This is a genomic window from Micromonospora sp. NPDC007208 (assembly GCF_042869175.1).
GTDB classification, from domain to species: Bacteria; Actinomycetota; Actinomycetes; order Mycobacteriales; family Micromonosporaceae; genus Micromonospora; species Micromonospora foliorum.
Genome location: NZ_JBIAFG010000017.1, coordinates 56390 through 167393, shown reverse-complemented (window position 1 = coordinate 167393; position 111004 = coordinate 56390). Strand labels below are relative to the sequence as shown.

The following is a 111004-nucleotide window of genomic DNA, read 5'->3' as shown; positions in this document are numbered from 1 at the left end:
GTCTCCGGACTCGGCAGGCCGGCGAGCACCAGCCGCACTCGGGTGCGGGACTCCTGAGGGGACTCCGCGCCCGCGTCGGCCAGGTCGACCGCGCGTAGCAGCGACCGCCAGCCACGCCGACCGGCCCGGCTCAGCGCGTACTCACGCAGGGCCGGCACGGTCGTCAGCCGGCTGGCCAGCATGGCGTCGATGACGACCACGGCCTCGACCACGTCGAGCCAACAGGCCACGTCCCAGCAGGTACGCGCCGGGCTGGTCACCGTGACCCCGGCCCGGTCCACGGTGTCGCCGGGGTCGATGGCTGCGCGGTGGACCCGGATGCCGGCGGTCGGCCCGATCCGGGTGGTGGCGGGAACGAGGACGTCGACCGGCTCGGTCGCGGTCGGCTTCGCACAGCCGAACAGGCCGGCGGCAGCGCGCCCGGCGATGGCGGCACCGGGCGGGACCAGCCAGCGTCCGACGGCGGCGCATCTGATGGTGTGGGTGACTGTGACCCCGGCATCCGCGTAGACGTCGCGGAAGAGCGGTCGCCACGCCGAGCTGCGGAGGTCGTTGCGGGTCAGTAGGCCTCGCGAGACGGCGGTCGAGCCACGGAAGACCCGACCCCGCAACTGCGGCGGCCGACGAGGAACTTTCGGCATGGGCCTCAGGCTGTCCGAACGCCTTCACGTTCCGCTGCCCCTGTGGATAACCGCCGTCACCGCACCGGTGCCGATGCGCGCCGTTGTCCCCATGATCGCGCTCGAACATGGATGTAGTGGCCTCCCGAAAAGCGGAGGCCACTACATCCTGGATCGAGTGCGATCTTGCCGGGCGGGCGCGCGAAGGGCGTGGAGCGCGTGGAGAGCGTGGGGGTGGGGAGCCTGGAGGCGGGGAGGGCGTGGAGGCGTTGGGAGTGGGGGTGGGGGTGGGGGTGGGGGTGGGGTTAGGCGGCGGTGGACCAGATGGCGCGGAAGGCGGCGGCTTCGCCGGCGAGCCATCGTTCGATCTGGTCGGGCTTGGCGTCGGTGGGCATGCGGTGGGCCAGGCCGCGGCGGACGTCGACCAGGACCGGCTCGGCGTGCGGGAGCACCGCGTCCATGTGTCGGGCCATCAGGTGCAGGGTGGCGAGCACCGACTCCTCGCTCGGTGGGGCCTCGTCGAAGTGCAGGCGGACCGCTTCGGCGCGGCCGTCGGCGTGGCGTACCCCGAAGTGGGGGTTGATCTTGACGGGCAGGTCGCCCAGCATGGCCAGGGCGTCGCGGGTCTGGGCGAGATCGATGGCGGCCGGCTCGCCGAGGGAGTGCAGCCAGCTCGTGGCGCCGGGGACGAGCGCCTGGTAGAGCGGGCGCCACCGTGGCTTGACGATGTCGACCACCCCGGCCAGGTGCGTGCCGCCGGTGTGGAAGGCGATGTCGGCCTTGAGTGCCTTGACGAACTGGCCGTGCGGGTTGAAGCCGGACCGGCTGGCGCGTTGCTTGCGCAACCCACCGACGAAGGTCGCCTTGGTGGGGCCGGTGCGGTCGACGTAGCGGGTGAAACCGAGCAGTGTGGCGTAGGGGGTGAGGGGCGTGGAGGCGGGCGCGGTCACGGGCGTCCTCCCAGGTCAGGATCTTGATTAGTACATACATTCTAATCGACAGGTCTGACATTGCCCAGCGAAGTTGAGGGGGCCGACGGCCTCCTGGCAACCGGACGAATCGACCGCTCGGGCGAGCGTCGCGGGCCACCGCCGGCTGGCCCGGTGGGCAAGCTGGCTGATCGGAGGAACAGCCGCTCGGGGGAGGGGCGGCCCCCTGGCTCGCGTTTGCGATGCTGTCAATCTTGTCCCACTTGTGGCGTTATTGTGCGTTGTGGTCATTGGTGATGTGTCCAGGGTCGTCATCCCTGGCAGCAGGGGTGCGGCGGTGCGGACCGTCCGGTCCGCCGACCCCGCAGCTGGCCGGGACCGCTACCTGGACCTGCTCCGGACGATCGCCCTGGTCCGTGTCGTGCTCTACCACGTCACCGGTTGGATCTGGCTGAGCCTGCTGGTGCCGGCGATGGGTCTGATGTTCGGCATCGCCGGCTCGTTGATGGCGGCGTCACTGGACCGGCACGGTCCGCCGGCAGTGCTCCGGCGGCTGCGCCGGCTGGTGCTGCCGTTCTGGGCGTTCGGCGCGATCGCACTGGCGGTGCTCTCCGTCGGGTGGCGGCCGCTGCCGAGCGGCGTGGCCGGCTGGGCTGAACTGCTCTGGTGGGTCCTGCCCCTGCGGGTGCCGCCGGTGGGTGGGCCGTCCTGGGCCTGGGTGTTCCACATCGGGCTCTGGTACGTCGTCACCTACCTGTGGCTGGTGCTTCTCTCGCCGGTGCTGCTGTGGCTGTTCCGTCGCTGGCCATGGCCCAGCATCGGGGTGGCCACCGCGCTGCCGGTCGGGATGCACCTCGCCGGTGTGCACGCCGGCTACTTCGTCGCCGCCTACGTGTCCTGCTGGCTGATGGGGTTCGCCCACCACGATCGGCTGCTGCACCGCGTCCCGTGGCGCTGGTACGGCTGCCTCGTGGCCGGCCTCGCCGGGGTGGGCGGCACCTGGATGGTGGCCGCCATGGTGACCGGCCGGGCCGTCGACCTCAACCACATCGCCGGTGGCACCACACTGTGGTCGATGGCCCTCGTCGCGGTGCTGCTGAGAGTGCAGCCCAAGCTCGTCGGCCGGGTGGCGCTGGGTGCCCTGCTCCGGGTGGTCAACGCCCGGGCGGTCACCATCTACCTGTGGCACATCCCGGCCAGCCTCGGGATGTTCCTGCTGCTCGCGCCGGTGCTGCCGTACAACTCGGTGGCCTCGATCGCGCTGCGGCTGACCGGGGTGTGCCTACTGACCGCCGGGGCGGTGCTGCTGTTCGGCTGGATCGAGGACGTGGCCGCCCGGCGTACCCCGGCGCTCTTCCGCCCCGGGCCCGTTGGCCCCCGACGGTCCGTCGGGGGCAGACACGTCAGAGCTGGCCGACGTCGGTGATCCGCACGACCGCCGCGCCGACCTCGTCCGAGGCCACCAGGTCGATCTCGGCGCTGATGCCCCAGTCGTGGTCGCCGTTGGGGTCGTCGAAGCTCTGCCGGACGGTCCACCGTTCCCGACCCTGCTCGATCATGAGCAGCGCCGGCCCTCGGGCGTCCGGCCCGACGCCGATCGAGTCGTACTCCTCGAAGTACGGCGCGAGCGCGTCGGCCCACGCGTCGTAGTCCCAGCCGTCTTCGGCGTCCAACTCGGCGAGCAGGTCCCAGCGGCGTAGCGCGGCCAACTCGACGCGGCGGAACAGCGCGTTGCGCACCAGCACCCGGAACGCCCGCGCGTTGCGGGTCACCGCCGGTGGCCGATCGGTCAGGGCGGCGTGCGCCTGGGCCACCTCGGCCACGTCGGACGGGTTGCGCAGCCGTTCCCACTCGTCGATGAGACTGGAGTCGACCTGGCGGACCAGCTCGCCCAACCACTCGATGAGGTCGATCAGCTCCTCGGTCTTGGCGTCCTCGGGCACGGTCTGGCGCAGCGTCTTGTACGCGTCGGCCAGGTAGCGCAGGACGAGACCCTCCGAGCGGGTCAGCCCGTAGAACTGCACGTACTCGGTGAAGGTCATGGCCCGCTCGTACATGTCGCGGACGACGGCCTTGGGGGAGAGCTGGTGGTCGGCGACCCAGGGGTGCCCCTGCCGGTACATCTCGTACGCGGCGTCCAGCAGCTCGGCCAGGGGCTTCGGGTGGGTCACGTCGTCGAGCAGTTCGAGGCGCGCCTCGTACTCGATGCCCTCGGCCTTCATGGCGGCGACCGCCTCGCCGCGCGCCTTGAACTGCTGCGCGGAGAGGATCTGCCGGGGGTCGTCGAGGATCGACTCGATGACGCTCAGCACGTCGAGCGCGTACGACGGGGACTCGGCGTCGAGCAGCTCGATGGTGGCCAGCGCGAGGGGGGAGAGCGGCTGGTTGAGGGCGAAGTCGAGCTGGAGGTCGACGGTGAGCCGGATCCGCCGGCCGGTCTCGTCCGGCTCGGGCAGCTCCTCCACGACTCCGCCGGCCCGCAACGCCCGGTAGATGGCGATCGCCCGGCGGATGTGCCGGCGCTGGGCGGCGGGCTCCTCGTGGTTGTCGGTGAGCAGGTGCCGCATCGCGGTGAACGCGTCCCCGGGCCGGCCGATGACGTTGAGCAGCATCGAGTGGCTGACCTGGAAGCTGGAGGTCAGCGGCTCCGGCTCGGCGTCGACGAGTCGGTCGAAGGTGGGCTGGCCCCAACCGATAGAGCCCTCCGGGGGCTTCTTGCGGACCACCTTGCGCCGCTTCTTCGGGTCGTCGCCGGCCTTCGCGAGGGCCTTCTCGTTGTCGATGACGTGCTCCGGGGCCTGCACCACGACCCGGCCGATGGTGTCGTAGCCGGCCCGGCCGGCCCGCCCGGCGATCTGGTGGAACTCCCGGTTCTTGAGCAGCCGGGTACGGACCCCGTCGTACTTGGACAGGCCGGTGAACAGCACGGTGCGGATCGGCACGTTGATGCCGACGCCGAGGGTGTCGGTGCCGCAGATGACCTTGAGCAGGCCGGCCTGGGCGAGGGTCTCCACCAGGCGGCGGTACTTGGGCAGCATGCCGGCGTGGTGGACGCCGATGCCGTGCCGGACCAGCCGGGAGAGCGTCTTGCCGAAGCCGGCGGTGAACCGGAAACCACCGATCGCCTCGGCGATCATGTCCTTCTCGGCGCGGGTGCACACGTTGACGCTGGTCAGCGCCTGGGCGCGTTCCAGCGCGGCGGCCTGGGTGAAGTGCACGACGTACACCGGGGCCTGCTTGGTCTCCAGCAACTCCTCAAGCGTCTCGTGCAGCGGCGTCATCGCGTACGAGAAGATGAGCGGGACCGGCCGCTCCGCCGTGCGCACGACGGCGGTCGGCCGCCCGGTGCGCCGGGTCAGGTCGTCGACGAAGCGGGTGGTGTCCCCCAGGGTGGCGGACATCAGGATGAACTGGGCCTGCGGCAGCTCGATGATCGGCACCTGCCACGCCCAGCCCCGGTCGGGCTCGGCGTAGAAGTGGAACTCGTCCATGATCACCTGGCCGACGTCGGCCTTCGTGCCCTCGCGCAGGGCCAGGTTGGCCAGGATCTCCGCGGTGCAGCAGATGATTGGGGCGTCGGCGTTGACGCTGGCGTCGCCGGTGAGCATGCCGACGTTCTCGGCGCCGAAGACCTCGCAGAGCGCGAAGAACTTCTCCGACACCAGGGCCTTGATCGGCGCGGTGTAGAAGGTCGTCCGGCTGTCGGCGAGGGCCGCGAAGTGCGCGGCGATCGCCACCAGGCTCTTCCCCGAGCCGGTGGGCGTGTTCATGATCAGGTTGGCGCCGGAGACGATCTCGATGACCGCCTCTTCCTGATGGGGGTAGAGGTCGAGGCCGCGCTCCTTCGCCCAGCCGGCGAACGCGTCGAAGAGGGTGTCGGGGTCGGCGCTTGTCGGCAGCGCGGCGGTGAGCGTCATAGCCTGTCCATGGTGCCTGGATCATGCCCCGGTACGCCAACCCGGCCGGCACCGGACCCCCGTCCGGACGTCCCGAACGCGCCGTCCCGTTCCGGTTCGGCCGTTTCGCCGGTCACCGTCGGCGGTACAGCAGGTCGGCGACCGGCCGGCCGGCCGTGATCGCCCGCCGCTCGAACTTCGTCACCGGTCGGTGCGCCGGCCGCGGCGCGAAGCCGCCGTACGCGTCCACCAGCTCCGGGTCCGCGTCCAACGTCTCCCGCATCGCCTCGGCGTACTCGGCCCAGTCGGTCGCGCAGTGCAGCACACCGCCGGAGCGCAGCCGGGACCGCAGCAGCGCCACGTGCGCCGGCTGGATGATCCGCCGCTTGTGGTGGCGGGACTTCGGCCACGGGTCCGGGAAGAAGACGTGCACGGCGTCCAGCACACCCTCGGGCAAGCCGTTGACCAGGGACAACGCGTCGCCCTGCGCCACCCGCACATTCCGCAGGCAACCGCGCTCCACCAGGTTGAGCAGGTTGGCGATTCCCGGCGTGTGCACCTCGACCGCCAGATAATCTCGATCCGGGTCGGCGGCAGCCATCGCGGCGGTGCTGTCGCCCATGCCCGAGCCGATCTCCAGCACCACGGGAGCCCGGCGACCGAACAGGTCGGCCAGGTCGACGGGCACGACCGGTCCGTCCGGCACATCCAGGCCGTACGCGGGCCAGAGCCGGCTCAGCGCGTCGGTCTGCCGGTCGCTCATCCGACCCCGGCGGGGGTGGAACGTGCGGATCGTCCGGCTCACGGGCGGGACGGCGGGGTCATGGTCGGTGGCGGTCACAGCGACCCGAGCGTACGCGACGCCGTTGGCGGATCGGATGTGATGTGCGACCGGAAATGAGAGGATCCAACTGGTACGGCAGGTCGGGTGCTCCACTGCCCGATCCGGCCGCACGGCGTCGAGAGGGGGCATCGTGACACTGACCCGCGGCGTCGTGAGCCTGTCGCTGGTGACCGTGTTCGCCGGCCCCCTGCTGGCCGCCGCGCCCGCCCTCGCCGCGCCTCAGCCTGCCGCCGTCGCTTTCGCTGCCACTCAGCCTGCCGCCGCCGGTCTCGTCGTGCCGGAGCGGGCTGTTGCCGTCGCGGTCGCGCCGCAGCCGGGAGGGCCGCCCGGTGGCGCGCCTCAACCGACGCCGGCGGTGGACATCTTCGTCGAGGTGAGCCCCAGCACGGTGCAGCCGGGCTATCTGGTCGGCATCCGGGCCAGTTGTCGGGACAACTCGGTGGGCGCCACCGTGGTCTCCGACGCCTTCGGGGCGGTCGGCGTGCAGCCGCAGGGCGGAGTGCTCACTGCCGCTCCGATGGTGCGCGAGCGCACCCGCCCCGGCAACTACCGGGTCAAGTTGGAGTGCCGCGACGGCGAGACCGCCTCGACCATGCTTCAGGTGGTCAAGAAGGTCCCCGTCCAGCCCAGCCGTGGCCCGGCAACCGGCTTCGGTGGGAGCAGCGGCGGGATGACCGGCAAGCTGCTGCTGCCCGGCGGCGCGGCACTGATCATCACCGGGCTGATCCTCGCCGTGATGGCGTTGCGCCGCCCCCGAGCCGTGACGCGTCGCTGAGCCCGCCATGACGATCTTCCGCCCCACGCCGCCGCCGGCCGGTTCACGCCCGCCGTTCGCCGGCCGCCCCGCCGCTCCGCACGATGATGCCCGCCCGCCGTTCGCTGGCCGCCCCGCCGCACCGCCCGATGACGCTCGGCTGTCCCTGGACGACGGTTGGCCGGGCTCCGACGGCCCGCCGGATGCCCAGCGCCCGCCACATCGCCAGCGCCCGCCGGATCCCGACCGCTCGCCGGATCCCGATCGCCCGTCGGTGGCCGCGCGTCCGCCGACCGCCGTCGCCCCCCGGCGTAGTCGCCCGGCCGGCCGCAGCCCCTGGTCCGTACCGCTGGCGGTGGTGTTGGTTTTGGCCGGAGTCTTCGCCACCGGGGCGGGGCTGGGCCGTTCGGTCGGCCCGTTCGACCTGGCCCCGACCGGCGGTGACCGGCCGGCCCGCAGTGAGTCGGTCGGGTTGTCGGCCAGTCGTCCGGTGCGCCTCTCGGTACCGGCGATCAAGGTGACCGCGCCGGTGGCGCCCGTCGGGCAGGCGCGGGACGGCTCGATCGCCGTACCGCCGCTGGAACGGCACAACGAGACCGGTTGGTACGACCGCGGCCCCACCCCCGGTGAGCCTGGCCCGGCGGTGATCGTCGGGCACGTGGACACGAAGACCGGCCCGTCGGTCTTCTACGACCTCGGCAAGCTGCACCCTGGCGACCTGATCGAGGTGGCCCGGGCGGACGGGTCGGTGGTGGTGTTCCGAGTCGACACCGTGGAGCACTTCCCTAAGGACCAGTTGCCCGGCGAGCGGATCTACGGCCACGACGGGCCACCCGGGCTGCGGTTGATCACCTGCGGCGGGCAGTTCATCGGGGGCCGCACCGGCTACGCCGACAACGTCATCGCCTTCGCCACCCTCCAGTCCTCCCGCAAGTCCTGAGACTGGCCCGCCGGGCGTCAGCTCAGGAACGCCAGGAGTTGGCGGATGGTCTCGTCGGGGGCTTCCTCCGGAATGAAGTGCCCGACCGGGACCGGCTCGCCACGCACGTCGTCGGCCCACTCGCGCCAGATCGCGAGCGGGTCGTCGTAGAGCTTCGCGACCTGGCCGTGTTGGCTCCAGAGAAACAGCACCGGGCAGGCGATCTTCCGGTTTCCGCGGTCCGCCTCGTCCTGCTGGTAGTCGAGTGTGGCGGCCGCGCGGAACTCCTCGCAGATCGCGTGCACCGTGGCGGGGTCGCTGAACTGCTTGACGTACGCCGCGCGGACCTCGGCGGGGAAGGCGTCCTTCACCTCGGGCCAGGTGTCGAGCATGAAGTCGACGAGCACCGCGGGCGCCGCGTCGATGAACTGCTCGGGCACCGGCGCCGGTGCCGCCAGGAAGGACCAGACCCAGTAGGAGAGGCTGAACGTCTTGTCCGCGCGGTTGTAGACGTCGCCGATGGGGACGACGTCCATCACGGCCAGCCGGGTGACAACGTCCGGTGCGTCCAGCGCGAGACGGTACGCGCAGCGTGCCCCCCGATCGTGGCCGACGAGTCGAAACTGCTCGTGGCCCAGACTGCGCATCACCGCGACCTGGTCGCGGGCGATGGCGCGCATGCCGTACGGCTCGTGGTCCGCTGTGCTGGGCGGTTTACCGCTGTCGCCCCAGCCTCGCAGGTCGGTGGCGACGACCGTGTAGTTCTCGGCGAGCCGTGGCGCGACCTGGTGCCACATGAGGTGCGTCTCGGGGATGCCGTGCAGCAGCAGAACGGGCGGCCCGCTTCCGCCCCGGCGTCCGTGGATCGTCGCGCCGGGCGTGTCGATGTCGAACTCTTCGAAGCCGTCGAACATGGCCGGAATCTCCCCGCACCTTGGGATGCGCCCCGACCGAACGGCATGGAATGGCAGGTAGGGCGACTGGTGGCCGGCTATCGCTCGGGCCGCCTCGACGCTATCAACGCAGACATCCGGCCCGGTGCGATTCGGCAGTGGTGCGGCACCCTCGGCACACAAAAAGCGGCTCGACGTGTGGCTGCGGGACGGCTGACGGCCGAACGCCCGGTCAAGGTCGTGCTCGAACCAGGATGTAGTGGCCTCGCGCCGCGGGGAGGGGACTAGATCCAGGATCGAGCACGATCAAGGCGGGGCTGCCGCTCCACACCCACCTCGACGCGCCCAAAGCGCCTGAACCGCCCCAACGGTGGGAGCCGGCTAGGGCTGGGGGACGTGCAGTGCCACCTCGAACTCCAGCAGGCTGGCACCGGTGGAGACCGGGGGACGGGGCTTGTCGCCGGGGGCGGTGGCGTGGGCGGCTCGCGACGGGCCGGCGGCCCACGCCTGGAACGCCTCCTCGCTCTCCCACCTGGTGTAGACGAAGTAGCGGGTCTCGCCGGCCACCGGGCGGAGCAGTTCGAAGCCGAGGAAACCGGGGGAGTTCTGCACCGCGCCGGCCCGGGCGGCGAACCGCTTCTCCAGCTCCGCGCCGCCACCGGGCGAGACGTCGATTGCGTTGATCTTCACGACTGCCATCTGCCCACCCTAGCCAGTGAGCGCGGCACCGGGACGGCAGCCGGCGGCACCGGGACGGCGGCCGGGACGACGCAGCGGGCTCAGAACGACTCGACCGCCGGGATCAGGTCCGCGTCGACCACGATCGGCGCGTGGTCGGAGGGGCCCTTGCCCTTGCGGGCCTCGCGGTCCACGTACGCGGAGCGGACCGCTCGGGCGAACGGCGCGGACGCGTACACCAGGTCGATTCTCATGCCCTTGTTCTGGTGGAACATGCCGGCCCGGTAGTCCCAGTAGGTGAAGGGGTGGGGGCCCTTCATCGGGGTGGGCACGACATCGCTCAGGCCCAGGTTGCGCAGCGCCGCGAGGGCCGCCCGCTCGGCCGGGGTGACGTGCGTGGAGTGGGTGAAGACCGCCGGGTCCCACACGTCGGCATCGGTCGGGGCCACGTTGAAGTCGCCGCAGACCGCCAGCGGCAACCCGCCGGCCAACTCGGTGTCCAGCGCGTCGCGCAGCGCCGCGAACCAGGCCAACTTGTACGCGTAGTGCGGGTCGTCCGGCGTCCGGCCGTTGGGCACGTACACCGACCAGACCCGCACCCCGTCGCAGGTTGCGGAGATGGCACGGGCCTCGGGCTCGGGAAAGCCGGGCTCGTCGGCGAACCCGACCCGGACGTCGCCCAGCCCGACCCGGGACAGGATGGCGACGCCGTTCCACCGGCCGTCGCTGTGGCTGGCCACGGTGTAGCCCAGCTCGCCCACCTCGGTTGCCGGGAAGGCGCCGTCCGGGCACTTGGTCTCCTGCAGGCAGACGACGTCCGGCCCGGTGTCGGCCAGCCACTCCAGCAGCCGGGGTAGACGGGCCTTCACCGAGTTGACGTTCCAGGTCGCCAGGCGCATGCCTCCAGCCTGCCGCATCCGCCGCCGCGACGCCGGGTCAGCTGCCCGGGGTGTCGCCGGGACGGGTCTGTTCGGCCAGGAACCGTTCCAGTTCGGCGCCGAGCTCGTCGGCCGTGGGCAGCGGGCCGGCGTCCGGGGCGAGCAGGCTCTTCTCGCCCCGACCTCGGGCGAACGCGTCGTACTGCTCCTCCAGCGCCTGGACCAGGGCCGCGGCGTCCTCGGTCTGCGCGACCTGCCGGTCGATCTCCACCCGGACCACCTCGGCGGCCGAGCGCAGCCCGTCACCGGGCAGCAGCAGCCCGGTGCTGCGCGACACCGAGGTGAGCAGCACCTCGGCGGCGGCCGGGTACTCGGTCTGCGCCACGTAGTGCGGCACGTGGGCGGCGAAGCCCAGCGCGTCGCGGCCCTGTTCGCCGAGGCGGAACTCCAGCAGGTGACCGACGCTGCCGGGCACCTGGACGCGCTGTAGCCAGGGCTCGTAGCCGGCGATCAGCTCGGGGCGGGTCGCGTGGGCGGTCACCCCGGTCGGCCGGGTGTGCGGGACCGCCATCGGGATCGAGTTGAGCCCGACGGTGAGCCGGACGTCCAGCCGGGCGGCGAGCCCGGCCACGGCGGCCACGAAACGCTCCCACTGCAGGTCGGGTTCGGGGCCGGTGAGCAGCAGGAACGGGGTCTCGTCGTCGTCCTGCAGCAGGTGCAGCTCCAGCTTGGGCGCGTCGACGCTCTCCCAGTGGTCCTCGACGAAGGTCATCACCGGTCGCCGCGATCGGTAGTCGAAGAGCTGGTCGACGTCGAAGGTGGCGATCGGCCGACCCTCCAGCGAGGTGAGTAGCTGCTCACGCGCCAGTCGGCTGGCGTTTCCGGCGTCCACGAACCCGGTGAGGGCCTGGATCAGGACCGGCTGCCCGAGGTCGGGCAGATCGTCGGTGAGCTGGTAGAGCTCGTGTGGGTCGAGCACCGGTGCGGACCTCCCTGAAATGTGCGTGCGGAGTGCCGTCGCGACGGAGGGCACCCGTTCGGGCAACGTACCCGCCATCCTGGTGCATTCCTGCGCCGGGCGATCCGTTGGCCGGGTGGTGGGCGTGACCGGACTAATCGTCTGTTTACGCCACCAGGCCGAGCCTCCTGGCCGATCGGCCGAGGGCTGGTTCGGCCCAAAGGCCGAGTTTGTCGATCATGTCAGGCTCGGAGGTGAGATGTCCGGCCCTGTCCCGGGCCGTGCCGGTCCGCGTGCGCCGCCAGCTTTCTCCGGTACGCGAGGTCCGTTCCCCGGGCGGGTCGAGCCGCCCAGGTCGTCCACCAGTACGGGTCGGATCTGTGGCGAGCGCCACGTGATCACCGTGCGTGATCAGGGTTTTCACCTGCCTAGCCTCGGTTGATGCGTGACGACGGCACCCTCGACGACCCGTACGCCCCGAGCAGCCCCACTACCGATACGGAGGATGGCACCTCAACCGAACGGACAACCACCGCGAGCCGGCTCCGGGCGTACGCCCGGGACCTGACCGGTCGACGCCGGGCACAGCTGGCGCTGGCCACCGGTGTGGTGTGCTGCCTCGGTCTGACCGCCGTCGTCCAGGTTCGGAACGAGGACGCCGACGCGGCGACCCGCAGTGGTTCGCTCTCCAGCTCCGAGCTGGCGCAGCGCGCCGAGCAGCAGCGCGCCTCCCGTTCCCTGGACCGCACGGCCGCCCCGAGCACCTCCGCGGCCCCGTCCGTCGCGGCGAGCTCCGCCGACCCGGACACCAGTGCGCCGGCCCGCAAGGTCGCCCCGGCGCGCCCGACCGACCCGGCGCCCGTCGCCGGGCTGGACGAGGATCAGATGGAGAACGCCGAGGCGATCGTCCGCGCCGGCCGCAAGATGGGGGTGCCGCGCCGGGGGCTGGTGATCGCGGTGGCCACCGCCATGCAGGAGAGCAATCTCTACAACGTGGCCAGCGGCGTGCTGCCCGAGTCGCAGGACTACCCGCACCAGGGCGTCGGCTGGGACCACGACTCGGTCGGGTTGTTCCAGCAGCGTTCCAGCAGCGGCTGGGGCCCGGTGGGGCGGCTGATGGACCCCGAGTTCGCCACCCGGCAGTTCCTCAGCGCGCTGGAGCAGGTGCCCGGTTGGCAGCGGATGCGGCTCACCGACGCGGCACAGGCGGTGCAGGTCTCCGCGTACCCCGAGCACTACCAGCAGCACGAGTGGCGGGCCACCCGGGTCGTTGAGGCCATCGTGCCGACGGGGAGGTAACCTACCGCCCACTATGGACGGTCAGGGTTGAGCCTGTCGCATCCCGGGTACATGTGTTGCGGGTTCGGGGTACACATGAGTACGGGACCATCGACAGGAGGACGTTATGTCACTGATGCAGCGGATCAGCGCGTTTCTGAAATCGCCGAAGGGGCAGCAGTTGGTCGACCGGGGCCGGCGCGAGATGGCCAAGCCGGGCAACCAGCAGAAGCTGAAGGGGTTGGCTTCCCGGCTGTCCAACCGCCGCCGCTGACCGCTCCATCGGCCGCCCTGTCCACCGTTCCCACCCCTGGGGAGACCTGGTGACCGACACCCCGCCTGCTGGCGGCCAGCCCGCCGCCCCTACTCCGCAGCCGTCCGCCGACCTGCCAGCCGGGCCGGTGGACGCCCCCGAGGGTCCGCCGGCCCGGCTCTGGGACCGGATGCGGGACGACCCGCAGTACGCGCCGGAGCACCTCGCCCTGGAGGCGGTGCGCCGCCTCGGGCCGGAAGCCGTGCAGTGGGCCGGCCGGGCCCGCGCCGAGCAGCCCGGGGTCTCCGCCGATGTCCTGGCCGACCAGGCGGCCCGCAAGTTTGTCAACCTGGCCCGGCTCTCCGGCGCGGTCTCCGGCGCGGCAGGGCTGCCCGGCGCCGTGATCGACGTGGGCGTGCTGGCCTGGACCCAGGCACGGATGGTGCTGCACATCGCCGCCGCGTACGACGTCGACCCCCTGCACAGTGACCGGGCCACCGACCTGCTGGTCCTCCAGCGGGTGCACAAGGTCGCCGAGAGCGCCCGGCTGGCGCTCGGCGTGGCCGCCGGCCGGGAACGCGCCGACGCGCTCTTCGGCCTGGGCGGCCAGCGCCCGCTCGGTCGGGTCATGCTGCAACTCGGCGTCCGGCTGGCCCAGATGGCCGGCGTCCGGGCCGCGAAGCGGATGGTTGCCAAGATCGTCCCCGGTGCGGCAATCGTGCTCGGCACCTGGGCCAACTCGTCAGCGACAAAGGACCTCGCCCAGCGGTCCCGGGCCCTCTACCGCTCCCGCGGCACCGGCGTCCCGGAGCCACGCCAGCCCTGACGGCCCGCCCAGGTGCTCAGTTGGCCAGGTCGGGTCGTCAGTTGGCCAGGCCGGAGGAGCGCCAGGTCACCTCGGCGATGCGGCCCTGGCCGGTGGCGTTGGGGTGGAACCAGTCCAGCGGGTTGAGCAGGTCCAGGGTGAACCGGACCTTGTGCAACGCGCCGCCGTCGTGCCGGCACCGTGCTCCGTACGCCCGGCAGGCCGCCTTCAACTCGGCGTTGTACGCGTCGATCCGGTCCCGGACGGCGGCCCGGCGCGCCCGGTCGGCGGGCGCGGTCGACGTCGCCTCGGCCAGCAGGGCCGGGCAGATGCCCCGTCGCCACGCGCGCGTCGCCCGGGCGTCGTCGTGCCCGACCTCCCAGAGCCGGTACAGGTCGGGGATGCTCACCACCAGCACCCGGGCCTTCGGCCGGCCGGTCCGCAGGACCCGCAGCCCCCGGTCGACGTCGGCCCGGAACCGCGCCACCGGCGTCATCGCGTCCACCCCGCCCCGGCAGACGTCGTTGGCGCCGATCAGCACGGTGACGTAGTCGGCGCGGTCGCGTACCGCCGCCTGGGCCTGACCCTCCAGGGCGTCCGCGCGGGCGCCGGGACGGGCATGGTTGTACGTCCGGTCGCGGATCGCGGCGTTCTGTTCGAGCAGCCGCCGGTAGTGGCTCTGCACCCGCAGCCCGTCCCCGGTCGACCAGGAGTTGCGCTCGCAGGAGGTGAGCACCAGGCAGGAGGCGAAGCCGGTGCTGATCGAGTCGCCGAGGGCGGCGATGCCGCCGGGCCCGCTCGACGGCGGGGCGCTCGTGGTGGGGCGGGGTGTCGCGGAGTTGCCGCCCTCGCAGGCCAGCGCGACCAGCGCCGCGAGACAGGCCAGGGCGGCGACCCAGCGTCGAGGCATGACGTCTCCCGTTCCCGCAGCACAGAGCGACAGCGCGGTAACTCTATGCGTAGGACGGGGTTTGCCGGGAAGTTGCTGTCGGGTATGCGGCAGAGCGCCTACGCGAGGGCCGTCGGGGTGCTATACGTCCCGCCACGGCGCCCGCTGGCCGTGCAACCACCAGTGCAACGCCCGGGTGATCCGGGGCAGCACCAGATAGGTCATCAGCGGGGTCAGGCAGAGCGTCATCAGTAGCACCCGGGCCGCCAGCGGCACCGCGTCGAGGAAGCGGCTCGTCAGCAGCGTGGCGGTCAGACTCAGCGGGAAGAACGCCAGCCAGATGGTCACCGCCTGCTTCCACCGGGGTGGCGACGCGGGCGGAACCGGCTCCACCGGGTCCACCGAGTGCTCCAGCGGCCTGTCGAACCAGCCCTCGATCCCGGTACGCCGCTCGACCCGGGTGTGCTCGACGATGCCCTGCGCCGAGCTGAGCCACCAGTGTCGCTGCGGCGACTCCTCCCACCGGCGCAGCGTCTCGGCGTCGGCGAAGCGGTAGAGCATGTGCCACTCCGGCGAACCGGGGCCGCTCTGCACCCAGCCGGCGCCGAGGAAGCCGGGGAACGCCTCGGCCAACGCGGTGCCGGCCCGCATCCAGGCCACCATCTCGCTGGCCCGGCCGGGGTCGACGCGGCGGGCGATGGAGACGGTCACCGGCACGGCGAGGGTCATTGACATGCGCCCATCCTGCGGTCGACGGGGCCGCGGCGCGAACGGATGTGCCGGAGCACACCGCGCGTCCGGGTGTGCGAGCCCGCCGTACCGGTTAACCCGGCCGATCGGGGGTAGGTCGGTGGGTATGACGAGATCGCAGCCCCGGCGCGCCCGTGGCACGGTCGGCCACGCCAACAGCGCGTTGAACCTCCGACTCACCCTGGCCAGCTTCGGGCTGGTGATCATGGTGCTCTTCGCGGTGCTGGCGTTCTGGGCCGGCATCGCCTGGCTCGGCGTAGTCTGCGCGATCCTCGCCGTGGTCGCCGTGGTCGACCTGGTCGTGATCCAGCGCCGCCGCGCCGCCCGCCGCCGCGAGGAGCCGGGCGTACGACACTCGTTGTTCGAGTGACAGGAGGACGAGATGCCCCATATCGCCACCACCAACCCCGCCACCGGACAGGTGCTCAAGACCTATGAGGCGATGTCCACCGAGCAACTCGACGACGCCATCGAGCGCACCGACCTCGCGTTCCAGCAGCTGCGGGAGACGACCGTCGACCAGCGCGCCCAGTGGATGAACGCCGCGGCCGACCTGCTGGACGCCGAGCGCGACGAGATCGCCCGGATCATGACCACCGAGATGGGCAAGACGTACGTCGCGGCGCAGGCCGAGGTGACCAAGTGCGCCACGGCGGCCCGCTTCTACGCCGACAAGGCCCCGGCGTTCCTCGCCGACGAGCCGGCCGACGCGGACGCCGTGAAGGCGACCCGGGCGTTCATCCGTTACCAGCCGATCGGTGTGGTGCTCGCGGTGATGCCGTGGAACTTCCCGCTCTGGCAGGTGATGCGTTTCGCCGCCCCGGCGCTGATGGCCGGCAACACCGGCCTGCTCAAGCACGCCTCGAACGTGCCGCAGACCGCGCTGCTGTTGGAGGACGTGTTCCGGCGCGCCGGTTTCCCCGAGGGGGCCTTCACCACCGTGCTTGTCGACTCGGAGGCCGTCGACCACATCCTCAGCGACCCCCGGGTCCGCGCCGCCACGCTCACCGGCAGCGAGCCCGCCGGTCGGTCCATCGCGCAGATCGCCGGGCGGGAGCTGAAGAAGACAGTCCTCGAACTCGGCGGCAGCGATCCCTTCGTGGTGATGCCCTCGGCGGACGTGGACCGGGCCGCCGAGGTGGCCACCACCGCCCGCTGCCAGAACAACGGTCAGTCCTGCATCGCCGCGAAGCGGTTCATCGTGCACACCGACGTGTTCGACGCCTTCGCCGAGAAGTTCGCCGCCAACATGGCCGCGCTACGCGTCGGCGACCCGATGGACCCGAACACCGACGTCGGGCCGCTGGCCAGCGAGCGTGGCCGCGACGAGGTGCACGCCCAGGTCCGCGACGCGGTGGACAACGGGGCGACCGTGCTCTGCGGCGGCGAGCCGCCGACGGGCGACGGCTGGTTCTACCCGCCGACCGTGGTCACCGACCTCACCCCGCAGATGCGGATGTGGTCCGAGGAGGTCTTCGGCCCGGTCGCCGGCCTGTTCCGGGTCTCGTCGTACGAGGAGGCCATCGAGGTCGCCAACGGCACCAGCTTCGGGCTCGGCTCGAACGCCTGGACCCGGGACCGGGCCGAGCAGGAGCGCTTCGCCACCGACCTGGACGCCGGCAACGTCTTCATCAACGGGATGACCACCTCGTACCCGGAGTTGCCGTTCGGCGGTGTGAAGAACTCCGGTTACGGGCGGGAGCTGTCGGCGCTGGGCATGCGGGAGTTCTGCAACACCAAGACGGTCTGGGTGGGCGAGGGCGCCGCCTCGGCCGGCGCCGGCGCGCACGCCGAGTAGTTCGGGGCGCGGCACGCGTCAGCCGGTTGGCGCGGCACGCGTCAGCCGGCGCCGTCGTGGGTAGGAAGTGTGCCCATGACGTCGTTCGGGTTCCACGCCTCGCATGAGCAGATCGGTCCGCGCGCCCTGTTGGAGGCGGTGATCCAGGCCGAACGGGCCGGCTTCGACGCCGCCATGTGCTCCGACCACTTCTCCCCGTGGAGTGCCCGGCAGGGCGAGTCCGGCTTCGCCTGGTCCTGGCTGGGCTCGGCGTTGCAGGCCACCGGCATGCCGTTCGGCGTGGTCAACGCGCCCGGTCAGCGGTACCACCCGGCGATCATCGCGCAGGCGATCGGCACCCTCGGCGCGATGTACCCGGGCCGGTTCTGGGCGGCCCTGGGCACCGGCGAGGCCAGCAACGAGCACATCACCGGCGACCCGTGGCCGCGCAAGGACGTACGCGCCGCCCGGCTGCGCGAGTGCGTGGACGTGATCCGGGCCCTGCTGGCCGGCGAGGAGGTCAGCCACGACGGGCTGGTCCGGGTGGATCGGGCCCGGCTCTGGACCCGCCCCGAGCAGCCGCCCGCGCTGGTCGGCGCCGCCGTCAGCGTGGCCACCGCCCGCTGGTGCGCCGAGTGGGCGGACGGACTGATCACCGTGAACGCCCCGGTTGCCCACCTGCGCGAGATGATCGACGCGTACCGGGACGCGGGCGGGCGCGGGCCGCTGCACCTCCAGGTGCACGTCTCCTGGGCGCCGGAGCAGGCCCAGGCCGAGGCCATCGCCCACGACCAGTGGCGTAGCAACGTCTTCGCCCCGCCGGTCTGCTGGGACCTGGAGACCGTCGAACACTTCGACGTGGTCTCCGCCGACGTGCCGGCCCAGCGGGTCGCCGAGGTGGTGAACGTGTCGGCGGACCTGGGCCGACACGTCGGCTGGCTGGAGGAGTACGTGCAGCTCGGCTTCGACCAGATCGCCCTGCACCACGTCGGGCAGGAGCAGCGCGGCTTCATCGACGCGTTCGGCGCGGAGGTGCTGCCAAAACTGCGCCCGGGCGGCTGATCGGGGCCGCAGGACGCGTACCCCTAGGCTCGTACCCCATGGAAAGCCTGTTTCCGGTCGTCGTCTTCCTGGCGATCGCCACCCTGGGCGCCGCGTTGGCCCGCCGGCTCGGCCTGCTCGCGCCGATCGTGCTGGTCGTCCTCGGCCTGGCGCTCTCGTTCGTGCCGGGCTTCCCGCAGGTGGAACTCGACCCGGAGCTGGTGCTTGTCGGCATCCTGCCGCCGCTGCTCTACGTGGCCGCGCTGGAGACCTCGGTGCCGGCGTTCAAGAACAACATCCGGCCGATCCTGCTGCTCGCGGTCGGCCTGGTGTTGTTCACCGCGTTCCTGGTCGGGCTGGTGCTGCACCTGCTGCTGCCGCAGCTGCCGTTCGCGATCTGCCTGGCCCTCGGCGCGGTGGTCGCCCCACCGGACGCCGTGGCCGCCACCGCCGTCGCCCGCCGGGTCGGGCTGCCCCGCCGGGTCGTCACCATCCTGGAGGGCGAGAGCCTGGTCAACGACGCGACCGCCCTGGTGCTGCTGCGGGTCGCGACGATGGCCACCATCGGCTCGGCCGTCGGCGCCGACAAGATCGCCATCGAGGTGCTGCGGTCCACCGGCGGCGGCATCCTGATCGGGGCGCTCGGGGCGCTGGTGTTCGGCTTCCTGCATCGGCGGATCAACGACCCGCTGCTGGACAACGCGCTGTCGCTGATCATCCCGTTCGCGGTGGTGTTCAGCGCCGAACACCTGCACGCCTCCGGGGTCGTCGCGGTGGTCGTCACCGGTCTGGTGCTCGGGCACAAGCTGCCCCAGCTGCTGTCCGCGGCGTCCCGGTTGCAGGTCGGCGCGTTCTGGCGGCTGGTCCGCTTCCTGCTGGAGGGCCTGGTCTTCCTGCTGGTCGGGCTCCAACTGCGGGAGGTACTGCGCGATCTCGACGAGCCGATCGGCTCACTCATCCTGATCACCTTCGCGGTGCTCGCCACCGTCTTCCTGACCCGCTTCGTCTGGCTCTTCCCGGCCACCTACCTGGCCCGGTTGGTCCCCCGGGTCCGCCGCCGGGACGCCCGGCCCTCACCGAAGTTCCCGATCATCATCGGCTGGGCCGGCATGCGCGGCGTGGTGACCCTGGCCGCCGCGCTGGCCCTGCCGCTGACCCTGGCCGACGACGAGCCGTACCCCAGGGCGTTGTTCATCTGGCTGGCCTTCGCCGTGATCGTTTTCACCCTGGTCGGCCAGGGCGCCACCCTGCCGCTGGTCGCCCGCCGACTGAAGCTGCCGCAGGACGACCCGGTACAGGACGCGCTCTCCGCAGCCGCAGTGCAGCAACAGGCCAGCAAGGCCGCCCAGGACCGCCTCGACGAGTTGGCCGACAGCGCCCCGGATCCGGTGGTGGACCGGCTGCGCCGAGCGGTGGAGGACCGCACCAACATGGCGTGGGAACGACTCGGCGGCAACGAGCGGGAGACCCCGTCGCAGGCGTACGGTCGGCTGCGGCAGGAGATGATCGACGCCGAGCGGGATGTGTTCCGGGCTGCCCGGGACTCCGGTCGGATTCCTGAGGAAGTGTTGGTGCGGGCCTATCGTGACCTGGATTTGGAAGAGTCGTTGCTGCGAGAGGTTGAGAAGTGAGCTGTCAGCACCTGACCGAGGCCGGTGCCGCCGAGCCCCGCACCCCCGACGAGTGCGCGGACTGCGTCGCCATCGGCGACACCTACTGGGTGCACCTGCGCACCTGCCTGAGCTGCGGGCAGGTCGGCTGCTGTGACTCGTCGCCGAACCAGCACGCGAGCAAGCACTTCGCGTCCACCGGCCACCCGGTGATCCGCTCGGCCCAGCCGGGCGAGGCCTGGCGCTGGTGCTTCGTCGACGAGGAGATCGGCTGACGGTCAGCCCGGGTGCGGTGCCCGGTCGGCGCGGTCGGCGCGGTCGGCGCGGTCGGCCAGGGCGCGTCGGGTGAGCGGTGGCACGGCGAGGCCGGTGAGCGCGAGCAACCCCGCCAGCGCCAGCCAGCCGACCGGGCCGCCGTCGATGATCAGCCAGGTCAGCAGGGCCGGGCCCGCCGCGCGGACCAGCCCGGCGAGCAGTCCGTCGACCCCCTGGTAGGCGCCGAGGGCGTCCGGGGCGGCGAGGTCGTAGGCCAACGCCGCCCCGGCACCGGCGTGCCACAGGTCGCCCAGGGTGTAGATCACCGTCGCGCCCAGCAGCAGGCCGACCGCCACCGTGGTGGGCACCACGGCGGTCACGGCCCAGAGCAGCATCCCGGCCGCGAGCACCAGCCCGGCCCGGCGCATCGTCGCCGCCGCCGGCACCGCGTGCGCGGCGCTCCCGCTGAGCCGTACGGCGAACAGCACCGTGAGCAGCGTGTTGACCAGCAGGAGAGCGGAGACCGTCACCAGCGGCGCGTCGGTGTGCGCCACCACCCACAGCGGCAGCACCAGCGTCAACGCCACGTGGTGCACGGAGAGCACCGCCGAGGTTCCGACGACCGCGAGGAACGGGCCGTCGCGCAGCGCCCGACCGGCTCTCTGCCCCAGGGGCCGACGCTCCGGTGGGTACGCCGGGAGTCGCATGATCAGCGCCGCCGAGACCAGATAGGTGGAGACGTTGCCGAGCACCAGCAGCCGGTACGCCCATCCGGTGTCCGCCACCAGCGCGAACGCGGCGAGGCCCGCACCGAGCGCCACGCCCAGGTTGGCCACCGCACGCAGGGTGGCAAAGGCGTGCACCCGGCCCTCGGGGCCGCCCACCGCGGCGACCAGCGCGGCGCGGACGGCGAGGTTACCGGAGATCAGCAGAGCGTCCAGTGTGGCCACCAGAAGAAAGACGGAAAAAGAGCCGACCAGCAGGTACGCGGCGGCGACGGCGGCCTGCGCCAGTTGCAGGACGGCACGGAGGCTCCGGGGGTCACGTCGGTCGGCGAGCCCGCCGAGCGGCACGCTGGCAGTGAGCCCGACCAGGCCGGCGAGAGTGAGCCCGAGCCCCACCTCCGTCGGGGTCAGCCCCACGGCGCGGGTGAGGAAGAGCGCCGCACCCGTTACCCACAGCCCCGTGCCGATCGTATTGGCGAGGGTGGCCAGCGACAGGGTGCGTAGCCGACCGGGCGGCGGCAGCGGCGACAGCGACCGCCAGCGGTCGCGAACCTCCGCCGTGGTGCCCATTTACCGACCCTAGAGCGGCCGCCTGCTCATCGATGCCCCGCGTAGTGCGGTGCCCGTCACATGCCGTGTCCAGGCCGATCTCGGGCGGCTCAGCGCGAAGATCCACCGGCCTTGCCTTGCCCACAGCCCTCACCTGGCTTCCGTAGCCACGGGCAGGGGACCAACCGCCCACCCCCTCGACGCTGAGTGCGCGGCTGTCACCTCCTGATCGGCAGGACACGGTCTTAAGGAGGTCAGGTTCGTCGGTGGTACTGGTTGCGGCGGGGGAGTTGTTCGGGGTCGAGCCAGGCGGGTGGGACGAACTCGGGGTGGCCGTCGCCGCCGAGTCGAACAGCCCAGTCGCTGTGGTGCAGGTGTCGGTGGTGGTGGCCGCAGAGCAGCACGGCGTTGTCGAGGCTGGTGGTGCCGCCGTCGGCCCAGTGCTTGATGTGGTGGGCCTCGCACCAGCGCGGTGGGCGGTCGCAGCCGGGGAACGCGCAGCCTCGGTCGCGTAGCACGAGCGCGCGTCGCAGCGGACCGCTGATGAGGCGGCGTTGTCGACCGACGTCGAGTGGTTGGCCAGCGCTGCCGAGGATGGCGGGCAGGATCGCCGCGTCGCAGGCGAGCCGGCGCACGGCCTCGGGTGTGAGGTGCAGGCCGGTGTCGAGAGCGCCGGCGTCGAGCCCCTGGGCCAACGTGTCGAAGCTGGTGGTGACGACGAGTTGGGCGGGGTCGCCGCCCGTTCTCGGGTAGCTCGCCGGTGCGCAGGGCAAGCCGGCAGAGATCGGCGAGCGCGTCGTGGCGGCGTTGCCCAGGAGAACGCGGATCGTCCGGACCGGACGGTGCGGTCAGCGGGTCGATCGCGGCGCGCAGCAGGCCGGCCGTCTCGCCGTCGAGGATGCCGGACAGCCGTAGCCGGCCGTCCCGCAGCTCCGACAGCGTGAGGTGGCGGTCTCGGCAGGCTCGGCGGGCCTCGGCCTCCATCGCAGCCCTGGCCGCGGCTTCGCTGACCTCGGGAGCGACGTGATCGAGGATCCGCGTGCTCAGCTTGCGCAGCAGGGTCGGCTCGAACTGTCCGGCCCACTCGACCAGGACACCCACCGCCTTCTCAGCCGCCTCGGAGCCAGCGGCCGTGCGCACTGTGCGGACCGTGTCGCCGATGACCTGGGCCTGCTCCACGCTGATATCCCCGCTGGCCAGAGCGGTCCGCACCCCGGGCTCTCCGGTGTCCAACGCACCGGCGAGATCGACCAGCCGGCGAGCGGCGGAGACGCTGAGGCGTAACCGGTCGCGCAGCCACACTGCCGTCAAGGACGGGCCCTGCGCGGTCGCGGTGCCTCGACCGTCCAGCTCCCGCACGAGGGCCAGCTTGACCGTGGCCAGGCGTTGTTCGAGCCGGTGCGTGGCGTCGAGTGCCGCGACGAGGTCGCGCTCCGGAAGAGCCCACGTCGGTGCGTCGAGGCAGTCGGCAATGGCCGCCTCGGCCTGCGCCAACTCCTCCACCATGGACCGACGATAGAACACGTGTACGACACTTTCGGGGTCGCTCAGTAGGACAGGTTCGGCTGCTTCGAAGGGGCGACAATCCGTAGCCACCCGAAGGTGGACGAGGTGGCCTTCACGGGGTCGCTGCGCACGCCGACGTGCGGCTGGGCTGACTCGCCAGATTCGCTGAGCCCCGGCTCAGCGGCTGATGCTGTCGACGAGACGTTCGGTGGCGAGGCAGGAGACGAGGCAGCGTTCCTTGGCGTCGCCGCTCAGCCGGGCGGTCCAGTCGGTGAGGCCGCCGTCGCCGATCTCCAGGCTGCCGTCCAGGACGGTGATGCGTAGGGCACACCCGGTGTAGTAGCCGCGACCGCGAGACCGCTCCGGTTCGTCCACGAGCGGCACGACATGGTCGGCGAGTGCCGGTCGGACGGTGTCCGCCAGCCGCTCCCGGACGACCCGGTCGTCGAATGTGGTGACGTGCAGCCGGGGCGCGGCGGTAGGTGCCAACTCGGCGAGCACGCTCCGCCAGTAGGTGAGGTGCCGGACCAGCAGTCGGGCCTGGGTCTCGCCCGAGCCAGTGTCCCGGGCGCTGGACACCAGGGCGAAGAGCCGAAAGTGCGCCGACGTGTCACTGCCGAAATCCTGCGCCCGCAGCACCCGATGGGCGGCGGCCAGGTGCACCTCGCTCTGTCGGCGGCGACGTACGGCCGCCTCGACCGCGAGGGCGTTGGTGGGGTCGCTCAGCACCTCGCTGGCGCGCATCGTGGTGACGATCCTGTTCTGGCTGATCGGCGCGACCGCCGAGCAGGTGCCGGCCGGTACGACCGGCGACAGTTCCACGCCGGCCACGTCGGCGGGCAGCAGTTGCCACATCCGGGCCTCCACCTGTGCCAGTACGCGGGGGTCGGCACGGGCTGGGCGGACGAAGCGGTCCTCGTGCCAGCGGCGTACCACCTCGGACGGGCATACGGTCGCCGTCCGGTCGCGGGCCACGCTCAACAGCAGACTGCGCAGGTCTGCGCCGGACAGCCCGGCCAGCGCGGTTCGCGTCCCCGCCGGCATCGCCGCCCACACCCGACGCTGCGCGCCAGGCAGTTCGTCGCCATCCATGGCGTCACCATGGCTCACTGGGAGCGTCCGATCCATCGGTTTTGCCGCGCGTCCGGCCGCTTGTACACCCGTCTACGCTTCACCGACGGTGTGAGCGTCGACGGGGGACGGACATGATTGACACGGTCATCTTCGATGTCGGTGGGACCATTCTCGACGAGTCCCACGAGTTCGCTGCCTGGGCCGACTGGCTCGGCGTACCCCGGCACACGTTCTCGGCGGTCTTCGGTGCGGTGATCGCCCGGGGTCTGGACTATCAGGAGACGTTCCGGGTCTTCCGGCCCGACTTCGATCTCACCACCGAGCTGGAGCGTCGGGCGGCTGCCGGCCAGCCGGAGTCGTTCGCCGAGGAGGATCTCTACCCGGACGCGCGAGGGTGCCTTCAGTCCCTGAAGGACCAGGGCCTGTTCGTGGGCCTGGCCGGCAACCAGCCAGCTCACGCGGAGGCCACCCTGCGTGGTCTCGACCTCCCGGTGGACGTGATCGGCACGTCGCACGGGTGGGGCGTGGCGAAGCCGTCACCGGTGTTCTTCGAGCGGGTCGTCGCCGCTGGCGGTGGTGTGGCGTCGTCGATCCTGTACGTCGGCGATCGGCCCGACAACGATGTGCGCCCGGCCCTGGAGGCGGGCATGCAGACGTGCCTGATCCGACGTGGCCCGTGGGGGCACATCCTCGACCCCTCCACCGTGGCCGAGCGGTGCCTGTTCCGGATCGACTCGCTGGACGAACTCCCCGGCCTGGTCGCGAAGCACAACGCGGCCGGCGGTTGACCCGCCGACCGCGTGATCGTGCGCTCCTGGTGGCCGCCCGGTAGGGGCGGCCACCAGGGCCGGGGTCAGGTCAGAGAGCAGGCCGCTCCGTTGACGGTGACCAGGCCGGGGCTCGGGTTGGCGCCCCCGCCCGTCGTCGCGTTGAAGCCGAACGTCACCGTGCCGCCGGGTGCGATCTTGGCGTTGTACGACTCGTTGCGCGCGGTCACCGTCGCGCCGGACTGGGTGACCTTCGCCAGCCACGCCTCGCGTACCCGCTGGTCACCGGTGAACGCGAAACGCACGCTCCAGCCGTTGACGGCCGTGGCACCCGTGTTCTGGATGGTCAGCTGCCCGGTGAACCCGGTGCCGCCCTGCCAGGCGCCGTAGTTGGCGTAGCGCGCCGTGCAGGTGGTGGCCGGTACCGCGCCGGTATCACCCTGGTCGGCCAGGAACGAGGAGATCCAGGCCAGCGCCGAGTTCCAGTTGATCGCGACCTCGTTTGTCGAGTACGAGTTGATGTCGTCGACGTAGCAGAACATCGGCTCGCAGCCGGCGAGCAGTTGCGCCACGAACGGGTCCTGCAGGGCCGCGTTCGGGCCGCCGGCGAGGGAGCCGGCGGGCGGTCGGGGCAGGTTGGGGTCGAGCTGGTGGCCGAAGATCCGGCTGTGCTGGTTCTGCGCGGCGTGCTCTCCCCACCCGGTGACGTAGGAGATGTTCAGGGCGTTGCGACCGAAGATGTAGTCCATGGCCTGCACGGCGCCGTCGCGGTAGGCGGGGTTGCGGGTCAGGTCGAACGCGGTGGCCAGCACCACGGCGTTGTTGATGACGTTGCTGTTGCCACCCCAGAAGTAGCTGTTGGCGTCACCGGGCATCGGCAGCCCGTACGCCTGCCGGCGCAGCTCGGCGAGGTACGTGTCGGCGGCGGCGGTGACCGAGGCGCGGACCCGGGCCAGATCGGCGGCGGGCAGCCCGTTCGGCACGGTGGCCAGGTCGAGGCGGCCCAGCGCCGCCACGCTCTGCCAGCCGAAGCCCCGTGCGTCAAACACGTTCCCGGTGTGGTGCGGTGAGGCGGTCAGGTCGGCCAGGTAGGTCTGCGCCCCGGTGGTCAGGTACAGCTCGGCCGCCGCCCAGTAGAACTCGTCGGTGACGTTGCTGTCGTCGTACGCGCCGCCGCCGGTGCCGTCGGTCGGGCTGGCGTACACCGCCGGGTGGGCCTTGGCCGCGGCGTAGGCCGTCTTCGCGGCAGTGCCGCAGCGGGTCGCGAACGCCGCGTCGTAGGGGGCGAAGAGCCGCGCGCACTGGGCGGCGGTGGCGGCGAGGTTGAGGGTGGCCGCGGTCGACGGTGGGTGCAGCTCGCGCGGCTGCGGGTCGTCCTGCGGGGCGAGGGGCAGCCCGGTCCAGTTCTGGTCGTGGATCTTGTGGTGGACCATGCCGGCGAGCGGCTTGCCGGCGGGCACCTGCATGCGCAGCAGGAACTCCAGCTCCCAGCGGGCCTCGTCGAGGATGTCCGGCACCCCGTTGTCGCGCTCGGGCACCCGCAGCGTGCCGTCGGCGAGCTTGGCGCCGCCGCCGGCGGTGGCCGCCGTCTTGGTCCGCTCGAAGGTGTTCAACAGCTGGTAGGTGGCGATGCCACCGTTGACCACGTACTTGCCGTGGTCGCCGGCGTCGTACCAGCCGCCACGCACGTCGAGGGAGTAGTCGCAGACACCCGGTTGGCAGGGCACGTTGGTGTCGCCCTGGTTGGGTGCGACGCCGAGGTGGCCGGCGGGTCGGGCGTACTCGTCGCCGATCAGGTCGCCGTCGATGGCGATGCCGCTGCGCTGGGCGTAGAAGAACTGCAACGAGTCGGAGCGCAGCTGGTCGTAGAGGGCGCCGGAGATGTCGAACGGGTGGCTGGTCTCGCCGTCCACGGTGAGCGTGAGCCCGGTGCCGGGGGTGCGGTAGCTGGAGAAGTCGACAGTCTGCACGTTCTGCCCGGAGGCGGCGTCGACACCGCGAGCGGTGGTCGTGCCACTGGCCACGACCGCGCCGGCGGCGCTGCGCAGCTGCCAGGGCAGCGGCCCGGTGGCCTCGGTGACGACAGTGGCGTTCTTCGGGCCGCCGGGAAGGTAGCCGACCTGGTTGACACGCACCCGCGGCCCGGTGTCCGGCTCGTACGGCTCGGGTGGCTCGCCGCCGCGCAGTGAGACGTCGTCCAGGCAGATGGTCTGCGCCTGGGCGGAACCGCCGACCTGGAAGATCAGTTGGGCGTTGGGATTGTCGTCCGGGACGGTGAAGGTCTGCTCGACCCGCTGGGCGGTGCCGGTCGCGGTGGCGTCCACGGCCGCGTACGTGGTGTACGGGGCGCTGCCGAGCTGCAACACGGCCTTGACCGCGGCGCCGGGAGTGGCGGACACGGAGAAGCCGAGGGTGTATTCGGCGCCGGCGATCAGCGGCACGCCGTCCTGGCCGATGCCGGCGTCCCACGGGTTGGCCAGCCCGCCCGCGACAGTGGTGCAGAGCCGGCCGTCGGTGACCGCCAGCGCGCCGGTGCCGAAGGAGAACCAGGGGCTCACCCCGGCGCTGAAGTCGCCGTTGTCGATCTGCTCGGGGGCGTCCGGTGGTGGGTCGGCGTGGGCCGCGCCGGCGCCCGCGCCGGTGAGGGCCAGAGTGGTCGCCGCAGCCAACAGGAGGCGGCGTCGGGATGGCGTCACGGGGAGTCCTTCCGGGACGGGAAGTGGGGCAGTGGTGGTGGCACGGTGGTGCGCGAATACCTGGGAGCGCTCCCAGGTATTGGCTCGATGTTTCCAGTGCCGGTACGCCATGTCAATTGATCTGGTTGGATGGGTTCTGGCATTCGACGAGGGCGGTCAGCCCGACGGCGCCTCCCGTCACGGCGCCGCCCGAACGTGAGATTGGCCGCGCCACGCGCCGTCGTCCTGATCTCCTAGAGACAACTGCGCCCTTCGCCTGGCAGGCTGCCTCCCATGACCCTGAAGCTGCGTTCCGTGGGAACGAGCGACCGTGGGCTGATCCGCAGCGGAAACCAGGACGCCCTGCACGCCGGCACCTGGCTCGTCGCCGTCGCCGACGGCATGGGCGGAATGGCCGCCGGCGACCTGGCCAGCGCCCTCACCATCGACGCGGTCGCCCCGCTGGACGTGGAGACACCCGAGGACGCCCTGGTCGCCGCGCTCGAGGGTGGCATCGCGCTGGCCACCTCCCGGATCCGACAGGCGGTCGCCGAGGATCCCGAGCGCCAGGGCATGGGCACCACGCTGACCGCCCTGCTCTTCGCCCGTACCGGCAGCTGCCTGGCGCTCGCGCACGTGGGCGACTCCCGGGCCTACCTGTTCCGCGAGGGCGTGCTCAAGCAGGTCACCCGGGACGACACGTTCGTCCAGATGCTGGTGGATCAGGGCGTGATCACCCCGGACCAGGCCAGCAGCCACCCGCGCCGCGCCGTGGTCACCCAGGCGTTGCAGGGCGACGAGGTCTCCCCGTCGTACGCGACAATGGTGCCCCGGGCCGGCGACCGGTGGCTGCTGTGCAGCGACGGCCTCTCCAACGTGGTCCGCCCGGACACCCTCACCGAGGTGCTCAGCGGCTATCCGGACCGGGGCGCCTGCGCCGCCAAGCTGATCGACCTGGCCCTGCACGCCGGCGCGCCGGACAACGTCACCGTCGTGGTGGCCGACGTCGTCGAGGAGTAGACCGGCCCGCAGCGCCGAGGCGGTCGGGGAGTAGACCGGCCCGCAGCGCCGAGGCGGTCGGGGAGTAGGCCGGCCCTCAGCGCCGACGTGGTCGAGGAGTAGGCCGGCGCTCAGCGCCGACGCGGCGTGGCGTGCCGGGTGGGTTTCGCCGTTCCCGGATCCTCCGGCCACGGGTGCCGGGGATAGCGCCCGCGCAGCTCGGAGCGGACCTGCGGATAGCCGGTACGCCAGAACGACGCCAGGTCGGCGGTGACCGCCACCGGCCGACCGGCGGGGGAGAGCAGGTGCAGCAGCACCGGCACCCGACCCTCGGCGATCCGGGGAGCCGCCGGCCAACCGAACGTCTCCTGGAGCTTCACGGCAAGCACCGGCGCGGCCGGGTCGCTGTAGTCCAGCCGGATCCGGGAACCACTCGGCACCTCGATCCGCTCCGGGGCCAGCTCGTCGAGGCGGGCGGCCTGCGCCCAGGGCAGCAGCCGACGCAGCGCCGACGACACGTCCACCCGCGCCAGGTCGGCCCGGCGGCGGGCGGCGGCCAACTCCGGGCCCAGCCAGCTCGGCGCGGCGTCGAGCAACGAGTCGTCGTCGACCTCCGGCCACGGATCGCCCAGGTGGTGTCGGAGGAACGCGAGCCGCTCGCGCAGCGCCCGCGCCGCCGGGGTCCAGGGCAGCAGCCCCAGCCCGTCCTGACGTAGGCCGGTCTGTAACGCCGCGGCCACCTCCGCCCGGTCCGGCCGGTCCAGCCGTCGCTGGACCAGCTCGATCGCGCCCAGCCGGGTCACCTCCCGGGCCACCACGTCCCCGTCGGACCAGCCGACCTCACGGCCGGTGCGCAGCAACGGACCGGCCGCCTCCCGGGCCGTCGTCTCGTCCACCGGGGAGGCCCGGCGGATGCGGGCCGACGGCGCGCCGGGGGTGCGGTCCGCGACCGCCACCGCCAGCCAGTCGGACCCGGTCAGCCCCGAGCCGGCCGCCAGCTCCGCGGCGGTCCCGCCGGTCATCAGGTACGCCGAACCGCCCGGCCGCCGCACCCGGGCCAACCGTTCCGGGTACGCCAGACCGACGAGCAGCCCGGCGGCGAGATCGTCGCTCAGCCCACCCGAGCCGGCGCGGTCGGTGGCATCGGCGCGGCCCTTCGGCGGGGCGCCGGTCGGCAGCGCGGCGCGCAGCCGGCGTACCTCGGTGCGCCAGCGCGCGGTCGCGCCCGCGTCGACGCCGCTGCGCAGCCGACGCCAACCGGCGACCAGATCGTCACCGGGGCCGGCCGCGCTCTCCTCGGCGAGCAGGGCGACCACCTCGGCGGCCCGGTCGGCTCCGACCCGGCCGGCGCCGTCGAGCAGCGCCCGGGCCAGCCGTGGGTGCGCCCCGGCGGCGGCGATCGACCGTCCCCGTGCCGTGATCCGACCGTCGGCGTCGACCGCGCCGAGGGTCTCCAGCGTCTCCCGGGCAACCGTCATGGCGGCGGCCGGCGGCGCGTCGGGCAACGCGAGCCCGACGCCGTCCGGTCGGCCCCAGGCGGCCAGCTCCAGCGCGAAGCCGGTCAGGTCGGCGGTGGCGATCTCCGGCTCGGCGCGGGCGGGCAGCCGCTCGTGGGTCGCTGCCGACCAGCAGCGGTAGACGTATCCGGGTGCCTCCCGGCCGGCCCGGCCGGCCCGCTGGGTGGCGGCGGCGCGGGAGACCGGCACGGTGACCAGCGCGCCCAGCCCACGGGCCAGGTCGATTCGGGGCACCCGGGAGAGCCCGGCGTCCACCACGATCCGCACACCCGGGACGGTCAGACTGGTCTCGGCCAGCGCGGTGGCCAGCACCACCCGCCGTCGGTCCGCGCGACGCAGGGCGGCGTCCTGCTCGGCCCCCCGTTGACGGCCGTGCAGAGGCAGCAGCGCGACCGCGTCCCGCAGGTCGTTCAGGCGGCCCGTGACCGCCGCGATCTCGCCGGCCCCGGGCAGGAAGACGAGCACGTCGCCGTCGTGCTCACGCAGCGCCCGCCGAACGGTGGCGGCCACGTGGTCGAGCAGGGCCCGGTCCACCGGCCCGGCCCCGGGCGGGGCGATCGGGCGGGCCGGGGGCACCCAGATCCGCTGCACCGGATGCAACGCCGAGTCGGCCCGTACCACCGGGGCCGGGGTCGGCCCGCCCAGCAGCGCGGCGAACCGGTCGGTGTCCGGGGTCGCCGACATCGCCAGCAGCCACAGGTCGGGCCGGAGGGTGGCGCGCGCCTCGACGGTGAAGGCCAGCGCGAGGTCGGCGTCGAGTTGGCGTTCGTGGCACTCGTCGAGCAGCACGGCACCCGTGCCCGGCAGCTCCGGGTCGTGGTGCAGCCGGCGGACCAGCAGGCCGGTGGTGACCACCTCGATCCGGGTGGCCGGGCCGACCCGGCGCTCGCCGCGCACCGCGTAGCCGACCCGCTCACCGACCCGTTCGCCGAGCAGCTCGGCCATCCGCCGGGCGGCGGCACGAGCCGCCACCCGGCGGGGTTGGGCGATCACCACCCGACCGGTCACCCGGTCGGCCACGGCCAGCGGCGCGAGGGTGGTCTTGCCGGTGCCCGGCGGGGCCACCAGCACACCGGCGCCGGCCGCGTCGAGTGCCGCGACCAAGGCCGGCAGCACCGGACGGACCGGCAGGTCAATGGTTACGTCGGAGAGCACGGCCCAGTCTCGCACCGGGGCGGGTGCGTCAGGAGCGACGGACCTCGCCGACGCCGAGCACGAAGGCCCGCCAGGCCACCGCGCCGAAGGCGAGCACCGGGCCGGAGCGGTCCTTGCTGTCCCGGACGGCGACCTGACCGTCGACTGTCGCGACCTCCACGCAGTTGCCGTTGCCGCTGCTGCGCGTGCTGGTGCGCCAGTCCGCTCGGGTCAGGTCGTACGCCGTCATCCGCGGTACCTCTCGTCTGCGTCGGCGTGCCGCAGAAGCGGTCACGCAAAGTTACGAGAAGCCTGCTCAAGACGGGTCATCGACGCCGTCGGATCGAGCGCCATCCGGCACAGCTCCTCGTGCAGAAGGCTATACCCGAGCACATGATCGGCATCCTCCAGAGCCAGTCCCATCGTGAGGTTATCCAGGTAAACCACGGACGCGTCGGCGGCATCGGCGAAGTTGAGGATCACGTACGGGGTGCTCATGGCCGGATGGCCGCCGGCCGCGAATGGAAGTACCTGAATTGTCACGTTGGGTAGTTGCGCGATTCGGCTCATGTGGACCAGCTGTTCGGCCATCACCGCGGTGCCGCCGACCGGGCGCAGGAGCACCGCCTCGTTGAGGATCACCGACAGGTCGACCGGGTCGTCGCGGCGCAGCACCTCCTGCCGGCGCAGGCGGGCGGCGATCTTGCGCTCCAGGCCGTCCTCGCCGGCGGTGCGCCGGAAGATCTCCCGGGCGTACGCCTCGGTCTGCAACAGCCCGGGCACCGACTCGGCCTCGTACGTCCGCAGTGCCGCCGCCTCGGCCTCCAGCCCGACGTAGAACTCGAACCACTCGGGGAGCACGTCGCTGTAGTTCTGCCACCAGCCGCGCTGCTGTGCCCCCCGGGCGATCTCGATCAGCGCTTCGGCATCCGAACCGGTCACCTGGTACAGGGCGAGGGCGGCCCGGACGTCGCGCGGTTTGATGCCGATCTGCGCGGTCTCGATCCGGGAGAGGTTGCTCTTCGACATGTCGAGCTGGCGGGCGGCCACATCGAGGGTCATGCCCGCGCGTTCCCGAAGTTGGCGGAGCTCCCGCGCGATGCGGCGTCGCCGCACGGTCGGGCTGGCGGCGGGTCGGATGGTGGGAGTGGCGGTCACCGTCCGAGTCTGCCACGACAAGATCCGCAGGTCGCGCCTGCACGGAGTGCAACTTTCAAATCTGGGAGTTGCGTTGCAGTAGCTGTCGGTGCATCCTTTCCCGGTCGCGATCACTGTGGACACACCTGTGCGGGAGGACCGTTGCTCATCGCCGACGAGTTCTTCCTGATCGCACACAACGACAGTCGCGGCAAGGCCAAACTGCACCCGGCGGCGACCGGGCTCGGGCTGGCCGGCGGGCTCCTCGGCGAACTGATCCTTTATGGACACATCACCGTCATGGCCGGGCAGATCACCGTCATCGACAGGCGCCCGCCGGCCGATGCCCTGGCGCACACCGTGCTGGACCAGTTGGTCGGCGAGTCCCAGCACCGGGAATTGCGCACCTGGCTGAGCTTCCTGGCGCAGAGCGCGACCGCCTCGGTGGGGGAGCGGCTGGCCCGTGCCGGGGTGCTGCGCCGCCAGGAGAGCCGCCGGCTGCTGCGTACCACGGTCAGCTACCTGCCGATCGACCTCAACGCGGTGGCCTGGCCGGCCACCCGGCTGCGGGCCCTGCTGGACCGGCCGGACCCGCCCGGCGTGCCGGACGCCCTGCTGCTCGGCCTGGTCGTGGCCGCGGGGCTCACCCGCGAGGTGCTGTGGAGCGCCGGCCCTCGCGCGCACCACCGGTTGAACGTCCTCATCCCCGCGCTGCCGGCCCCCCTCAAGGAACTCGTCGGGCACACCGAGGCCGCCGTCGGCGCGGCCGTGCTGCGCGGCATCCCCTGATCCCCCCGGTAACCCCCAACCCTCCCCTCGACAACCGGAGTAGTCGTATGCCCCCGACATCGACAGTCGACCGACCCAGCAACGTCTCCGAAGCCCTGGCCCGGGGCCGTCTCGGCATCCCCTCGGTGATCTTCTTCGTCCTCTCCGCCGCCGCGCCGCTGACCGTGGTGGCCGGCGTCGTCACCACCGGCTACGGCGTCATCGGGGTGACCGGAATCCCGCTGGCCTTCCTGCTGGTCGCCGCGGTGCTCGCGCTGTTCTCGGTGGGCTACGTGGCGATGTCGCGCCGGGTGGAGAACGCCGGCGCCTTCTATGCCTACGTCTCCCGCGGCCTCGGCCGGCCGGCCGGCGTGGGCGCCGCCTGGGTCGCGCTGATCGCGTACAACGCGCTGCAGGTCGGGCTGTACGGCACCATCGGTGTGGCGGCCGAGCCGGTGCTCGACCGGCTCTTCGGCGGGCACCCGCACTGGGCCGTGGTGGCGCTGGTGGCGTGGGCGTTGGTCGGCCTGCTCGGCCTGCTCCGGGTCGACCTCAACGGCATGGTCCTGGCCGCGCTGCTGGTCGCCGAGATCGTGGTGGTCCTCGTCTTCGACCTGGGACAGCTCGGCAACCCGGCCGACGGCCAGGTCAGCTTCGCCTCGTTCGCACCGGACAACCTCTTCGTGCCGGGTGTCGGCGCGGTGCTGGTGCTCGCCGTCCTCGGCTTCGTCGGCTTCGAGTCGGCGGTGGTCTTCAGTGAGGAGAGCAAGGACCCGAAGCGGACCGTGCCGTTGGCCACCTACCTCTCGGTGGCGATCATCGCCGGGCTGTACGCGCTGTCGTCCTGGACCATGACGGTCGCCGTCGGGCAGGACCGGATCGTGGCCGAGGCTGGCGAGCAGAGCGTCGGGCTGATCTTCAACCTGGCCGCCGCGCAGCTCGGCGACACCGCGGTCACCATCGGGCAGGTGCTCTTCCTGACCTCGGTGCTCGCCGCGATGATCTCGTTCCACAACACCACGGCCCGCTACACGTTCGCGCTCGGTCGGGAGCGGGTGCTGCCGGCGGTGTTCGGGCAGACCTCGGCCCGTACCGGGGCGCCGCGGGCCGCCTCGGTGGCGCAGAGCGTCCTCGGGCTGCTGGTCATCCTGCTGTACGCGGTCAACGGCTGGGACCCGGTGGTCCAGCTGTTCTTCTGGGTCGGCACCACCGGCGGCTTCGGCGTCCTGCTGCTGATCGCCACCACCTCGGTGGCGGTGATCGCCTACTTCGTCCGCTCCGCCGGCGGCGAGAACCTCTGGCGACGGGCCATCGCACCCGGGCTGGCCACCATCGCGCTCTTCGTGATCATCTGGTTGGCCGTGTCGAACTTCGCCAACCTGCTCGGCGTCGCGCCGGACTCGACGCTGCGCTGGGCGCTGCCCGCCGCGTACCCGGTGGCTGCCCTGCTGGGCATCGGCTGGGCCCTGCTGCTGCGCAGCAACCGCCCGGACACGTACGCCCGGATCGGCCTGGGCGCGGCGAGCGCCGCCGCCGCCGTCAAGCCGGACGCGCCGGCCGCCGTGGAGGTGACCCGATGAGCGTGGTCATCGAGCGGCTCGGGCCGGAGGAGACCGCCCTCGTGGCCGGTCGGATCGCCGAGGCGTTCACCGTCCTGGAGGTGACCTACTGGCTGGTCCCCGACCCGAGCAAGCGGGAGGCCGTGCTGGCCGGTGACTTCGAGATCCTGGTCGGGCACGCGATGCGGCACGGCCTGGTCCACGCCACCGCGGACCGGGCCTCGGTGGCGGTCTGGTTTCCGTCGGTCGGCGAGCCGGCGCCGCCGCCGGCGGACTACGACGCCCGACTGGCCGCCGCCTGCGGTGAGTGGACCGACCGGTTCCAGCACCTCGACGAGCTGTTCGCGGCGAACCACCCGCACCCGGATCACCACCACCTCGCGTTCCTGGCGACCCGGCCCGACCGGCAGGGGCAGGGGTTGGGGAGCGCGCTGATGCGACACCACCACGCCTGGCTGGACGCCAACGGGATGCCGGCGTACCTGGAGGCGAGCAGCCCGCGCAGCCGGGACCTGTACGCGAAGCACGGCTACCTGGCCGGTGAGCCGTTCCGGGTGCCCGACGGCACGCCGTTCTGGCCGATGTGGCGGGAGCCGGTCGGCCACTGACGAGACCTCACTGCTACGGTCAGTGGTCGCGTTGTCACGTTGACGTGACAACGCGGACACGGAGGAGGGCCGGGTCCACGGACCCGGCCCTCCTGTCGTCAGCTGGTCAGTACGTGCCGTCGAGCTGGCCGCGCAGCTTGGTCAGCGCCCGGGTCAGCAGCCGCGAGACGTGCATCTGCGAGACGCCGATCTGGTCGGCGATCTGCGACTGGGTCAGGTTGCCGTAGAAGCGCAGCGTGAGGATCTTCTGCTCGCGCTCGTCGAGGGTGGCCAGCGCCGGGCCGAGGGCGACCCGCAGCTCAGCCAGCTCGAACTCGCTGTCCTCGCCGCCGAGCATGTCGCCCAGCTCGGTGGCGCGCTCGCCGTCGCCGGTCGGGGTGGACAGCGACACCGCGTTGTACGCGCGGGCGCCCTCCAGGCCCTCCAGCACCTCTTCCTCGGTGAGCTTGAGGTGCGCGGCGATGTCGGCGACCGTCGGCGAGCGGCCGAGGGTCTGCAGGAGCGAGCTGTTGGCGTCGGAGATGGCCAGCCGCAGCTCCTGGAGCCGACGGGGCACCCGGATGTCCCAGGTGCGGTCCCGGAAGTGCCGCTTGAGCTCGCCGATGATGGTGGGGATCGCGTAACCGGCGAAGTCGACGCCACGCTCGGGGTCGAACTTGTCGATGGCCTTGATCAGGCCGATCGCGGCGGTCTGCGCCAGGTCGTCGTTCGGCTCGCCGCGCCCGCTGTAGCGGTGGGCAAGGTGGTTGGCGAGAGGCAGCCAGGCCTCGATCGCCCGGTCCCGCAGCGCGGCGCGCGACGGGTGGTTGGCGGGCAGCGCCGCCATGGCGTTGAGCAGGTCGGCGGCGCTGTCGGTGAGAGCGCGCGGGTCGAGCTTGGTGCTGGTCTTCACGGCGGCGCTCGGCTGCTCGGTGATCGTTGGCGCGGTCATGGGTGGTCCTCCCTGCACCTCGTCCGCGGACAAAAAGACGTGACGCTTTGGTTTAGCTTCCAATGGGCCGTTCGGGAGTCACCTTAACCTGATCGTCTCCCAGAAATCTAGCCGAAAGGTTGATGTACTTAAGGCGTGTTCAACCACAAAAGGGGCAAGTGGCGCGGAAGTCGGGGTGGCTGTGAGGATCCTTACCCGTTGTTCCGGCCGTAGGCCGCTGCCCGGTCGGCCGACCGGTTCGGCCGACCGGTCCACGGGTCGCGTCGAGTGGTCAACATGAAATCCGACAAGTCGCCAGGAGTGTCGACTATCCGTCCTTGTCCCGCTGGCGGGACCGGCCGTAGCGTCGCGTGTACACACCCGGTTCGGAGGCACCGTGCTCGATCCAGCCGCTCCCCAGCTCGTCGTGAACAGTCGCACCCTCTACTTCAGCTGGCTGCCGGCGGATCCCGACGCGGTCGCCGCGCTGGTCCCTCCTGGGCTCTCCCCCCGCCCCGACCGGCAGGTCTTCCTCAACCAGTACGTCGTCGACGACGAGACGCAGACCTCCGGCTTCGGCGCGTACTCGCTGACCTACCTCGGCATCTCGCTCCTGGGCGTCGACGCGCCCGGCGGCCTCAACGCGGGTGGCTGGTGGACCCACTACGTGGCCTCCAGCCGGCGGGTCCGTGAGTACGCCGTCGCCCGCGGCGCCCCGGTGCTCGCCGGGCGCACCCGGATCGACGTGACCGGCGAGGACCTGCTCTCCGAGACGGAGATCGACGGCACGCCGTTGATCCGGGCGCGGTGTCGCGTGGGGGAGACCGGGCACGTGATCAGCAGTGGCCACCACCGCTACTTCACCCGGCGCGACGGCCAACTGCTCAGCTCGGCCTACCCGTTCGTCGCCGAGCCGGTCGCCCCGTTCGAGATCGAGTCGGTGGAGTTCCTCCAGCCCGGCCACCCGATGTACGCGCTGCGCCCGGCCAACCCGTTGACCATCGGCTTCGGCTACTACTCACCGCGCTCCTCGTTCGCCTACCCCGGCGGGCTGAGCGTGCACGCGGTCGCCGCGCCGGAGCCGGCCCGGCCGCTTCACCAGGTGCCGGCCAGCCTCGCCCGCAGCGGCCTGCCGTCCGGGTCGTAGACCAGCCGGTACACCGGCAGCGCCCAGGCCCGGGTGTACCACGGCAGCCGCTCGGGGCGGTGCGGGCGCAGCCGCCCGGGCGGGCGTTCTCCCACCTGGCCGTCGTCGTACCACTGCTGGAGCGCGTCGGCGGCGGCCGTGACGGCCGCGACGGCGTCCGCCGGGTCCAGCAGGTCGGCGTCGTCGGCGCCGTCCGGGTCACGGTCCAGGTGCTCGCGCCACAGCCGCAGTCGCAGGTCCCGGGCGAAGGTCCGCGCGCCGTCGCCCCGCCCCGCGGGGTCGGTGGGCTCCCGCTGGTCCAGGGTGTCGTCGAGCACCGCGCAGGACAACTCGCTGTCGTGGGTCCAGGACCGCCGGTTGAAGTTGTCGCTGCCCACACTGGCCCAGACGTCGTCGACCACGCAGACCTTGGCGTGCACGTAGACAGGGTTGCCAGCGTGGTTCTCCACGTCGAACACGTGCACCCGGTCCGGTGCGGCCCGCTCACACAGTGACAGTGCCTGCTCGCGCCCGACCATGTTCGGCGGCAACGCCAGCCTGCCGTCCACGTCCGGGTGCCGGGGGACGACGGCGATCAGGTGCAGGTCCTGGTTGTCCCGCAGCGCGTGCGCGAAGAGGTCCGCCACCTCGGCCGACCAGAGGTACTGGTCCTCCAGGTAGATGAGCCGGCGGGCCCGGCGTACCGCCTTGGTGTAGCCCCGGGCCACGGTCCGCTCCCCGTTCGGTGCGAACGAGTAGCGGGGCCGGACGGCGGGGTAGGTGCGCAGCACCTGGATCCGGTGCGGACCGCAGGGCGGCGGGTCGGCCGGTTGCTCGGGCAGCGGGTCGGGGCGCAGGTCCGAGCCGCGCAGCCGATCCCGCAGGTAGGCCATCGGGTTCTCCGAGTCCAGTGGCATGGGGTCGGTCCAGCGTTCCCGGAACAGGGTGTCCAACGCGCCGACCACCGGACCGCGCACCGCGAGCTGCACGTCGTGCCAGGGCGGATTCGGTCCGTACCGGGGGGACATCTGCACCGGCTGCGGGTCGCCGTGGTGCGCGGCGTCGTCCCGGCGGCTGTGGCACAGGTCGATCCCACCGGCGAAGGCGACGTCCCGCTCGGGCGCGCCCGGGTGCCGCAGCACCACGAGCTTCTGATGGTGCGAGCCGCCGCGCCGGACCCGTTGGTCCAGCAGCACCTCGCCGCCGGCGGCCGAGATCGTCTCGCTGAGGTCGCGGTTCTCCGCCTCGCTGTAGGCCAGGACGTCGAGGTGCGAGCGCCAGATCAACCCCTTGACCACGACACCGCGCTGCGCGGCCTGCGCGAAGAGTTGGGCCACCGTCGGACCGTCCGGGCGCAGCCGCTGGTCCGGGTCACCCCGCCAGTCGGTGAAGAACAGGTGGTCGCCCGGGCCCAGGGCCTCGACCTCGTCGACCAGCCGGTCGAAGTACGCGGCACCGTGAATCAACGGCTCGGCGAGGTTTCCCGTGGTCCAGACGGGTATGCCAGACACCGGGTTGGCGCGTTCCTCTGCGGTGAGAAACCAGTCCTGCAATGGCACCGTCCAGCCCCCCTGGAGGTCGGCAACGTCCTCACGGTAGGACCCCCGACGCGGGTCCGCACGCCAGGCCGACAGACCGGTGACCTGGCCAACGCCATCGGAAGCGACGCGACAACAGCCGAGGAGGCCACACCATGCACCGCGACACGACGAATCCCGTGACCGAGCACCGCGAGCCGGCGGTGGAGAGCGAACGGGGTGCGCTGGTAGCGGTGTTGGTGATGGTGATTCTGGGGGTTGCCGGGATTTTTGCGGTCTCCTGAGGCGGCGCCGACGCCGCCGGGGTGAACCGGAGGCGTCGGCGCCGATCTCAGCGGTCGACCGTGGTCAGGGCCGGGTGCCCTGGCCGCCGGTGTGCGGGAGCCGCTCGGTGGGGATCACGCCCAGACGGCCGGCCTGGAAGTCCTCGAATGCCTTGAGCAGCTCGTCCCGGGTGTTCATCACGAACGGGCCGTACTGTGCCACCGGCTCCCGGATCGGCTGACCACCCATGATGTAGAGGTCCAGCGCCGGGGCGTTGCTGTCCTGCGCCGTGTCGGCGCTGAACCGCAACGCGTCGCCCGCGCCGTGCACCGCGAGCTGACCGGTACGCACCGGCCGCCGGTCGGTGCCGACCGTCCCGCGACCGCCGAGCACGTACACCAGGGCGTTGAAGTCGGGCCTCCAGGGCAGGTCGACCTGTGCGCCCGGCTGCACGGTGACGTGCGTGATGGTGATCGGCGTGAAGGTCGAACCCGGGCCGCGGTGCCCGGCGACCTCGCCGGCGATGACCCGGATCAGCGCGCCGCCGTCGGGCGTGGTGAGCAGCGCCGACTCGCGGCCCCGGATGTCCTGGTAGCGGGGCGGGTTCATCTTGGCCGAGCGGGGCAGGTTGACCCACAGTTGGGTGCCGTGGAAGAGCCCGCCGCTCACCACCAGGTGCTCCGGCGGCGCCTCGATGTGCAGCAGGCCGCTGCCCGCCGTCATCCACTGGGTGTCGCCGTCGGTGATGGTGCCCCCACCGCCGTTGGAGTCCTGGTGGTCGAAGACGCCGTCGATGATGTACGTGACGGTCTCGAAGCCGCGGTGCGGGTGCCAGGGGGTGCCCTTTGGCTCGCCCGGCGCGTAGTCGACCTCGCCCATCTGGTCGAGGTGGATGAACGGGTCCAGGTCGGTGGTCGACACCCCGGCGAAGGCGCGACGGACCGGGAAGCCCTCACCCTCGAAGCCGCTGGGCGCCGTGGTCACCGTGCGGACCGGGCGGATCGTGGTGGCCTCGTCGAGTAGAGGCAGGCGGGGCAGGACGAGAACGTTGTCGACGGTGATCGCGGGCATGTCGAGGGCTCCTAACGGGGGGCAGGGGTGGTCGAGCTGACCCGCGATGCCCGCAGGCGCTCGCCGAGCCGGTCGAAGACCCGGGTGAGGCAGGCGACCTCGGCATCGTCGAGGTCGTCCATCAGGTGGGTACGCACCGACGCCAGATGGTGGGGTGCGGCTTCCCGCAGGGCGAGCAGCCCGGCGGCGGTGAGCACCGCCTCGCTGCCGCGCCTGTCGTCCGGGCAGGGCTCCTTGCTGACCAGGCCACGGCGTTGCATGGAGGAGACCTGGTACGTGAGGCGGCTGGGCGAGAAGATCAACCGGCTGGCCAGCTCGCCCATCCGCAGCCGCTGCCCCGGCGCCTCGGAGAGCAGGACCAGCACGTGGTAGTCGGCGAAGCTGAGGCCGCTGTCGACCCGCAGGTCCTCTTCCAACTGCGTGTAGAGACGCTGGCTGGCCTCGATGTAGGCGCGCCAGGCGGCCTCTCGGGTGCTGTCCAGGCTCTCGGTCATGCCACGACGATAGCACTCTTTCAAAATTTAACTACTGCCGTTGAGCGTTGCCTGGGTCACCCCTACGCCCTTTGGCGGGAGGATCGTGCAGCTTTGAAGAAAACCTGCGGTAATGCGGCGGCGCGGAGGTGGCGCGCTGTGCCAGACTCCGGCCTCGTGGAACACGTGGAACTCGCCGCCGCCGACCTGTTGCTGCGCCCGTGGCGAGACGAGGACGCCCCGACGGTGCGCGACGCCCTGCGCGACCCGGCGATCGCCCAGTGGAACCCGCAGGGCGGCGGCCCGATCGACGACGAGGTCGCCCTGCTCTGGGTCCGCCGCCGGGCCGACTGGTCAGCCGGCGACCACGCCTCGATGGCGGTCACCTCGGCGGCCGACGGCAAACTGCTGGGCTCGGTGTCGCTGCACCACATCCACCACGGCGACGCGTCCATCGGCTACTGGACGGTGCCCGCGGCCCGGGGGCGTCAGGTGGCGGTGCGCGCGGTCGTCCGGCTCACCGACTGGGCGTTCGCGGGTCTCGGGCTGCACCGGGTGGAGTTGTGTCACGCGGTGGCCAACCCGGCGTCCTGCCGGGTCGCCGACCGCGCCGGCTACCCGGCCGAGGGGACCCTGCGCGAGTCGTACCGGTATGGCGACGGCCGCCGCTACGACGAGCACCTGCACGCCCGCCTGGCCACCGACCGCTAGGCGCGGGCCGGGGTCCGAACACGCTTCGGCCCCGGCCGCGCCCGGTCGCCTCGAACCGTCACTCGGTGACCTTGCGCAGGAAGGTCGCGAGGGCGGTCTGGACGCGCTCGATCCGCTCCGGCAGGGGCAGCGGCTCGGGCGCGGGCGGCCCGGCGTGCTTCTTCCCCCGCAGGTACAGCGAGCAGGCCAGGTCGGAGCAGAGGTACGTGCCCACGGAGTCGCCCTGCCGTCCGCTCGGACCGGCCTTGGGGGCGGTCATCAACGAGACGCCACCGCCGAGGTGCGTGGTCAGGCAGAACGAGCACATGCTGTGCCGCACGCGCCCCGTCTGGTGCGTAGCGGCCCGCAGCACCACCCCGGCCAGCTTGCCGTCGGTCTCGGCGACCAGATAGGCCCGCTGCGGCGCGGAGGGATCCCGCCAGCCGAGAAAGTCGAGGTCGTCCCAGGGTCGCATTTCAAGATCGTTGGGTACGGTCAGCCGCTTCGCCTCGCCCCGGCTGCAGTTGACGAAGGACGCGCGGATGACGGATTCGGTCAGGACCAACATAGGTAGTAGCCTAGCCCCACTAGGCAAACCATTAACGTAGCTAGGTTTGGAGTGTGGTGGATGGCACGCGCAGGGGTGACCGTCGAACGCCTGACCCTGGCCGGGGCCGAGCTGGCCGACGAGGTGGGCGTGGAGAACGTGACAGTTGCCGCGCTCGCGCGCCGTTTCGGGGTGAAGGACGCGAGTCTGTACTTCCACCTCAAGAACGCCCACGACCTGCGGGTCCGGATCGCTCTGCTGGCGCTGGCCGAGCTGGCCGACCGGGTCGCCGCCGCGCTCGCCGGCCGGGCCGGCAAGGACGCGCTGGTGGCCTTCGCCAACGCGTACCGCGACTACGCACGGGAGCACCCGGGCCGCTACGCCGCCATGCAGATCGACCTCGACCCGGAGACCGCCGCGACGAGCGCGGGCGTCCGGCACGCCGAGATGACCCGGGCGATCCTGCGCGGCTACCGGCTCTCCGAGCCCGACCAGACCGACGCGGTGCGGATGATGCACAGCACGTTCCACGGCTTCGTGAGCCTGGAGAAGACCGGTGGCTTCCGGCACACCCCGCGCCCCACCGACGACTCGTGGTCGCGCACCCTGGACGCCCTCGACGCCGTCCTCACCAACTGGCCGTCGCGCTGAGGTGCCGCGGCGCCGCGGCATAGGCTCGGTGGCGTGGATGATCTGGAGTTGGCCGACTGGCGGGAGCGGATCGCCCGGCTGTACCTGTCCGACGTCGACCTGGCCGGCTTCCGCGCCGGCCGCGACGAACTCTTCGCCACCCACCCGCAGAGCCCGATCCCCGTGGCGGAGCGACTCGACTTCGCTGGAGTTCGCTACTTCCCGCCCAATCCCGAGGCCGTGGTCGAGGCGCCCCTGCGGCCGGCCAGCGGAGAGCTGCGCATCGACACCGGCGGCCCGGACGGGGTGATCGCGTACCGGCGGGTGGCGGTTGCCGAGACGTCATGGGGGCCGCTGACCCTGTGGTGGATCGAGGCGTACGGGGGCGGGCTGTTCGTGCCACTGCGCGACGGCACCTGTGGGCGGGAGAGCTACGGGGGAGGCCGGTACCTCACCGACACGGTGAAGGGCACCTTCGGCCGGGGTGTGCAGTTGTTGCCCGGCGACCGGGTCCGGTTGGACGCCAACTACCTCTACAACCCGAGCTGCGCCTACGACGACCGCTGGGCCTGCCCGCTGGCACCACCGGAGAACCGGGTCGAGGTCGACATCCGTGCCGGCGAGCTGGCGTACAAGACCTATTGATCGGCTCGATCCCCGTGGACTCGCGCGCGGCTTGACCTCACGTCGCGTTCAACGCCTACGGTCGATATCACCGATCCGCGAGGGGGAGTGGTCTGATGACGGTCAGCTGGGCGTACATCTATGAGCACCCGGGCAGCGACCCCGTTGCCGACCGGGTCGTGCTGGACCGCGACGGCCAACGCACGTACCTCGTGCCCGTGCCGGACCCGGTGCTGGCCCCCGCCGTGGCGGTGAACCTGCTGGCCGAGGGAGTCGCGCTGATCGAGCTGTGCGGCGGTTTCGCGCTGGCGGCAGCGGCACGGGTGGCCGAGGCCGTCGGCGGGCGGGTGCCGGTCGGGCACGTCACGTTCGCGGTGGACTCGGTGCGCGGCGCCACGCGGTACGGCGAGCTGTTCGAGGCTCAGCCCGACTGAACGACGAAACGGCCGTCCCGGCGCGGTGCCGGGACGGCCGGTCGGTCGTCGCTCAGCGGGCGTTCGTCGCCGAGTTGGGCATCTGCATCCGACCGAGCAGTTGTCGCGCCTGGTCGGCGAGCTGAGCGTCGACGGTCACCGCGTACTGGCCGGCGCGCAGTGAGCTGGCCGACGTGAAGTCGCGCTGGCCGCCCGTCATCGCGTGCGCGACCGCGCCGAACACGGCACCCCAGATCGCACCGATCACCAGTCCGACCAGGATCACCGCCAGCCAGTTGCCGACGGTGAAGATGCCGAACAACAGGCCGATGAAGAGCCCGAACCAGGCGCCGGTGCCGGCACCGAGCAGGCCGGCTCGACCGGTGGTCATCCGCCCGAGCACCGTCTCCACCAGGGTGAGGTTGGTGCCGACGATGGCGCTGTGCTCCACCGGAAAGCGGTTGTCGGCCAGGTAGTCGACGACCCGCTGCGCGGTCGGATAGTCCGGGTACGAGCCGATCGTCACGGTCGGCGGGCCGCTCTCCGGCCCGTGGCCGTCCCCGGCCGGTGTCGACAGGCGGCCGGCCGGCCCGGATGGAAGCAGGTCGCCACCCTGTGTGCCGGACCGCCAGGCGGCGGTCGGCTCCGAAGCTGACGTCATGAGCATCCTCCCTCGTCAGCTGCGGGGGTTCCCCTCCAGGCCGGGCGGTAACGCGGTGTCCACCGTCGGGCAGGAGGGGCATGGGCGCGGACTGCCCGGGTAGCCAGTCAGGTGGAGAGCGGACAGATCAGCGACTACGGGTTCCTCGCCGACAGCCGCAGCGCGGCGCTGGTGGACGCCTCGGGCTCGGTGAACTGGTGGTGCCCGGGCCGGTTCGACGCCCCGTCGGTGTTCGGGCGGCTGCTCGACGACAACGCCGGGCACTGGTCGATCCGGCCGGAGGGCGACTACCGGGTCGAACGCTGCTACCTCGACGACACACTGGTGCTGCGGACGGTCTTCCGCACCGCGCAGGGGGAGGTCGCGCTGACCGACGCGCTCGCCTTCGAGCCTGGCTCGCGTGGTCACGACATCGGATTGCACTCGCCGCAGGTGCTGGTCCGTTCGGTGGAGGGGCTGTCCGGTTCGGTGCCGATGCGGGTGCACTACCGACCGCGCTTCGAGTACGGCCGCACCATCGCCTACCTGATCGAGCGGGAGGACATGCTGGAGGCCATCGCCGGGGCCGCCCGACTCACCCTGCGCGGCAGCGTGCGGTTGACCGCCGGCGACGGCGAGGCCACCGGGACGTTCACCGCCCGCGCCGGCACCAGGACCAACTTCACCCTCGGGTACGCCCCGACCTACGACGCTCCGCTGCCCGAGGTGCCGGACGCCGACCAGACCATCGCCGACACCGTCGCCGGCTGGCGTTCCTGGACGGCCGAGCACCCGTACGACGGGCTCTACGCCGAGGAGGTGCGGCGCAGCCGGCTGGTGGTGCAGGGCATGACGTACCGGCCCAGCGGTGCGGTGGTGGCCTCGGTGACCACCTCGCTGCCGGAAGAACTCGGCGGGAACCGCAACTACGACTACCGCTACGTATGGGTGCGCGACTTCAGCCTGACCCTGCGCGCGCTGTGGCGGTCGGCGTGCCTGGACGAGGTGCAGCGGCAGTTCGCCTGGTTGGGTCGGGCGATGGGCCGCGTCGACAACAGGCCGGTACCCATCATGTACGGGGTCCTGGGGGAGCGGGACCTCACCGAGCACCGGCTGGAACAGCTCGGCGGGTACCGCGACAGCCCACCGGTGGTGATCGGCAACGATGCGTGGCAGCAGCGGCAGACCGACATCTTCGGCGAGGCGATGGATGCCGCCTGGTTGATGCGCGACAAGCTGGAGCCGCTGGGCACCGAGGTGCACCACGTTCTCCGGGTGCTCGCCGACCAGGCCGAGCGGGACTGGGCGTTGCCCGACGCGGGCATGTGGGAGGAGCGCGGCACCCAGCACCACCACGTGTCCTCGAAGGTGCAGTGCTGGGTCGCCCTGGATCGGGCGGTCCGCTTCGGTGACAAGCTCGGAGAGCCGCAGGACGTGGCCCGCTGGGCGGCTGCCCGCGACGCGGTACGCGCGGAGGTGCTCGAGCGGGGCTGGAACGAGCGGCTCCAGTCGTACACCGGGAGTTTCGAATCCGACGACCTGGACGCCTCGGTGTTGGTGATGCCGCTGGTCGGATTCCTGCGGGCCGACGACCCGCGGATGCGCTCGACGACCCGCGCCGTGGAGCAGCGGCTCTCCCACGACGGCCTGCTGCGGCGCTGGGACGGCGACCCGGCGGGGTTTCTCATCTGCTCGTTCTGGCTGGTGTGTTGCCTGGCGCTGGCCGGTGAGCGGGAACGGGCGCACGAGTTGTTCCGGGGGTTGGCGGAGCGGGTCAACGACCTCGGCCTGTTCGCCGAGCAGATCGACCCGCTGACCGGGGAGCAGTTGGGAAACTTCCCCCAGGCGTTCTCCCACATCGGCCTGATCAACGCCGCCGGTGTGCTGACCGACGTCGAGCGGGACCCGACGCTGCGGGAGCGGGGTATGCCCCCGGCGTACTTCTCTCCGGTGCGCCGCTGAGCCGGACTTTCGCGGAGATCGTGACAACTTTCTATCTGTTGACGCTAAGTTCTATCGCTTTCCAGCGAAAGACGTTAATGTCCGGGACACCCTGCGGTGCTCCTCCAGTCGGCGGGAGCGGCACCGAGATCCCGGACAGCTGGAGGTCTCGTGTCCCGCACACCGCGCCGACGTCTCGTCAGCGCCACCACCCTGCTCACCGTCCTGGTCACCCTCTGCCTCGTTCCGCAGGCGACCGTTCGCCCGGCCGCCGCGTCCCCGGCCCGGGCCGTCGCCCTCGCCCCGCCCGCCACCGTCGGTTTCGAGAAGGTCGCCCTCGACGGCGGTCTCTCCATGGGCGAACCGATCGAACTGGCCGTCGCACCCGACGGCAAGGTCTTCTACATCAACCGGGGCACCAGCAGCGCCGGTGGTCAGGTCCGCCTCTACAACCCGGCGACGAGGTCCACCACTGTCGCGCTGACCCTGGCGTTGGACGCCCGCTTCGAGGACGGCCTGATCGGCATCACCCTGCACCCGAGCTTCGCGAGCAACCGCTGGGTCTACCTCTTCTACTCACCGAAGGTCACCCCACTGGTCAACCGGATCAGTCGGTTCACCTTCAACCCGTCCACACTGCTGCTCGACCCGGGCAGCGAGGACATGCTCATCGAGTGGCCCACCGAACGCGACCTGTGTTGTCACTCGGCCGGCTCGATGAGCTGGGACACCGCCGGCAACCTGTACTTCGCCGTCGGCGACAACACCAACTCCGGCGGCGACTCCGCCGGGATGGCCCCGATCGACGAGCGGACCAGCCGCAACGCCCAGTACGACGCCCAGCGCACCTCCGGCAACACCAACGACCTGCGCGGCAAGATCAACCGGATCCACCCGGAGAACGACGGCAGCTACACCGTCCCCGCCGGCAACCTCTTCGCCGCCGGCACCGCGCGAACGCGCCCGGAGATCTACGTGATGGGCGTGCGCAACCCGTACCGGATCTGGGTGGACCGCAAGGCCAACAACACCCTCTACTGGGGTGAGGTCGGCCCGGATGCCGGCACCGACCTCGCCAACCGTGGCCCGGCCGCGTACGACGAGTTCAACAGGGCCAACGGGCCCGGCAACTACGGCTGGCCGTACTGCGGAGGCCCCAACGTCGCCTACAACGACTGGGACTTCGCCACCGCCACGCCGCGCGGCTGGTTCCCCTGCGGCGGCTCGACCGGCCCGGTCAACAACTCACCCCGCAACACGGGCGTCCAGCAGCTTCCGCCGACGAAACCGGCACTGGTCTGGGAGCAGCACGGCGGCAGCGAGGACTGGCCGGCGCTGGACAACCCGGGTGGGTGCGGGTCGCCCAACCACGTGGAGGTCTACCACTACGACCCGAACCTCGTCTCGGACGTGAAGTGGCCGGCCTACTACGACAACAAGTGGCTGATCTCCGAGTACTGCCGCAACTGGATCAAGGAGGTCCAGTTCGACAACGGCAACCCGTCCACCGGGGCGCCGACCGTGATCGAGCCGGTGCTCGCCGGCATGAAGCTCGTCCACCCGATCGACTGGCAGTTCGGCCCGGACGGCTCGCTCTACCTGCTGGAGTACGGCAGCGGCTACTTCTCCGGCGCGGTCGACGCCGGTCTCTACAAAATCAACTACGTCCAGGGTGGTCGGTCGCCGGTCGCCAAGGCCACCGTCAACCGGGACAACGGCCTGGCCCCGCTCTCGGTGACCTTCTCCAGCGCCGGCAGCTCGGACCCGGACGGCGACCCGCTGACGTACGCCTGGGACTTCACCAACAACGGCAGCACCGACTCGACCGCCGCGAACCCGTCCTTCACGTACCCCGCGAACGGGAGCTACAGCGCCCGGCTCACCGTCAACGACGGCACCGGCCGCAGCGCGACCACAGTGGTGTCGGTGGTGGTCGGCAACAACCGGCCGACGGTCACCCTGACCGGACTGCCCGCCGGCGGGCTCTTCGACTGGGGGCAGGACCTGGCGGTGGGCGCCTCGGCCAGCGACCCGCAGGACGGCACGCCGGCCTGCTCGGCGGTGGTCGTCCGGGCCGCGCTGGGCCACCAGGAGCACGCCCACGAGGAGGGGGAGGGGACCGGCTGCGGCGCTACCTTCAACACCGGCCCGGTGCACGCCGGCCCCGACTCGGTGCTGTTCTTCGTCCTGCGGGGCAGCTACACCGACCGCGGCGCGACCGGCTCGGCCGCGCTCACCGGCGAGCAGGAGATCAGCCTCTACCCGAAACAGTGGCAGGCCGAGCACTTCGTCCAGCTCAACGGCCCGAAGGTGATCGACCAGGCGGCGGCCGAGGGTGGCAAGCGGCTGGGTGACGTCCAGAACGGCGAGAGCGTGCGGCACCACGCGGTGAGCCTCAAGGGGATCACCGGCGTCCGGGCCCGCGTCTCCTCCGGCGGCCCCGGGGGCACCCTCTCCTTCCGGTACGACTCACCGACCGGCACCGAGGTCGCCCGGATCGCGGTGCCGAACACCGGTGGCTGGGACAACTACACCGAGCTGAGCGCCACGGTGACCAGGCCCGACGACGGCACCCACGACCTGTACCTCGTCGTCACCGGCGGCAGCGGGGCGTTGCTGGACGTGGACAGCTACACCTTCACCGGCCCGGGCGTCGGCACCGGCGGTGCGCGCACCGGTGAGATCAAGGCCCTCGGCAAGTGCGCGGACATCGCCTCCAGCCAGACCGCGAACGGCACCAAGGTGCAGACCTGGACCTGCAACGGCAGCGCCGCGCAGCGCTGGACCCTGCCCGGTGACGGCACGGTGCGTGGGCTCGCCAAGTGCCTGGACGTGAAGGCGAGCGGCACCACCGACGGCACCCTCGTGCAGCTCTACGACTGCAACGGCAGCGGGGCCCAGCAGTGGGCCGCCCAGCCGGACGGCAGCCTGCGCAACCCCCAGTCCGGGCGTTGCCTCGACATCCCCAACTCGGACCTCACCGACGGTCGGCAACTGCGGATCTGGACCTGCAACGGCACCGGGGCGCAACGCTGGACCCTGCCGTGACCGTCCCCTGACCGGCTCGGCACCCGTACCCGAGCGTCGCTGACGCACGGGGCCGGGCGGCGGAGGCGGAGCCCGGCCGTCCACCCACGTCCCCCGGGTGGACGGCCGGGACTCGGGGGAGAATGCCGGTATGCGGCTGGTGCTCACGGCGGACACCCACGTACCGAAGCGGGCCCGGGATTTACCCGGGCCCCTCTGGGCGGCCATCGAGGCCGCCGACGTGGTGGTGCACGCCGGCGACTGGGTGGACGAGGCGTTGCTCGACGCCATGACCGCGCGGTCGCGCCGGCTGGTCGGGGTGTACGGCAACAACGACGGCCCGGCGCTGCGCGCCCGGCTGCCGGAGGTGGCCCGGGTCGAACTCGACGGCCTGCGGGTCGCGGTGGTGCACGAGACCGGTCAACGAGCCGGTCGCGAGAAACGGTGCGCGGCCAGGTTTCCCGACGTCGACCTGCTGGTCTTCGGGCACTCGCACATCCCCTGGGACACCGAGGCGCCTGGTGGGCTGCGCCTGCTCAACCCCGGCTCACCCACCGACCGCCGCTCCCAACCCCACGCCACCTACCTCACGGCCGAGGTGCACGCGGGCAGCCTGAGCGAGGTGCGGCTGCACCGCCTGCCCCGCCCCTAACCCTCGCGCCGGGGTTACTGGCCTCGGCCCGTTTTGGCCTGGAGTTCGTCGATGCGCTTGGACGCCTCGGCCTTGGTCAGGTCGTCCGGGAGGTCGGCATGGGCTTCCCGGGCCAGCGTGTTCAGGTAGGACTCCTGTGCCGCCGTCGGCGGCTCGTCGCCGGTGACCCACTCGTCTGGGTCCTTGATCGCGGCGTTCTGGTCGGCCTGCTCGGTGCGGCGGTCCGTCATCATCATCACCCTTTCTTTCGAACAGGTGTGCCAGTACCCCGATCGCCGGTGGTTCATGCGCGAACGCCGCCACCTACGATCATCGGATGACGGTGGACCGGTCGGGTGTCGTGGTGGTCGGGGCGGGCATCGCCGGGGTGGCCTGTGCGGTCGAGCTGACCCGGGCCGGAGTGCCGGTGCAGGTCCGGGAGCGGGGGCACGTGCGCGGTGGCCGGATGGCCAGCAAACGCTTCCAGGGTCGGCCGGCGGACATCGGCGCCGCCTACTTCACCGCCACCGACCCCGACTTCGCCGCGCTTGTCGAGCAGTGGCGCGCCGCCGGGTTGGTCCGCGAGTGGACCGACACCTTCCAGGCGTACGACCGGAACGGAAGCCACGAGGTGCCGGGGCCGATGCGTTTCGCCGCCCCCCGTGGGCTGCGGTCGTTGGTCGAGCACCTGGCCGGCGCCGTGCCGGTGACCGTCGACCGGCTGGTGCTCATGGTGGAGCCCGGCCCGGTCGTGGACGGGCAGTCGTGTGCGGCGGTCGCCCTGGCCATGCCCGGTCCGCAGGCCGCCCTGCTGCTCGACCCGGCCCTGGCCGACGCCACCCGGGTCGTGCAGGCGCAACGCTGGTCGCCGTCACTGGCGGCGGTGCTGCGCTTCCCGACCCGGCGCTGGCCGGACTTCCGGGGCGCGTTCGTCAACGAGCACCCGGTCCTCAACCTCGTCTGCGACGACGGCGACCGGCGCGGTGACGGCGCTCCGGTGCTGGTCGCGCACACCGTGCCGGAGTTCGCGGCCGGGCACCTGGCCCAACCCACCGGGGCCGGCCCGGCCATCGAGCAGGCCGTCCGGGACCTGCTGGGGCTGCCCGAGCAGGCCGTCGACGTGCACGTGCACCGCTGGACGTACGCGAAGCCGACAAGCCATGCCGACGGTGCCACCCACCACCTCGACGCCGACGGGATCGGCCTGGCCGGGGACGCGTTCGGCAAGCCCCGGGTGCAGAGCGCCTGGCGCTCCGGCCGGGACCTGGGCCGCGCGCTGGCCGCCCGCCTGGCCTGAACGCAGGCGCTCAGGCGTGGCCGGCTGGCCTGAGACCCGCGCTCAGGCGTGGCCGGCTGGCTGAGACCCGCGCTCAGGCGTGGCCGGCTGCCGCGACGGGTCGCGCGTCGGCGTCCCGCTCGGCCGGGTCGGAGGTCCGCTCTCCCTCCCGGTCCAGCAGCTGCATCACCGGGGTCGCCGTGATGCCGTGCACCACGACGGAGACGAGCACCACCAGCCCGACGGTCGCCCAGAGCAGCTCGGCCTGTGGGAAGTCGGCCTTGGTGGTGGCGTACGCGAGGTAGTAGAACGAGCCGACGCCGCGGATGCCGAACAACGAGATGACCCAGTGTTCGGCCGGACGCCCCGGCGCGCCGCGCAACGACAACCAGCCGACCAGCGGCCGTACCAGGAACACCAGCGCCAGCCCGACGGCGGCCGCCGGCCAGGTCAGCGGGCCCAGCAGGCCACCCACGATCGCGCCGCCGAGCAGCAGCAACAGCACCAGGGTGAGCAGCCGTTCGACCTGCTCGGCGAAGTCGTGCAGCACCGAGTGGAACTCGTGGGTTCGCTCGGCCGCCCGAATGGCCCGGGCGGCCACGAACACCGCCAGGAACCCGTACCCGCCGACCACCTCCACCAGCCCGTACGCCAGGAACGTGGCGGCCAGCGCCAGGAAGCCCTCGGCGTGCCGGGCCAGCCGCAGCTCGCTGGGCGCGCGGAAGAACAGCTTGCCGAGCAACCAGCCGATGAGCAGGCCCCCGCCGACGCCAACGCTGATCTTCCAGAGCACGTCCACGGTGAACCACTCGGCCAACCAGTCGCTCGGGGCGAGGCTGGTCGAGGCGATGGCGATGGCCGCGTAGACGAACGGGAACGCCAGCCCGTCGTTGAGCCCGGCCTCGGAGGTCAACGCGAACCGGACCTCGTCCTCGGAGTCCTCCACGTCGGTCGGCTCGCCGACCTGCACGTCGGCGGCGAGCACCGGATCGGTGGGCGCCAGCGCGGCGCCCAACAACAGCGCGGCGGCCGGCACCAGCCCCGCCCACCACCAGCCGAGCAGGGCCACCGCCGCGATGCACAGGGGCATCGCGATCGCCAGCAGCCGCCAGGTGGACGACCACCGCCGCCAACTCAACGGCCGGTCGATCTTCAGCCCGGCGCCCATCAGCGCGACGATCACCCCGATCTCGGTGAGGTGGGTGGTCAGCTCCGGGTGGGCCAGGGGGTCCGGTGACGGCAGCCCGACCGGCAGCAGGAACACCAGCATGCCGAGGGCGAGAAAGGCGATCGGCATGGACAGCGGGCGCTGCTCCAGCACCCGCGGCAGGATGCCCGCGAGCAGAGCGCCCAGGCCCACCAGCGCGAACGCCACATCTACCGGCTCCACGGCACCACCCTTCCGCCGCACCCGCGAGGCGCGGGCAGGTGGTGAGAGACCTTGCCCCGCAAGGGCTCCGGCTATGCGCGTACGCGCCGGTGAACCCGAGTGATCCTCACCGGGGTCGGGTGAGTGGCGAGTCGGCCAGTTCGTTCAGCAGCGCGGCCGGGTCGTCGTACACCGCCACGGCACCCGCGCCGGCGAGCTCGCCGCGGCTGGTGCCACCGCAGGTCAGGCCCACGCACGGAATGTCCAACTTCCCGGCCGCGGCGACATCCCACACCGAGTCGCCGACGAAGACCACCCGCTCGGCGGCCAACCCGGACTGATCCAGCGCGGCGACCAGGATGTCCGGTGCCGGCTTGCTCTGCTGGGCGTCCGCGGAGGAGGTGACCGTGTCGATCACGTCGTCGGCGGCCAGCGCCCGACGCAGCGCGGCCACCTCGGGTTCCGAGGCGGAGGTGGCCAGCACCACCCGCATTCCCCGCTCGGCGCAGGCGCGCAACAGGTCGGCCGCCCGGGGGAGCGGCGTGAGTCGCTCCCAGTACTCGGCGTAGAGGGTGTCGTGCGCGTCGCGCAGCTTCGAGTCGGCGTCGCGGTCCCGCTCCGGGCCGAGGAGGTGGTCGAGGAGTTTGTCCGACCCCATCCCGATCGAGCGGTGCACCACCGCCATCGGCACCGGCTGATCGGTCTGGCGCAACGCCTCCCACCAGCTCACCGTGTGCAGGTAGGTGGTGTCGACCAGGGTGCCGTCGACATCGAAGAGGACCCCGGCGGGTCGGTCGGTAGCCATGGGCGTCCTCCTACCCTCGGGCGGCTCAGGGATGCGCGGCCGGCGGCGTGAGGATCTCGAACCAGACCGTGGAGCCGCGCACCGACGGGTCGGTGCCCCAGGCGTCGCTGAGTTCCTCGATCAGGCCGAGGCCGCGCCCGCGACTGCTCAACGTGTCGGTGCGGGCCCGGGTCACGGTGCCCCGGGTGCCGGAATCCGCGACCGAGACAAGCAGCCGCTCGGCGCTGAGGTCGATCTCCACCCGGGCGGCCGTGCCGGCGTGCAGCAACGCGTTCGTGGTCAGCTCGCTGGTGCAGAGCACCGCCGCCCCGATCACCGACTCGGGCACCTGCCACTCGGTGAGCTGCCCGGTCAACCAGTGCCGGACCCGGCTGGGCGCGGTCGGCTCAGCGGGCACCTCCATGCTCGCCGAACGACTCGGTTTGAGCGCGTGCTCGACCGCCAGCACGGCCACGTCGTCCTCGGTGCCGCCCGGGACCGCCGCGGTGGCCACCGCGCAGAGTGCGCGCGGGTCGCCGCTACCGGCCTTGGCGACGGCGTCGCTCAGCCCGGCCAGCCCGGCGCTCAGGCTCTGCCGGCGGCGTTCCACCACCCCGTCGCTGAACAGCAGCAGGGTGTCACCGGGACGGAACGCGACAGTCGTGGTGCCCGGCCGACCGCCCAGGCCCAGCGGCGGTCCGGCCGAGATGTCGACGTACTCGGCGTGAAACCGGCCGTCCGGGTCGCCCCGGCGGATCAGCGGCGCGGGATGACCGGCGCTGGACAGGGTCAGCTCCCGCCGCTCCGCGTCGATCACCCCGAACGCCACGGTGACGAACAGCTCGTGGGTGCCGCCCTCCGCGCCGAGGCTGGTCACCAGCCGGTCCAGGCCGGCCAGAACCGTGGCGGGCGCCGGATCGGCCAGGGCCAGCGCGCGCAGCGCGGCCCGGACCTGCCCCATCCGCGCGGCGGCCTGCACGTCGTGCCCGGCGACGTCGCCCAGCACCACGCCGAGCGAGCCGTTGGGCAGCAGGAACGCGTCGTAGAAGTCGCCCCCGGCCGCGTTGCCGTCCACGCCCGGGTCGTAGCGGGCCGCGATCCGCAATCGGGGCAGATCCGGTAGGTGCTCCGGCAACATGCTGCGTTGCAACAGCTGGGCAGTGCCGTGCTGGGTCTCGAAGCGGCGGGCCCGCTCGGCGGCCTGGCCGATCAGCTCGGCCGAGGCGGCCAGCAGCGCCCGCTCCGCGGGTGACCAGGTGTGCGGGACCTGGTAGCCGACCGCCAGCCCGCCGCGGACCACCGAGGTGCCCAGGGGCAGGGCCGCCATCGCGCGGATCTTCTGGTCGTGGCGGTCCACGGCGGTGTCCCGCAGCGGTTGCCCGTCGCGGGTGAACGACGGGCCGGCGGAGCGCGCCGCCTGCACCACGGGGGCCGACCAGTCCGCCGCCGCGCGCCGCCAGAGCGGGGGAAGCCGCTCGTCGGCCTCGTCCAGCAACTCGCCCCGGACCCGCCGCACCATCCGCCAGCCGCCGCCGCCCTCGTCGACAGCGAACGAGGCCTGGTCGGGGTCGAACGTGGTGATCGCGTACCGCAGCGCCACCCGGGCCACGTCGTCGAGGGTGAGGGTGCCGGCGAGCGCCGCCGCCACCTCGCTGAGGCTCTGCAACTGCTCGGTGACGTGGGTGGTCTCGGCCGCGACCGTCAACACGCCGACGATCCGCCCGGCGCTGTCGCGCACCGGCGAGTAGCCCCGGGTGAAGACCGCCTGCTCCACCGTCGCGGAGTGCCCGCGGACCAGCGGCAGGGTGGACTCCTTCTCCAGGAAGGGCACGCCCTGCCGGTAGCAGCGCTCGATCACCGCACCGACGCCGGGCAGCGCCCAGATCTCCGCGAACACCTCGGCGGCCGGGCGGCCGAGGGCGCTCGGGTGCTTGGTGCCCAGCAGCTCGGCGTAGCCGGCGTTGTAGAGCAGGACGAGGTCGTCGCCGTACGCGAGGGCCATCGGCATCGGCGAGGCGAGGATCAGCTCCACCACGGCCCGGAGGGCGACGTCCCAGTCGTCGGCCGGGCCCAGCGACGTGTTGGCCCAGTCATGGGCGAGCACGCCGACGGCCGACCCGGTGGGTGCGCCCGGGCCCGGAGTTGCTGGCAAGGGGACCCGCCCGACCGTTCCTGGCATGTTCGCAGCCTAGTCGGCCGACCGGAAAAGGCATCAGACCACGGCGGCGGGCCGTCACCGCGTCCGTCCCGGTGGCCGTTCGGGCAGTTCAGGGCCCCTGTCCGGAGGTCTGTCGCAAAAAACGCCGCACGCTGCGCGGAGTGCCGGACCGGTTGCCGGGTATGCGCCCGGCGCAGTCCATGCGACAGGAGGGACATCATGCTGAAAACCCTCGCGGTCCGGCAGGCCGACATCGGCGATGCCATCGCCGACACCTGGAGGTCGGTGCTGCTCTTCATCCCGAAGGCAGTGGCCTTCATCGTCATCCTCGTGGTCGGCTGGATCATCGCCAGAGCCGTCCTCAAGATCGTGGATACGGTGCTGGAACGGGTGCGTTTCGACCAGGCGGTCGAACGCGGTGGCATCAAACGGGCCCTGGAGAGAACGAAGTACGACGCCAGCGACATTCTGGCCAGACTGGCGTACTACGCCGTACTGCTGTTCACGCTGCAGTTCGCCTTCGGAGTCTGGGGGCCCAACGCGATCAGTGACCTGATCAGGGGCGTGGTGTCCTGGCTGCCGCGCGCGTTCATCGCGATCGTCATCGTGGTGGTGGCGGCCGCGATCGCCAACGCTGTGCGGGATCTGGTCACCGGGGCGTTGGGAGGGCTCTCGTACGGCAAGGTCCTGGCCGACCTGACGGCGATCTTCATCATCGCGCTCGGTGTGATCGCCGCCCTGAACCAGGTGGGTATCGCCACCACGGTGACCACGCCGGTGCTGATCGCGGTGCTCGCCACGGTGGCCGGCATCCTGATCGTCGGCGTCGGCGGTGGTCTCGTGAAGCCGATGCAGAAGCGCTGGGACGGCTGGCTGGACCGGGCTGCCCAGGAGGCTCGGGCGGTGCAGCAGCAACGTCAGGCCGCGTCGGCCGGGCGTAGCGACGTGGAGCGGCAGATGGCCGACCGCGGGGGTGACCGCACCCAGGCGATGCCTCGGGTGGACGAGACCCAGCAGTACCGCTCGTAGCGGTACGTAACGCCACGGCGGGTGGGGAGGGTGTTCCGCGTACGACGCGGAGTGCCCTCCCCTGGCGTGTCAGTCCTGGTCCAGCGCGCGAGCCAGCGCGCAGACCGCGACCAGGCGGGTGAGCAGCCACTCCGGGCGGCTCCAGTCCACCGGCCCGTTGGGCGGTGCCCACCCGTGCTCAAGGGCTGCGGTGCGTACCCCCTCTGCGTAGCCGGCGAGCGCCGCGGAGGTCAGCGGCGTGCGGTCGCCGTCGAGGCTGTCCCGGACGGCCGCCGCGTGCTGGTCGACGAGGGCCAGCAGCCCCGGTCGTGCGGCGGCGGCGGTGAGCCCGACAGTGCCCACGGAGACGGTGAGGGCGGCCAGGGTGGACCGCGCCGAGTCGACGGCGGTACGGGAGGCGACCCGGTGGAACGGCACACGCATGGTGACCGAGGCTAACCGACCGGTGACCGCGTCGCCCTCGTCCGCTCGGCGGATGTCAACTGCGCCACTGGGGCGGTCGCCGCTGGCCTGGGGGATTGATCCGGCACAGACGGGGCAGCAGGAGAAGCACCCACGGATGGCGGCACACGGCACGGAGGCACGGATGGGACAGCAGGCGGACGGACCGGACGAGCGGCACCGGCGGCCGGACGGGGTCAGCGACGCGACCGTCGCCGCGCTCGGCAAGCTCAGCGAGGCGCTGGAGTGTGTGGAGCGGGCCCGGGGCCACCTCTACTCGATGCACCAGCTGATCGGCCATGCCGACCTGATGCTCGACGACGCGGTGGAGCAGTTCCGCTCCGCCGGGCACCCGCACCTCGCCGACCGGATCGCCACGGAGCTGCGTGGCCGCAACGTCATCGCCGGACGGTGGACGTTCCAGATCGTCGAGGACTTCGACGACGGGTACCACGCGCTGTTCCGGGAGTTGGACCAGCAGGCCCGCGACGAGTTGGTGGGTGGGCGGCGCCACCTCTACGAGGCGGAGATGAAGGAACGCCGCCGTAGCCGGGGCCGGCCGGGCCACGAGGCCCGGCCGGGCGGCGAAGGCTAGTCGCTTGTCGCGTCGGCCGGGCGTCGCCGTGCCGCGTCGTCAGCGATGATCACGGTGGCCACCATCAGCGCGACGCACAGGCTGAACAGCCACGACTCGTCGCTGACGAGCCAGGCGGACACGGGGGCCTGGAGCGCGGCGAGCAGGAAGCCGAGCCAGGCGAGCCGGCGCTGACGCGTTGAGAGGATTCCGGAGCCTTGATGCATCCCGAAATTCTTACGCGAAAGGGCCGGCTTGCCGTCCTCCGATCGGCCGATTCTGGATGAGCTGTCCGTTTTCTCGACCGTACGGACACGACTTCTTTGCGCCGCGAGCAATCGGGTGCCGACGGCGCTAGGGTGCCCCTGCGGCAGGATGGTGCCTCGTGTCCACCCCGCCCGCGCGCCCCCGCGCCGCACTGCTCCTGCTGGCCTACCTCGCGTTCGTCAGTCTCGGCCTGCCCGACGGTCTGCTCGGCGTCGGCTGGCCGTCGATCCGGGGCGACTTCGACGTGCCGACCGAGGCGGTCGGGTGGGTGCTCGCCGCCGGCACCGTCGGCTACCTCACCTCCAGCGTCCTGGCCGGCTTCACGCTGGCCCGGGTCGGCGTGGGCGCCCTGCTCGCCGGCAGCACCCTGCTGGCCAGCCTGGCGCTGACCGGCTACTCGGTGAGCCCCGTGCTGGCGGTGCTGGTGGGCTGCGCGCTGCTGGTCGGGCTCGGCTCCGGCGCGGTCGACTCCGGGCTCAACGCGTACGCCGCCGGGACCTTCGGGCCCCGCCACATGAACTGGTTGCACGCCTTCTTCGGCCTCGGCGTGGCCATCGGTCCGCTGATCATGACCGGGGCGCTGAGCGCCGGGCTGACCTGGCGCTGGGGGTACGCCATCGTGGCCGCCGCCCAACTCGTCCTCGCCATGGCGTTCGTGCTCACGATGCGGGCGTGGCACCGCGACGTCCCGGCCAGCAGCGCAGCGGACGCCGTTGCCCAGGCGGTGCCCGCCGGCACGGATGGTGGGCCGGCACCGACGGTCCGGGTCCCGGTTCGGGACACGCTGCGGCTGCCGGCGGTCTGGTCGGGGACGCTCGCCTTCGTGTTGTGCGTGGCGATCGAGGTGTCCGCTGGTCTGTGGGCATTCCTGCTGCTGACCGAGGGGCGCGGGCTCAGCGCGGCGGTGGCCGGCGGCTGCGTCTCCGCGTACTGGGGCAGCCTCTTCGTCGGTCGGGTCGTGCAGGGTCTGGTGGCCGAGCGCCTGGGGGCGGGGCTGGTGCTGCGGGTCAGCCTGGCCGGAATGGCCGTCGGCGCGGCGCTGGTCGCCGTTCCCGGGCCGGCCGTCCTGGCGGTGCTCGGCCTGATCGTGGTCGGTTTCGCCGCCGCGCCGGTGTTTCCGCTGCTCACCCTCACCACCGCCGAACGGGTGGGTGCGGCGCACGCGGACCGGGCCATCGGGCTGCAGATCGGCGCCGCGGGCACCGGTGCGGCGCTCGTCCCGGCCGGGCTGGGTGTGCTGATCGGCAACACGTCGGTGCAGGTGCTGGGCTCGGCCCTGCTGGTGCTCGCGCTGGCGCTGATCGCGCTCCACGAGTGGGGCGCGCGCCGACCCACCGCCGGACCGCCTGGGCGGGCGGTGCCCGCCCAGCCCGGGAGCAGCGATCCTCAGACGTCCGGCCCGGTCCGGCCGGTGGTGGACGGGCGGTAGGCGCGCTGCGGGTCGGTGGCCTCCCGGCTGTTGCCCTGGGCCTGGCCGTCGCGGTCCGACGCGGCCGGCCCGTGTCCGAACGCCGCCTCCTCGCCAGCGTCGTTGCCCGTCACGTCGTCGGCCTGCCCGTCGAGGCTGGAGCCCGACACGGCGCGCTCCAACTCCTCCAACGGAAGCCGTTCCTCGTCCCGCCACACCCTGATGTTGTCGTCGGTCATACCTTCAGCCGTACCCGGGCACGATGATCGCAAACGGGATACGGCGATGGCCGCCGGGAGTCCGGCGGCCATCGCATGTCACTGCTCAGGTTCACGGCTGCGGACGGTCCACCTGTCCGCGCCAGGCACCGGTCTCCTGGCCACGCCGCTCGATGTAGGTCTTGAACCGCTCCAGGTCGCCCTTGGCCCGCCGGTCGACGATGCCGAGCTTGTCGCCGGCCTGCTCGACGACACCGTGCGGCTCGAACTCGAGCTGCAGGGTGATCCGAGTCTTGTCCTGGTCCAGGCGGTGGAAGGTCACCACACCGGCCTGCTGGGTGCCGTCGGTCGAGCGCCAGGCGACCCGCTCGTCGGGGAGCTGTTCGGTGATCTCGGCGTCGAACTCGCGCTTCACCCCGGCGATGTCCACCGTCCAGTGGGTCATCGTGTCGGAGAGCTGGCGGACCTCCTGCACACCCTCCATGAACTGGGGGAACTCCTCGAACTGCGTCCACTGGTCGTACGCGGTGCGCACGGGCACGGAAACGTCCACGTGTTCGGTAACGCCACTCATTGGGGAACCTCCTTCAGCCGCTGGTGGAGCCGGATCGGGGGCGATCCTGGTCACCAGCGAGTTGTCTCGTTCTTGTTGCCCAGCGCGGCCCAGACCTCGGAGACCGTCTGGTAGACGGTGCCCTCGGGCAGCCGTTCCAGCGCCGCCACGATGTCGTCCGGCGCCTCGTTCTCACGGGCGCTGGCGATGAGCACCAGACGGTCGCCCGGCAGCGCGCTCATCGAGATGAACCGGCCCAGCCGGCTGCGCTGCTCGACGTCCGTGGAGCTCATGCCCTGCGGGGTGCCGGTGCGCAGGTCGCCAGCGGGGGCCGTGGTCGTCTCCGGCTGGTCCTCGCCCGCCGGTTCGGGCACCCGCGACTCGTCGACCCGAGAGCCACCGGTCCCCGGCCCCTGTACGAGGCCGCTGACCTCCTGACTCATCTGTTCGTCGATCCTCGGTCCGTGCTTGCTGTTGCCACGCTCCATGCCTTCTGCGCTACCCGGCACCCCAGCCGATAAACCGGCACCGGGCCACGAACCGGCCCCCGGCCGGGCTCCGGACCGGACATCCGAGCCGGAAACGGAGGCTCAGTCGTCAGCGGGCCGGCGCGGCGGCAGCACCGGCTCCTCCGGGTCCGGGTCGCCGGCCTGCAACTGCCGCCCGCGCTGCACCTCGGCGTTGATCTGCACGCCCAGCATCAGCGCCGAGTTGGACAGGTAGAGCCAGACCAGGAACGCGATGGCCGCCCCGAGGCTGCCGTAGGTGGTGTCGTACGAGCCGAAGTTGGCCACGTAGAGGCCGAAGCCGAAGGAGGCCGCCGCCCAGGACACCAGGGCCACCGCGCCGCCGGGGGTGAGCCAGCGGAACCGGGGCTGGCGGACGTTCGGCGCGATCCAGAACAGCAGCGACAGCAGCACCATCATGATCATGGCGAGGACCGGCCACTTCGCCACGCTCCACGTCGTACGGGCCAGACCACCGGCGTTGATCAGGTTGCCGACCGCGTCGGTGACCGGCCCACTGACGATCAGGCCGAGGGCGACGACCGCGAGCAGCACCAGCGTGATCGCCGCCAGGCCGATCTGCAGCGGCCGGAGCTTCCAGACCGGGCGGCCCTCGGTCACCCCGTAGACGGCGTTCGAGGCCCTCGTGAACGCGCCGATGAAGCCCGACGCGGACCACAGGGCGCCGAGCAGGCCGAAACTCAGCAGCAGCTTGGGGTTGCTCTGGTCGAGCACCACGGTCCGGATCACCCGGACGACGCCGCCCTCCTCGTCGGTCAGCACCGCCCCGGCGCCCACCTGGTTGGCCAGGTCGACAACGGTGTCGACGGTCCGCTCGCCGCTGGAGACCAGGCCGACCAGGGCCACCACCACGATGGCGGACGGAAAGAGCGCCAGGACGCCGTAGTAGGTAAGCGCGGCGGCCCAGTCGGAGCAGTTGTCGTTGACGAAGTTCTGCACGCTGCGGACCAGCACCCCGCGCCACGTCCGCCAGCTCAGCTGCCGCATCCGTCGGGGCACCCGGGTGCCCGGTGTGCCGTCGAGCGTCGTACCGGGCTCCGTGGTCGTCATGCCCGCTCCCTGCGCCCCGGCCGCCGGATGACCGGTCGTCCGGTCTGGCCTGGCCCGGCGGTACCCCGATGGGGAAATCGACAAACCCACCCGGCTTCCGGCCGGCGCCGCTATGGTTTGCCGCCGCCCCACCGGGGAACGGTCACGGTGACCCTGTCGACACGGAGGAGGACGAGATGCCCGGGCGCGAGGACTTGCCCAGCACGCTGCGGCGCTCCCCGGAGAAGGCGCAGCGCACCTGGGAGAAGACGCACGACTCGGCGGTCGAGACCTACGGCGAGGGGGAGCGGTCGCACCGCACCGCCTACGCGGCGGTGAAGCACCAGTTCGAGAAGGTGGGCGACCACTGGGAGCCGAAGGGCCGCAAGGGCCCCAGCGACCAACAGGCCGCCGGTGGCGGGCCGGAACGACGGGCCCCCACGGCGGGCGGCGTGGACGCCAACGCCACCAAGGACCACCTGATGTCGGTGGCCCGCAAACTCGACGTACCCGGCCGGTCCAGCATGACCAAGCCGGAGTTGGTCACCGCCATCGAGAAGGCCAACGACCGTGCCACCCGCAAGGCCCGCGGCGACTGACGCCGCCGCACCACAACGCAACAGACGCGGTACGGGCGGACGCGCCACCCCTGCGTCCGCCCGTGCTGTTCACCAGTGCCCGCCGCCCGGTGCCTCGATGTGCACCGCCTTCGTGGCGGTGAACTCGTCCAGCAGCTCCGGGCCGTACCCGTAGCCCTGCCCGCTGGCCCGGCGCGGATGCGCGGCACCCCCCGGCGCGCCCCCGAACACCGCGTTGACCTTGACCGTGCCCACCGGCAGCTCCCGCCAGGCCCGCTGCGCGTGACTCATCGACGTGGTCAACACCGTGGCGGCCAGCCCGTACGGGGAGTCCGCAGCGCAGCGCAGCGCCTCGTCGAACGAGTCGACTACCACCACCGGGGCGACCGGCCCGAAGGTCTCCTCTCGGACCAGCGGCATGTCGTGGCGGCAGTCCGTGACGACGGTGGCCGGGTAGAACGCCCCCGGCCCGTCCGGCACCTCGCCACCCGCCAGCACCCGTGCGCCGTCCGCCACCGCGGCCGCCACCTGACCGTGCACGTGGTCGCGGTGCCGCCGGTCGACAAGCGGGCCGAGCTCGGTGCCCGGGTCCCGACCCGGCCCGACCCGCAGCGCCTCGGCGCGTCGTACCAGCGCGGCCACGAAGTCGTCGGCCACCTCACGGTGCACGTAGAGCCGCTCCACCGCCACGCAGATCTGCCCGGCGTTGGCGAACGCGCCGAGCGCGGCCTGCTCCGCCGCCCACTCCGGGTCGACGCCCGCGTCCACGATCAACGGATCGCTGCCGCCGTTCTCCAGGAGCACCTTCGCGCCGGTACGGGCCGCGGCGGCGGCGATCGACCGCCCGGTGGCCGTGGAACCCACGTGCGCCACCACGTCGACCTCCTGCGCCGCCAGCGCCGCGCCCACCTCCGGGCCGCCGGTGAGCAGCGACAACACCCCGGCCGGCAGCGCCTGGTCCAGTGCTCGGGCCAGCAGCCACCCCGTCGCCGGTGTGCGCTCACTCGGCTTGTAGAGCACCACGTTCCCGGTCACCAGCGCCGCGCCGAGCAGCCCGCAGGAGACCGCCACCGGGTCGTTCCAGGGGGTGATGGCCGCTACCACTCCGCGTGGCTGCGGAGTCAGGAAGTCCAGCGCGTCGTTCTCGCCGTTCAGCGTGCGCCCGCCGCGCAGCGGTGCCAGTTCCGCATACTGTCGCAGGGTGCCGATCCCCGCCTCGACGCCGCCGCGAGCGTCCGCCAACGGCTTGCCCATCTCCGCCGTGACCGCCGCCGCCAACTCCTCGGTGACCGCCGCCACCGCGTCCGCGGCCCGGTGCAGCGCCGCCGCCCGTTCGGCCGGCGCGGTCGCCGCCCACTGGGCCGCCGCGTTGCGGGCCGCCTGGGTCGCCTTGCCCACCTCGTCGGCCGTGGCCACCGGCACCATGCTCACCGGCGTGTCGTCCGCCGGATCACGCACGACCAGTTCGCCGCCGTCGCCGCCCGCACCCCACACCCCGCCCACCAGCTGCGCAACCGTGTACATGCGGCGCTGGATGCCCCGGCCCCGGCGAGGCAAACGCGTTTCGCCCGGTTGCGCGCCGGGTAGGCGGATCCGATGACAACCACCGCCGCGCAGAGCGCGGACGCCGTCGTCATCGGCGCCGGCCACAACGGCCTGGTCGCGGCGAACCTGCTGGCGGACGCCGGCTGGGACGTGGTGGTGCTGGAGGCGACCGCGGTGCCCGGCGGCGCCGTCCGCTCCGCCGAGGTCACCGCGCCCGGCTACCTGAGCGACCTCTACAGCTCGTTCTACCCCCTCGGGTACGCCTCGCCGGTGCTGGGCGCCCTCGACCTGGGTCGGCACGGGTTGTCCTGGCGGCACGCGCCGGACGTGTTGGCGCACCTGCTGCCGGACGGTCGGGCCGCGGTGATCAATCGGGACCCGGACGTCACGGCCGCGTCGCTGGAGCAGTTCGCCCCCGGGGACGGCAAGCGTTGGCTCAACGCGTACACCGACTGGCTCGACGTGGCCGAGCCGATGCTGGAGGCGATCACCTCGCCGTTCCCGCCGGTACGCGGAGGGCTGGGTCTGCTGCGCCGGTTGCGCGTCGCCGGGTCGCTGCGACTCGCGCGCCGGCTCGTCGTACCGGTCCGCAAGATGGGCGACGAACTCTTCGACGGTCCCGGTGGGCCGGCCCTGCTGGCCGGCTGCGCCCTGCACACCGACCTCTCCCCGGAGGAGGCCGGCTCCGGGGTGTACGGCTGGCTGCTGGCGATGCTCGGCCAGCAGGTCGGCTGGCCGGTGCCCGACGGCGGCGCGCAGCAGATCACCAACGCGCTCGTCGATCGGCTACAGGGGCGCGGCGGGGCGATCGTCTACGGTGCCCGGGCCGACCGGGTGCTCACCGCCCGGGGCCGGGCGATGGGGGTCCGGACCGTCGGCGGCGCGCTGTGGCGGGCCCGGCGGGCCGTGCTCGCCGACGTCCCGGCGCCGGCGCTCTACCTCGACCTGGTCGGCGCGGCGGCACTGCCGTCCCGGCTGGTGGAGGACCTGGCGCACTTCCGCTGGGACGGCTCCACGTTGAAGGTGGACTGGGCGCTCTCCGGGCCGGTGCCCTGGACGAACCGGCAGCTGGCCGGCGCCGGCACCGTGCACCTGGGCGCGGACCTGAACGGGCTCACCCACTACGCGAGCGAGCTGGCCCGGGGCGAGCTGCCCCGCGACCCGTTCCTGCTGGTGGGGCAGATGTCGGTGGCGGACCCGAGCCACTCCCCGCCGGGCACCGAGTCGCTGTGGTCGTACACCCACCTGCCATTCCGGCGGAACTGGCGGGCCGAGGAGGTCGCCGGGCACGTGCAGCGGATGGAGGACGTGCTGGAGGCGGCGGCCCCGGGTTTCCGGCGCCTGATCGTGGGCCGACACGTGGCCGGGCCGGCAGACCTGGAGAAGGGCAACCCGAGCCTGGTCGGTGGCGCGCTGGGCGGCGGGACCGCCGCCGCGTACCAGCAGCTCTTCCTGCGCCCGATCCCTGGCCTGGGCCGGGCGGACACCCCGGTGGACCGGCTCTTCCTGGCCAGCGCGTCGGCGCACCCCGGCGGCGGTGTGCACGGCGCACCGGGCGCGAACGCGGCCCGTGCGGCGCTGGCCCGCGACCGCGCGCTCACCGGCCGCGCCTACGCCGCAGCCATCGCCACCGCCCACCGCGCCATCTACCCCGCCTAGTCCACCACCCCCGCCGCCCACCGCACCCCAACCCCGCCGCCCGCCCCGCCCCGCCGCCCGCCCCGCCGCCCCGTGGATCAAGGAGTTGTGGTGGGTGACAAAGCGCCCGGCGGGGTGGCAAACGGGCACCACAAGTCCATGATCGACCGCGTGGTGGGGCGGGGTGGGGTGGGGTGGGGATTCAGCGGGTTATGTTGCGGTGTTTGCTGCGGAGGCGGAAGGGCATGAGCGCGCTCTCCACCTTGGTCGCGGTGGTCATCTTGGAGACGCCGTCGCGCCGCTCCTCGAAGCGGATCGGCACCTCCAGGATGGTGTGCCCCAGCTTGGTGGCGAGGTAGTGCATCTCCACCTGGAAGCTGTAGCCGTTGGACTGCACGCGCTCCAGGTCGATGTCGCGCAGGGCGTCGGCCCGCCAGATCTTGAAGCCGGCGGTGAGGTCCCGGATGCGTACCCGCAGCAGGGTGTGCACGTAGAGGTTGGCCCAGCCACTGAGCGCCCGGCGGTAGAGCGGCCAGTTTTCGTCCAGCTCGCCGCCGGGCACGTAGCGGGAACCGATCACCACGCTGGCCTGGGTGGAGAGCAGCGCGCCGAGCATCCCCGGCAGCGCCTCCGGCGGGTGCGAGAGGTCGGCGTCCATCTGCGCCACGTACTCGGCGCCGCCTTCGATCGCCCGGGTCATCCCGTCCACGTACGCGCGGCCGAGGCCCTCCTTGCCGGCGCGGTGCACGACCTCGATCCGGTCGGGGTGCTCGATGGCCAGCTTGTCCGCCACCTCCCCGGTGCCGTCGGGGGAGTTGTCGTCGGCGACGAGGATGCGCAGCCCCGGCAGCGGCAGTGCGAGCAGCCGCTCGACCAGCGCCGGGAGGTTGCCCGCCTCGTTGTACGTGGGCACGACGACGGTCAGGCGTGCGTCCCGCCACGGCGACGGCAACTGCACCGGCTTGATCATGTCGGTCATCCTCGGTTTGCGGACAAGGGTCATGGAAAGGGTATCCAGTTCCCGCATTCGGTCCGAGGGAGGCACCCCTCCCGGGCGTTGCGAACCCTCCCCGCCCACCCCGCGCGAGCGTCGAAGCCCTGGTCAGAGGCTTGCGTGGTCAGCGTCGGCGGCGAGCGACCGCGCTGAGGGCGAGCGCCGCGACGGCGAGCGCGACACCGGAGAGCGCCGGCTTGTGGGTGCCGACCCAGAGAGCCGCCGAACGGTCCCGCGCCTGTTCGGAGAAGACCCCCGCCGCGCCCCGGGGGGTGTCCGCATCGCCGGGGTGATCCAGGTTGTCCCGCCAGGTCGCCGGGTCGATCTCCGCACCGGTCTGCTGACTGTCGTAGCCGTCGCGGGCCAGCTTCCGGTCGAGCAGGCCGGGGAACAGGGCGTCGGCCAGCCGGGCCTGCCAGGTCGGCCCGCCCACGTTCAGCTCCCTGGTGCCGCGGTCGGCGGCCCACACGATGGCTCGTGCGGCCAACTCCGGAGTGAAGATCGGGGGCACCGGCTGCGGGTGCCGGGGCAGCCGGGTACGGACCCAGGAGAACTGCGGCGTGTTGACCGCGGGCAGCTGCACCATCGACAACTTCACCCCCGGACAGTCGTGCAGCAGCTCGGCGCGCAGCGAGTCGTTGAACCCCTGGACGGCGTGCTTGCTCGCGCAGTACGCCGACTGCAGTGGGATCCCCCGGTAGGCCAACGCCGAGCCCACCTGCACGATCGTGCCCCGCCCGTGCGCCCGCATGTGGCGCAGCGCGGCGAGGGTGCCGTGCACCGTGCCCAGGTAGGTGACCTCGGTGACCCGACGGAACTCACGCGCCGGAATCTCCCAGGCCGGCGCGAACACCGACGCCATCGCGTTGTTGACCCACACGTCGATGCCACCCCAGTGGTGCACCACGTCGTCGGCGGCCTGCTGCACCGCGCCCGCGTCCGCCACGTCCACCCGGTACACGCGCACGTCGGCCGCGCCGCGCAGCCGGCACTCCCGCTCGGCGGCGACCAGACCGGCCTCGCCCCGAGCCAGCAGCGCCAACCGGGCGCCGCGCGCCGCGTACGCGTGGGCGACGGCCCGGCCGACGCCGGCACTCGCGCCGGTCACCACGACGGTCCGGGTCACGACGCCCCCTTCTGCCGGGTGGCGATGTCGGAGAGCCGGGCCAGCGTCTCCCGGTTACGTCTGTGCAGCACCAGATCGTTGAGCTTGTTGTGGACCCAGCGCAGCGGGCCGGCGGCGAAGTCCTCCCCGATGCGCACCCGGGTGGCGCCCTCGCCGACCGGTTGCAGGGTGAAGGCCACGATCGCCTCCCCGGCCGGCCAGAGGCCGGCCTTCAGCACGAGCCGGTGCGGCGGTTCGCTGACCAGCACCGTCGACGCGTCCTGCAACGAGAAAGGCCACGGCCCGGCCCGGTGGTGCAGTTGGCTGCCCACCCGGGGCCAGGCGTCGTCCACGTCCCGTACGTGCGCGGTGCCGACCACCCAGTCGCTGTACGTCCACCCGTCCGCGAGCACGTCGAACACCTGCTGCGGGGGAGCGTCGATCACTTTCTCCACAATCGCCACCGGGATCCCATACCCGGACCACGGCACGGGCTAACGGCCGACCGGGTTAGCTTCTCCGGGACGGGGGGTAAGGCGGACCCGGGGCATCGCTTCCAGCGCTGGCCCGCCGCCCCGACGGCGACGTTTACTCCTCGGGGCGCAGGGAACCCGCCGGCTGTGCGACAGGACCAGGAGGATCCGTATCAGCGCAGGTCAGCCCAGGTGTACGCCGCTGCTGACCGCGCCGGTTCCGGGTCTGTCGCAAGCCCCCGAGCCGTGCTGTACGACGCGGTGCTGCTGGACCGCGACGGCACCCTGATTGAGGACGTGCCGTACAACGGCGACCCGGAGAAGGTGCGGCCGGTGCCGGGCGCGCGGGCGGCGCTGGACCATCTGCGCGCGGCCGGGCTGCGACTGGCCGTCGTCACGAACCAGTCGGGCCTGGCCCGGGGTTACTTCACCGGTGAGCAGATGCGGGCGGTGCACGCCCGCGTCGAGGAGCTGCTGGGCCGGTTCGACGCGTGGCTGGTCTGCCCGCACGACGACGCCGACGGCTGTGACTGCCGCAAGCCGGCGCCCGGTCTGGTGTACGCCGCCGCCCGCGAGTTGGGCACGACCGCGTCCCGGTGCGTGCTGGTGGGCGACATCGGTCGGGACGTCGCCGCCGCGCTGGCCGCCGGGGCCGCCGGGGTGCTGGTGCCCACCCCGGTGACCCGACCGGAGGAGATCGCCGCCGCCGGGTGGGTGGCCACCGATCTGCCGGCGGCGGTGGCGGAGATCCTGCGCCGCCAACAGGCTGTGCAGCCCTCGGCCCCGCCCACCGAACCGGTCCGGACGGCGCTGGTGGTCCGCTCGGACTCGGCGGGTGACGTGCTGGTCACCGGGCCGGCGATCCGCGCCGTCGCGGCCGGGGCGGAGCGGGTGGTGCTGTTGTGCGGGCCGCGTGGTCGGGCCGCCGCCAACCTGTTGCCCGGCGTCGACGAGATCATCGAGCATCCGCTGCCGTGGATCGACCCCGCACCGGGGCCGGTCGACCCGCAGTCGATGCGGAGCCTGACCGCGCGGCTGGGCGCCCTCGGCGCGGACCAGGCGGTGGTGTTCACCTCGTTCCACCAGTCCGCCCTGCCGCTGGCGCTGCTGTTGCGGATGGCGGGGATCGGCCGGATCGCGGCGATCAGCGACGACTATCCGGGTTCGCTGCTGGACATCCGGCACCGGGTGCCGGTCGGTGTCCCCGAGCCCGAACGTGCCCTCTCCCTCGCCGCCGCCGCCGGTCACCGGCTGGCCGACGGCGACGAACCCGTCCTCCGGCTCCGCCGAGACGCCGTGCCGCCGCGCCCGGCCGACCTCGGCGACCCGGGGTACGTGGTGCTGCACCCCGGGTCGGCCGCGTCGAGCCGGGCCTGTCCGCCCGAGCTGGCGACCCGGATCGTCGGGGCGCTGACCGACGCCGGGCACCGGGTGCTGGTCACCGGCGGCCCGGACGAGCGCGCGGTCACCGCCCGGGTCGCCGCGGCCGGCGGCACCGACCTGGGTGGCCGCACCGACCTGGCCGGACTGGCGGCGATCGTCGCGGACGCCGGCGCGGTAGTGGTCGGCAACACCGGGCCCGCGCACCTGGCGGCAGCCGCCGGAGTGCCGGTGGTGAGCCTGTTCGCGCCGACCGTCCCGTTCGGCCAGTGGGGGCCCTACCGGGTGCCCACCGTCCGGCTCGGCGACGCGGCCGCGCCCTGCCGGGACACCCGGGCGGCCAGCTGCCCGGTCCCCGGGCACCCGTGCCTCAGTGGCGTCGACCCGGACGAGGTGGTCGCCGCGCTCCGGACGCTCGCCCCCAGCGGTGGTGGCGGCCGATGAACATCCTGCTCTGGCACGTGCACGGCTCCTGGACCACGTCGTTCGTGCACGGCAGCCACCGCTACCTGATTCCCACCACACCCGACCGTGGCCCCTACGGCCTCGGCCGGGCCCGCACCTACCCCTGGCCGGACAGCGCGGTCGAGGTCACGCCGGAGGAACTGCCGGGCGCCGACGTCGACCTGGTCATCCTGCAACGCCCCGAGGAGATCGACCGGGCCGAGGAGTGGCTCCGCCGCCGCCCCGGCCGCGACCTCCCCGCGATCTACGTGGAACACAACACCCCCAAGGGCGACGTGCCCAACACGCGTCACCCGATGGCCGACCGCGACGACCTGCTCGTCGCCCACGTCACCGGGTTCAACCAGATCTTCTGGGACACCGGCACCACCCGCACCACAGTGGTCGACCACGGCATCGTCGCCCCCTCGGCGTCCTACACCGGCGAGCTGGACCGGCTCGCCGTGGTGATCAACGAGCCGGTACGGCGTGGTCGGGTCACCGGCACCGACCTGCTGCCCCAGTTCGCCGAGATCGCGCCGCTGGACGTGTTCGGCATGGGTGTCGCCGGCCTGGGCGACCACCTCGGGCTGCCCGCCGACCGGCTCACCAGCCACGACGACGTGCCCCAGGACCGGATGCACGCCGAACTGGCCCGGCGGCGGGCGTACCTGCACCTGTGCCGGTGGACCTCCCTCGGGCTCAGCCTCATCGAGGCGATGGCGATCGGCATGCCGGTCGTCGCGCTCGCCACCACCGAGGCGGTGATGGCGGTGCCCCCGGAGGCGGGGGCGCTCGCCACCCGGACCGACACCCTGCTCGACGCCGCCCGCCGGTTCATCACCGAACCGGCGACCGCGCGTCAGGCCGGAGCGGCGGCGCGAACCGCCGCGCGCGACAGGTACGGCCTCGACCGTTTCCTCGCTGACTGGGACCGGCTGCTGGAGGAGGAAGTATGCGGATCGCGATGATCTCGGAGCACGCCAGCCCGCTCGCCGTCCTCGGAGGGGAGGATGCCGGCGGCCAGAACACGCACGTCGCGGAGCTGTCCGCCGCTCTCGCCGCCGCCGGGCACGAGGTGCGGGTCTACACCCGCCGCGACGCGCCCGACCTGCCGGTGACCGTCCGCAGCCCGGACGGGTACGACGTGGTGCACGTGCCGGCCGGCCCGGCCGAGCCGGTGGCCAAGGACGCGCTGCTGCCGCACATGCGGGAGTTCAGCAACTGGCTGATCGAGCGCTGGCGCGGCGGCGACTGGGTGCCCGAGGTGATCCACGCGCACTTCTGGATGAGCGGTCTGGCCGGGCTGACCGCCGGCCGGCAGACCGGGGTGCCGGTGGTGCAGACGTACCACGCGCTGGGCACGGTGAAGCGCCGCTACCAGGGTGTGCAGGACACCAGCCCGGCCCGACGGGTCTCCTACGAGCGGGAGTTGGGCCGCTCGGTGGACCGGATCGTCGCGCAGTGCCGCGACGAGGTGGGCGAGCTGGTCCGGATGGGCGTGCCCCGGTCCCGGATGACAGTGGTGCCCTCCGGGGTCAACCTCGCCACCTTCGCCCCGCTCGGACCGGCCGCCGACCGGGAACCGGGACGGGCCCGGATCCTCACCGTGGGGCGGCTGGTCGAGCGCAAGGGCTTCCAGACCGTGATCCGCGCGATGGCGCTGGTCCCGGACGCCGAGTGCGTGGTCGTCGGCGGCCCACCCGAGGGGCTGTTGGAGACCGACCCGTACGCCCGGCGGCTGCGGGCCCTCGCCGAGTCGTGCGGGGTGGCCGACCGGGTGCACCTGGTCGGCGCGGTGCCCCGGGAGGAGATGGGCCGCTGGTACCGCTCGGCGGACCTGCTGGTCGCGGCGCCCTGGTACGAGCCGTTCGGGTTGACCCCGCTGGAGGCGATGGCCTGTGGGGTGCCGGTCGTCGGCACGGCCGTGGGCGGCATCCGGGACACCGTGGTCGACGGGACGACAGGTGACCTCGTGCCGGCCCGGGACCCGAACGCGCTGGCCGCCGCGATCCAGGGGCTACTCGACGACCGGATCAGGCGCTTCGCGTACGCGACGGCGGCACGTGAGCGGGCCCGGACGCGGTACTCGTGGGCGGCGACCGCCGAGCGGCTGGTCGAGGTCTACAGCGAGGTGGCCGCCGTGCGCCGGCCGACCCGGGTGGTGGCTTGATGCCGGCGGGCAGCCTGCTCGACACCCACCTGACGAACCTCGCCGCGGCGCTGGTGCCGTACCGGCGGTGTGAGCGGCAGCTGGCGCGCTGGGGCGCGGACCTGGCTCACCGGCTGGCGGCCGGGGGTCGCCTGCTGGTCGCCGGCAACGGGGGTAGCGCCGCCGAAGCCCAGCACCTCACCGCCGAGCTGGTCGGCAAGCTGCGTGACGACCGTCAACCGCTGTCCGCGATCGCGCTGCACGCCGAGACGAGCGCGCTCACCGCCATCGCCAACGACTACGGCTACGCCGACGTGTACGCCCGCCAGGTGCGCGCCCACGGCCGCCCCGGCGACGTCCTGTTGTTGCTGAGCACCAGCGGAACCAGCGCCAACCTGGTCACCGCCGCGCAGGCCGCCCGTGACGTCGGGGTCACCACCTGGGCGCTCACCGGCACCGCCCCCAATCCGCTCGCCGACGCCTGCGACGAGGTGCTGGCCGTCGCGTCCCCGGACACCCAGGTGGTCCAGGAGCTGCACCTGGTGACCAGTCATCTGCTCTGCGAGTACCTCGAACAGGAGTTGCCGGCCGCGTTGGCGGCGGTCGCCGACCCGGCGACCGTCCACCCCGGGGAGCCCGCGCCGGCCGGTCGGCTGCCTGCCGCGCCGGTGCGCACCGGGGTCGAGGTGGTGCTCGACGGCGGGACCGGACAGCAGGTCGACGCGTGAGCCGGACAGCAGGTCGACGCGTGACGATGAGGAGGCAAGCGTGAGGGGACCGGTGGTGGTGCTCGGGGACACCCTGCTCGACCGGGATGTGGAAGGTGTGGTGAACCGGCTCTGCCCGGACTCCCCGGTGCCGGTGCTCGACGAGACCGTGGCCACCGACCGACCGGGGGGCGCCGGGCTGGCGGCGGTGTTCGCCGCCGCGCAGGGCGCCGAGGTGGTGCTGGTGACCGCCCTCGCCGACGACGCCGGCGGGGCCCGGTTGAGCGCTCTGCTCGCCGCCGCCGGCGTGCAGGTGTACCCACTGGCCCTCTCCGGCGCGACGCCGGAGAAGATCCGGCTGCGGGCCCGGGGGCGGGTGCTGCTGCGCCACGACCGTGGCGGCACGTCCGGGGAGCCGGGTCAGCCCTCCGACGAGGTGCTCCGGGTGATCGGCGCGGCGTCGGCGGTGCTGGTCAGCGACTACGGCCGGGGGGTAGCCCGGCAGCCCGCGCTGCGCGACGCGTTGGCCGCCACCCGCGCGCCTGTGGTGTGGGACCCGCATCCGCGCGGCCCGGCGGCGGTGCCCGGCGTGCACCTGGCCACCCCGAACGAGTCCGAGGTACGCGAGCTGGTCCCCGCGCTGCCCGGCGCCAGCCGACTGGCCACCGCGTCCCGTGGCGCCCAGGGGCTACGGCGGCGCTGGCGGGCCGGCGCGGTCGCGGTGACGCTGGGCGGCGACGGCGCGCTGCTCTGCCACGCCGGGTCGACGCCGCTGGTGGTGCCGACGCCGGGTAGTGCCGAGGGGGACACCTGCGGTGCCGGCGACCGGTTCGCGGCGGCCGCCAGCCTGGCGCTGGCCCAGGGCGCGCTGGTCTCCGAGGCGGTGCAGGTGGCGGTCGCCGAGGCGTCCGCGTACGTGGCCGGTGGGGGAGTGGCGACGGCCCTGCCGCCGTCGACGCCCGCGGTGCGGGCCAGGAGCGCGCCGGGGCCGCGAGTCCTCCAGCCGGGACCACGCGGTGGTGCCGTGGCCGACCGGGTTGGGGTGGCCGCCGTCGCCGCGCTGCTGGCCGAGGTACGCGCCGCGGGTGGCACGGTCGTGGCGACCGGCGGTTGCTTCGACCTGCTGCACGCCGGGCACGTGGCCACCCTGGAGGCGGCCCGGCAGCTCGGTGACTGCCTGATCGTCTGCCTGAACTCCGACGCCAGCGTGACCGGGTTGAAGGGGCCGGACCGGCCGGTGCAGTCCGAAGGGGACCGCAGCCGGCTGCTGGCCGCCCTGAGCTGCGTCGACGCCGTCCTCATCTTCGACGAGCCGACCCCGGAGGCGGCCCTGTCCTGGGTACGCCCCGACGTCTGGGTCAAGGGCGGCGACTACGCCACCGGCGGTGGGGACGGGAACGCCACCCTGCCGGAGGCGGAGGTCCTTCGCCGGTGGGGCGGGAACACCGTGGTGGTGCCCTACCTGGACGGTCGGTCCACCACCAACCTGATCGTCCGCACGCTCGCGGAGCGGATCCGATGACCGCCACTCGGCCCGGTGCCGGGCCCACCGTCCTGGTCACCGGCGGCGCCAGCGGGCTCGGCGCCGCCGTGGTCGCCGCGGTGGCCGCCTCCGGTGGCCGACCGCTCGTACTGGACCGGCAACCGCCGGTCGACGGGGTGTCCTGGACCGAGTGCGACCTGGCCGACACGCGGGCCGCCGAGGTGGCCACCCGGCACCTCGCCGAGCAGGCCGGTGGCCTGGACGCGGTGGTCACCGCCGCCGGCACGGACATGCCGGGTCGACTCGCCGACCTGCCGGGGGAGACCTGGGACCGGATCGTCGCCGTCGACCTGCTGGCCACCGCGGCGGTGATCCGGGCCGCGCTGCCGTTCCTGCTGACCTCCCGGGGCCGCATCGTCACGGTCGCCTCCACCCTGGGCGTCAAGGCGGTCAGCGACGCCACCGCGTACTGCGCGGCGAAGTTCGGGGTGGTGGGCTTCACCCGGGCCCTCGCCGCAGAGCTGGCCGGTCAGGTCGGCGTCACCCTGCTCATTCCGGGTGGGATGCGCACCGCGTTCTTCGACGAACGTGACCCGCAGTACAAGCCGGGGCCGGACGCGATCCTGAACGAGCCCGCCGACACCGCCGCCGCGATCATGTTCGCGCTCAACCAACCGCCCGGTTGCGCGGTTCGCGAGATGGTGGTCTGTGCCGAGCAGGAGACCTCGTACCCGTGATCCTCGTGCTGCGCGCCCTCGGCGTCGGCGATCTGGTGACCGCGGTGCCCGCGCTGCGGGCGCTGCGGGCCGCGTACCCCTCGCGGGAGCTGGCGCTCGCCGCGCCCGGCTGGCTGGCCCCGCTTGTCGACCTGGTCGGTGGCGTCGACCGGCTGGTGGACACCGCCGGGCTGGACCGACCCCTGCGGGTTCCGTCGGCCCCGGGGGTCGCGGTCAACCTGCACGGGCGTGGCCCACAGTCGCACCGGCTGCTCGCGGCCACCCGGCCCGGCCGGCTACTCGCCTTCGAAAACCCGGACGCCGGCTGTGCCGACGGCCCGCGCTGGGCCGTCGACGAGCACGAGGTGGACCGGTGGTGCCGGCTGCTGTCCTGGTACGACATCCCGGCCGACCGCGCCGACCTCAGCCTGCGTCGACCCCGGCCGGCGGGGCTGCCCAGCGGTGTCACGGTGCTGCACCCGGGCAGCAAGATCCCGGCCAAGCGGTGGCCCGCCGAGCGGTTCGCCGCGCTGGCCCGGGCGCTGACCGACCAGGGGCACCGGGTGCTGCTCACCGGCTCGGCCGACGAACGGGCGTTGGCGGTGCGGGTGGCCGACGAGGCTGGCCTGACCTCGGACGCCGTGCTCGCCGGCCGGACCGACCTCGGCGCGCTCGCCGCGCTGGTGGCCGACGCCCGGCTGGTGGTCAGCGGGGACACCGGCGTCGCCCACCTGGCCACCGGGTACGGCACCCCGTCGGTCGTCCTCTTCGGGCCGGTGCCGCCGGCGCACTGGGGGCCACCGCCGGACCGGCCACGGCACCGGGTGCTCTGGGCCGGCGGGCAGGAATGGCCCGGGTGGGACGGGGTAGGAAGCCACCCGACGATGGCGGCTCTGCACCTCGACGAGGTGCTGGCCGCCGTGGCCGAGGTGGAGAGGGTGGTGCGGGTCTCCGGTGCGGTTGCGGCGTAGCGACCCGGGTCGACCGGGGTACGGACGGCGTCGGCGCGGACGGGGCTGGCTCTTCGTCGACCCGTCCGGTGCTCCGGTGCGGGACCCGGATGTCCTGGCCCGGCTGCGGGAGCTGGTGATCCCCCCGGCCTGGCAGGACGTCTGGATCGCGCCGCACCCGAACGGGCACATCCAGGCGATCGGGATCGACGCGGCCGGTCGCAAGCAGTACGTCTACCACCCCCGGTGGCGGGAGAAGCAGGACGAGGCGAAGTTCGACCACATGCTGGAGGTGGCCCGGCGGCTGCCGGCGCTGCGCGAGCGGGTGGGACGCGACCTGGACGGCCGTGGACTGGGCCGGGACCGGGTGCTGGCGACGGTGACCCGACTGCTGGACATGGGGATGTTCCGGGTCGGCAGCGACCAGTACGCGAACGGCGACGACCCGACGTACGGGGTGGCCACGCTGCGCCCCGAGCATGCCCGGTCCCGGCGCGGCTGCGTGGTGTTCGTGTTTCCCGCCAAGGGGGGCATCGAGCAGGTGCGCCGGATCGAGGACCCGGAGCTGTGCCAGGTGCTTGTCAACCTGCGCCGTCGTCGGCGACAGGCGGAGCGGCTGTTCGGCTACTGGGACGGCCGGGAGTGGCGCGACGTGCGCAGCGACGAGGTCAACGGCTACCTGCGCGACGCCAGCGGTGGGGAGATGACCGCGAAGGACTTCCGCACCTGGCACGCCACGGTGCTCGCGGCCACCGAGCTGGCCACCGCCGGCCCGGCCCGCTCGGTGACCGCCCGGCGCAAGGCGGTGGTCGCCGTGATGCGTGAGGTGGCCGACCTGCTGGGCAACACGCCGACGGTCGCCCGCGCGTCCTACGTGGACCCTCGGGTGGTCGACCTCTACCACGACGGGGTGGTGGCGGCGGTGGATCCGCGGGCGCCTCGCGAGGAGGCGGAGCGGGTGGTCCTGAAGCTGCTGGAGGGCGCCTGACCGGCCCCGTCGGCGATTCTGGGGGAAAGCGCGACGGGGCCGGAGCCTCGGCGTCAGCGGGGCGCCACCGGGCGGCCGCCCGCCGCTCACGCGGCGGGCGCCTCGCCACGGCCCCCGTTGGCGGCCCACCAGGCGCTGGCCGGCCGCGTTGGTGTCAGTCTGCCGGCTGCGAGTTGACCGTGGACGCCCGGCGGTTGACGATCCGCGCCAGATCCGAGCCACTGTCGCGATGTTCTTGCGGGGTGGTGCCGTACGCGGCCCGGAATGCCCGGCTGAAGTGCGCCTTGTCGGGGAAACCCCACCGCGCCGCGACGGCCTGCACGGGCTGGTTGCGCAGCGCCGGGTCGGTCAGGTCGCGTCGGCACCGGGCCAGCCGCAGGTCCCGGATGTACGACGCCACAGTGGCGTCCTCGGCCTCGAACAACCGGTGCAGGGACCGCACCGAGATGTGGTGGGCGTCGGCGACGACCTGTGGGCCGAGCGTCGCGTCGCCGAGGTGGCGGTGGATGTACGACTGCACCTGGGTGAGCAGCGCCCGGCGGCGGACCTCGGTGGGAACGGCGTCCTCGGCGACGAGGTGCCGGCCGAGCATCGTGGTGGCCAGGTCGAGGCCCACCGCGCCGAGCCGGCTGGCGTCGGCGGCATGGTACTGCTCGGGGTGCCCGGTCACCTGGAGCAGGAACTGCGCCAGCAGCGCCCCGATGCCCTCGCTGCCGGACATCCGGCCGCCGTAGAGCGCGGCCATCCGCTTCGGCGGTAGGGGCAGGGCGGCATGTGGGATCAACGTGATGATCGAGGTGGCCTGGTCCCGCTCCGGCTCGGTGGCGTGGTGGCGCACGTCGTGCGGCCGGGACCCGTCGTAGAAGGTGAACTCGCCGGCCAGGATCTCGCTGCGGCGACCGTCCTGGCTGGACGCGCCGATGCCGCCGGTGGTGAGGGCGAGGATGTACAGCTCCGGGTCGGACTGGCGGACCAGCTTGCTGGTCCGGGTGGCGTCCAGGGACGGGTATTCGTACTGCACCAGCTGGATCGGGCCGAGCGCGATGAAGTCGGCGCGGGCGGCGAAGTCGTCGCTGTGCGCGGACTGGATGCGCAGCGGCGCCGAGGTGCGCGCGACGAGGTCCAGCCACATGCCGAACCGTTCTCCCGGTGGCAGCACGGTGGTGTCGATGGTGTCTCTCGGCAGCATCGGAGCTCCCTCAGCCGGCTCGACGCTGGATCAGCGCCTCGACGCCGTCGAGGATCCGGTCCAGGCCGAAGGCGAACTCGTCGTCGGGGTCGTCGTCCTGGTTGAGTACGCCGGCGGCGAGCACCCGGTGCAGCGCGGGGAAGCGGGCCGGGTCGATGAGCCGGGCCACCAGCCGACCGTACGCCGGCATCATCTCGCTGGGCTCGACGCCGGCCGCCCGGCCGCCCTCGGCGACCTGCGACGTGAGGGTGGCCTCGTTGCGGACGTACCCGGTGATCAGCAGGAGCACCGACATCTTCTCGCCCTCGGCGAGGGTGGTGCCGTCGAGGCAGCGCAGCCCGTCCTCCATCCAGCCGAGCTGCTGCGGGGTGATCGGCGGGCCGCTGATCGGCACGTGCAGCAGCCAGGACCGTTGCCGCAGCACCTCGTGCTCGGCCCAGGCCCACCGGGTGAGGCCGGCACGCCAGTCGTCCTCCGGCTTGGGTGGGCCGGGGGACGGGCCGTACCCGGCGTCCACCATGAGCATCAGCAGCTCGTCCTTCGAGCCGACGTAACGGTAGAGGGCCATGGTCGCGGCCCCCAACTCCTTGGCCACCCGGCTCATCGAGACGGCCGCCAGACCGTCGGCGTCGGCCACGCGTACGGCGGCGTCCACGATCGCGGGCACGCTCATTCCCGGCCGAGGGCCCTTGGGTGGCCGCTCCCGCAGCCCCCACGCGCTCTCGATGGACGGCGGGAGCACTGGCCCGCTGTCGTCTGTCTTCGCCGCCACATTTCCTCCTTGCCTCGCCATCCTAGTTCTGCGTATGGTCTACGCATAACAGCGTACGTCATACGCAGAAGGAGAATCGATCATGACGACCACCACCACACCGGCAGCGCGGGCCGGCCGACGGGAGTGGATCGGGCTCACCGTGCTGATGCTCCCGCTGCTCCTGGTCTCGATGGACGTGTCGGTGCTCTACTTCGCCGTCCCGTTCATCAGCGCGGAGCTGCACCCCACCGCCACCCAGCAGCTCTGGATCTTCGACATCTACGGCTTCGTGCTGGCCGGGCTGCTCATCACCATGGGCGCCCTGGGTGACCGGATCGGCCGGCGTCGGCTCCTGCTGATCGGCGCCACCGCCTTCGGGGCGGCGTCACTGCTGGCCGCGTACGCCGACAGCACCGCCACGCTGATCGCCGCGCGCGCCGTGCTCGGCCTCGGTGGGGCCACCCTGATGCCCTCGACGCTCGCGCTGGTGCGCAACATGTTCCACGACGCCAAGCAGCGCGGCACCGCGATCGCCATCTGGACCGCCACCCTCACCGGCGGCATCGCGATCGGCCCGGTGCTCAGCGGCATCCTGCTGGAGCACTTCTGGTGGGGCTCGATCTTCCTGATCAACATCCCGGCGATGCTGATGCTGCTCCTGCTCGCCCCGCTCCTGGTGCCCGAGTTCCGCAACCCGGCGACCGGGCGGTTCGACCTGGTCAGCGCGGCACTGTCGCTCGGGGCGCTGCTGCCGGTGATCTACGGCATCAAGGAGATGGCCCGCGACGGCGTCAGCCCGGTACGGGTCCTCGCCATCGTCGGCGGCCTGCTGCTGGGCGCGCTCTTCCTGCACCGGCAGCGGACCCGGGCGTACCCGATGGTCGACCTCGCGCTGTTCCGCCGCCGTGGCTTCGGCGGGTCACTCGCGGTCAACCTGCTGGCGATGTTCGCCATCGTCGGCTTCGCCATCTTCACCACCCAGCACCTGCAACTGGTGCTCGGCCTGAGCCCGCTGCGCGCGGCACTGTGGAGCCTCGTGCCGTCACTGGCCGTGGGTGGAGTCGCGCCGGCCGCCGCCGCCCTCGCCCAGCGCGTCGAACGGGCGTACCTGATCGGTGCGGGGTTCGGGATCGCCGTGGTCGGCTTCGCGGTGTTGACCCGGGTCACACCGGAGACGCCGCTGTGGCTGCTGCTCGTCGGCGCTAGTGTCTACGCGGCTGGCCTGGTGCTGGTGATGTCCCTCGTCACCGAGCTGGTCCTCGGCGCGGCGCCGCCCGAGCAGGCCGGTGTCGCGTCGGCGCTGACCGAGTCCAGCAGCGAGCTGGGCGGTGCGCTGGGAATGGCGATCCTGGGCAGCGTCGGCGCGGCGGTCTACCGCCGGGAGATCGTCGACGGCCTGCCGGCCGGGCTGCCCGCCGACACCGGCGCCGCGGCCCAGGAGACCCTGGGCGGTGCGCTCGCGGTCGCCCAAGGGCTGCCGGCGGATCTGGGCGACGCGCTGCGGCACGCCGCCGCTGTCGCGTTCACCGACGGGCTGCACCTGGCCGCGTACGCCGCCATGGCGGTGATGCTGCTGGGCGCGGTCACCGCGCTTGTCGCGCTGCGCGGGGTCCGACCGGCCGACTCGACGGCGCTGGCCGCCGAGCCGACCGGTCCGGCCGACACGTCGTTGTCGTCGGTCAGTCGGTGAGCACGTGCGCGAGCCGGTCGCGGAAACGCCGCTCGGAGTCGCTTACCGACTCGCCGCCGATGCCCAGCAGCCCGCCGCTGGACGCGGCCCCCACCACCTGCTCGGCGATCTTCACGAGCCAGTGCTTGTACGCGCCGGCCTCACCCTCGTCGACCCGCGCGGCCAGCAACGCGCCGGCCTCGCCGGCCCGCAGCAGCACGTCGTCGATGTACGCCCCGGGGTCGGCGGGCGCGATGGCCGGCAACTCCTCGCCGGTGTCCGGGTCACCGACCCGGGTGACGATCTCACCGGCCACGGCGGCGACCAGCGGGCTGGCCGACTCCCGGCCGGCGGCGATGGTCTCCAGCCCGGCCGCGTTCTCCGCCATGGTCCGGCGGGTGCCGTCGGACTCGGCGGCGCTCGCCGCGGTCAGAACCGACTGCGGCAGGCCGACCAACAGCCCCCACTCCCCGTCGGAGAAACCGAACCCGGTGTACGCCGGTTGCTCGATCACGGCAACGCCCCTTCCGCCCTGCTCTGCTTGGTCAATCGGTGCTCTGCTTGGTCGACTCACCGGGCCCGACACCGGTGCCCGGGTCAGGCTAGTCCAGGGTCAGCAAGCCCTGTTCGGACACCACGCGCACCGACAGCGTCTTGTACCCGACCTCATCGAAGAGAACCGTCATCTTGTCCTCCTCGTACGAGAGCACCAGGCCGGACCCCCACTCCGGGTGGCGCACCTGGCTGTGCACCGGGAACGGCCCGACCGCGCCCTGGTCGGCCACGCTGGTGCCGTTGTGGCAGTTGTCGCAGTGGCCGCAGACGTCCGTCATCTGCTCGCCGAAGTAGGCCAGCAGGGTCTGCCCCCGGCAGGCCCGGGTCTCGGCGAAGGCCCGCATCATGTCGGTGCGGGACCGGGTCACGGTCTGCTGGCGCTCCGCCTCGGCCAGCGCCGCCGCGGCGGCGTCGGACGGGGTGGGGGAGTAACGGGGAGCGCCGATGCGCTGCCGGGCGCGCGGCTCGGCCGCCCCGACCTGCTCCAGCAGGGAGAGGTACTGGCCCAGCTTGCGCGGCCCGAGGCCGGTCGTCTCGCGCAGCTCGGTCTTGGTGGCCGGCTTGCGGCGCAGCAGCGCGGCGAGGTCGCGCAGCTCGTCGACGTCGGGCAGGCCGCCGCTGAAGAACCGTTGCAGGCCCACGTCCTCGGCCTGCCACAGCAGCAGCACCCGGGCCGGTTGCCCGTCGCGGCCGGCCCGGCCGATCTCCTGGAAGTAGCTGTCCGGTGAGTCGGGCAGCGCCATGTGCACCACCCAGGCGATGTTCGGCTTGTCGATGCCCATGCCGAACGCCGAGGTCGCCACCATGATGGGGACCTGGTCGGCGAGGAACGCCTCGTGCAGTTCGGCGCGCGCGCCGGCCGCCATCCCACCGTGGTAGAACTGCGCCGGGAAGCCGGCGTCGGTCAACCGGGTGGCCAACTCCTCGGCGGCGCGCCGGGTCGGCACGTAGATGATCCCGGGTCGCTGGTCATCGCGCAGCAGCGCGCTCAGCCGCCGCCACCGGTAGTCCTCGGTGGGGCAGTGCGCGACCTCGACGAACAGGTTCGGCCGGTCCAGCCCGGAGACCACCACCTCCGGCTCGCGCAACCGCAGCCGGGCGATGATGTCGTCGCGTACCGGAGGGGAGGCGGTGGCGGTCAGCGCGACCACCGGTGGTCGGCCGATGCCGTCGATGAGGTGCCCGAGCGCCAGGTAGTCGGGGCGGAAGTCGTGCCCCCACGCGGAGATGCAGTGGGCCTCGTCGATCGCCACCAGCGCCGGCTTCAGCGCGGCGACCTCGGCCATCCGCTCGGGGTTGCTGAGCTGCTCCGGGGTGATGAAGAGGAACTCCGCCCGGCCCTCGCGGATCTCGGTGATCGCCTCGGCCTGCTGGGTGGGCGACTCGTTCGAGCTGATCCGCACCGCCCGCAGCTCCGGGCGTTGCCGCTCGTTGAGGGAGGCGATCTGGTCCTGCTGGAGGGCCAGCAATGGGGAGATCACCACGGTGGGGCCGGGTATCAGGCTGGCCGGGATCTGGTAGATCGCCGACTTGCCGGCACCGGTGGGCAACACCACCAGGGCGTCTCGCCGCTTCATCACCGCGCGCATGGCGGCCAGTTGGTTGGGCCGCAGCGCCTTCCAGCCGAAAAGGCTGCGGGCCGCGCGGCGCAACGTCATCGAGTGCGTGGACAGTTTCATCGAGGGCCGGAGGTACCCGAGCCCATGACCGCCGAAACGCGTACCGACGATCATGGGCCCGTTGATCGCCGACTCAGCGCAGTCGGGGCAGCACCTCACGCTGGTAGAGGTCGAACAGACCCTGGTAGTGCGGGCCGGTGTTGGCCACGTAGACCTCGTCGAAGCCGGCCTTGGCGTACTGGTCGATCATCTCGAGGTGCGCGTCGGCGCTGTTGCCGCAGACGAACGCCTCCTTCAGCATCTCCGGCTTGACCAGCTCGGCAGCCTGCTCGAAGTGCCGCGGCGAGGGCAGCACCTGTGACAGCTCACCCGGCACCCCCGCGTTGGGCCAGCGCTCGTACGCGATGCGCAACCCCTCCTCCTCGCTGTCCGCGTACGCCGCCTTGAAGCCGGCCTGGCACGGCTTGTCGCCGCCGCCGTTCTCCCGGAAGCGGCGGACCATCTCGCCGTCGGGCATGGTGCTCACGTAGCCGTCGCCGATCCGGGCGGCCAGGTCGATGGACTTTGGCCCGAAGCCGGAGACGTAGATCGGCGGGGGAGTGTCGGGCAGCGTGTAGATCCGGGCCTGTTCCACGGTGTAGTGCTTGCCGTGGTGGCTGACGAAGTCGCCGCCCCACAGCGCGCGCAGCACCTCGACGGCCTCCTCCAGCATCTCCAGCCGGACGTCGGCCTGCGGCCAGGCGTCGCCGAAGATGTGCTCGTTGAGCGCCTCGCCGGTGCCGACGCCGAGCACGAACCGCCCGCCGTGCAGCACCGCGCTGGTCGCCGCCGCCTGCGCGATGACGGCCGGGTGGATCCGCACGGTCGGGCAGGTCACCGCCGTGGTCACCGGCAGCGAGCAGACCTGGCTGAGCGCGCCGATCATCGACCAGACGAACGGGCTCTGGCCCTGTGCGTCCACCCAGGGGTGGTAGTGGTCGGAGATCCACAGCGCCTCGAAGCCGGCCCGTTCGGCGCCGCGCGCCTGCTCCAGCAACTCGGCCGGTGTGAACTCCTCACTGGACAGAAAGTATCCGATCTTCATGGCTTACCCCTTCGGCACGCGGACCTGCTGATGGGGAGAGCCCGTACCCCGGCGGCGCCCGGTCACACCGGTTCGCCCGGTCGTCCGGGTCGGCGTCGACTTTTCGACGTGGGGCGGGTCAGCGTCGACCGAACATCGCCCGGATCGCGGCGAGCAGCAGCAGGGCGCCGACCACCAGGCCGAGCAGGCGTACGCCGGGGATGTCGGCCGGGCTCGTCGCGTCGGCCAGCAGGGCGGGATCCATCCCCGCACTCTCCCTGGGGAGCGGGCCGCCAGGCAACTGTAAGGTTTATTGACTATTGAATCGCTCAGTGTGACCATGGCAGGACCGCCTGCCGGTGGCGGTGCGCCGAGGGCGCGCGAGAGATGGGGTACGGGGGCCGCATGAGCGAGCGCAGCCAGCGGATCGACGGGGGCGCACCGTCGCCGGTGATCGACATTGATCACTACGAGGGGGCGGAGTGACCACGACCAGCGGGCACCTCCCGGCGCTCGCCGCCGCCGTCCTGCAACCCGGCTTCGTCGGCACCACCCCGCCGCCGTGGGTGTGCCGCTGGCTCGGCGAGGGTCTCGGCTCGGTGGTGCTCTTCGCCCGCAACGTCGTCGACACCGAGCAGGTGGCCGCGCTCACCGCGACGCTGCGCGCGGAACGGCCGGACGTCATCGTGGCGATCGACGAGGAGGCCGGTGACGTCACCCGGCTCGAGTCGGTGCACGGCAGCTCCCGGCCCGGCAACTTCGCCCTCGGCGCCGTCGACGACCCGGAGCTGACCGAGGCCGTCGCCCGGGACCTCGGCGCCGAGCTGGCCGCGGCGGGGGTGACCCTCAACTACGCCCCGGACGCCGACGTCAACTCGAATCCGGCGAACCCGGTGATCGGCGTCCGCTCCTTCGGCGCCGACCCGCTGCTGGTCGCGCGGCACACCGCCGCCTGGGTCCGGGGCCTCCAGGCCGGTGGCGTCGCGGCCTGCGCCAAACACTTCCCCGGGCACGGCGACACCCGGGTCGACTCCCACCACGACCTGCCCCGGATCACCGCCGACCGGGACCGGCTGGACGCCTGCGAGCTGGCCCCGTTCCGCGCCGCCGTGGCCGCCGGGGTGCAGGCCGTGATGACCGGCCACCTGCTGGTGCCCGCGCTCGACCCGCACCTGCCGGCGACGCTGAGCCAGCGCATCCTGGGTGGGTTGCTCCGCGACGAGCTGGGCTTCTCCGGCGTGGTGGTCACCGACGCGGTGGAGATGCGCGCGGTCGCCGACCGGTACGGCTTCGCCGGGGCGACGGTCCGCGCCCTCGCCGCCGGGGCCGACGCCATCTGCATCGGTGGCGAACGGGCCGACGAGCAGGCCGCCCGCGAGCTGCGCGACGCCATCGTGGCCGCCGTCGTCTCCGGTGAGCTGCCCGAGGAACGCCTCGCCGAGGCCGCCAAGCGCGTCGGTCAACTCGCCGCCTGGACGGTGGCCGCCCGCAGCGCCGGCTCGGCCGGAGCGCGCGGCGCCGCCGACGTCGGGCTGGTCGCCGCCCGCCGGGCCGTCCGGGTCACCGCCGCCCCGGGCACGACGGTGGCACTGCCCCTGACCCGCGCGGCACACGTCGTCGAGTTCGAGCCGTTGCGCAACATCGCCATCGGCGCGGAGACCCCGTGGGGCATCGGCGGGCCACTGGCCGAGCTGCTGCCCGGCACCAGCACGGTCCGCTACGCCGAACCCGACGTGCCGGCCGACCCGGGCGCCGGGGCGGATGGTCGCCCCCTGGTCCTGGCCGTCCGTGACCTGCACCGGCACGAGTGGATGCGCGCCGCCGTGCACCGCGCGTTGGCCGCCCGCCCGGACGCGGTAGTGGTCGAGTTGGGCGTGCCCGAGCTGGTCACCGGGGCGGTGCACCTGGCCACCCACGGCGCCACCCGGGCCAGTGGACAGGCCGTCGCCGAGGTGCTCACCGGCGCCCTCTGACGGCTATGGAAGGTCGGCGACCAGGTCGGCGTACTCGGGGTGCTTGTCGATGAACGCGGCCATGAAGGGGCATTGCGGCACCAGCTTCGTGCCGCGTGCCCGGAGCTCGTCCAGGGTGCCGCGGACCAGCGTGCCGCCCACCCCCTTGCCCTGAAAGCCCCGGTCCACCTCGGTGTGGGTGAAGACCAGCACCTCCCCGCGCGGCAGGTACGCGGTGAAGCCGGCCAGCGCGTCGTCGACCAGGATCTCGAAGCGGTGCTTCGCCGGGTTGTCCTCGACCAGGGTGCTCATCCGGCCATTCTCCCCGCCGGCTCGGCCAGCGCGTCGAGTTCACCGAGCAACCGGTCCACCTCGTCGGCCGTGTTGTAGTGGTAGATGCTGGCCCGCACCGCGCCGCCGCTGTCGCGCAGACCTATCAGCTGGAAGTACTCGTAGGCGTAGTAGTCGCCGACGGAGAGGCAGAACCCGGCGGCGCCCAACGCCTCCTGGGTGGCAGCCGGCGACATCCCGGCCACCCGGAACGAGACCGTCGGGCAGCGCCGCGACGGCGAGCCGTAGACGGTGATGGCCGGCCGCTGCGCCAGCCCGGCGAGCAGCCTGTCCAGCAGCGCCTCCTCGTGTGCCTGGGCGGCGGCCAGCCCGGCCCGCAGCCGCGCCCGTCGGTCCCCGACCGCGTCCGGGTCCAGCCCCGCCAGGTGATCCACAGCGGCGGCCACGCCGGCCAGCAGCGGGAAGCTCGGCGTGCCGTACTCGAACCGGTCCGGCACCGCGTCGGAGGACGGCACCAGCTTCGCGGGGCGCAGCGTCGCCCACCGGGCCGGGTCCGCCACCATCGCCGCCAGGTGCGGCCCGGACCACTTGTACGCGCTGGTGACCAGCACGTCGGCGCCGAGCGAGGTCAGGTCGGTCGGCCCGTGCGGGACCGAGTGCACCCCGTCCACGTAGACCAACGCGCCGACCGCGTGCGCGGTCTTGGCGATCGCCGCCACGTCCGGCATGGTGCCGATGGCGTTGCTGCCGGCGGTCACCGCCACCAAACGGGTCCGCTCACCGACCAGGTCCGCGTACTGGGCCGCGGGCAGCTCACCGGTGTGCCGGTCGACCTCGGCCCAGCGCACCGTCGCGCCGGCCGCCTCGGCGGCCTGCACCCACGGCCGCACGTTCGCGTCGTGGTCGAGCCGGGAGACCACCACCTCGTCACCCGGGCGCCACGCCGCGCCGAGCGTACGGGCCAGGGTGTACGTCAGCGCGGTCGCGCTCGGGCCGAGCACCACCCCGGCCGGGTCGGCGCCGAGCAGGTCGGCCACCGCAGAGCGGGCCTCGGCCACCAACTCCAACGACCGGCGGCCCGCGACGTTGGCGGCGCTGCGGTTGCCGACCGCCGACCGCATGGCGTCGGTGACCGCGTCGATCACACCGGCCGCGGTCTGGGTGCCGCCGGCACCGTCGAAGTGGACGAAGCCCTCGGTCAGGGCGGGATACGCGGCCCGGGTGCGGGCGATGTCGAACGGCATGTCCCGGACCCTAGCCGGTGGTCCTCGTACCCTGGTCGGCCGCCAGGTGATCACCGTTCGGCGACGACGTCGCGGATGTCTCGTACTCTTGGCGGGGTGACGAACCGACCCGCCACCATGCCCGTTCCCACCGTCCGCCGCGCCGCCGGTCTCCTCGCCGGTCTGGCGCTCGGCCTCGCCGTGCTCACCGGGTGCAGCTCCCAGGGCGCCTCCACCGACTGCGGGCTGGACGCCTGCACTGTCACCTTCGAGCGGGGTGTCGACGCGAGCGCCACCATCCTGGGCGTCGAGGCCAAGCTGGTCGGCGCCGAGGGTGACCAGGTGACCGTCGAGGTCGCCGGTGAGCAGCTCACCCTCACCACCGGCCAGCAGGCCGCCGAGGCCGGGGGCTTCGCGGTCACCCTGGACAGCGTGACCGACCAGCAGGTCAAGATTCGCGTGTCCCGTAACCCGGGCAGCTGACCTGGGCGGGCGGCGGTGGCCGACGTTTGGGAATCTTCCGAATCGGAGATTGTGACGCCATGTCACTCACCCGTAGCGCCGAAGCCACCGCCTCCCGTACGGCGGACAGCCGGTGGCTGGAACTCCTCGCCCGGGCCGGCTTCATCGGCTACGGGATCGTCCACCTCCTCTTCGCCTGGTTGGCGTTGCAGATCGCGTTCGGCACGTCGTCCGACGACGGTGACCAGTCCGGCGCGCTGCGTACCCTCTCCGCCCAGCCCCTCGGCAAGTTCCTGGTCATCGCCGTCGCGGTCGGCCTGCTCGCGATGGCGATCTGGCAGGCGCTGGAGGCGGCGGTCGGGCACCGGGCCGAGCGCGGCAAGGAGCGGGCCACGGAACGGCTCGCCTCGGCCGGCCGGACCATCGTCTACCTCTACTTCGCGTGGACCGCGTTCAAGGTCTTCAAGGACGCCGGCTCGAACAGCGCCGACCAGCAGGAGGCCCTGACCGGCAAGCTGATGACCTCCAGCGGTGGCCGCTGGCTGGTCGGCCTGGCCGGGCTGGTGCTCGCCGCGATCGGCGTCGGCCTGGTGATCTACGGCGTCGTCAAGCGCTTCGAGAAGCACCTCAAGACCGGCGAGATGAGCCCGAAGACCCGCAAGCTCGCCCGCCGGCTGGGCATCGCCGGGTACGTCGCCAAGGGCGTCGCGTACGCCATCGCCGGTCTGCTGATCATCGTGGCCGCGGTGAAGTACGACCCGGAGAAGGCCCGCGGTCTGGACGCCGCGCTGCACACCCTGCGTGAGCAGTCGTACGGCACGTTCCTGCTGACCCTGGTCGCCCTGGGCATCGCCGCCTTCGGCGTCTACTGCTTCCTCCAGTCCCGGTACCGCAAGGTCTGAGCTGGTCGATACCACGGATGTCGGGCACTCTTGGGCTTTTGCCCGAAGTGCCCGACGCCTGGTCGAAGGGGAGCACCGAAGCCGTGCAGAACTATCTCGAAACGGCCGTCGCCGCGCTCGTCGCGGCGGCGGTCGCCCTGTTCCTGGTCGAAGTCGTCCACCGGGTGACCCGGCGGTTCGGCCGCCGGTCCCTGCTGTTGACCGAGTTGACCGATCACGCGCACCGCCCGTTCCAGGTCGCCGGAACGGTCCTGGCCGTGCAGTTCGCCGTCCGCTTCACCACCGGGTACGCGGTCGGCGAGAGTTGGCGTCGACTGCTGCTGCACCTGCTCATCCTCGGCGTCATCGCCACCCTGGCCTGGCTGGTCGCCTGCCTGCTGGTCGTCGTGGAGGACACCGCGCTGGCCCGGTTCCGGGTCGACGTACCGGACAACCGGCACGCGCGACGCGTACGCACCCAGGTGGTGATGCTGCGCCGACTGACCATCGCGGTGATCGTCATCCTGACCGTCGGCGTGATGCTGATGACGTTCCCCAGCGTGCGGGGCATCGGCGCCGGCGTGCTGACCTCCGCCGGTGTGGTCGGTGTGGTGGCCGCGCTCGCCGCGCAGAGCCTGCTCGGCAACGTCTTCGCCGGCCTCCAGCTCGCCTTCAGCGACGCCGTCCGGCTCGACGACGTGGTCGTCGTCGAGGGGGAGTGGGGTCGCATCGAGGAGCTGACCCTCAGCTACGTCGTCGTACAGATCTGGGACGACCGCCGGTTGATCCTGCCCACCTCGTACTTCACCAGCAAGCCGTTCCAGAACTGGACCCGGACGGAGGCGGCGGTGCTCGGCACCGCCGAATTCGACGTGGACTGGGCGGTGCCGGTGCAGACCATGCGCGAGGAGCTGCGCCGCCTCGTCGAGGGCACCGAACTGTGGGACGGGCGGGTCTGCGTCCTCCAGGTCACCGACGCCACCGGTGGGACGGTCCGGTTGCGCGCGCTGGTCAGCGCCGCCGACGCGGGCAGCCTGTGGGACCTGCGCTGCCTCGTCCGGGAGCACCTGGTCGCCTGGATCCGGGACAACCGCCCGACCGCGATGCCCCGGCTGCGCGCCGAACTGGGCGACTCCACCAGCAGCCTGTCCTGGCAGTGGGTGCAGCCGAGGCGCCCGGCCCGCCGCCTGCCCGAGACCGAGGCGCCCGACGACGCCCGTGTCTTCGGCGGCAGCGACGACGGCGACGCCCGCAGCGAAGCCTTCGTAGGCCCCGAAGAAACCCGCCCCTAACCCGCCCGCCGAGCCCCGCCTGCCCCGCGCTGGGCCGCGCCCCGCTCTGCCCTGCCCTGCGAGATCGCGCAACTTCCTGCTTGTAGTGGCCTCCCATCCCCGTCGAGGCCACTACAACCAGGATCGAGCGCGATCTTGCGCGGCCTGCCCGGAATCGTGCGCGTCCCGCCCGACGATCATGGAGTTGACGGGTGGGTGCGCCTGGTTTGTCCCCGCCAACCTCATGATCGCCGCTGCGAGGGCGCCGGGGGGAGGGGCGGGGAGGGGGAGGGCGCGGGAGGGGGTCCGTTGCGGGAGGTTTGGTCGGGCTTGGGTGGGGGATGTGCTGCCGGACGTCTCTGGCGTGATCGCGGCGGCTGGCCGCGTATCGGCGGCGCGGCGTCCGGACAACGGGGACGGTGAGCTGCCTGTCGCGCTTTAGGATTGACGAGCGACGACTTCGGGCATACAGCGCGGTGATGAGGAAAGGAGGACAGCATGGCTGACGTGGCGAAAGCCCGCACATCCCAGAATGGGAGCGAGCCCTCCACCGCCGAGCTGGTGCAGCGGGCCACCGAGCAGATCTCCCGCCTCGTGCGGGACGAACTGACGCTGGCCCGAGCGGAGTTGACCCAGAAGGGTAAGCACGCGGGCATCGGGATCGGCCTGTTCGGTGGCGGTGGCGCGCTCGCGTTCTTCGGTCTGGGTGCGCTGGTCGCCACGGCGATCCTGCTGCTCGACCTGGTGTTGCCCGCCTGGGCGGCGGCGCTGATCGTGGCGGTGGCCTGCTTCCTGGTGGCTGGCATCCTCGCCCTGGTGGGCAAGAAGCAGGTCAGCCGTGCGGTCCCGCCGATGCCGGCGGCCACGGTCCGTAGCCTCCGGGCGGACATGGACACCGTCACCGCCGCGGTGAAGGACAGGGGGCGGCAATGACCGGCAACGGGACGGGCGACACGGAGGCACTCCGCGAGGAGATCCGTCGTACCCGGGTCGAGTTGGGCGAGACGATGGAGGCGTTGGCCGCCAAGGCCGACGTCAAGGCTCGTCTCAAGGAGTCCGCCGAGCAGGCCAAGGAGCGGATGCGGGAGCAGGCGGCGCAGACCGTCGCCCGGGTCCGCGGTCAGGCCGCGCGTGGTGCCGGGAAGGCGCGGGCGCAGGCCTACGAGAAGGGCGAGTTGGTACGCGCACAGGCGTACGACAAGGGTGAGTTGGTGCGCCGCAACCCGGTGCCGTGGGCGGCCATCGCGGCCGGCGCGGTGGCCACCGTGGTGGTGCTGATGATCGTGCGGGGGAGGCGTAGGTGAGTAAGAGCATCGGCAGGGTCGCGTACCGGCCGGTCGGCGTCTTGATGGGTATCGCGGCGGGCGCGGTGGCCGGGGCGATCTTCCGGCAGGTCTGGAAGGTCACCGCGGGCGACGGTGAGGCGCCCAACGCGACCGACGAGGACCGCGGCTGGGGCGAGATCCTGGCCGCCGCGGCGTTGCAGGGCGCCATCTTCGCGGTCGTCCGGGCCGCGGTGGACCGGGGCGGGGCGGTCGGCGTACGCCGGATGACCGGCAGTTGGCCGGACTGACCAGCAGCGACTTCAGCCCCCTTCCCGCATCGATGGGAAGGGGGCTTTCGCTTGGCATCGCACGCCGCCCAGCGCACCTGAGGCATCCGTCAGGTCACATGTCGGAGAAATTCGTCGGAGAGGTCGTGACAGACTTTTTGCCTCCGTGATTTGCTGGTCCCCGCTGTTGCGAGATGGCGTGGGTTGAGAGAAGTCTCCTTCGTGGGGCCGCCTCAGGCGCCGCTGCTCAAAAACGGCCAATCGGCCGGACGGCGTGCACGGCCGCCAGTTTTTAGAGGGAGAAACACATGGCTCAGGGAACCGTGAAGTGGTTCAACGCTGACAAGGGCTTCGGCTTCATCACCGTCGATGGTGGGGGTGCTGACGTGTTCGTCCACTTCTCGGCCATCCAGACCAGCGGCTACCGCTCGCTGGAGGAGAACCAGCGGGTGGAGTTCGAGATTGCTCAGGGTCAGAAGGGCCCGCAGGCTGAGCAGGTCCGCCCCATCTGATTGAGACGGCCGGCCCCCGCCGGCCTGTGGGACGATCCGGCTCAAGGGTCGCTCAAAGCCCCGCATCCCGGTTGGGATGCGGGGCTTTCCACCTACTCGGGCTCCGGTGGAGCGACGGCTCAGCGTCGACGCGAGCGCAGGCCGAGCCAGAGCACCACCAGCCCGGCCAGCGCCACGAGCGGGCCGATCAGCGCCCAGATCTTCTCGTCGGTCATCACGCTGCCGCTGACGTAACCGAGGCCCTGGACCGTCCACACCGCACCGATCACCACGGCCAGCAGGCCGAGGGTGAGCGGAAGCCAGCCTCTCATCGCGTCCCCTCTCCGCCGCCCGGGGCGGCGCGCCGCCGTCCAGCATCGCCGGCCGGGCGGCGCGACGCGAGCACCCCGGGCGCGCGGGTCACCACCCGTCGTGCACCTGCGGGCGGATCAGCTCGTCGTAGGTCTCGCGTACGGCTGCCAACTGCTCGTCGGTGAGCGGGGACAGGGCGGCCGTGGCGGCGTTGCGGCGGGCCTGGTCGGCGTCACGGGCACCGGGGATGACCACGGTGACGCCCGCCTGGTCCAACACCCAGCGCAGCGCGAACTGCGCCATCGTGCGGTCCGCGTCGACAAGCGGGGCCAGCCGGCGTACGGCGGCCAGACCTCGGTCGAAGTCGACTCCGGAGAACGTCTCTCCGACGTCGAAGGCCGCGCCGTGCCGGTTGTAGTTGCGGTGGTCGTCGGCGGCGAACTCGGTGTGCTCGTCGTAGCGGCCGGAGAGCAGGCCGCTGGCGAGCGGCACGCGGGCGATGATGCCGACACCGGCTGCCGCCGCTGCCGGCAGTACCCGCTCCAGCGGCTTGTGGCGGACCGCGTTGAGGATGATCTGGACGCTCGCCACCCCCGGTCGGGCGATCGCGGTGAGGGCCTGGTCGCAGGTCTCGACGCTGACCCCGTACCCGGCGATGGCCTTCTCGGCCACGAGGGTGTCCAGGCCGTCGAAGACCTCGTCGGAGGAGAAGACCTCGGTGGGCGGGCAGTGCAACTGGACCAGGTCCAGGGTGTCCATGCCGAGGTTGGCCCGGGAGCGGTCGGTCCACTGCCGGAAGTTGGCCAGGGTGTACGCCTCCGGCCGCTGCTCGACGCGGCGGCCCATCTTGGTGGCGACGGTCAGCCCGGCGTCGGGTCGGCTGCGCAGGAAGCGGCCGATCAGCTGCTCGCTGCGGCCGTCGCCGTACACGTCGGCGGTGTCGAGGAAGGTGACCCCGGCGTCCACGGCGGCGGCGAGTACCGCCATGGCGTCGTCCTCGCTGACGGTGCCCCAGTCGGCGCCGAGTTGCCAGGCGCCCAGACCGACCGCGCCAACGGTCCGGCCGAGCCGGTTGAAGCTGCGCTGTTCCATGCCCCGAGCCTAGTGATCGGGTTGCCGCCCTGCCACGCGAGCCGTACCGTAGCAGTACGAACGTACGGTTTGGGAGGCGACCATGTGGGACCCGACGACCTACCTGCGCTTCGGCGACGAGCGATCCCGGCCGTTTCACGACCTTCTCGCCCGGATCCCGGCCGAGCGACCCCGGGCGGTGGTCGACCTCGGCTGCGGCCCCGGCCAGCTCACCGCCACCCTCGCCGAGCGCTGGCCGACGAGCCGGGTGCTCGGCCTCGACTCCTCACCCGACATGATCGAGCGGGCCGAGGCCCTCGGCGCGCCTGTCGACTTCGCGGTCGCCGACCTGCGCGACTGGCGTCCGGCCGGCGACGAGGACGTGGTGGTCAGCAACGCGGCGCTGCAGTGGGTCCCCGGCCACCAGGAGTTGCTGTGCCGCTGGGCAGCCGAGCTGCCCGCCGGCGCCTGGCTCGCCATGCAGGTCCCCGGCAACTTCGCCGCCGACTCGCACCGCGCCCTGCGGGAGGTCGCCAACCGGCCGACCTGGCGGGCCGAGGTCGCCCCGCTGCTGCGCGCGGACCCGGTCGACGACCCGGCCGACTACGCGGCGCTGCTGACCGCCGCCGGCTGCGCGGTGGACGCCTGGGAGACTACCTACGTGCACCTGCTGCCGGCTCGACCCGCCGCCGAGCACCCGGTGCTGGCCTGGATGGAGGGCACCGCGCTGCGCCCGGTCCGGGCCGCACTGGACGCCGCCGGCTGGTCCGCCTTCCGGGCCGAGCTGGGAGTACGGCTCACCGCGGCGTACCCGGTGCGGCAGGGTCAGGTGTACTTCCCGTTCCGCCGCGTCTTCGTCGTCGCCCGCACCGGCGACCCTGCCCAGGAGAATCCGTGACCGACCTGTCCACCTTCATCGCCGGTCTGCCCAAGGTGGAGCTGCACGTGCACCACGTCGGCTCCGCCTCACCCCGGATCGTCGCCGAGTTGGCCGCCCGCCACGAGGGCCGCACCCCCGTGCCGGCCGACCCGGACGCCCTCGCCGCCTACTTCGAGTTCCGCGACTTCGCGCACTTCATCGAGGTCTACCTGAGCGTCGTGGACCTCATCCGCGACCCGGAGGACGTCTGGATCCTCACCCACGAGGTGGCCCGGGAGCTGGCCCGCCAACAGGTCCGGTACGCGGAGCTGACCATCACGCCGTACTCGCACGTCCGACGGGGCATTCCCGCGCCGGCGTTCTGCGAGGCCATCGAGGACGCCCGCAAGCGCGCCCTGGCCGACTTCGGCATCGAGCTGCGCTGGTGCTTCGACATCCCCGGCGAGGCCGGCCTGCCGGCAGCCGAGGAGACGCTGCGCATCGCCCTGGACGAGCGCCCGGACGGGCTGGTCAGTTTCGGTCTGGGTGGCCCGGAGATCGGCGTACCCCGACCGCAGTTCCGGCCCTACTTCGACCAGGCCCGCGCCGCCGGGCTGCGCTCGGTGCCGCACGCCGGGGAGACCACCGGGCCGCAGACCGTCTGGGACGCGCTGAACGAACTGGGCGCCGAGCGGATCGGGCACGGCATCTCCGCGGCGCAGGACCCGCAGCTGCTCGCCTACCTGGCCGAGCGGCAGATCGCGATGGAGATCTGCCCGACGTCAAACGTACGCACCCGGGCGGTGGCCAGCCTCGACGAGCACCCGCTGCCCCGGCTGGTCGAGGCCGGGCTGCTGGTCACCATCAACTCCGACGACCCGCCGATGTTCGGCACGACCCTCAACGACGAGTACGCGGTGGCGGCCCGCCTGCTCGGGGTCGGCGCCGAGGGTCTGGCCGGGCTGGCCCGCAACGCGGTGACCGCGTCCTTCCTCGACCCCGCCGGCCAGCAGCGGATCCTCGCCGAGATCGACGCGTACCTCGCCACCGCCGGCTGAGCTGCCCGGGTGCCGGCTGGGCCGGTCGGTCGAGCAGGGCGCGCGGCGGGAGCGTGGGTGTGGGGGGACCTGTGACTCCCGCCGCGCGCGCGGCTCCACCGGCCGTGGGTGCGTGGTGCGCTCGGCCGGCGGAACTGGTGGGTTCGTGCTCTGATCCTGTCAGCCCGCGGCCGATCCAACGCGGTCGTTAACCGCGATCTAAGGAAGACTTGCGCCGGCGCACAACCCCGGGTTCGGCCGGGTCAGTCGTCGGTGGGGCGCTGGCGGGGCCAACGACGTCCACTGGCCTTCGGGTCCCGGGCGTCGCGGGCCATCCGACCGACCAGACCGAAGCGGCTGACCTGCCGGGGCGTCGCCTCCGGGTCGGCGAGCAACATCACCACGCTGGCCCCGCCCAACCGGGCCCGGTCGATGCTCACCGAGCCGTTGGCCTGCAACGCCACCCGCTTGGCGATGTCCAGGCCGAGCCCGGTCGAGCCCTGGTCACTGGTGCCCCGGCGCAGTGCCCGGTCCGGGTTGGCGATGCCGGGGCCGGCGTCGTCGATCCGGATCGCCACGTAACCGTCGCGCCGGGACACGGCCACCTCGAACGCGGTGCCCTGCGGGGTGTAGCGGAAGACGTTACCGATCACCGCGTCCAACGCGGCGGCCAGCTCGGCCCGCGGCACCGGCGCCGGGATGCGCAGCTGCGCGCCGTTGACCCGGTGCGGCCGGTTCTGGTCGCCGGCCAACGCCGCCCAGAACACCATCCGGTCCCGGACGACCTCGCTGACGTCGCACATCGCCGGGCCGGCCTCGAGCGCCACAGTCTTACGGGTGGTCTTGATCAGCACGTCGATCTCACCCTCCAGGGTGACGATCGCCTGCCGGATCCGCCGGATCCCGCGCAGCCGGTCCAACTCCGCCGGGCTGAACGAACCCACACTGGTGTCGTCGGACTCCAACGCCTCCGCGTCCAGGCGCAGCACCGTCAACGGGGTACGCAGCCGATGCGACAGGTCGGCCACCAACTCGCGCTCGTCGGTGCGGGCGGCGTCCAGCCGGTCCGCCATCCGGTTGAAGGCGTACCCGGCCTCGGCCAACTCGCGCGGACCGGTCGGCTCGACGCGTACGCCGAGGTCGCCGTCGCCGACGGAGAGCGCGGCCTTGACCAGACCCCGGGTCGAGTCCACCGCGCGGGCGGCGACCCGGTCGACCACCAGCACCGCCGCTCCGGCCATCGCCGCACCGACCGCGAACAGCAGCAGCCAGGTGCCGCCGGCGCCCTCGCCCAGCGTCGACTCCGGTAGGAACACCTCGACCACGGCCGTCCGGTCACCGAGGACGACCGGGTCGAGCCGGGCCACACCCCCGTCGACGTCGACGACCAACGACTGGCGCTCGGAGCGGGCCCGGTCCAGGTCACTGCCGCTGGCCCGACCAGCGGACTCGTCCAACCCCAACCCGTGCACCACGGGCCGGGTGGGGGCGCCCTCGGCGCTGGCCACCACGGCACGCTCGACGACCGCCGGGTCGGTGCTCACCGCCAGCGCGCCGGTCACCAGCGCGCTGCGGCGCGCCGCGTCGGCGATCGCCTCGTCCCGGCTCTGCTCCCGCAGGCTGAGCCCGAGCGGGATCAGGAACGCGAGCGCCACGAGGCTGCACATGCCGGCCGTGAGCAGGGCCAGCGCCGTCCTCAGTCCGGTGCCACCAGCCGGAATCCGACCCCCCGCACGGTGCGCAGGTAACGCGGCTTCGCCGCGGACTCGCCCATCTTTCTGCGGAGCCAGTACAGGTGAACGTCGATGGTCTGATCCTCGCCGACCGATGGCTGCCGCCATACCTCCTCCAAGAGTTCCCGGCGGGACACTACCCGCCCAGGTCGTGCGGCGAGATACGCCAACAGGTCGAATTCCTTGCGGGTCAGCGCCAGCGGCTCCCCGTCGAGCTGGGCGCTGCGCTCGCCCACATCCACCCGCAGCCCGCCGACGCTGTGCACCGCGGGCTGCACGGTCCGACTGGCCCGGCCGGCCCGGCGCAACACGGTGGTGATCCGCGCGTCCAGGTGTGCCCCGGTGAACGGCTTGACCATGTAGTCGTCGGCGCCGGCGCGCAGCAGCTTGACCACCGACTGCTCGTCGTCGCGGGCGGTGGCGATGATGATCGGAACGTCGGTGATGCCGCGCAGCATCCGCAGCGCGTCCGAGCCGTCCAGGTCGGGCAGGCCGAGGTCGAGCACCACCAGGTCGGGTGTCTCCGCGGCGACCCGACGCAGGGCGTCCAGCGCCGTACCCACGGCGTGCACGGCATGCCCCCGGTCGGTGAGGGACCGCAGCATCGCGCCGCGTACGACGTGATCGTCTTCGACCAGGAGCACGGAGGCCACGACAAGACCGTACTTGGCCTGGCAAGTTGATCGCGTTGCGGCGTGCCTGGCGACCGGGCAAGCTGGTACGACGATGTCGTTCACCCTGTTCGCCGATGCCCGCCTGGCGCTCGCCCGGGACAGCCTCGCCGGTCTCTCCACCGGCGACGCGCTCGGCGCGCAGTACTTCCTGCCGGGGCCGGCGCCCGTGGATCTCGCCGCCGACGCGCTGCCGCCGGCGCCCTGGGAATGGACCGACGACACCGAGATGGCCTGCTCGGTGCTCGCCCAACTGGCCGACTCCGGCGGCATCGACCGGGACCGGCTGGCCCTCTCCTTCGCCGAGCGGTGTACCGAGCGCCGAGGCTACGGCGCGGGCGCGACGCTGATCCTGGGGCTGATCCGCACCGGCACCCCCTGGCCGCTGGCCGCCGCCTCCGCCTTCGACGGGCAGGGCTCCTGCGGCAACGGCGCGGCGATGCGGGTCGGTCCACTGGGCGCGTACTTCGCCGACTCGACGGCCCGCGCCGCGGCGCAGGCCCGCGCCTCCGCCGAGGTGACGCACGCGCACCCGGAGGGGATCGCCGGCGCGGTCGCCGTCGCCGTCGCCGCCGCGCTGGCCGCCCGGGCCCGCCTCGACGGGCACCGGCCGGCCCCGGAGCGGCTGCTCGCCGGCATCGCCGCCGCGCTCGATCCCGGCACCGAGGTGCATCGGGGCGTACACCGGGCCGTCGGGCTGCTCGGTCGGCCGTTGCCCAGAGTGGTGGCGGCGCTCGGCAACGGCTCCCGGGTGACCGCCCAGGACACCGTCGGGTTCACCCTCTGGGTGGCCGCGACCCACCTCGACGACTATCCGACGGCCATCGAGACGTGCGTACGGGCCGGTGGGGACGTGGACACCACGGCCGCCATCGCCGGAGCCGTGGTGGCGGCGTACACCGGCGTCGGCACCCCGGGCGGGGTGCCCGAGCAGTGGCTGGCCGCCCGCGAGCCGCTACCTACCTGGCTGCCCTGACCGCCCGGGCTGCCCTGACCCGCCCGGGCTGCCTTGACCGCCCGGGCTGCCTTGACCGCCGGGCTGCCCTGACCACGCTGTCCTGACCGCCCGGGCTGGCTTGCCGGCGATCAACTCGGCTTCCTGCAAATCGGGCTGTCCGCGCGATTCGGATGCCGCGGTTTCCGGGAACCCGAGTGGATCACCGCCAAATCGGGCTGTCCGCGCGGCGCGGATGCCGCGGTTTCCGGAAACCCGAGTGGATCACCGCGATGCCGCGGAAACGGCGGGCGTCGGGTCGGCGGGCTGCGGCTCGGCGGGCCGCAGGTCGGCGGGCGTCGAATCGGCAGGCTGCGGGTCGGCCGGCATCGGGTCGGTGGGAGTTGCGCTCTTGCCCGTGTGGCCGGTTGTCTCGGCGAGCGTCGTGGCGTCGTTCGCGCCGCCGCGCGTCGCGGGAGCCTTCGCGGTCCTGTCCGCGCGGCCGGTTATCTCGGCCAGGGTCGCGGCCTCGTCGGGCGTGGCGGTCTCGTCCGGGTCGCCGGTCACCTCGGCGAGCGCGGTGGCCTCGTCCGGGTTGCGTCGGCGCCACCGGCTGACCAGCCAGCCGATCGCCGCGCCGCCGCCCAACCCGGCGAGCAGGCCGGCGGCCAGCATCCCGTCGGCGCTGCCCTCGTCGGCACCGCCCGATCGGGCCGGCGGCGCGTCGTCGACACCGTTGTCCGCGGCGGCCGGTGCGCCGGCCGCTGGGCCGGCGTGCCCGCCGTGTGCGGCCGGACCCGCCGCGCCGGGCGCCGCCGGCAGCAGGGTGAGGGCCGGGGCCCGGTGCGGACCGGCGGCGTCCGCCCACCGGACCACCGTGCCATCGGCGTACGTCTGGACGACCTCGAAGGTGAGCCGCTCGGCCTGCGGCATCGGCCCCATCGAGAGCGCCAACCGGGCCGGCCCCGGGTCGCTCGCACCGACCCGGACCCAGGTCACCGCGCTGGTCACCGTGCTCACCCCGGCGGAGTGGATGCCGGCCACCGGCTTGTCCAGGGTGCGGGAGCTGATCCGGGGCGCCCAGCCGTTCACCGACATGGGGTAGACCTCGGCGATCGGCGCGTCGGCCGGCAGCCGTACCTCGATCTGCTTGGTCTTCGTGCCGGCCCGCTCCTCCGGAACGGTGAACTCCAGCCGTACCGCGTCGCCCTGCCGGGCCTCCGTCGGGGTGGTCGTCACGTCCGCCGCGTACGCCGTGCCCGGCCAGAGCAGCAGCCCAGCGGCGGTCACCGCGGTCGCCGCCACGATCCGCCGCCGACGGCCACCGCCGTGCGTGCTCGCCATCTCGTGCCCCCATCCGTGTCGACGCGGCCGGCACCGGTTTCCGGCCACACCCTCTAGTTCGGCTGGGAGGCGGGAAAGGTTCAACGTCGGCGGAAGGAAGGTGCCCTTCCCGGTCGGGGGCGGGGCGACCGATAGCATCGGCAGGAGCCGAGGATCGGCACCGTTTCGTACCGCTTGGAGGAGTCACCGTGTCCGCACCCCGTACCCCCGCCGTGGCCGACCCCGTCGTCGTCGCCGCCGGGACCACGGCGGCCGACGCGGTGGCCGCGGCCGGACTGCCCGCGAACGGCCCCAAGGCGATCGTCGTGGTCCGCGACCCGCAGGGCCAGCTGCGCGACCTGGACTGGTCGCCGACCGAGGAGACCGTCGTCGAGCCGGTCAGCCTGGACTCGCCCGACGGGCTCAACGTGCTGCGCCACTCCACCGCGCACGTTCTCGCCCAGGCCGTGCAGGACATCTTCCCCGAGGCCAAGCTGGGCATCGGCCCGCCCATCGAGAACGGCTTCTACTACGACTTCGACGTCGACAAGCCGTTCCAGCCCGATGACCTCAGCAAGCTCGAGAAGCGCATGCAGGAGATCATCAAGTCCGGGCAGCGGTTCCGTCGCCGCCGCTTCGGCAGCCTGGACGAGGCGCGCTCCGAGCTGGCCGACGAGCCGTTCAAGCTGGAGTTGATCGAGGTCAAGGGCGAGGGCCTGGACACCGACGAGGTGATGGAGGTGGGCGGCGGCGAGCTGACCATCTACGACAACCTCGACGCCAAGGAGGACAAGGTCTGCTGGTCGGACCTGTGCCGGGGCCCGCACCTGCCGACCACCCGACTGATCGGCGCGTTCAAGCTGATGCGCTCCGCCGCCGCGTACTGGCGGGGGTCGGAGAAGAACCCCCAACTCCAGCGGGTGTACGGCACCGCGTGGCCGACCCGCGACGAGCTCAAGGCGTACCTGAAGCTGTTGGAGGAGGCCGCCCGGCGCGACCACCGCAAGCTCGGCGCGGACCTCGACCTGTTCAGCTTCCCCGACGAGATCGGCTCCGGCCTGGCGGTCTTCCACCCCAAGGGCGGCATCATCCGCCGCGAGATGGAGCACTACTCCCGCCAGCGGCACGAGGCGGCGGGGTACGAGTTCGTCAACACCCCGCACATCACCAAGGCGCAGCTGTTCCAGACCTCCGGTCACCTGCCGTACTACGCGGACACCATGTTCCCGCCCATGCAGCTGGAGGGCGCGGACTACTACCTCAAGGCGATGAACTGCCCGATGCACAACCTGATCTTCAGGTCGCGCGGGCGGTCGTACCGGGAGCTGCCGCTGCGGATGTTCGAGTTCGGCACGGTCTACCGGTACGAGAAGTCCGGCGTCGTGCACGGCCTGACCCGGGTCCGGGGCCTGACCCAGGACGACTCGCACATCTACTGCACCCGTGAGCAGATGGCCGGCGAGCTGTCCACGCTGCTCAGCTTCGTGCTCGACCTGCTGCGTGACTACGGCCTGGACGACTTCTACCTGGAGTTGTCGACCCGGGACGACTCGCCCAAGTTCATCGGCGCCGCGGAGGACTGGGCCGAGGCCACCGAGGCGCTGCGGACCGCCGCCGCGACCTCCGGGCTGGACCTCGTCCCCGACCCGGGCGGCGCGGCGTTCTACGGGCCGAAGATCTCCGTGCAGGCCCGCGACGCGATCGGCCGGACCTGGCAGATGTCCACCATCCAGGTCGACTTCAACCAGCCGGAGCGGTTCGCGTTGGAGTACCAGGCCGCCGACGGCAGCCGGCAGCGGCCCGTGATGATCCACCGTGCGCTGTTCGGGTCGATCGAGCGGTTCTTCGGGGTCCTCACCGAGCACTACGCGGGCGCCTTCCCGGCCTGGCTGGCGCCGGTGCAGGTGGTGGGCATCCCGATCCGTGAGGACCACACCGACTACCTGCACGGCTTCGTCGCCGCGCTGCGCGCCGAGGGCATCCGGGCCCAGGTGGACGCGGGTGACGACCGGATGCAGAAGAAGATTCGGACGGCTCAGCAGCAGAAGATCCCGTTCATGGTGATCGCCGGTGACGACGACGTGGCCGCCGGCACGGTCTCCTTCCGCTACCGCGACGGCTCCCAGCGCAACGGCGTGCCGGTGGCCGAGGCGGTGACCCACGTGCTGGACGTGGTCAGCTCACGGACCAACATCGGCCCCTCCGCCGCCCCCGAGTAGCGAGACCACCGCAGCCGCCCGCGTGCCGCCCGTCGCGGCCCGCGTGCCGCTCGCCCGCTGCCCGTCGAGGCCCGCGAGCCGCTCGCCCGCCGCATGATCGCGCTCGATCCAGGAAGTAGTGGCCTCCCCGGTCTGGGAGGCCACTACTTCCATGTTCGAGCGCGATCTTCGCCCGGAGGCCTTTGCCCGGAGGCCTTTGCCCGGAGGCTTCGCCCGGAGGCCTTCGCCCAGAGGCCGGGGGGCCGGAGGTGGGCGGGCCGGGGGAGGCGGTGGCCGGTGTCAGATGCCGCAGTTGGGCGCTGACCAGCCTCCGACGGCCGCCACGTGGGTGTGGTCGTTGTGGTCCGGGTAGCCGGGGCCGAGGATCTGTCCGAAGCCGTGGTTGCGGGCCTGCTGTGCCAGCCGGCAGAACGACGGGGAACCGACCAGGTCCACGCCGTCGCCGTACAGGTGTCGGCTGTTCGACGCTCCGCCGACCGCGCTGTTGCAGGCGTAGCTGCGGAAGCTGCTGCTGATCGCGATGGCCACGTCGCCGAGGGCGTGCCGCATGGCCTGGAGCTTCCACATCGAGACGAGCGCGTTGAACCGGGCGGTGCTCGCCGAGACCGCGCCGCCGGACCAGTCGCTGTTGCACTTGTTCAGCTCGGCGTAGCTGAAGTTGGCCGGGGTGCAGTCGTCGTCCTGGAGGGCGTAGAGCCGGTTGAACGTCTGTGGGCCGGCGATGCCGTCGGCGGGCAGCCCGTACGCCTGCTGGAAGCGGATCACCGCCGATCGGGTGGCCGGGCCGTACGCGCCGTCGAGGGTGAGCACCGCGCCGTAGCCGGGGTAGCCGGCGACCCGGATCTGGAGTTGCCGGACGTCCTCACCGGACGCCCCCTGGGACAGGGTGCGTCCCCAGGTGTAGCAGCCGTCCGCCTGGGCCGCGCCGGCAGTGAGGGTGACGCCGGCCACTGTGGTGGCGGCGGTCAGCGCAACTGCCGCGAGGAACCTGCCGAGCCGTCGGAACATGTAGCCCTCCATCAATTAATGGAAGTACGTGGATGCATGGAAGTTTCAGGCCTTGGCATTGATCCGTCAAGAACTTGCAATGCCGGGTTTCCTGACGGGCGGGTGTCGCGGCGTGCCCACGGGGCTCCGTAGGATCGGCTCGTGACAGGGGCGGAACGGCACACGGACATCGACGGCATGGCCGACGGCCTGGAGCGGCTCTGGACGCCGCACCGGATGACCTACATCTCCGGCGAGGACCGCCCGGCCGAGGGCTACGAGAAGCCGACCGGCTGCCCCTTCTGTCGGGGGCCGAAGCTGCCCCCGGAGGAGAGCCTGGTGGTGGCCCGGGGCGAGCACGTGTTCGTGGTGCTCAACCTCTACCCGTACAACCCGGGGCACCTGCTGGTCTGCCCCTACCGGCACGTCGCCGACTACACCGACCTGGACGTGCCGGAGACCACCGAGCTGGCGTCGTACACCCAGACCGCCATGCGGGTGATCCGCAAGGTCAGCAACGCCCACGGCTTCAATCTGGGCATGAACCAGGGCGGGGTGGCCGGCACCGGCATCGCCGCGCACCTGCACCAGCACGTGGTGCCGCGCTGGGGCGGCGACTCGAACTTCATGCCGGTTATCGGCCGTACCAAGATCCTGCCGCAGCTGCTCGGCGACACCCGCGACCTGCTCGCCCGCGCCTGGCCGTCCTGACCACCGCAGGCCGCGCCGCCCCGGCCGCGCGGCGTCCGCGCCGGTCCGGCTAGTCGGCGCGCAGCAGCGGGGTCAGCTCCGACCAGCTCTCCACCCGGTGTACGCGGGGCAGCAGCGCCGCGTGTGCGGCGACCTCGGCCCGGCGGGGCCGGAACAGGAAGCGGTACGGCACCGAGTCGAGGTAGCCGAGCACCTCCAGCCTGTCGTCCACGAAGTGGGTCAGGCCGAGGCGTTGAGCGACCGGCGCCTTGTCTGCTCGGGCGCGGCAGAAGTGCACCCGCTCGACGGGGATGCCGGTGCGGGCCGGAAAGTCGTGGTGGGCCAACCACTCCCGGGTACGCCGCTCGGTGGCCTCACCGCACTTGGACACCAGGTGCACCTCGTCGAACGCCGGTCCGAGCGCCGTGAGCGCGGCGAACGCCCCGACGACGGCCGGGGTACGCAGGTAGTGCGTGCCGAAGAACGACGTGTCCGCGTCGTCGTCGGCCGGCTCGATGATCACTCCGCCGATGTCCACACCGAGCCGTCGCATAGCGTTGATCATGCCGCACCGTCACCGTCTCCGTGCACCCGCGTGGCCACCCGGCGGATCTCCTACGCCCCGGCCCGTCGGAGGTGGCACGATCGGCCGATGGCAGTCACGACACGGACGTTGGGGCGCAGTGGCATCGAGGTCAGCGCCCTCGGCATGGGGTGCTGGGCGATCAGCGGGCCCTGGGCGGAGGGCACCCAGCCGCTGGGCTGGGGCGCGGTCGACGACGACGAGTCGGTGCGGGCGGTACGGCGGGCGCTCGATCTGGGCATCACCCTCTTCGACACCGCCGACACGTACGGGGCCGGGCACGGTGAGCGGGTGCTCGGTCGCGCGCTCGCCGGTCGCCGCGACGACGCCGTGATCGCCACGAAGTGGGGTTACACCTTCGACGAGGCCGCTCGGCAGGCCACCGGCGAGGACGCGTCGCCCGCGTACCTGCGCAGTGCCGTGACCGCCTCGCTGCGCCGGCTCGACACCGACCGGATCGACCTCTACCAGCTGCACCTGGCCGACCTGTCGGTGCCGAGGGTGCAGGCGCTGATCGGGACCTGCGAGGACCTGGTGGCCGAGGGCCTGATCCGCGCGTACGGGTGGAGCACCGACCGCCCCGACCGGGCCACCGCGTTCGGCCACGCCGCCGCCGGTGCCACTGCCGTGCAACACACCCTGTCGGTGCTCCGCGACGCCCCCGAGCTGCTCGCCGTCTGCGACAAGTACGACCTGGCCAGCGTCAACCGGGGTCCACTCGGGATGGGGCTGCTCACCGGCAAGTACTCGGCCGGGTCGACACTGCCCCGCGACGACGTACGCGGGCTTGCCCCGGGCTGGTTGGAGTGGTTCCGGGGTGGCCGGCCGGCACCGGAGTGGCTGCGCCGGGTCGGCGCGGTCCGTGCCGCGCTCACCGCCGACGGACGCACCCTCGCCCAGGGCGCGTTGGGCTGGATCTGGGCCCGCAGCGGTCGCACCATCCCGATCCCGGGCTGCCGTACGGTCGCCCAGGTCGAGGAGAACGCCGCCGCGCTGCACCGGGGGCCGCTGCCGGCGGACCAGTTCGTCGAGGTGGAGCGTCAGCTCGCCGCCGTCCGGACGGCTGCCCTCCGCGACGCCGACCGCCCCCACCGGCCCAGCCCCACCCACCCCACAGTCCACCCGTAACCAAACCCCACCCCCCGCGCGACCCCGCCACCCCAGCCCGCGCCGATCTTGCACTTCCTGCGGGGACTTATGCCGCGACAGCGACATAAGGACGACAGCAAGTGCAAGATCGCGGGCGGGGTTGAGGGGGCGGGGCGGGGCGGGGTTGAGGGGCGGGGCGGGGCGGGGGGTTACGGGGTTTGTTCCTTGCGGGCTTGGTCGGCGAGGTGGGCGGGCATGGGGTCGTGGCGGACGAAGTGGCGGCGGAAGGTGCCGGTGCCGGCCGTCATGGAGCGCAGCTCCACGGCGTACCGAAGTAGTTCGGTGGCCGGCACCTCGGCGCGGACGAGGGTGCGGCCCTCGGTGTCCGGGTCCGGTTCGGTGCCGAGCACCCGGCCACGCCGGCCGGACAGGTCGCCCATCACCGTGCCCACCGAGCCGTCGGGGACCCGGATGGTGACCTCGTCGATCGGCTCCAGCAGAGCCGGCTGGCCACGCTCGGCGGCGTCGCGCAGTGCCAGCGCGCCGGCGGTCTGGAACGCCGCGTCGGAGGAGTCGACGCTGTGCGACTTGCCGTCGACCAGGGTCACCCGCAGGTCCACCACCGGGTGGCCGGCGACCAGCCCGCGCTCCAGTTGGGCGCGGACGCCCTTCTCCACGGACGGGACGTAGTTGTGCGGCACCGCGCCGCCGACCACCCGGTCGACGAACTCGAAGCCACCGCCGCGAGGTAGCGGCTCGACCTCGATGTCGCACACCGCGTACTGGCCGTGGCCGCCGGACTGCTTGACGTGACGACCGTGCCCCGTCGCGGGCACGGTCAGGGTCTCGCGCAGCGACACCTTGACCGGCTCGGTGTCCAGTTCGACGCCGCCGGCGCGCAGCCGGTCGAGCACCACGTCCGCGTGGGCCTCGCCCATGCACCAGAGCACCAGCTGGTGGGTCTCCGGGTTGCGCTCCAGCCGCAGCGTGGGGTCGCCGGCGACAAGGCGGGCGAGGTTGCGGGCCAGGGCGTCCTCGTCGGCGCGGCTCCGGGCGACGATCGCCACCGGCAGCAGCGGTTCCGGCATCTCCCAGGGGGCGATCAGCAGCGGGTCGTCCCGGGTCGAGATGGTGTCGCCGGTCTCGGCGCTGCCCGACTTGGTGATCGCGCAGATGTCGCCGGCCACGCAGAGCGGCACCTCCCGCAGGGTGGCGCCCAGCGGGGTGTAGATGTGCCCGACCCGCTCGTCGGCGTCGTGGTCGGGGTGCCCGCGTTCGGCCATGCCGTGACCGGAGACGTGCATGGTCTGGTCGGGGCGCAGCGTGCCGGAGAAGACCCGGACCAGCGAGACCCGGCCGACGTGGCGGTCGACGGTGGTCTTGACGACCTCGGCGACGAGCGGCCCGGCCGGGTCGCAGGTCAGCGGCGGACGCGGTGAGCCGTCCACGCCGGTCACCGCCGGCAACTCGTGCTCCAGCGGCGACGGGAACGCGGCGGTCAGCACCTCCAACAGCACGTCCAGCCCGACACCGGTCTCGGCGCAGACCGGCACCACCGGGTAGAAGTGGCCCCGGGCGACGGCCTTCTCCAGGTCGTCGATGAGCACCTCGGTGCTGATCTCCTCGCCGTCGAGGTAGCGGTCCATGAGGGTCTCGTCCTCGCTCTCGGCGATGATCCCCTCGATCAGCTCGTCGCGGGACTCGTCGATGGCCCGCTGGTGCTCCGGGTCGGGGTCGCGGACGTCGGCGGGCAGCCCGGCGCTGTAGTCGAAGACCCGGCGGGTGATCAGGCCGAGCAGACCCTCGGTGGACACCCCGTCGTCGCCGAGCATCGGCAGGTAGAGCGGCATCACGTTGTCGCCGAAGAGGCGCTGGCAGAGCGCCACCGTCTCGTCGACGTCGGCGCGGGGCTGGTCCAGTCGGGCCACCGCGACGGCGCGGGGCATGTCGACGGCGGCGCACTCCTCCCACAGCGCGACGGTGGCCGCGTCCATGCCGCCCGCGGCGGAGACCACGAAGAGCGCGGCGTCGGCGGCCCGCAGCCCGGCGCGCAGCTCGCCGACGAAGTCGGCGTACCCGGGGGTGTCCAGCAGGTTGACCTTGATGCCGTTGTGCAGCAGCGGCGCGCAGGACAGGCTGACCGAGCGCTGCTGGCGTACGGCGGCGGGGTCGTGGTCGCCGACAGTGGTGCCGTCGACCACGGAGCCGGCGCGGCCGATCGTGCCGGTCGCCGCGAGCAGCGCCTCGACCAGGGTGGTCTTGCCCGCCCCGGAGTGCCCGACGAGCACCACGTTACGAACCTGCTCGGGCTCGGTCACCACCGGCGTGCCGCCGGTGGAACCCTTCTCGTGACTCTTTTGCGCCATGGGGCGCACCTCCCTCAGCCGGTGGTGGTGGCGACCGCCGCGCGACGGGAAGCGGCCCGGGGCGAGTGCGCGGCGATATCCTCCGGTGGTCTGCTGCACAGCGGGAACGGGACGGGCGGACGGGTGAGCTGGCTCACCTTCCGGCTCGATCTCACACCCGTTGCCGGATAGGCACAAGCCTCCCCCGGGCGGGTCGGCGGTACCGTCCGTATCGCCGGAGCTGGGCGGACCGTTATCGTGGGGACCGCCATGGCGAAGATCTTCCAAGTGTCGGCCCGCGCGGGGATGACCCGCGTCGTCGAGCCGATTGCCCGCGCCCTGCTGCGCGCGGGCGTCACCCCCAATGCCGTCACCGTCGCGGGCACCGTTGGTGTGCTCGTCGGCGCGCTCGGCTTCGGTGCTCGCGGCCATCTGGTCGCGGGCGCGTTGATCGTCACCCTGTTCGCGCTCACCGACCTGCTCGACGGGACGATGGCCCGGATGAGCGGCGGCTCCACCAAGTTCGGGGCGTTCCTCGACTCAAGCATGGACCGGGTCGCCGACAGCGCCGTCTTCGGCGCGGTCGCGTACTGGCTGGCCACCCAGGGCGACCACTCCGGGGTGGCCGCCGCGCTGGTCTGCCTGGCCGCCGGCAGCCTCGTCTCCTACGTCAAGGCCCGCGCCGAGGGGCTCGGCATGACCTGCAACGTGGGCATCGCCGAGCGCACCGAGCGGCTGCTGATCGTCGGGGTCGGCGGGATCCTCACCGGTGTCGGTGTCGACCCGGCGCTGGAGATCGCGCTCTGGCTGCTCGCCGCCGTGTCGATCTTCACGGTGGGGCAGCGGATGACGCACGTCTACCGCCAGGCCCAGCAGCTCCAGCCGGACGGGCAGGCGTGAGCGGCGTGCCGGGGACCCGGCGTCGGACGACCTGCGGCCGAGTCGCGTGAACCTCACCGAGCTGGGCTACATCGCCGGGTGGCGGGTGGTCCGCGCGCTACCCCGGCCGTTGGTGGCGACGGCGTTCCAGGCGGGCGCGGACCGCGCCCACCGCGCCGGCGGCGGGGGTACGGCTCGACTGCGCGCCAACCTGCGCCGGGTGGTCGGCCCGGAGCTACCCGAGGCCGAGTTGGACGATCTCGTCAAGCGCGGGTTGCGCTCGTACGCCCGGTACTGGATGGAGGCGTTCCGGCTGCCCGCCCTGAGCCGGTCACAGATCCTGTCCAATTTCCGGCTCGACGGCGCCGAGTTGCTCGCCGCCGACGTGGCCGCCGGTCGCGGCGCGGTGGTGGCCCTGCCGCATGCCGGTAACTGGGACGCCGCGGGCGCCTGGGTGGCGGCCACCGGTTGGCCGATCACCACGGTCATGGAGCGGCTCAAGCCGGAGGGCGTGTACAAGCGTTTCATGGCCTTCCGGGCGAGTCTGGGGATGGAGATCCTGCCGACCCACGGGGGGCCGCGGCCGGCGTTCGACGTGCTGCTGGACCGGCTCCGGGCCGGTGCGGTGGTGCCGTTGCTGGCCGACCGGGACCTCTCCGCCCGAGGGGTGGAGGTGGACTTCTTCGGTGGGAAGACCCGAATGCCGGCCGGGCCGGCGTTGCTCGCGCTGCACACCGGTGCGCCGCTCTACGTGGCCTCGCTGTGGTACGAACCGGATGCCGCCTGTGCGTCGCTGGCTGGCCCGTTGCCGGTGCCCGGGCCCGAGGTGGGCCCGCTGGACCAGCGGGTCCGGTCGCTGACCCAGCTGATCGCCGACCGTCTGGCGGCGGGTATCGCCCGGCATCCGGAAGACTGGCACATGTTGCAGCGGATGTGGCTGGACCAGGCGAGGTCGGGGGAGGGCGCGGCGCTGCCCTCGTCGACCTCCGGCCCGGCCTGAGGAGGTGGGCACGTTGAGGTGGTGTCCCGCAGCCGCGGACGGGGGGCGCTGACGCATGCGGATCGGCATCGTGTGCCCGTACTCCTTCGACGTGCCCGGTGGGGTGCAGAACCACGTCATGGACCTCGCCGAGGCGCTGATCGCGCTCGGCCACGAGGTCAGCGTGCTCGCGCCGGCCGACGAGGATTCGCCGCTGCCGGAGTACGTGGTGTCCGCCGGGCGTGCCGTTCCGCTGCCGTACAACGGTTCGGTGGCACGGATCGCGTTCGGCCCGGTGTCGACCGCCCGGGTGCGGCGGTGGATCACCAACGGCGACTTCGACGTGCTGCACGTGCACGAGCCGCTGACGCTGAGTCTGTCGCTGCTGGCCGTACTCTCCGCCCGTGGCCCGGTGGTGGCCACGTTCCACACCGCGATGACCCGTTCGCGGGTCCTCGCCGCCGCCCAGGGTGTGCTCCAGATCGTGTTGGAGCGGATCACGGCCCGCATCGCGGTGAGCGCGTTGGCCCGCAAGGTGCAGGTCGAGCACATGGACGGCGGCGCCGTGGAGATCCCCAACGGGGTGGCGGTGGCCAAGTTCGCCGACGCCGAGCCCTTGCCGGGCTGGCCGGGGGAGTGCGCGACGGGCACCGGCGGCACGCTCGGCTTCCTGGGCCGGTTCACCGAGGCCCGCAAGGGCTTCCCGGTGCTGCGCGACGCGTTCGTGGCGTTGGCCGCCACCCGGCCCGGTCTGCGGCTGCTCGTCGCCGGCCCGGGTGACCCCGACGACCTGTTCGACCAGTTCCCCGCCGAACTGCACGACCGGATTACGTTCCTCGGCCTGGTCAGCGAAGCGGACAAGGCACGCATGCTGCGCAGTGTGCACCTCTACGTCGCCCCGAACACCGGCGGCGAGTCGTTCGGCATGATCCTCACCGAGGCCCTCGCCGCGGGTACGACTGTCGTTGCAAGTGACCTGGACGCGTTCCGGCGGGTGCTCGACGGTGGACGGGCCGGCCGGCTCTTCCCCACGGGTGACCCGGTGGGGCTGCGTGCGGTGCTGAGCGAGCTGCTGGACGACCCGGCCGGGCGGGCCACGCTGAGTGCCTGCGGTGATCAGGTGGTCGCGAATTTCGACTGGCCGGTGGTTGCCCGCCGCGTTCTGGAGGTATACGCAGCGGCGATCGAGGCAACCGACGGGCGGGTCATCGACCAGGAATGGGTGGGGCTGGGCTGAGCCGGTGTGACGGATGGTGCGGCGCGGACCGGTGGGACCGGTCCGGCCGCGCCCAATCGGACGAAACGGAGCAGCACTACGATGCCGCACATGTGGTGGGTGGTGGCCGCGAGCGTGGTCGTGGGGCTGGTCGCGGCGTACCTCATCTGGACCGCCGGCCGGGTCGAACGGCTGCAGGGCCGCGCGGAGCTGGCGGCCCGGGCCCTCGACGCCCACCTGCTGCGCCGCGCGGCGGCCGCCGCGGTCCTGGCTGAGCGGCATTTCGGCGTCGAGCTGTACGCGGCGGCCCGGATCGCCCTGGACGCCAGCCCGGACGAGCGCGAGGCCGCGGAGAACGACCTGACCCGGCAGTTGCGCGGCGTCCAGTTGGACCCGGGCGACCCGGACTGCGCAGCGGTCATCGCGGCCAGTCGCCGGCTCGCGTTGTCCCGGCAGGTGCACACCGACCTGGTCCGGGACGCCCGCTCGGCGCGCAGCCGGCCGCTGGTGCGCCTGTTGCGGATGGGGCGGGGTCGGGAGTGGCCACGCTACTTCGACATCGACGACCCGACCCTCGTCGTGCCGGCGGACGTCCCCGCGGCCTGACCTCCAACCGTCGCCGGCCGCTCCCCGGCGGGCACGTGGCGGGCCGGTGACCAGGGCCACACCGCAGGCCACCGGGGGTCTGATTGGCTGTCGGTACGGCGTTGCACCGCGCGTAGCATTTTCGCTGCCACCCCCAGAGCACG

General features: G+C 72.7%; 110 protein-coding genes and 1 pseudogene (1 of these 111 only partly in view). 58 read left to right on the top strand and 53 right to left on the bottom strand.

Features of this window, described 5'->3' with window-relative positions:
* Positions 1-641, bottom strand: partial view of an endonuclease domain-containing protein gene (locus ACFYL6_RS27775; RefSeq protein WP_387175638.1) — the 5' portion only. Its footprint begins 262 nt before the window's first position; only the first 641 of its 903 coding nucleotides appear in the window; the start codon lies at positions 639-641; its stop codon lies beyond the left edge, outside the window.
* Between the two features lie 284 nt (positions 642-925).
* The gene (locus ACFYL6_RS27770) at positions 926-1570 is read right to left on the bottom strand and encodes a hypothetical protein (protein ID WP_387175636.1); all 645 of its coding nucleotides are present in this window, start codon (positions 1568-1570) and stop codon (positions 926-928) included.
* Positions 1571-1886: 316 nt separating this feature from the next.
* On the opposite strand from ACFYL6_RS27770, the gene ACFYL6_RS27765 reads away from it, so the two are divergent.
* Positions 1887-2975 carry an acyltransferase gene (locus tag ACFYL6_RS27765; RefSeq protein ID WP_387175634.1) on the top strand — a complete coding sequence of 363 codons (1089 nt, stop codon included), beginning with the start codon at positions 1887-1889 and terminating at the stop codon, positions 2973-2975.
* Here the strand turns inward: ACFYL6_RS27765 and ACFYL6_RS27760 are convergent.
* The gene (locus ACFYL6_RS27760; protein ID WP_387175631.1) at positions 2953-5466 is read right to left on the bottom strand and encodes a DEAD/DEAH box helicase; all 2514 of its coding nucleotides are present in this window, start codon (positions 5464-5466) and stop codon (positions 2953-2955) included. The two genes, ACFYL6_RS27765 and ACFYL6_RS27760, sit on opposite strands and share 23 nt — an antisense overlap.
* Positions 5467-5578: 112 nt before the next feature.
* Positions 5579-6286, bottom strand: a complete 708-nt coding sequence (gene trmB, locus ACFYL6_RS27755; protein ID WP_387175629.1) for a tRNA (guanosine(46)-N7)-methyltransferase TrmB — start codon at positions 6284-6286, stop codon at positions 5579-5581.
* A 130-nt stretch (positions 6287-6416) separates the two neighbouring features.
* Here trmB and ACFYL6_RS27750 point away from each other — a divergent pair, with 130 nt between their 5' ends.
* Both ACFYL6_RS27750 and ACFYL6_RS27745 read left to right on the top strand, forming a co-directional pair.
* Positions 6417-7064: a hypothetical protein gene (locus ACFYL6_RS27750; protein ID WP_387175646.1), complete on the top strand. Its 648-nt coding sequence runs from the start codon at positions 6417-6419 to the stop codon at positions 7062-7064.
* Positions 7065-7317: 253 nt separating this feature from the next.
* On the top strand, positions 7318-7983 hold the full coding sequence (locus tag ACFYL6_RS27745) for a class F sortase (RefSeq protein ID WP_387175627.1): 666 nt from the start codon (positions 7318-7320) through the stop codon (positions 7981-7983).
* Positions 7984-8000: 17 nt separating this feature from the next.
* Here ACFYL6_RS27745 and ACFYL6_RS27740 read toward each other — a convergent pair whose 3' ends face one another.
* The 4 genes from ACFYL6_RS27740 to ACFYL6_RS27725 all read right to left on the bottom strand — a co-directional run bounded on the left by ACFYL6_RS27740 (position 8001) and on the right by ACFYL6_RS27725 (position 11390).
* Positions 8001-8876: an alpha/beta fold hydrolase gene (locus ACFYL6_RS27740; protein WP_387175625.1), complete on the bottom strand. Its 876-nt coding sequence runs from the start codon at positions 8874-8876 to the stop codon at positions 8001-8003.
* A gap of 360 nt (positions 8877-9236) precedes the next feature.
* A complete protein-coding gene (locus ACFYL6_RS27735) occupies positions 9237-9554 on the bottom strand; it encodes an antibiotic biosynthesis monooxygenase family protein (protein ID WP_387175623.1) in 318 nt (105 codons plus the stop codon).
* Positions 9555-9634: 80 nt separating this feature from the next.
* On the bottom strand, positions 9635-10432 hold the full coding sequence (locus ACFYL6_RS27730; RefSeq protein ID WP_387175621.1) for an exodeoxyribonuclease III: 798 nt from the start codon (positions 10430-10432) through the stop codon (positions 9635-9637).
* A 37-nt stretch (positions 10433-10469) separates the two neighbouring features.
* Positions 10470-11390 (bottom strand): proteasome assembly chaperone family protein, encoded by a 921-nt coding sequence (locus ACFYL6_RS27725; protein WP_091401570.1) that lies wholly within the window; start codon positions 11388-11390, stop codon positions 10470-10472.
* A gap of 420 nt (positions 11391-11810) precedes the next feature.
* Here ACFYL6_RS27725 and ACFYL6_RS27720 point away from each other — a divergent pair, with 420 nt between their 5' ends.
* The 3 genes from ACFYL6_RS27720 to ACFYL6_RS27710 all read left to right on the top strand — a co-directional run bounded on the left by ACFYL6_RS27720 (position 11811) and on the right by ACFYL6_RS27710 (position 13726).
* A complete protein-coding gene (locus ACFYL6_RS27720) occupies positions 11811-12668 on the top strand; it encodes a peptidase M23 (protein ID WP_387175619.1) in 858 nt (285 codons plus the stop codon).
* Positions 12669-12774: 106 nt separating this feature from the next.
* Positions 12775-12921 (top strand): hypothetical protein, encoded by a 147-nt coding sequence (locus tag ACFYL6_RS27715; RefSeq protein WP_357187418.1) that lies wholly within the window; start codon positions 12775-12777, stop codon positions 12919-12921.
* 49 nt (positions 12922-12970) lie between these two features.
* On the top strand, positions 12971-13726 hold the full coding sequence (locus ACFYL6_RS27710; protein ID WP_387175617.1) for an EcsC family protein: 756 nt from the start codon (positions 12971-12973) through the stop codon (positions 13724-13726).
* Positions 13727-13763: 37 nt separating this feature from the next.
* Here ACFYL6_RS27710 and ACFYL6_RS27705 read toward each other — a convergent pair whose 3' ends face one another.
* Complete coding sequence (locus tag ACFYL6_RS27705) at positions 13764-14615, bottom strand: GDSL-type esterase/lipase family protein (protein ID WP_387175616.1); 852 nt, start codon at positions 14613-14615, stop codon at positions 13764-13766.
* Positions 14616-14735: 120 nt separating this feature from the next.
* Positions 14736-15329 (bottom strand): antibiotic biosynthesis monooxygenase, encoded by a 594-nt coding sequence (locus ACFYL6_RS27700; protein WP_387175614.1) that lies wholly within the window; start codon positions 15327-15329, stop codon positions 14736-14738.
* A 121-nt stretch (positions 15330-15450) separates the two neighbouring features.
* On the opposite strand from ACFYL6_RS27700, the gene ACFYL6_RS27695 reads away from it, so the two are divergent.
* The 5 genes from ACFYL6_RS27695 (at position 15451) to ACFYL6_RS27675 (ending at position 20047) form a co-directional block, all read left to right on the top strand.
* A complete protein-coding gene (locus ACFYL6_RS27695; RefSeq protein ID WP_354943480.1) occupies positions 15451-15714 on the top strand; it encodes a DUF6343 family protein in 264 nt (87 codons plus the stop codon).
* Positions 15715-15726: 12 nt separating this feature from the next.
* A complete protein-coding gene (locus tag ACFYL6_RS27690) occupies positions 15727-17142 on the top strand; it encodes an NADP-dependent succinic semialdehyde dehydrogenase (protein WP_387175612.1) in 1416 nt (471 codons plus the stop codon).
* Positions 17143-17217: 75 nt separating this feature from the next.
* Positions 17218-18183, top strand: coding sequence for a TIGR03885 family FMN-dependent LLM class oxidoreductase (locus ACFYL6_RS27685; protein ID WP_387175610.1), 966 nt, complete (start codon positions 17218-17220; stop codon positions 18181-18183).
* A gap of 38 nt (positions 18184-18221) precedes the next feature.
* A complete protein-coding gene (locus ACFYL6_RS27680; RefSeq protein ID WP_387175608.1) occupies positions 18222-19793 on the top strand; it encodes a Na+/H+ antiporter in 1572 nt (523 codons plus the stop codon).
* A complete protein-coding gene (locus ACFYL6_RS27675; RefSeq protein WP_091401591.1) occupies positions 19790-20047 on the top strand; it encodes a UBP-type zinc finger domain-containing protein in 258 nt (85 codons plus the stop codon). The genes ACFYL6_RS27680 and ACFYL6_RS27675 overlap by 4 nt, the downstream gene beginning before the upstream one ends.
* A 3-nt stretch (positions 20048-20050) precedes the next feature.
* On the opposite strand, the gene ACFYL6_RS27670 is transcribed toward ACFYL6_RS27675, so the two are convergent.
* From ACFYL6_RS27670 to ACFYL6_RS27660, 3 genes and pseudogenes are all read right to left on the bottom strand, one after another.
* Positions 20051-21322, bottom strand: coding sequence for an MFS transporter (locus ACFYL6_RS27670; RefSeq protein ID WP_387175605.1), 1272 nt, complete (start codon positions 21320-21322; stop codon positions 20051-20053).
* A gap of 233 nt (positions 21323-21555) precedes the next feature.
* Positions 21556-22807, bottom strand: a pseudogene (locus ACFYL6_RS27665) (DUF222 domain-containing protein).
* 177 nt (positions 22808-22984) lie between these two features.
* Positions 22985-23899: a hypothetical protein gene (locus tag ACFYL6_RS27660; RefSeq protein ID WP_387175603.1), complete on the bottom strand. Its 915-nt coding sequence runs from the start codon at positions 23897-23899 to the stop codon at positions 22985-22987.
* Between the two features lie 113 nt (positions 23900-24012).
* Between ACFYL6_RS27660 and ACFYL6_RS27655 the strand changes: the two genes are divergently transcribed.
* On the top strand, positions 24013-24669 hold the full coding sequence (locus ACFYL6_RS27655; RefSeq protein WP_387175601.1) for an HAD family hydrolase: 657 nt from the start codon (positions 24013-24015) through the stop codon (positions 24667-24669).
* A 65-nt stretch (positions 24670-24734) separates the two neighbouring features.
* Here the strand turns inward: ACFYL6_RS27655 and ACFYL6_RS27650 are convergent, their stop codons facing one another.
* Complete coding sequence (locus ACFYL6_RS27650) at positions 24735-27344, bottom strand: glycoside hydrolase family 9 protein (protein WP_387175599.1); 2610 nt, start codon at positions 27342-27344, stop codon at positions 24735-24737.
* Between the two features lie 273 nt (positions 27345-27617).
* Between ACFYL6_RS27650 and ACFYL6_RS27645 the strand changes: the two genes are divergently transcribed.
* On the top strand, positions 27618-28343 hold the full coding sequence (locus ACFYL6_RS27645) for a PP2C family serine/threonine-protein phosphatase (protein ID WP_238658847.1): 726 nt from the start codon (positions 27618-27620) through the stop codon (positions 28341-28343).
* A gap of 110 nt (positions 28344-28453) precedes the next feature.
* Here ACFYL6_RS27645 and hrpB read toward each other — a convergent pair whose 3' ends face one another.
* The 3 genes from hrpB to ACFYL6_RS27630 are packed head-to-tail and all read right to left on the bottom strand — an operon-like array spanning position 28454 to position 32089.
* The gene (gene hrpB / locus ACFYL6_RS27640) at positions 28454-30994 is read right to left on the bottom strand and encodes an ATP-dependent helicase HrpB (protein WP_387175597.1); all 2541 of its coding nucleotides are present in this window, start codon (positions 30992-30994) and stop codon (positions 28454-28456) included.
* 28 nt (positions 30995-31022) lie between these two features.
* Positions 31023-31223 (bottom strand): DUF397 domain-containing protein, encoded by a 201-nt coding sequence (locus tag ACFYL6_RS27635; RefSeq protein ID WP_334509191.1) that lies wholly within the window; start codon positions 31221-31223, stop codon positions 31023-31025.
* 41 nt (positions 31224-31264) lie between these two features.
* Positions 31265-32089, bottom strand: coding sequence for a helix-turn-helix domain-containing protein (locus tag ACFYL6_RS27630; RefSeq protein ID WP_387175644.1), 825 nt, complete (start codon positions 32087-32089; stop codon positions 31265-31267).
* 183 nt (positions 32090-32272) lie between these two features.
* Here ACFYL6_RS27630 and ACFYL6_RS27625 point away from each other — a divergent pair, with 183 nt between their 5' ends.
* The 3 genes from ACFYL6_RS27625 to ACFYL6_RS27615 are packed head-to-tail and all read left to right on the top strand — an operon-like array spanning position 32273 to position 35045.
* Positions 32273-32899: a GPP34 family phosphoprotein gene (locus ACFYL6_RS27625; protein WP_238662309.1), complete on the top strand. Its 627-nt coding sequence runs from the start codon at positions 32273-32275 to the stop codon at positions 32897-32899.
* Between the two features lie 47 nt (positions 32900-32946).
* Entirely contained in the window at positions 32947-34458 is a 1512-nt protein-coding gene (locus ACFYL6_RS27620; RefSeq protein ID WP_387175595.1) for an APC family permease, read from the top strand.
* Positions 34455-35045, top strand: a complete 591-nt coding sequence (locus tag ACFYL6_RS27615; RefSeq protein WP_387175593.1) for a GNAT family N-acetyltransferase — start codon at positions 34455-34457, stop codon at positions 35043-35045. Before ACFYL6_RS27620 ends, ACFYL6_RS27615 begins: the two co-directional genes overlap by 4 nt.
* A 106-nt stretch (positions 35046-35151) precedes the next feature.
* On the opposite strand, the gene ACFYL6_RS27610 is transcribed toward ACFYL6_RS27615, so the two are convergent.
* The gene (locus ACFYL6_RS27610) at positions 35152-35976 is read right to left on the bottom strand and encodes a SigB/SigF/SigG family RNA polymerase sigma factor (RefSeq protein ID WP_387175591.1); all 825 of its coding nucleotides are present in this window, start codon (positions 35974-35976) and stop codon (positions 35152-35154) included.
* Between the two features lie 376 nt (positions 35977-36352).
* Between ACFYL6_RS27610 and ACFYL6_RS27605 the strand changes: the two genes are divergently transcribed.
* Positions 36353-37102 carry a hypothetical protein gene (locus ACFYL6_RS27605; protein ID WP_387175588.1) on the top strand — a complete coding sequence of 250 codons (750 nt, stop codon included), beginning with the start codon at positions 36353-36355 and terminating at the stop codon, positions 37100-37102.
* Here ACFYL6_RS27605 and ACFYL6_RS27600 read toward each other — a convergent pair.
* The gene (locus ACFYL6_RS27600) at positions 37051-38640 is read right to left on the bottom strand and encodes a phospholipase D family protein (protein WP_387175586.1); all 1590 of its coding nucleotides are present in this window, start codon (positions 38638-38640) and stop codon (positions 37051-37053) included. The two genes, ACFYL6_RS27605 and ACFYL6_RS27600, sit on opposite strands and share 52 nt — an antisense overlap.
* 134 nt (positions 38641-38774) lie before the next feature.
* Here ACFYL6_RS27600 and ACFYL6_RS27595 point away from each other — a divergent pair, with 134 nt between their 5' ends.
* The gene (locus ACFYL6_RS27595; protein ID WP_387175584.1) at positions 38775-38903 is read left to right on the top strand and encodes a hypothetical protein; all 129 of its coding nucleotides are present in this window, start codon (positions 38775-38777) and stop codon (positions 38901-38903) included.
* A gap of 64 nt (positions 38904-38967) precedes the next feature.
* On the opposite strand, the gene ACFYL6_RS27590 is transcribed toward ACFYL6_RS27595, so the two are convergent.
* A complete protein-coding gene (locus tag ACFYL6_RS27590) occupies positions 38968-39954 on the bottom strand; it encodes a pirin family protein (protein WP_387175582.1) in 987 nt (328 codons plus the stop codon).
* A gap of 11 nt (positions 39955-39965) precedes the next feature.
* On the bottom strand, positions 39966-40448 hold the full coding sequence (locus ACFYL6_RS27585; protein ID WP_238662302.1) for a MarR family winged helix-turn-helix transcriptional regulator: 483 nt from the start codon (positions 40446-40448) through the stop codon (positions 39966-39968).
* Positions 40449-40604: 156 nt separating this feature from the next.
* On the opposite strand from ACFYL6_RS27585, the gene ACFYL6_RS27580 reads away from it, so the two are divergent.
* Complete coding sequence (locus ACFYL6_RS27580) at positions 40605-41138, top strand: GNAT family N-acetyltransferase (RefSeq protein ID WP_387175580.1); 534 nt, start codon at positions 40605-40607, stop codon at positions 41136-41138.
* 58 nt (positions 41139-41196) lie between these two features.
* Here the strand turns inward: ACFYL6_RS27580 and ACFYL6_RS27575 are convergent, their stop codons facing one another.
* Positions 41197-41685 carry an FBP domain-containing protein gene (locus tag ACFYL6_RS27575; RefSeq protein ID WP_387175578.1) on the bottom strand — a complete coding sequence of 163 codons (489 nt, stop codon included), beginning with the start codon at positions 41683-41685 and terminating at the stop codon, positions 41197-41199.
* A 60-nt stretch (positions 41686-41745) separates the two neighbouring features.
* On the opposite strand from ACFYL6_RS27575, the gene ACFYL6_RS27570 reads away from it, so the two are divergent.
* The 3 genes from ACFYL6_RS27570 to ACFYL6_RS27560 all read left to right on the top strand — a co-directional run bounded on the left by ACFYL6_RS27570 (position 41746) and on the right by ACFYL6_RS27560 (position 43352).
* On the top strand, positions 41746-42315 hold the full coding sequence (locus ACFYL6_RS27570; RefSeq protein ID WP_387175576.1) for a TetR/AcrR family transcriptional regulator: 570 nt from the start codon (positions 41746-41748) through the stop codon (positions 42313-42315).
* 33 nt (positions 42316-42348) lie between these two features.
* Positions 42349-42939 (top strand): DUF1684 domain-containing protein, encoded by a 591-nt coding sequence (locus ACFYL6_RS27565; RefSeq protein ID WP_387175574.1) that lies wholly within the window; start codon positions 42349-42351, stop codon positions 42937-42939.
* A gap of 95 nt (positions 42940-43034) precedes the next feature.
* A complete protein-coding gene (locus ACFYL6_RS27560) occupies positions 43035-43352 on the top strand; it encodes a DUF6506 family protein (protein WP_387175572.1) in 318 nt (105 codons plus the stop codon).
* 52 nt (positions 43353-43404) lie between these two features.
* On the opposite strand, the gene ACFYL6_RS27555 is transcribed toward ACFYL6_RS27560, so the two are convergent.
* Positions 43405-43992: a general stress protein gene (locus tag ACFYL6_RS27555; RefSeq protein WP_387175570.1), complete on the bottom strand. Its 588-nt coding sequence runs from the start codon at positions 43990-43992 to the stop codon at positions 43405-43407.
* Positions 43993-44103: 111 nt separating this feature from the next.
* Here ACFYL6_RS27555 and ACFYL6_RS27550 point away from each other — a divergent pair, with 111 nt between their 5' ends.
* From ACFYL6_RS27550 to ACFYL6_RS27540, 3 genes are all read left to right on the top strand, one after another.
* Positions 44104-45933: a glycoside hydrolase family 15 protein gene (locus ACFYL6_RS27550; RefSeq protein ID WP_387175568.1), complete on the top strand. Its 1830-nt coding sequence runs from the start codon at positions 44104-44106 to the stop codon at positions 45931-45933.
* A gap of 150 nt (positions 45934-46083) precedes the next feature.
* Positions 46084-48960: a ricin-type beta-trefoil lectin domain protein gene (locus ACFYL6_RS27545; protein ID WP_387175565.1), complete on the top strand. Its 2877-nt coding sequence runs from the start codon at positions 46084-46086 to the stop codon at positions 48958-48960.
* Positions 48961-49090: 130 nt separating this feature from the next.
* Positions 49091-49591, top strand: coding sequence for a metallophosphoesterase family protein (locus ACFYL6_RS27540; RefSeq protein WP_387175563.1), 501 nt, complete (start codon positions 49091-49093; stop codon positions 49589-49591).
* Positions 49592-49605: 14 nt separating this feature from the next.
* Here ACFYL6_RS27540 and ACFYL6_RS27535 read toward each other — a convergent pair whose 3' ends face one another.
* Positions 49606-49824 (bottom strand): DUF3072 domain-containing protein, encoded by a 219-nt coding sequence (locus ACFYL6_RS27535; RefSeq protein WP_387175643.1) that lies wholly within the window; start codon positions 49822-49824, stop codon positions 49606-49608.
* A gap of 83 nt (positions 49825-49907) precedes the next feature.
* On the opposite strand from ACFYL6_RS27535, the gene ACFYL6_RS27530 reads away from it, so the two are divergent.
* Complete coding sequence (locus tag ACFYL6_RS27530) at positions 49908-50867, top strand: NAD(P)/FAD-dependent oxidoreductase (protein ID WP_387175561.1); 960 nt, start codon at positions 49908-49910, stop codon at positions 50865-50867.
* A 73-nt stretch (positions 50868-50940) separates the two neighbouring features.
* On the opposite strand, the gene ACFYL6_RS27525 is transcribed toward ACFYL6_RS27530, so the two are convergent.
* The 3 genes from ACFYL6_RS27525 to ACFYL6_RS27515 all read right to left on the bottom strand — a co-directional run bounded on the left by ACFYL6_RS27525 (position 50941) and on the right by ACFYL6_RS27515 (position 55178).
* Positions 50941-52236: a cation:proton antiporter gene (locus ACFYL6_RS27525; RefSeq protein WP_387175559.1), complete on the bottom strand. Its 1296-nt coding sequence runs from the start codon at positions 52234-52236 to the stop codon at positions 50941-50943.
* Positions 52237-52342: 106 nt separating this feature from the next.
* The gene (locus ACFYL6_RS27520; protein ID WP_387175556.1) at positions 52343-53020 is read right to left on the bottom strand and encodes an HAD family hydrolase; all 678 of its coding nucleotides are present in this window, start codon (positions 53018-53020) and stop codon (positions 52343-52345) included.
* 25 nt (positions 53021-53045) lie between these two features.
* Positions 53046-55178: a SpoIIE family protein phosphatase gene (locus ACFYL6_RS27515; protein WP_387175554.1), complete on the bottom strand. Its 2133-nt coding sequence runs from the start codon at positions 55176-55178 to the stop codon at positions 53046-53048.
* 198 nt (positions 55179-55376) lie between these two features.
* Here ACFYL6_RS27515 and ACFYL6_RS27510 point away from each other — a divergent pair, with 198 nt between their 5' ends.
* Positions 55377-56186 carry a hypothetical protein gene (locus ACFYL6_RS27510; protein ID WP_387175552.1) on the top strand — a complete coding sequence of 270 codons (810 nt, stop codon included), beginning with the start codon at positions 55377-55379 and terminating at the stop codon, positions 56184-56186.
* Positions 56187-56255: 69 nt separating this feature from the next.
* Here the strand turns inward: ACFYL6_RS27510 and ACFYL6_RS27505 are convergent, their stop codons facing one another.
* Complete coding sequence (locus ACFYL6_RS27505) at positions 56256-56609, bottom strand: DUF6401 family natural product biosynthesis protein (RefSeq protein ID WP_387175550.1); 354 nt, start codon at positions 56607-56609, stop codon at positions 56256-56258.
* Positions 56610-56772: 163 nt separating this feature from the next.
* Between ACFYL6_RS27505 and ACFYL6_RS27500 the strand changes: the two genes are divergently transcribed.
* Positions 56773-57222, top strand: coding sequence for a hypothetical protein (locus tag ACFYL6_RS27500; protein WP_387175548.1), 450 nt, complete (start codon positions 56773-56775; stop codon positions 57220-57222).
* On the opposite strand, the gene ACFYL6_RS27495 is transcribed toward ACFYL6_RS27500, so the two are convergent.
* Positions 57219-57428, bottom strand: coding sequence for a hypothetical protein (locus ACFYL6_RS27495; RefSeq protein WP_238660529.1), 210 nt, complete (start codon positions 57426-57428; stop codon positions 57219-57221). The two genes, ACFYL6_RS27500 and ACFYL6_RS27495, sit on opposite strands and share 4 nt — an antisense overlap.
* 158 nt (positions 57429-57586) lie before the next feature.
* Here ACFYL6_RS27495 and ACFYL6_RS27490 point away from each other — a divergent pair, with 158 nt between their 5' ends.
* On the top strand, positions 57587-58897 hold the full coding sequence (locus tag ACFYL6_RS27490) for an MFS transporter (RefSeq protein ID WP_387175545.1): 1311 nt from the start codon (positions 57587-57589) through the stop codon (positions 58895-58897).
* Here ACFYL6_RS27490 and ACFYL6_RS27485 read toward each other — a convergent pair.
* The 4 genes from ACFYL6_RS27485 to ACFYL6_RS27470 form a co-directional block, all read right to left on the bottom strand.
* Complete coding sequence (locus ACFYL6_RS27485) at positions 58855-59115, bottom strand: hypothetical protein (RefSeq protein ID WP_357224662.1); 261 nt, start codon at positions 59113-59115, stop codon at positions 58855-58857. The two genes, ACFYL6_RS27490 and ACFYL6_RS27485, sit on opposite strands and share 43 nt — an antisense overlap.
* A 91-nt stretch (positions 59116-59206) precedes the next feature.
* Positions 59207-59668, bottom strand: a complete 462-nt coding sequence (locus ACFYL6_RS27480; RefSeq protein WP_387175542.1) for an SRPBCC family protein — start codon at positions 59666-59668, stop codon at positions 59207-59209.
* A 50-nt stretch (positions 59669-59718) separates the two neighbouring features.
* On the bottom strand, positions 59719-60135 hold the full coding sequence (locus ACFYL6_RS27475) for a DUF2795 domain-containing protein (RefSeq protein ID WP_088947320.1): 417 nt from the start codon (positions 60133-60135) through the stop codon (positions 59719-59721).
* A 102-nt stretch (positions 60136-60237) separates the two neighbouring features.
* Positions 60238-61224 carry a YihY/virulence factor BrkB family protein gene (locus tag ACFYL6_RS27470; RefSeq protein ID WP_387175540.1) on the bottom strand — a complete coding sequence of 329 codons (987 nt, stop codon included), beginning with the start codon at positions 61222-61224 and terminating at the stop codon, positions 60238-60240.
* Between the two features lie 176 nt (positions 61225-61400).
* Between ACFYL6_RS27470 and ACFYL6_RS27465 the strand changes: the two genes are divergently transcribed.
* Positions 61401-61802 carry a ChaB family protein gene (locus tag ACFYL6_RS27465; RefSeq protein ID WP_387175538.1) on the top strand — a complete coding sequence of 134 codons (402 nt, stop codon included), beginning with the start codon at positions 61401-61403 and terminating at the stop codon, positions 61800-61802.
* Between the two features lie 69 nt (positions 61803-61871).
* Here ACFYL6_RS27465 and ACFYL6_RS27460 read toward each other — a convergent pair whose 3' ends face one another.
* Complete coding sequence (locus ACFYL6_RS27460; RefSeq protein ID WP_387175536.1) at positions 61872-63305, bottom strand: aldehyde dehydrogenase family protein; 1434 nt, start codon at positions 63303-63305, stop codon at positions 61872-61874.
* A gap of 72 nt (positions 63306-63377) precedes the next feature.
* On the opposite strand from ACFYL6_RS27460, the gene ACFYL6_RS27455 reads away from it, so the two are divergent.
* The gene (locus ACFYL6_RS27455) at positions 63378-64985 is read left to right on the top strand and encodes a phytoene desaturase family protein (protein WP_387175534.1); all 1608 of its coding nucleotides are present in this window, start codon (positions 63378-63380) and stop codon (positions 64983-64985) included.
* A 181-nt stretch (positions 64986-65166) separates the two neighbouring features.
* Here ACFYL6_RS27455 and ACFYL6_RS27450 read toward each other — a convergent pair whose 3' ends face one another.
* The 3 genes from ACFYL6_RS27450 to ACFYL6_RS27440 all read right to left on the bottom strand — a co-directional run bounded on the left by ACFYL6_RS27450 (position 65167) and on the right by ACFYL6_RS27440 (position 67527).
* Positions 65167-65934, bottom strand: coding sequence for a polyprenol monophosphomannose synthase (locus ACFYL6_RS27450; RefSeq protein WP_387175532.1), 768 nt, complete (start codon positions 65932-65934; stop codon positions 65167-65169).
* A gap of 148 nt (positions 65935-66082) precedes the next feature.
* Positions 66083-67084, bottom strand: a complete 1002-nt coding sequence (locus ACFYL6_RS27445; RefSeq protein WP_387175530.1) for an SDR family oxidoreductase — start codon at positions 67082-67084, stop codon at positions 66083-66085.
* Positions 67081-67527 (bottom strand): SRPBCC family protein, encoded by a 447-nt coding sequence (locus ACFYL6_RS27440; RefSeq protein ID WP_387175528.1) that lies wholly within the window; start codon positions 67525-67527, stop codon positions 67081-67083. Before ACFYL6_RS27440 ends, ACFYL6_RS27445 begins: the two co-directional genes overlap by 4 nt.
* 156 nt (positions 67528-67683) lie before the next feature.
* Between ACFYL6_RS27440 and ACFYL6_RS27435 the strand changes: the two genes are divergently transcribed.
* From ACFYL6_RS27435 to ACFYL6_RS27400, 8 genes are read left to right on the top strand one after another with little or no spacing between them, the layout of a single operon-like run.
* On the top strand, positions 67684-69360 hold the full coding sequence (locus ACFYL6_RS27435; protein ID WP_387175526.1) for an HAD-IIIA family hydrolase: 1677 nt from the start codon (positions 67684-67686) through the stop codon (positions 69358-69360).
* Positions 69357-70331, top strand: coding sequence for a glycosyltransferase (locus ACFYL6_RS27430; RefSeq protein WP_387175524.1), 975 nt, complete (start codon positions 69357-69359; stop codon positions 70329-70331). The genes ACFYL6_RS27435 and ACFYL6_RS27430 overlap by 4 nt, the downstream gene beginning before the upstream one ends.
* Positions 70316-71533: a glycosyltransferase gene (locus tag ACFYL6_RS27425; RefSeq protein ID WP_387175522.1), complete on the top strand. Its 1218-nt coding sequence runs from the start codon at positions 70316-70318 to the stop codon at positions 71531-71533. Before ACFYL6_RS27430 ends, ACFYL6_RS27425 begins: the two co-directional genes overlap by 16 nt.
* Positions 71530-72240, top strand: a complete 711-nt coding sequence (locus tag ACFYL6_RS27420; RefSeq protein ID WP_387175520.1) for an SIS domain-containing protein — start codon at positions 71530-71532, stop codon at positions 72238-72240. The genes ACFYL6_RS27425 and ACFYL6_RS27420 overlap by 4 nt, the downstream gene beginning before the upstream one ends.
* 40 nt (positions 72241-72280) lie before the next feature.
* Positions 72281-73741 carry a PfkB family carbohydrate kinase gene (locus ACFYL6_RS27415; protein ID WP_387175518.1) on the top strand — a complete coding sequence of 487 codons (1461 nt, stop codon included), beginning with the start codon at positions 72281-72283 and terminating at the stop codon, positions 73739-73741.
* Positions 73738-74439 carry an SDR family oxidoreductase gene (locus tag ACFYL6_RS27410; protein ID WP_387175516.1) on the top strand — a complete coding sequence of 234 codons (702 nt, stop codon included), beginning with the start codon at positions 73738-73740 and terminating at the stop codon, positions 74437-74439. The genes ACFYL6_RS27415 and ACFYL6_RS27410 overlap by 4 nt, the downstream gene beginning before the upstream one ends.
* Positions 74436-75389, top strand: coding sequence for a glycosyltransferase family 9 protein (locus tag ACFYL6_RS27405; protein WP_387175514.1), 954 nt, complete (start codon positions 74436-74438; stop codon positions 75387-75389). The genes ACFYL6_RS27410 and ACFYL6_RS27405 overlap by 4 nt, the downstream gene beginning before the upstream one ends.
* Positions 75373-76356 carry a DNA topoisomerase IB gene (locus ACFYL6_RS27400; protein WP_238662043.1) on the top strand — a complete coding sequence of 328 codons (984 nt, stop codon included), beginning with the start codon at positions 75373-75375 and terminating at the stop codon, positions 76354-76356. The genes ACFYL6_RS27405 and ACFYL6_RS27400 overlap by 17 nt, the downstream gene beginning before the upstream one ends.
* Before the next feature lie 154 nt (positions 76357-76510).
* Here ACFYL6_RS27400 and ACFYL6_RS27395 read toward each other — a convergent pair whose 3' ends face one another.
* Positions 76511-77545, bottom strand: a complete 1035-nt coding sequence (locus ACFYL6_RS27395; protein ID WP_387175512.1) for a helix-turn-helix domain-containing protein — start codon at positions 77543-77545, stop codon at positions 76511-76513.
* 10 nt (positions 77546-77555) lie between these two features.
* Positions 77556-78317 carry a TetR/AcrR family transcriptional regulator gene (locus tag ACFYL6_RS27390; RefSeq protein ID WP_387175510.1) on the bottom strand — a complete coding sequence of 254 codons (762 nt, stop codon included), beginning with the start codon at positions 78315-78317 and terminating at the stop codon, positions 77556-77558.
* Positions 78318-78399: 82 nt separating this feature from the next.
* On the opposite strand from ACFYL6_RS27390, the gene ACFYL6_RS27385 reads away from it, so the two are divergent.
* Positions 78400-79989 (top strand): MFS transporter, encoded by a 1590-nt coding sequence (locus ACFYL6_RS27385; protein WP_387175508.1) that lies wholly within the window; start codon positions 78400-78402, stop codon positions 79987-79989.
* Here ACFYL6_RS27385 and ACFYL6_RS27380 read toward each other — a convergent pair.
* The 4 genes from ACFYL6_RS27380 to ACFYL6_RS27365 all read right to left on the bottom strand — a co-directional run bounded on the left by ACFYL6_RS27380 (position 79979) and on the right by ACFYL6_RS27365 (position 83470).
* The gene (locus tag ACFYL6_RS27380) at positions 79979-80482 is read right to left on the bottom strand and encodes a hypothetical protein (protein WP_387175506.1); all 504 of its coding nucleotides are present in this window, start codon (positions 80480-80482) and stop codon (positions 79979-79981) included. The two genes, ACFYL6_RS27385 and ACFYL6_RS27380, sit on opposite strands and share 11 nt — an antisense overlap.
* Positions 80483-80570: 88 nt before the next feature.
* Complete coding sequence (locus ACFYL6_RS27375) at positions 80571-82202, bottom strand: RecQ family ATP-dependent DNA helicase (protein ID WP_387175503.1); 1632 nt, start codon at positions 82200-82202, stop codon at positions 80571-80573.
* A 73-nt stretch (positions 82203-82275) separates the two neighbouring features.
* Entirely contained in the window at positions 82276-83226 is a 951-nt protein-coding gene (locus ACFYL6_RS27370) for a TIGR03557 family F420-dependent LLM class oxidoreductase (RefSeq protein WP_387175501.1), read from the bottom strand.
* A 118-nt stretch (positions 83227-83344) separates the two neighbouring features.
* On the bottom strand, positions 83345-83470 hold the full coding sequence (locus ACFYL6_RS27365) for a hypothetical protein (protein ID WP_255421242.1): 126 nt from the start codon (positions 83468-83470) through the stop codon (positions 83345-83347).
* A gap of 217 nt (positions 83471-83687) precedes the next feature.
* Here ACFYL6_RS27365 and ACFYL6_RS27360 point away from each other — a divergent pair, with 217 nt between their 5' ends.
* A complete protein-coding gene (locus ACFYL6_RS27360) occupies positions 83688-85178 on the top strand; it encodes a glycoside hydrolase family 3 protein (RefSeq protein ID WP_387175499.1) in 1491 nt (496 codons plus the stop codon).
* 3 nt (positions 85179-85181) lie between these two features.
* Here the strand turns inward: ACFYL6_RS27360 and ACFYL6_RS27355 are convergent, their stop codons facing one another.
* Together ACFYL6_RS27355 and ACFYL6_RS27350 are read right to left on the bottom strand one after the other, a co-directional pair.
* Positions 85182-85469: a GNAT family N-acetyltransferase gene (locus ACFYL6_RS27355; protein WP_387175497.1), complete on the bottom strand. Its 288-nt coding sequence runs from the start codon at positions 85467-85469 to the stop codon at positions 85182-85184.
* Complete coding sequence (locus ACFYL6_RS27350; protein ID WP_387175495.1) at positions 85466-86692, bottom strand: cysteine desulfurase-like protein; 1227 nt, start codon at positions 86690-86692, stop codon at positions 85466-85468. Before ACFYL6_RS27350 ends, ACFYL6_RS27355 begins: the two co-directional genes overlap by 4 nt.
* 96 nt (positions 86693-86788) lie before the next feature.
* Here ACFYL6_RS27350 and ACFYL6_RS27345 point away from each other — a divergent pair, with 96 nt between their 5' ends.
* The 7 genes from ACFYL6_RS27345 (at position 86789) to ACFYL6_RS27315 (ending at position 91349) form a co-directional block, all read left to right on the top strand.
* Positions 86789-87154 (top strand): hypothetical protein, encoded by a 366-nt coding sequence (locus tag ACFYL6_RS27345; protein ID WP_387175493.1) that lies wholly within the window; start codon positions 86789-86791, stop codon positions 87152-87154.
* A 59-nt stretch (positions 87155-87213) separates the two neighbouring features.
* Positions 87214-88035, top strand: a complete 822-nt coding sequence (locus tag ACFYL6_RS27340; RefSeq protein WP_387175492.1) for a DUF1206 domain-containing protein — start codon at positions 87214-87216, stop codon at positions 88033-88035.
* An 83-nt stretch (positions 88036-88118) separates the two neighbouring features.
* Positions 88119-89306 (top strand): mechanosensitive ion channel family protein, encoded by a 1188-nt coding sequence (locus tag ACFYL6_RS27335; protein WP_387175490.1) that lies wholly within the window; start codon positions 88119-88121, stop codon positions 89304-89306.
* Between the two features lie 477 nt (positions 89307-89783).
* Positions 89784-90218, top strand: coding sequence for a phage holin family protein (locus ACFYL6_RS27330; RefSeq protein ID WP_238661390.1), 435 nt, complete (start codon positions 89784-89786; stop codon positions 90216-90218).
* On the top strand, positions 90215-90589 hold the full coding sequence (locus ACFYL6_RS27325; protein WP_387175487.1) for a DUF3618 domain-containing protein: 375 nt from the start codon (positions 90215-90217) through the stop codon (positions 90587-90589). The genes ACFYL6_RS27330 and ACFYL6_RS27325 overlap by 4 nt, the downstream gene beginning before the upstream one ends.
* Positions 90586-90858 carry a DUF4235 domain-containing protein gene (locus ACFYL6_RS27320; protein ID WP_030338235.1) on the top strand — a complete coding sequence of 91 codons (273 nt, stop codon included), beginning with the start codon at positions 90586-90588 and terminating at the stop codon, positions 90856-90858. The genes ACFYL6_RS27325 and ACFYL6_RS27320 overlap by 4 nt, the downstream gene beginning before the upstream one ends.
* Before the next feature lie 287 nt (positions 90859-91145).
* Positions 91146-91349 (top strand): cold-shock protein, encoded by a 204-nt coding sequence (locus tag ACFYL6_RS27315; RefSeq protein ID WP_030338233.1) that lies wholly within the window; start codon positions 91146-91148, stop codon positions 91347-91349.
* 119 nt (positions 91350-91468) lie between these two features.
* Here the strand turns inward: ACFYL6_RS27315 and ACFYL6_RS27310 are convergent, their stop codons facing one another.
* Both ACFYL6_RS27310 and ACFYL6_RS27305 read right to left on the bottom strand, forming a co-directional pair.
* Positions 91469-91660 carry a hypothetical protein gene (locus tag ACFYL6_RS27310; protein WP_387175485.1) on the bottom strand — a complete coding sequence of 64 codons (192 nt, stop codon included), beginning with the start codon at positions 91658-91660 and terminating at the stop codon, positions 91469-91471.
* An 88-nt stretch (positions 91661-91748) separates the two neighbouring features.
* Positions 91749-92732, bottom strand: coding sequence for an aldo/keto reductase (locus ACFYL6_RS27305; protein WP_387175483.1), 984 nt, complete (start codon positions 92730-92732; stop codon positions 91749-91751).
* An 82-nt stretch (positions 92733-92814) separates the two neighbouring features.
* Between ACFYL6_RS27305 and ACFYL6_RS27300 the strand changes: the two genes are divergently transcribed.
* Positions 92815-93609 (top strand): trans-aconitate 2-methyltransferase, encoded by a 795-nt coding sequence (locus ACFYL6_RS27300; protein WP_387175481.1) that lies wholly within the window; start codon positions 92815-92817, stop codon positions 93607-93609.
* Entirely contained in the window at positions 93606-94628 is a 1023-nt protein-coding gene (locus tag ACFYL6_RS27295; protein ID WP_387175479.1) for an adenosine deaminase, read from the top strand. Before ACFYL6_RS27300 ends, ACFYL6_RS27295 begins: the two co-directional genes overlap by 4 nt.
* Positions 94629-94870: 242 nt before the next feature.
* Here the strand turns inward: ACFYL6_RS27295 and ACFYL6_RS27290 are convergent, their stop codons facing one another.
* Together ACFYL6_RS27290 and ACFYL6_RS27285 are read right to left on the bottom strand one after the other, a co-directional pair.
* The gene (locus tag ACFYL6_RS27290; RefSeq protein ID WP_238661396.1) at positions 94871-96274 is read right to left on the bottom strand and encodes a HAMP domain-containing sensor histidine kinase; all 1404 of its coding nucleotides are present in this window, start codon (positions 96272-96274) and stop codon (positions 94871-94873) included.
* A 29-nt stretch (positions 96275-96303) separates the two neighbouring features.
* Complete coding sequence (locus ACFYL6_RS27285) at positions 96304-96993, bottom strand: response regulator transcription factor (protein ID WP_030489108.1); 690 nt, start codon at positions 96991-96993, stop codon at positions 96304-96306.
* Between the two features lie 73 nt (positions 96994-97066).
* On the opposite strand from ACFYL6_RS27285, the gene ACFYL6_RS27280 reads away from it, so the two are divergent.
* Positions 97067-97987 (top strand): ADP-ribosylglycohydrolase family protein, encoded by a 921-nt coding sequence (locus tag ACFYL6_RS27280; RefSeq protein ID WP_387175476.1) that lies wholly within the window; start codon positions 97067-97069, stop codon positions 97985-97987.
* 243 nt (positions 97988-98230) lie between these two features.
* Here ACFYL6_RS27280 and ACFYL6_RS27275 read toward each other — a convergent pair whose 3' ends face one another.
* The gene (locus ACFYL6_RS27275) at positions 98231-99289 is read right to left on the bottom strand and encodes a DUF1775 domain-containing protein (protein WP_387175474.1); all 1059 of its coding nucleotides are present in this window, start codon (positions 99287-99289) and stop codon (positions 98231-98233) included.
* Between the two features lie 188 nt (positions 99290-99477).
* On the opposite strand from ACFYL6_RS27275, the gene thrS reads away from it, so the two are divergent.
* Complete coding sequence (gene thrS / locus ACFYL6_RS27270) at positions 99478-101487, top strand: threonine--tRNA ligase (protein WP_387175472.1); 2010 nt, start codon at positions 99478-99480, stop codon at positions 101485-101487.
* 279 nt (positions 101488-101766) lie between these two features.
* Here thrS and ACFYL6_RS27265 read toward each other — a convergent pair whose 3' ends face one another.
* Positions 101767-102495: a D-Ala-D-Ala carboxypeptidase family metallohydrolase gene (locus ACFYL6_RS27265; protein WP_387175470.1), complete on the bottom strand. Its 729-nt coding sequence runs from the start codon at positions 102493-102495 to the stop codon at positions 101767-101769.
* A gap of 177 nt (positions 102496-102672) precedes the next feature.
* On the opposite strand from ACFYL6_RS27265, the gene ACFYL6_RS27260 reads away from it, so the two are divergent.
* Positions 102673-103185, top strand: coding sequence for an HIT family protein (locus ACFYL6_RS27260; protein WP_387175641.1), 513 nt, complete (start codon positions 102673-102675; stop codon positions 103183-103185).
* Positions 103186-103234: 49 nt separating this feature from the next.
* Here ACFYL6_RS27260 and ACFYL6_RS27255 read toward each other — a convergent pair whose 3' ends face one another.
* Entirely contained in the window at positions 103235-103717 is a 483-nt protein-coding gene (locus ACFYL6_RS27255) for a hypothetical protein (RefSeq protein ID WP_387175468.1), read from the bottom strand.
* A gap of 99 nt (positions 103718-103816) precedes the next feature.
* Between ACFYL6_RS27255 and ACFYL6_RS27250 the strand changes: the two genes are divergently transcribed.
* Positions 103817-104875, top strand: a complete 1059-nt coding sequence (locus ACFYL6_RS27250) for an aldo/keto reductase (RefSeq protein WP_387175466.1) — start codon at positions 103817-103819, stop codon at positions 104873-104875.
* Positions 104876-105045: 170 nt separating this feature from the next.
* Here ACFYL6_RS27250 and ACFYL6_RS27245 read toward each other — a convergent pair whose 3' ends face one another.
* A complete protein-coding gene (locus tag ACFYL6_RS27245; RefSeq protein ID WP_387175464.1) occupies positions 105046-107202 on the bottom strand; it encodes an elongation factor G-like protein EF-G2 in 2157 nt (718 codons plus the stop codon).
* A 249-nt stretch (positions 107203-107451) separates the two neighbouring features.
* Here ACFYL6_RS27245 and pgsA point away from each other — a divergent pair, with 249 nt between their 5' ends.
* From pgsA to ACFYL6_RS27225, 4 genes are all read left to right on the top strand, one after another.
* Positions 107452-108081, top strand: a complete 630-nt coding sequence (gene pgsA, locus ACFYL6_RS27240) for a phosphatidylinositol phosphate synthase (RefSeq protein ID WP_112602096.1) — start codon at positions 107452-107454, stop codon at positions 108079-108081.
* 46 nt (positions 108082-108127) lie between these two features.
* Entirely contained in the window at positions 108128-109060 is a 933-nt protein-coding gene (locus ACFYL6_RS27235) for a phosphatidylinositol mannoside acyltransferase (RefSeq protein WP_387175462.1), read from the top strand.
* Positions 109061-109115: 55 nt separating this feature from the next.
* Entirely contained in the window at positions 109116-110276 is a 1161-nt protein-coding gene (locus tag ACFYL6_RS27230; protein ID WP_387175461.1) for a glycosyltransferase family 4 protein, read from the top strand.
* Positions 110277-110357: 81 nt separating this feature from the next.
* Entirely contained in the window at positions 110358-110861 is a 504-nt protein-coding gene (locus ACFYL6_RS27225) for a hypothetical protein (protein WP_387175459.1), read from the top strand.
* Positions 110862-111004 lie beyond the last annotated feature (143 nt).

Excerpts from the sequence above, each read along its gene's own strand:
- ACFYL6_RS27695 (WP_354943480.1), top strand. The coding sequence starts at position 15,451 with ATGACGAGATCGCAGCCCCGGCGCGCCCGTGGCACGGTCGGCCACGCC.
- ACFYL6_RS27575 (WP_387175578.1), bottom strand. The coding sequence starts at position 41,685 with ATGTTGGTCCTGACCGAATCCGTCATCCGCGCGTCCTTCGTCAACTGC.
- ACFYL6_RS27715 (WP_357187418.1), top strand. The coding sequence starts at position 12,775 with ATGTCACTGATGCAGCGGATCAGCGCGTTTCTGAAATCGCCGAAGGGG.
- ACFYL6_RS27510 (WP_387175552.1), top strand. The coding sequence starts at position 55,377 with ATGCTGAAAACCCTCGCGGTCCGGCAGGCCGACATCGGCGATGCCATC.
- ACFYL6_RS27735 (WP_387175623.1), bottom strand. The coding sequence starts at position 9,554 with ATGGCAGTCGTGAAGATCAACGCAATCGACGTCTCGCCCGGTGGCGGC.
- ACFYL6_RS27480 (WP_387175542.1), bottom strand. The coding sequence starts at position 59,668 with ATGAGTGGCGTTACCGAACACGTGGACGTTTCCGTGCCCGTGCGCACC.
- ACFYL6_RS27555 (WP_387175570.1), bottom strand. The coding sequence starts at position 43,992 with ATGACGTCAGCTTCGGAGCCGACCGCCGCCTGGCGGTCCGGCACACAG.
- ACFYL6_RS27250 (WP_387175466.1), top strand. The coding sequence starts at position 103,817 with ATGGCAGTCACGACACGGACGTTGGGGCGCAGTGGCATCGAGGTCAGC.
- ACFYL6_RS27535 (WP_387175643.1), bottom strand. The coding sequence starts at position 49,824 with ATGATGACGGACCGCCGCACCGAGCAGGCCGACCAGAACGCCGCGATC.
- ACFYL6_RS27370 (WP_387175501.1), bottom strand. The coding sequence starts at position 83,226 with ATGAAGATCGGATACTTTCTGTCCAGTGAGGAGTTCACACCGGCCGAG.
- ACFYL6_RS27620 (WP_387175595.1), top strand. The coding sequence starts at position 32,947 with ATGCCCCCGACATCGACAGTCGACCGACCCAGCAACGTCTCCGAAGCC.
- ACFYL6_RS27245 (WP_387175464.1), bottom strand. The coding sequence starts at position 107,202 with ATGGCGCAAAAGAGTCACGAGAAGGGTTCCACCGGCGGCACGCCGGTG.
- ACFYL6_RS27365 (WP_255421242.1), bottom strand. The coding sequence starts at position 83,470 with ATGGATCCCGCCCTGCTGGCCGACGCGACGAGCCCGGCCGACATCCCC.
- ACFYL6_RS27485 (WP_357224662.1), bottom strand. The coding sequence starts at position 59,115 with ATGACCGACGACAACATCAGGGTGTGGCGGGACGAGGAACGGCTTCCG.
- ACFYL6_RS27260 (WP_387175641.1), top strand. The coding sequence starts at position 102,673 with ATGGCCGACGGCCTGGAGCGGCTCTGGACGCCGCACCGGATGACCTAC.
- ACFYL6_RS27690 (WP_387175612.1), top strand. The coding sequence starts at position 15,727 with ATGCCCCATATCGCCACCACCAACCCCGCCACCGGACAGGTGCTCAAG.
- ACFYL6_RS27280 (WP_387175476.1), top strand. The coding sequence starts at position 97,067 with ATGTCGTTCACCCTGTTCGCCGATGCCCGCCTGGCGCTCGCCCGGGAC.
- ACFYL6_RS27740 (WP_387175625.1), bottom strand. The coding sequence starts at position 8,876 with ATGTTCGACGGCTTCGAAGAGTTCGACATCGACACGCCCGGCGCGACG.
- ACFYL6_RS27310 (WP_387175485.1), bottom strand. The coding sequence starts at position 91,660 with ATGAGAGGCTGGCTTCCGCTCACCCTCGGCCTGCTGGCCGTGGTGATC.
- ACFYL6_RS27635 (WP_334509191.1), bottom strand. The coding sequence starts at position 31,223 with ATGACGGCGTACGACCTGACCCGAGCGGACTGGCGCACCAGCACGCGC.
- ACFYL6_RS27315 (WP_030338233.1), top strand. The coding sequence starts at position 91,146 with ATGGCTCAGGGAACCGTGAAGTGGTTCAACGCTGACAAGGGCTTCGGC.
- ACFYL6_RS27230 (WP_387175461.1), top strand. The coding sequence starts at position 109,116 with ATGCGGATCGGCATCGTGTGCCCGTACTCCTTCGACGTGCCCGGTGGG.
- ACFYL6_RS27495 (WP_238660529.1), bottom strand. The coding sequence starts at position 57,428 with ATGCATCAAGGCTCCGGAATCCTCTCAACGCGTCAGCGCCGGCTCGCC.
- ACFYL6_RS27680 (WP_387175608.1), top strand. The coding sequence starts at position 18,222 with ATGGAAAGCCTGTTTCCGGTCGTCGTCTTCCTGGCGATCGCCACCCTG.
- ACFYL6_RS27720 (WP_387175619.1), top strand. The coding sequence starts at position 11,811 with ATGCGTGACGACGGCACCCTCGACGACCCGTACGCCCCGAGCAGCCCC.
- ACFYL6_RS27300 (WP_387175481.1), top strand. The coding sequence starts at position 92,815 with ATGTGGGACCCGACGACCTACCTGCGCTTCGGCGACGAGCGATCCCGG.
- ACFYL6_RS27460 (WP_387175536.1), bottom strand. The coding sequence starts at position 63,305 with ATGTACACGGTTGCGCAGCTGGTGGGCGGGGTGTGGGGTGCGGGCGGC.
- ACFYL6_RS27275 (WP_387175474.1), bottom strand. The coding sequence starts at position 99,289 with ATGGCGAGCACGCACGGCGGTGGCCGTCGGCGGCGGATCGTGGCGGCG.
- ACFYL6_RS27265 (WP_387175470.1), bottom strand. The coding sequence starts at position 102,495 with ATGTTCCGACGGCTCGGCAGGTTCCTCGCGGCAGTTGCGCTGACCGCC.
- ACFYL6_RS27255 (WP_387175468.1), bottom strand. The coding sequence starts at position 103,717 with ATGCGACGGCTCGGTGTGGACATCGGCGGAGTGATCATCGAGCCGGCC.
- ACFYL6_RS27375 (WP_387175503.1), bottom strand. The coding sequence starts at position 82,202 with ATGAAACTGTCCACGCACTCGATGACGTTGCGCCGCGCGGCCCGCAGC.
- ACFYL6_RS27685 (WP_387175610.1), top strand. The coding sequence starts at position 17,218 with ATGACGTCGTTCGGGTTCCACGCCTCGCATGAGCAGATCGGTCCGCGC.
- ACFYL6_RS27595 (WP_387175584.1), top strand. The coding sequence starts at position 38,775 with ATGCACCGCGACACGACGAATCCCGTGACCGAGCACCGCGAGCCGGCG.
- ACFYL6_RS27325 (WP_387175487.1), top strand. The coding sequence starts at position 90,215 with ATGACCGGCAACGGGACGGGCGACACGGAGGCACTCCGCGAGGAGATC.
- ACFYL6_RS27700 (WP_387175614.1), bottom strand. The coding sequence starts at position 15,329 with ATGTCAATGACCCTCGCCGTGCCGGTGACCGTCTCCATCGCCCGCCGC.
- ACFYL6_RS27455 (WP_387175534.1), top strand. The coding sequence starts at position 63,378 with ATGACAACCACCGCCGCGCAGAGCGCGGACGCCGTCGTCATCGGCGCC.
- ACFYL6_RS27570 (WP_387175576.1), top strand. The coding sequence starts at position 41,746 with ATGGCACGCGCAGGGGTGACCGTCGAACGCCTGACCCTGGCCGGGGCC.
- ACFYL6_RS27500 (WP_387175548.1), top strand. The coding sequence starts at position 56,773 with ATGGGACAGCAGGCGGACGGACCGGACGAGCGGCACCGGCGGCCGGAC.
- ACFYL6_RS27660 (WP_387175603.1), bottom strand. The coding sequence starts at position 23,899 with ATGGATGGCGACGAACTGCCTGGCGCGCAGCGTCGGGTGTGGGCGGCG.
- ACFYL6_RS27350 (WP_387175495.1), bottom strand. The coding sequence starts at position 86,692 with ATGCCGTTCGACATCGCCCGCACCCGGGCCGCGTATCCCGCCCTGACC.
- ACFYL6_RS27560 (WP_387175572.1), top strand. The coding sequence starts at position 43,035 with ATGACGGTCAGCTGGGCGTACATCTATGAGCACCCGGGCAGCGACCCC.
- ACFYL6_RS27225 (WP_387175459.1), top strand. The coding sequence starts at position 110,358 with ATGCCGCACATGTGGTGGGTGGTGGCCGCGAGCGTGGTCGTGGGGCTG.
- ACFYL6_RS27585 (WP_238662302.1), bottom strand. The coding sequence starts at position 40,448 with ATGACCGAGAGCCTGGACAGCACCCGAGAGGCCGCCTGGCGCGCCTAC.
- ACFYL6_RS27530 (WP_387175561.1), top strand. The coding sequence starts at position 49,908 with ATGACGGTGGACCGGTCGGGTGTCGTGGTGGTCGGGGCGGGCATCGCC.
- ACFYL6_RS27330 (WP_238661390.1), top strand. The coding sequence starts at position 89,784 with ATGGCTGACGTGGCGAAAGCCCGCACATCCCAGAATGGGAGCGAGCCC.
- ACFYL6_RS27450 (WP_387175532.1), bottom strand. The coding sequence starts at position 65,934 with ATGATCAAGCCGGTGCAGTTGCCGTCGCCGTGGCGGGACGCACGCCTG.
- ACFYL6_RS27305 (WP_387175483.1), bottom strand. The coding sequence starts at position 92,732 with ATGGAACAGCGCAGCTTCAACCGGCTCGGCCGGACCGTTGGCGCGGTC.
- ACFYL6_RS27760 (WP_387175631.1), bottom strand. The coding sequence starts at position 5,466 with ATGACGCTCACCGCCGCGCTGCCGACAAGCGCCGACCCCGACACCCTC.
- ACFYL6_RS27505 (WP_387175550.1), bottom strand. The coding sequence starts at position 56,609 with ATGCGTGTGCCGTTCCACCGGGTCGCCTCCCGTACCGCCGTCGACTCG.
- ACFYL6_RS27520 (WP_387175556.1), bottom strand. The coding sequence starts at position 53,020 with ATGGCTACCGACCGACCCGCCGGGGTCCTCTTCGATGTCGACGGCACC.
- ACFYL6_RS27670 (WP_387175605.1), bottom strand. The coding sequence starts at position 21,322 with ATGGGCACCACGGCGGAGGTTCGCGACCGCTGGCGGTCGCTGTCGCCG.
- ACFYL6_RS27475 (WP_088947320.1), bottom strand. The coding sequence starts at position 60,135 with ATGGAGCGTGGCAACAGCAAGCACGGACCGAGGATCGACGAACAGATG.
- ACFYL6_RS27290 (WP_238661396.1), bottom strand. The coding sequence starts at position 96,274 with ATGTGCAGCCTCGTGGCGCTCGCGTTCCTGATCCCGCTCGGGCTCAGC.
- ACFYL6_RS27705 (WP_387175616.1), bottom strand. The coding sequence starts at position 14,615 with ATGCCTCGACGCTGGGTCGCCGCCCTGGCCTGTCTCGCGGCGCTGGTC.
- ACFYL6_RS27410 (WP_387175516.1), top strand. The coding sequence starts at position 73,738 with ATGACCGCCACTCGGCCCGGTGCCGGGCCCACCGTCCTGGTCACCGGC.
- ACFYL6_RS27430 (WP_387175524.1), top strand. The coding sequence starts at position 69,357 with ATGAACATCCTGCTCTGGCACGTGCACGGCTCCTGGACCACGTCGTTC.
- ACFYL6_RS27385 (WP_387175508.1), top strand. The coding sequence starts at position 78,400 with ATGACGACCACCACCACACCGGCAGCGCGGGCCGGCCGACGGGAGTGG.
- ACFYL6_RS27340 (WP_387175492.1), top strand. The coding sequence starts at position 87,214 with ATGTCACTCACCCGTAGCGCCGAAGCCACCGCCTCCCGTACGGCGGAC.
- ACFYL6_RS27730 (WP_387175621.1), bottom strand. The coding sequence starts at position 10,432 with ATGCGCCTGGCGACCTGGAACGTCAACTCGGTGAAGGCCCGTCTACCC.
- ACFYL6_RS27615 (WP_387175593.1), top strand. The coding sequence starts at position 34,455 with ATGAGCGTGGTCATCGAGCGGCTCGGGCCGGAGGAGACCGCCCTCGTG.
- ACFYL6_RS27610 (WP_387175591.1), bottom strand. The coding sequence starts at position 35,976 with ATGACCGCGCCAACGATCACCGAGCAGCCGAGCGCCGCCGTGAAGACC.
- ACFYL6_RS27425 (WP_387175522.1), top strand. The coding sequence starts at position 70,316 with ATGCGGATCGCGATGATCTCGGAGCACGCCAGCCCGCTCGCCGTCCTC.
- ACFYL6_RS27470 (WP_387175540.1), bottom strand. The coding sequence starts at position 61,224 with ATGACGACCACGGAGCCCGGTACGACGCTCGACGGCACACCGGGCACC.
- ACFYL6_RS27395 (WP_387175512.1), bottom strand. The coding sequence starts at position 77,545 with ATGCTGCCGAGAGACACCATCGACACCACCGTGCTGCCACCGGGAGAA.
- ACFYL6_RS27540 (WP_387175563.1), top strand. The coding sequence starts at position 49,091 with ATGCGGCTGGTGCTCACGGCGGACACCCACGTACCGAAGCGGGCCCGG.
- pgsA (WP_112602096.1), top strand. The coding sequence starts at position 107,452 with ATGGCGAAGATCTTCCAAGTGTCGGCCCGCGCGGGGATGACCCGCGTC.
- ACFYL6_RS27515 (WP_387175554.1), bottom strand. The coding sequence starts at position 55,178 with ATGCCAGGAACGGTCGGGCGGGTCCCCTTGCCAGCAACTCCGGGCCCG.
- ACFYL6_RS27465 (WP_387175538.1), top strand. The coding sequence starts at position 61,401 with ATGCCCGGGCGCGAGGACTTGCCCAGCACGCTGCGGCGCTCCCCGGAG.
- ACFYL6_RS27645 (WP_238658847.1), top strand. The coding sequence starts at position 27,618 with ATGACCCTGAAGCTGCGTTCCGTGGGAACGAGCGACCGTGGGCTGATC.
- ACFYL6_RS27655 (WP_387175601.1), top strand. The coding sequence starts at position 24,013 with ATGATTGACACGGTCATCTTCGATGTCGGTGGGACCATTCTCGACGAG.
- ACFYL6_RS27590 (WP_387175582.1), bottom strand. The coding sequence starts at position 39,954 with ATGCCCGCGATCACCGTCGACAACGTTCTCGTCCTGCCCCGCCTGCCT.
- ACFYL6_RS27355 (WP_387175497.1), bottom strand. The coding sequence starts at position 85,469 with ATGAGCACCCTGGTCGAGGACAACCCGGCGAAGCACCGCTTCGAGATC.